Here is a 115,343-nt window from a genome sequence, read left to right as displayed (position 1 = left end):
GTTTGGAGACGCGGTACTTGGACGATCTGCTCAAAGACTTTCTTGCCGAAAGTACGGAGAACCTCGCTCAGCTCGATCAGGACGTGGTCGAGCTCGAGCGCGATCCGTCCAATGCGTCGCTCCTGAACTCGATCTTCCGCGCCATCCACACGATCAAGGGAACCTGTGGGTTTCTCGGGCTTCCGCGCCTCGAGACGGTGTCGCACACCGCCGAATCAGTGCTGGACAGGCTTCGCACCGGGGATCTGAAGCCTGAGCCGGACGTCATCTCCGACATTCTCAGAGCGGTCGACGTAATCAAGACGATTCTGGCCGAGCTCGCGGCGAATAAGACCGAGCCCGCCGGAGACGACTCCCTGCTGATCGCGTTGCTGGAGCAATGGCTTGGCTCCGACGCTCCCCGTCACGCAATCGCGATAGGTCCCGAGGCAATCGCGAGCGCCACGCTCGAATTGGCAATGTCGCCCGATGCATTCTCGGCGATGCGGAGCACTTCGGCCGACCAGGCCACCGCCGCACCGTCGTCGATCCGGGTGAGTGTCAAGCTGCTGGACGCGCTGATGAATCTTGCGGGAGAGCTCGTGCTCAGCCGCAATCAGCTCCTCGAGATGTCGTCCAGGGACGAAGACTCACCCTTCGGAGCGCCGGTTCAGCAGCTGAGCAGAATCACCGCCGAACTGCAGGGCGCAGTGATGAAGACGCGCATGCAGCCGGTTGGTTCAGCGTGGAGCAAGCTGCCGCGCATCGTGCGCGACATCGCACGCGAAACGGGGAAGAGGATCGAGCTCGACATGAAGGGCGCCGCGACCGAGCTGGATCGCCAGCTGGTGCAGGCTCTGCAGGATCCGCTCACGCACATGGTGCGCAACTCCGCGGATCACGGAATCGAATCGCCGGACGCCCGGCGCGCGTCAGGAAAGCCTGCTATTGGCAAGATCGTACTCAATGCGTATCACGAGGCCGGCCACGTTATCGTCGAGGTCACCGACGACGGAAAGGGGATCAACGCGGACAGGGTACGGCGTATTGCAATCGAACGCGGTCTGGTGTCGAAGGAAGAGGCACACGCGATGAGCGACTGCCAGGTATTGCGATTCATCTTCGAGCCCGGTTTCTCGACCGCCACTGAAGTGACGCACATCAGCGGACGCGGCGTCGGCATGGACGTAGTTCGCAGCAACATCGAGCGCGTCGGCGGCGCGGTGGATCTGCAATCCGTAGGCGGGCAGGGTTGCACCATTCGTGTTCGCCTCCCGCTTACGCTCGCGATAGTATCCTCGCTCATCGTGAGTGCGCGGGGCGAGACGTTCGCGTTTCCACAGGCCAGCGTCCTCGAGTTGATCCGGTTGTCCGAGGATCAGCTTGCGCGCTTCGACGTCCTGCACAACGTCCGGCTGTTTCGGCTGCGAGATGATCTCGTCCCGGTTGTTACGCTGGGTGACGCGCTGGGTCTTCCCGCCGACGAACGCGGCGGTGTCGCCACTCTTGTCATCTGTCAGGCTGGTACCGCGCGCTTCGGAATAATCGTCGATGACGTCGTGGACACGCAGGAAATTGTGGTGAAACCGGTCGGTCGCCTCATTCGCGCCGTCGGCTGCTACGCCGGCTGCACGATCCTTGGTGACGGCAGGGTAGTGATGATCGTTGATCCAGCCGCGCTTGCAGGGCGTGCCGGAGCACGTACGAACGCCGCGGCAGAAGTGGTGGAGACGGTACAGGAGCCTGCGAAGAACCCGGCCGACAGTCTGCTGGTCTTTGGCGTCGGCGACGACGCCGTTCAGGCAGTACCGTTGTCGAGCGTCTCGCGCCTGGAAGAGATCTCGTCGGACAGCATCGAGTACGCCGGCGGACGGGCGATGGTTCAGTATCGCGGATTCCTGCTGCCTCTCGTGCCCGCCAGTCCGGCGGTGACGTTCACGTCGGGACGCAGCAATTCAGTCATCGTATTCAACGAGGGCAGCGCCTCGTTCGGAATCGCCGTGAGCGAGATACGCGACATAGTCGATGAGATAGTGAACCTCGAGCTCGCCTCGACGCGTCCCGGGGTGCTCGGGACGGCAGTGATTGCCGGCGCCGCTACCGAAGTCCTCGACGTCTCATACTACATGGAGCGAGCGCGCCGGGGGTCTGTCTCTTGACCGCGACACTCGCCCCTGCCAGCGAAGTGGTGACCTTTCGTGTCGGCGACCAGTGGTTTGGCGTCGACGTCATGGACGTTCAGGAAGTGATCGGTCATCTGCGGATCGCACGCGTTCCGCTGGCCGGCCCCGGGATCGCCGGTTTTCTCAACCTTCGCGGCCAGATTGTGACCGCGATCGACGTCCACCAGCGGCTGGAGATTTCGCGCCATGCGTCCGACTCTTCAATGAATGTGGTGGTCCGCGACGGCGACGAGCTGTTCGCGCTGGTTGTCGACGAAGTCGGCGACGTCTTTGCTGTTTCGCCAGGGACGCTCGATCCAGCTCCGGCCAGTCTTGGCGGCGCCTGGGCCAGGGCGTGTACCGGCGTTGTACGGATGGACCAGGGGTTACTCGCGGTTGTCGATGTGACGCGCCTGCTGATTGAACCAAATACACGCCCATAAACCGAGATACGCTGTATGACGACCCGCATCAACCTCGACGACATCACCGATCCAGTTCAGGTCGCAGCGCCAACCAGGAACGGAAGCGGCGACAACCTGGCGAAGTCCGAGCGTCGCAAGACCGACCGGCGCGCTGGCGCACTGCGAGAGCGGCAGGTCGTGGACGAGCTGGAGACGCGAGTGCTCGAAGCGCAGACCCATGCGCGAGTCATCATGCACGTCGCTGGCGCCACCGCTCGAGCCGGAAGCGCGGCTGAAGCTGCACGCGGCGCGCTCGAAGCAATTCGCGCCGGCTTCGGCTGGCCATACGGATCGTACTGGAACGCCGACAATCAGAAGGAGCATCTTCGCTTCGCGCTGGAATCGGGCGCAGTGAACAACGAGTTTCACAGAGTCACGGTCAGTGCGGCGTATGCAGAAGCAGACGGTCTCGTCGGAAAGGCGTGGCGTTATCGCGACGTCTTCATCGTTGACGATCTGCAGTATCTGCAGGACCGCCGCGGCGAAGTCGCGCAGGCAGCGGGATGCACTGCTGCGATCGCGCTTCCATTATCGGTAGGTGGCGAGGTCGTTGGAGCGCTCGACTTCTTCGTCATGGAGCCGCTGGCACTTTCCGATGAGCGCATCGACGTGCTTCGTCGCGTCGCCGAGCTGGTGTCGTCGGCGCTCGAACGCATGCGCGAGCGCGCGACTCGCCTCGAAGCGGAAGAAGACATGGAAGTGCTCGTCACCGTTCTGCGTGCCAATGCGGGACGCAACTCGGTCGACGACATCGCAAAGGTTGCGCTCGAGCTCGTCCGAAGCTCGTTCAAGTGGGCCTACGGCACGTACTGGGTGATCGACAGTTCCGCAAACAGGCTGCGTTATTGTGTCGAATCCGGCTCGATCGACGAGGATTTCCGGCGTGCCACTCGTGATTGCACATTCGAGCAGGGCGAGGGGCTGGCCGGCCGCGCATGGGCAAGTCATGACCTCGTATTCGTTCCTGATCTGGCGGATCAGGGCGATTCAATTCGCTCGCCGATGGCGCGACGCGCTAACGTGCGCAGTGGGGTTGCGTTCCCTGTCATCGTCAAGGGCCGCGTGATCGGCATCATGGAATTCATCTCGTCAGACGAATTGCGTCCGTCCGAGCGTCGCCTCACGATGTTGCGCGATGTGTCGCGCATGGTGAGCGGTGCCGCCGAGCAGGTAGCACTTGCGAATGAATTCGAGCGCGACGTCAAGAGCGTGGTTCAGATGGTCACGGTCTCGGCCGCGGACGTGGAAGCCAGTGCCCAGGGAATGGCTGCTTCGGCGGAAGAGACTGCGTGTCAGGCACAGGCCGTCGCGGCGTCGTCCGAACAGGCAACGCGGAACGTGCAGACGGTTGCAAGCTCGGCAGAGCAACTCTCCGCGAGCGTTCGCGAGATCGCTGGACTGGTACAGGAAGCGTCCACCGTCGCACAGCATGCCGTACGTCAGGCGTCCAGCGCGAGCAGCACGATGGTGCAGTTGGGCCAGAGCAGCAAGGAGATCGGTCAGGTCATCAAGGTGATCACGTCCATCGCGCAGCAGACCAATCTGCTTGCGTTGAACGCCACGATCGAGGCTGCCCGCGCTGGCGAGGCAGGCAAGGGATTCGCCGTCGTTGCCAACGAGGTGAAGGAGCTTGCGCGCCAGACCGCGCGCGCGACCGAGGAGATAGAGCGCAAGATCGCTAGCGTTCAGGATGACGCTACTCGCGCCGTTCGCGACATCGGTGACATCTCCGGCGTCATCGGCACAATCAACCAGATCTCGGGAACGATCGCGGCTGCAGTGGAAGAGCAGAACGCGGCCACCGGCGAGATTTCCCGGAACGTAACGGAAGCTGCGCGCGGAACTGCCGACGTGACGCTCAACATCGCCGGTGTCACCGTCGCTGCCGGTGAATCCGGACACACCGCCGAGGGCCTCAACGGTTCTGCCGCGGCGCTGAACGCCGAGGCGGTTCGCCTCTGCGGCGCCGTGGACAGCTTCCTCGGCAAGCTGCGCGCTGGCATCTAGACGAGAAACAACATCCCAAATTCCGGTGTCGCCGTGACAAGTTCCGGCATCCAGCCAATTCGCGTACTGATCGTGGATGACTCAGCCGTCGTGCGCGGTGTGCTTGGCCGGATGGTGGATGAGCAGGACGACATGCGAGTGGCGACTACCGCGATGAACGGGAGGGACGCGCTCGACGCCTTGCGACTGCAGGAGATAGACGTCGTCCTGCTGGACATCGAGATGCCGGTGATGGACGGCCTAACCGCGCTTCCGCTGATCGTGCAGCGACATCCACGCGTTCGTGTACTCGTAACCAGCTCGCTGACACAGGAGAGCGCAAAGGTCACCATGCGCGCGCTTGCCCTTGGCGCGGTGGACTATGTGTACAAACCCTCGACGCGCGGCGGCGGCACTTTTGGCGTCGAGGCAGCGGCGACGCAGGTGATTGCGAAGATTCGCGCAGTTGCAGGATCTGGAACGGCTGCTGCCGCGACATCGATAAACGGAACGCGCCACGTTCAGCTTCCCGGCGGTGACTTCGAGCCGCAGGTACTCGCGCTCGCGGCAAGCACGGGCGGCCCCAACGCGCTCGCGATAGTGGTGTCCGGTCTTCCACGTGACTTCCCGTTGCCCGTGCTCGTCACGCAACACATGCCCCCGATCTTCACCACCATGTTCGCCCAACGTCTCGCCCGAGAGAGCAGTCTCCCGTGCGATGAGGCGCACGACGGTGAAGCGCTCCAGCCGGGACGCATATACGTCGCCCCCGGGGACCATCACCTGACGGTGATTGGTGGAGGGCTCGTGCGCAGTCCGGCGCTGCACATCACCAGCGACCCGCCGGAACACCATTGCCGCCCCGCGGCCGATCCGATGTTCCGAACAGCCGCTCAGGCGTTCCCGAACGGCGTGCTCGCGGTGGTACTCACCGGCATGGGCGATGATGGTCGTCGGGGTTGTCAGGCGGTCGCCGCGTCCGGTGGTCGGGTAATCGTTCAGGACGAGACGACGAGTGTGGTCTGGGGGATGCCCGGGAGTGTTGTCGCGTCCGGAATTCCCTGTTCGATTCTCCCGCTGAGGTCCATCTCAACGCACGTTGCTTCTCTCTGTCCCGTCCGGTCGTGATCAATCCCGAAGATTATTCGTACATCAGCACCCTGTTGCGCACCAAGAGCGGGTTGGCTCTTGGGCCCGGCAAGGAATATCTGCTGGAGAGCCGGCTCCCTGCCGTAGCGAAAGCGTACGGCTTCGGGTCGGTAAACGAGCTGATCGTGATCCTGCGCGCGGGTCCGCATCAGGAGCTGATCAAGGCCGTCTGCGACGCGATGGCGACTGGCGAAACGTTCTTTTTCAGAGACACCGTGCCGTTCGAGATAATGCGTACGACCATTCTGCCGGAAGTGGCCGAGCGTTGCCGGCGAGGCGGCCGCGCATTGCGCATCTGGAGCTCGGCTGCGTCGACCGGCCAGGAAGCTTATTCGATAGCGATGCTGATCGCGGAAATGGGCGTGCAGCTGGCTGGGGTGCGGATAGATCTGATCGCGACCGATTTCTCCTCGCAGGCCCTGAACCGAGCGCGCCGCGGTCTGTTCACACAGATCGAAGTGCAGCGCGGCCTTCCCGACCGCTATCTCCGGCAGTTCTTCACGAGCACTGCGGATGGTTTCCGTCTCTCCGACGACATTCGCAAGCGGGTCTCGTTCAAGGAGTTGAATCTGCTGGAATCGTTCAGATCACTCGGGCAATTCGACATCGTGCTGTGCAGGAACGTGCTGATTTACTTCGACACGATGACGAAGAAAGATGTGCTGGATCGCCTTTCATCGGCGCTGACCCCGGGCGGCTATCTGTTTCTCGGTGCCACGGAAACGGCATTCGGGCTTACCGAGAGGCTAGTGCGTATTCCCGACATCCCGACGTCGCTGCACGTACGGCGCGACGACGCTGAAATCGCGGAACAACGGCTGCGCGCGAATGCGCAGGCCGTATTCGTGGCCTGAGAGCGCGTAGCAGATCCGTCTCTTGCGGCGAGGCATGCGCCGTGCGTTGATTTCTGCAATGATGCCTGAGCCCATGCATGCGTTCGCCGAGAGCACTTCCTGACCGTTACTGATCTCGTTCGCACATACGGCGAAGCTGCCGTTGTGGGCTTCATCACGCTCGAAGGGATGGGATTGCCACTCCCTGGTGAGATCGTGCTCCTCACGGCGGCGGCACTCGCTGCTGAAGGCGATCTGAGCATCGTGACAGTGGTGCTGGCAGCATGGATCGGGACCATTGCTGGCGGGACCGGCGGCTACTGGATCGGTCGTTTTGGTGGCATGGCATTGCTCCACCGGCATGGTCACTGGGTCGGGATGACCACCGAGCGCCTGGCGACGGCGCACGGATTCTTCGAGCGAAATGGTGTCAGGACGGTCATCATCGCACGGTTCGTGGCGATCCTCCGGATGATCGTAGGCATCGTTGCCGGAGCGGCCGGAATGTCGTTCGGCGTGTTCGAGATCTGCAACGCTGTCGGAGGGTTGCTGTGGGCTACGACCTTCGCGGCGCTTGGCTATTCGTTCGGGCACGAGTTGCCGCGGCTCGAACGCTACCTCCGCGGCGGTGCTTTCGCGTTGCTGTGCGTACTCGTGCTTGTGGCAGTGTCCTTGTGGCTGTACCGACGCAGGCAGGGGAGGATCGCCAGGCCTTGACGCTGTACGCGCATCCCGTCATTCCCGCTTGTGCCGGAGCGACGGACCCGCTCTAGTCCGCGGCGAGTATGTCGAGCACCTTGAGCGGCGCGTCGATCCTCGGGTCGGCTCGCCCGAACTCCGCGGCGTGTGGCAGAAGGCTGGCGTCTGGATTTCCGACAACTTCCTGCGCTTCCGCCGCCAGGTCCTGATCGTGAACGAGCCGCGAGATGAAGTGCAATGCTTCGCCGAATCGATCTGGTTCCATCGAATCCATCGACCGGATCTCGAAGTAGCCGCGCGGACGTATCTCGGGGAATAGTGTGGTGAGATGCGCGGCGTCGTCGTCGAGGATTCGGCCTGCATGTTCCGCGAAGCGAGTGTAGGCCGCTATCGGATCTTCCGCGTCGAATGGCAGGCCCGTGCGCGTGTTGTCGAGCGTCTGCCACAATCGCGCGCGGTAGCTCGCGTAGCCGGTAGGACTTCCTTCGTAGTCTGGCGAGTTGGCGTACGCGGCAATCAGGTAGGGAGCGAGCGAGTTGAGGAGTTTCCATCTCTCGAGCGGATGCGCACCGAGCTCGACGCTGACCTGAAGCGACGCTGTCTGTCGCATCATGCGTGCGCCGGACGCGCCGATCGAGTCGAAGTAGCGCGTCATCGCTTCGTAACGTGGTGCATGCAGTTGGAGCGGGATGGTTCCGAGCGAATTGTATGGATCGACGCCGCCGCTGAGGAATAACACGTCCGCGGCGCGCGCCGAGTCGCGGATCGCGTGTACCGTTTCAGTCAGAAACCTGCCCAGCGCCGCGGCTGATGGAAATACGGGCGAGCTGATCTCGATCTGGCCACCAGGCTCGTAAAAAACGTGGCCGCCATCCGGCGTCGCCCAACTCGGAGCACCGTAACTGTCGGTTTCCTCTCGCCAACCGCGTGTGCTTCCAGCGTCGCGAATGATGTCCGCGCTGCCGGGACCCGTGTCGCTTGCGTCTATCAATACTCTCTGGTGCGAGCGGTCGCGAAACGGTATCAGCTCCAGCTCGGCGCCCATGGAGCCGTCCGGATTATGCGGATGCGACGGCTGGAAGAGAGACTCGACCAGCGCGCGCATCTGTGGCGAGTTGCGTGGCATCGGTCAGCGGCTTGCGAGTGCGAGCGCGAATGATTCTGCGTCATCGGTGAACCATTCTCTCAACTGTAATCCACTCGCGAAGAGGAGATCAGTGACGATGCCACGATCGTACTTGTAGCTCAGCTCGGTGAGAATCGCATCGCCGGCCGCGAAGACGATATCGCCAACTTCCGGGATCGATACGGTCTGTTGAATGCGGGATCTGAGGCGCATCTCGATGCGGTGCTTATCCGTGTCATACACGGCGTTGTGGTCGAACATGGACGTGTCGAAGTTGGCGCCGAGCGTGTTGTTGATGACGTTCAGGATATTCCTGTTGAACTCGGCCGTGACACCGCGGCTGTCATTGTACGCGCGCTCGACCTGAATCGGGTCCTTGCGCAGGTCGATTCCGAGGAGAAAAAAGTCGCCGATTGCCATTCGTTTGCGTACGCTCGTCACCAGCTCTACAGCTGCCGCCGGAGTGAAGTTGCCAATGGTGCTCCCAAGGAATGCGTGCAGAGCCGGCAACGGATGCGTGGAAAGGGCGAATTGCGCGGAGAAGTCAGCCACCACGGGACTTGTCGTCAGCGACGGATATTCGTCGCGAAGCTGCGCGACGGATGCCGTGAGGAAGTCCGCGCTCACGTCCACCGGGATATAGGTAACGTCAGACGGCCTGGATTTCAGTATCTGATCCAGCAGCAGTCGCGTCTTTTCCGAGCTGCCGGCACCGAGCTCGATGAGTGTCGCCGGGTGTGTGATCGATACTATCGTTGCAGCACGATCCTGCAGGAGGGCACGCTCGGCCCTGGTCGGATAGTACTCCGGCAGCCGCGTTATCTCGTCGAACAGCTGCGATCCGCGCTCGTCGTAGAAGTACTTGGACGGAAGATGGCGCGGCTGTGCGGTGAGGCCCTCGCGCACATCGCTCAACATCAAAGCGCGATCAAATGTCACGCGCGCAACGAAAGCCACTGAAAATCTGGCGGCGAATGGGATAATCCCAGTTGCGAAATGTGTTGCGTATGGCACCCGGGCGCGTTGCCCACGAGCCTCCACGCAGCACCTTGTATTCCGCACCGAAGAAGGTCTCGGAGTATTCCGGATATGGATACGCGACGAAACCGGGGTAGCCGGAAAAATCGCTCGACGTCCACTCCCACACGTCTCCGATCATTCCGTAGCATCCGAGCGGAGATACGTTCCGCTCGAACGCGCCGACCGGTGTGGTTCCAAAGAAGAGCTGATCGACGTTCGCGTGCAGCGCTGTCGGATCTGCGCCGCCCCAGGGGAATCGCTGACTGCTCGCGGTCGTTGGATCCCACGATGCGGCGATCTCCCATTCCTGTTCGGTGGGAAGCCGCTTGCCTGCCCAGCGTGCGTACGCATCCGCTTCGTGGTAGCACACGTGGCAAACGGAATGATCCGGCCCGATCGGCGCGACCACGTCCATCGTTCGTGTCAGCCAGCCATCGGGCGACGCGGTCCAGTATTTCGGTGCGAGCGCACCGGAATCGGCCAACCATGCGCGACCGTCGTCAGACCAGAGCTCCGGTTGCTGATATCCACCGTCCGCAATGAACTGCTCGTACGCGGCGTTGGTTACCGGGGCAGCATCGATGTCGAAGGCGTTGACGGTGACCGGGTGTCGCGGCCGCTCGTTGTCGTACGCGGCAGTGCGATCGTCGGTGCCGATCGGATACGTGCCGGCGTTGACGCGCACCATCCTGCCGAAGGCATCGCTCCCGGCCGGCGGTGCGGCGATCGCGCGCGGTGCGCGATAGGGTTCGCCGGTCTTGAGCTGCAGCGTCTGCAGAATCGTTTCGTTGTGCTGGTACTCGTGCTGCAGCACCATGTTGTACACGAAACCGCCGGCCAACAGCGGATAGTCCGAGTGCAGGTCGGCAGATTCGAGTGCCGCCAGCGTGTCTGCGCGAATCTCCGCCGCTGTTTGTATCAATGCCTGCAGCGACGGCAGCGGAAGTGCGGCGCGGGTCGCGCGCGGATGCTCGAATGGATTGTACATCCCCGGCATCTCGGAAAACTCTATCTTCCCGGACAGATTGCGCGTCAGCCACAGCTCCTCGAAATGAGCAATGTGGCCGAGGTCCCATAAGATGGGACTCATCAATGGGTCGTGCTGGACGCGGAGATCCTCATCCGTGAGAGATGCGACCAGAAGCAGCGTACGCTCGCGCGCTTCCGTCAACTTTGCGCAGATCGAGTTCCGCAGGCCCGACTGTGTAGAATCCGCCATTTTCAGCATGATTCCGCCTGGAACGAGGGCCGGCACTGCACTTTGCCGGGAGCTTGAGGGCGGCCCCGGTGAGTGTGGTGGAGCATCTACATATGATAACCGCGGCGTAAAGGGCGCTGCCCGCAGTTGCACACCGGGAACATAGAGGGCAGCTTTCCATCCTCCGTGTATCCGCACCCCGAATGAGTCAATCGAGCGGCCAGGCCCGCGTAATTCGGTTCTTCGAGCAAGTTCCTCTCGCGGCGGCCGTTCTCGTCACACTTGTGGCGCTCGGCACCCTGATCGAGTGGTACTTGGGGATGGATCCGGCGACCGGGCTCTATCCCGGCGGAATCGTGATGCTGCCATTGAGCTGTGTCGCCTTTGCCTGCGCCGCCGTCGCGCTGGCGTTCGCCGCAACAAAGGAACGACCGTTCGCGCTGCGCGTGGCGTCCATCGTTCTGGCGTGCATAGTGATACTGATCGCGGCCATCCAGTTCGCTTCATGGCTCGCTGGCCGCGATCTGGGCCTGGATCTGCTGATGGCCCGCGACCAGCTGATCCGCGAGCCGTGGAGTCCGCCCGGTCGGATGGCACTTAATACGCTGGTCGGAATATTTCTCATCGCTGCCGGCATCATATCGCTCCACATCGATGACCGCACCGGGCGCGCCTCCTCGCACTGGGTAGGCCTGATCGGTGGTACGGTCGGTTTCCTCGGACTCGTCGGTTACGCGTTCGGCGTGAGTGGCCTGTATTCCGTGGGGCCGTATTCCGGGATGGCAGTATCCAGCGCTGCGTCTCTGTTCGTGCTTGGAATCGGGATCGTATTCGCTCGGCGCTCCAGCGGTATTCCTAAGCTGCTGGTCGACCCGGGCGCAGCTGGAACGGTCGCCCGCCGTCTCGTTCCGGCGGCCGTGTCCGTCCCATTTCTGCTCGGCTGGCTGCGCCTCGTAGGTGAGAAGAGCGGCTGGTACGATACACCGTTCGGCGTTTCGATATATGTAGTCGCGACGGTGGCGATCTTCCTGTGGCTCGTCAACTGGTCGGCGCACATGGCGTACGAAAGTGACCGTGTGCGCGAGGAGCTGCTGGCAGGCGAGCAGCGCGCGCGAGAGGCCGCCGAGGGTGCCAACACGGCGAAAAGCAACTTTCTCGCAGTGATGTCGCACGAGCTCCGCACACCGCTTTCGGCGATCATAGGATACGAGGAGCTCCTCGCTGACGGTATCACCGGGCCCGTCAACGACGCCCAGAAGCATCAGCTCGGCAGGATGAAGGCGAGCGCTCAGCATCTGCTGCACCTCATCGACCAGATCCTCTCGTATTCGCGTGTGGACGCGGGAAGGGAAATCGTCCAGGCGGAGGATATCGACGCCAACGAAGTCGCACACGATGCGGCGACACTGGTCGAGCCGCTGGCGAGAGAGAAGGGACTGCCTCTGGAAGTCGTTCCGATCGGATATCCGCTCGCGATGTGCACCGACAGCGGGAAGGTCCGGCAGATTCTCGTGAACCTGCTCTCCAACGCAGTGAAGTTTACGCCGGCCGGCCGCGTAACACTGGTGGTTCAGCACGACGGGCCGATCGTTCGCTACGTCGTCCGCGATACCGGAATTGGAATCGCGGAGGAGCACCGCGATCAGATATTCGATGCGTTCTGGCAGGTGGAGCAGCCGAGCACTCGTCGCGTGGGCGGCACCGGCCTGGGCCTGAGCGTGACCCGCCGGCTCGCCCGGCTCCTTGGCGGGGACGTGATAGTCACGAGCGCGGTGGGCCAGGGCAGTGCGTTCATCGTTTCGCTGCCGCTGGAGCTCCCTGCCCGGGCCAGGAACGGTGAGCCTCCTGGCGTCATCGCCTGACGCGGCTCATGGCTGGGGGAGCTTCCCGGAGACAATCCTCCAGTTTCGCTCGACGCCGGCGATAACCATCGATCTGCGGACGGCGGTCGACCGCCGTGTACGCGCGGCTCTTCGTGAAATTGGTTTCGAACAGTCGTTCGGAATCATTACAGCCCAGGATCCGATGGGTGTGCGGCAACTGTCCGCCGTGAACGATGCGCGCGCGGCTAGCTTACTGAAGGAGGCCGCGGCGCTGAGCGTGACGCAGGTTTGCGTAGATGCGTGCAGTCCCGACGAGTCGCACTGTGAGCGGAGTATCGCGATCGCACTTGACCAGCGATCGGCCATCGACATCGCGCGCAGGTATGAGCAGCTGGCAATGTTCTGGTTTGACGGCGATGCATTCTGGATAGTTCCGGTGTGCTCTCGCAATGAGAGGCTGCGGCTTCCCGTAATCATATAATCGGCATCGACGCGTTGCGTGAATGCTCGATCCGCTCAACGACCAGTCGAATCCCATCGTATTGAACTCAATGACTGCACCAACGATTGCGGCGCGCGGGCCGGTAATTCCGCATGAACGCGCCGAGCTGCTAGAGGTCGCCGCGCGTCTGCGCGCTGAAGTTGCCGGACGAATCGTCGGTCAGGAAAAAGTGCTGGACGAGATTCTCATGGCGTTGCTCGCTGGCGGCCACGCTCTGCTGGTGGGCGTGCCTGGCCTCGCGAAGACGCTGATGATCAGGTCGGTATCCGAGGCGATGCGGCTGGGATTTCGCCGGATTCAGTTCACACCTGATCTCGTGCCGTCGGACATCACCGGGACCGAGGTGATGGAGGAGGATGCAACATCGCATTCGCGCCTCTTCCGTTTCGTGCAGGGACCGATCTTCGCGAACATCGTGCTCGCGGACGAGATCAATCGCGCGCCACCGCGCACGCAGGCTGCGCTACTGGAGGCAATGCAGGAGCACAGCGTCACGGTCGCGGGTGAGACGATGCCGCTGCCGGCTCCCTTCTTCGTGCTTGCCACACAGAATCCGATCGAGCAGGAAGGGACGTACCCGCTTCCCGAAGCGCAGCTGGATCGTTTTCTGTTCGACATCCGCGTATCGTATCCTGACGAGGACGCCGAGGTCGCGATTCTGCGCAATACAACGGGCCGCGAATACGCGCCACTCGATGCGGTGATCGACGCAACGCAGACGATTGCGCTGCAGCGCATGGTGCGCGACGTGCCCGTTGCAGACGTCGTTCTGCAATACGCTGCGCGGCTCGTCCGTGCGACCCGCCCGGATGAGAGCAACGCAATGCCCACAGTCAAGCAGTTCGTGCGCTGGGGCGCCGGTCCGCGCGCGGGGCAGGCACTTGTCCTCGGTGCGAAGGCGCATGCACTGCTCGCGGGCCGTAATGCCGTCATGCCGTCGGACATAAAGCGTGTGGCTCATCCCGTGCTTCGTCATCGCGTTCTGCTCAACTTCGCCGCCGAGGCAGAAGGGCTCTCGGCAGAACGGATAGTGGATGAGCTGCTCGCGCATGTGCCGATGCCGAAGAGCGATATCAGAGTGTGATGATGCGGCGCGCGCCGCACGATGAGGGCCGGGACAGGTTGATGTACGGTGCGCTTCTCGACGCGGTACGCGGATTGAGATGGCGTGCGCGCCGCGTGTCGCGCATAGCGGTTCCTGGTATTCATCCTTCGCGCGTGCGCGGAACGTCTGCCGAATTCACGGAATACCGCGCATACCGGCAGGGCGACGATCTCCGACGCATCGACTGGAAGTTATTCGCGCGGAGCGATCGTGCGCACGTACGGATCTCGGAGGAACGGGCGGTGACGCCGACCTGTCTCGTGTTGGATGCGAGCGCGTCCATGGCGTTTCCGGAGGGCCCTGGCTCCAAGTGGTCTCTCGCGCAGCAGCTGGCTGTCGCGCTCGCATCTGTCGCGCACTCGGGTGGCGATCCGGTCGGACTCATGATTGCGGGCAATCCGCGCGCGACGATTCCACCGCGAACGCGGCGCGGCATCGTTGCTGAAGTGATTCAGAAGGTGGCAGACACGCCGGCCACTGGAAGCAGTCCGCTGGCTGGTGCGCTCACAGCAGCCACGCGATCTGCGTCGAGAATAGCGATCGTGAGTGATTTCCTGGGTGATCTCGATGACGTGTCGAGAGTTGCGCGCGAGCTGATCGCTGCCGGGCGCGACGTGCATGCGCTGCATATCATCGCCGCTGAAGAGCTCGATCCTCCTCGGGCCGTATCGTTGGTTACCGATCCCGAGAGCAGCGACCTGCGTCGCTACATGGCGGACTCGGTGCGTGACGAATACCTGCGCTCGTACGCGGAGTGGAGAGAGGCGACGGCGACGCGCTGGCTCGCGAGTGGCGCGGCCTATCGCACGATCGTCGTCGGGAAGGAGCCTGTGAGCCATTCCGTGCGGCGCGTGGTGCGCGACGAGCCGGCAGCATCGCGGGCTGGATAACGGATTGGCGACAGCACAGTGAGCTTTCTGGCTCCGGGCTTTCTGATCGCAGCCGCAGGCGCTGCGCTGGGTGTAGTCGCGCTGCATTTCATCGTCACGCGGCGGCCGCGCGCGGTTTCATTTCCGACCGCGCGTTTCGTCCCGGACGTTCCGGTCACAGCGCGTGCGAGATCGGTGCACTTCTCGGACCTGCTGCTGCTTGCGGTACGTGTTCTCATCATACTTCTCGCCGGAGCCGCACTGGCTCGACCGATCTTCCCGCCCGAGCGCGAGCAGGTAGTACGCGTCATCGCTGCGGATGTATCGGGCTCGGTGGAGAATGTGGCCGAGACTCGCGACAGCGTACGCGCGCTATTCAGGCCGGGCGACGCGGTTGTGTTGTTCGATACGGCAACGTGGCCAGTTGAAACACCGGACTCGGTCCGCGCACGTGCAGGCGTCGCGAGCAATGGATCGCTGTCTGCCGGACTCATCGGGGCGTTACGTGCCGGCTCTCGTGTACGTGAAGGCGCGGACTCGGTGGAGCTGCTAGTGGTGTCGCCTGCGACACTGGCCGAGCGCGATCGTGCGACCGCGGCAATCCGCGCGCAGTGGCCGGGCCGCGGGCGGCTGGTCAGAGTGTCGGCGGCACCAGCGACTGGCAGTCGTGTTACAGCGACAACGCAGGTAAGCTTTCTGTCGGCATCGCGGCCGCGGCTCGCGGTACGGCGGAATCGCATCGACACTGTCGGTGCGGTCGTCGCGGACGGGCACGTCGTCATCGCGCCATTCGAGCGGCGCTGGCGATTTGTCTCCGACTCTCTGGCGCACTCGCGTGTCATTGCCAGATGGGTCGACGGCGATCCAGCTGCGATCGAGTGGGATAGCGCATCCACGTGTATGCGCTCCATTGCGGTGCCGGTCGATAGCACCGGGGACATGCTCTTGCGCCCCAGCTTCGCCGGCTTTCGCGCGGCGCTGGCGCGGCCATGTCTTCAAGTGGCATCTGCACCGGATCCGGAAGCGGCCACGATGCTGGCGGCAACCGGAAATCTCGCGTCCGCCGCGCAGTTCCCTCCCTCCATGGATGTGGATTCACCGCTCGCTCGCTGGCTTGCTGCGCTTGCAATCGCGTTGGCCATTGTCGACATGATCCTGCGTCGCTCCCGAATTGAGGAGAGCGGCAAGTGACAGCGGCTCGACGCGTCGCACGCGTGCAGTCGCAACTGCGCGTCGTCGCGGTCATATCTGCATTTCTGTGGGGAGCAGCGACCCTGTGCGCCATGCTCGCCGTGGAGCTCGTCATCGGCAACTGGACACCCGGGCGCATTTCACGTGGCTGGGACTGGAACGTCGCTCTCGGAATCGCGGTGATAGCCGCGCTCATTGTGTTGTGGCGCGCTCGCTTCGTCCTCTCCGCGCGGCGGGTCGCTCTCTGGATGGAGGAGCGTGCTCCGTCGTTGCAGTACGCATTGATCACTGCGAGCGATCCGCAGGTGACGGTCGACAAGAGTCTGCTCGAGGCACAGATCGAGCGATCCAACATCGACACGTTCGTTCGTCCGGCGGTGCTCACGCCGGTGATCTATTCGGGCGTCGCATTATCGGTGATGGCCGGTGCGTTCGCGGCGGCGCTGACGCTGGCATCCAGTCGCGCGAACACTGTCGCTCCCGACGGCGTCGCGCATGCCGGTGTGAATACCCCGACAGCGAACCGGCTTCTCGATCTCTCCGTTCGGGTAACGGCGCCGGCTTATGCAGGCGCAACGGTGCAGACGATCAAGGATCCGTCCGGTGTGACCGCGCTGGTCGGAAGCAGCGTAACGGTGCGAGGCACCGGAAAGCCGGATGGAATCGATGCTAAGCTGGCCGATCGCGACATTCACATTTCCGGCCGACAAAACTGGCAGGTCAGTTTCACCGTGCCAGCGTCAGCGACCACGATTTCGCTCACCGATCGGAGCTACGATCGCGTAATTGCGATCATACCCATCGCCGACCAGGCGCCCGTTGTAACAATGACTCAGCCCAGTCGCGATACGGTGTGGAGGCATGTGCCGACCGGCGCGATTGCCTTTGTCGCACATGCTACGGACGACATCGGGCTGTCAGATGGCCACCTTGAATACACGGTGACAACCGGCTCGGGTGAGGTGTTCAAGTCGCGGACGGGCGCATTTGGAGCGTCGCGGCTCGGAGGCGCAAGGGCGGGCGACCTGCGCGGAACTCTGGCGTTGCCGCAGCTTGGACTTACCGAAGGCGCGATTCTCTCGGTCAGAGCTGTCGTATCCGACAACAACACGCTCACTGGACCGGGCAATGCCACATCCGACACGCGTACGTTCCGGGTTGCACGGGCCGACGAATACGACTCTCTCGCAGTGGATGCAGCGCCGCCCCCGCCGGTCGAGCGGTCGCTGCTCACCGAGCGGATGCTCATCGTGTCGGCGGAGTCCTTGCTCAAGAAGCGCGCGTCACTCGACAGCAAGGGGTTCGTCACGTCGTCCGGCCGGATCGGTCTCGATCAGGCCGACTTGCGCAAGAAGGTTTACAACATTCTGTACGAGCAGGACGAAGCGGGCGGCGATCTGGGAGTCGAAGGCGACGATGAAGAGCTCGACCCGCAGCTCGTGCTGAATCGCGATCTCAAGCAGGCATACGACGCAATGTGGGATGCCGAACGGTCTCTCAACGTGGGGGAGATCGACGCGGCGCTTCCGTTCATGACGCGCGCGCTACACGCACTCGATCGCGCGCGCCTGGCGAATCGTCTGTATCTCCGCGGCCGCACTCCGCGCATAGTCGTCAACGTCGAGAAGGTCCGGCTCACCGGAAAGGACAAGGGCGCAGCCAATGCCGTCGCGGGTCAACGTGGGCGTGCGGATACGGCGTTGGTACGGCTGGATCGCACGCTCGACGCGGCGCTGGGAATCGCGACCACCGATCCGAATCACTTTGTCGATGCGCTCGTCCGCCTTCGTGCAGGCGCCGCATCGGTCAATTCCGTCTTTGCTGCAGCGCTCGGCGATGCCGTCGATGCGTTCCGTGCCGGCAAGGACATGACGCCGGCACTCGTGCGCGCGCGACGTGCACTGCTCGGTGCGCCGCGCGCTGGGAATGCGGCCGTACCGTGGAGCGGCTCGTGGAGCGGGAAGCCATGACCAGATTCGTCTTCTGCACTGGTCAGTACGACTCCGGCGATTGGGACTCGGCGCCACTCGTTCCGGCCAATCTCATCGACTCGGTCGCGCAGTACACGAGCATTGCGGTTGCACCGAGCGGCGTGAATGTCGCGCTCGCATCGGATGCGATCCTGGATTATCCGCTCGTTTACATCACCGGTCATCTACCGGTGCGATTCTCGGCAGCCGAGCGCCGCAATATCAGAAAGTTGACAGATCGCGGCGGTATGATCTTCGTGGATGACCATAACCACGATATCGACGGAGTGTTTCACAAAACCGCGATGGAAGAGATAACGATTGCGCTTTCAAAGCCGGTCGACATTCCCAACGATCACGAGCTGTACCACTCCTTCTTCAAGTTCGCCGACGGGCCGCCCACTACGAGCCAGGAGCTGAATGGCTGGGGCGACAACCTCGTGCACAAGAATCTCCAGGGTGTGATGCGCGACGGTCAGATCGCGCTTCTTTACAGCAGCAAGGATTATAGCTCCGAATGGAACTACCATCCTGAGAGCAAGCGTTTCAACGCTGTCGACAATACCAGGTTCGGCGTCAACATCATCGTGTATGCCCTCACCCGTTAGCGCGCGCCGCGTAGGGGAGTGGGCGCTTCGCGTGATCAGTCTTGCATTGCTGGTCGTGATTCTCATGCGCGCTTGGGGACCATCATCACGCTCTCGACACATCGAGAATGCGGGGCAGGGAAATATTGCAGCATCGTTGCCGAGATGGAGCCTTGCCGCCCCCGCACAGCTGCATCTGGCGCTCGATTCAGTACTTCCACGTGACCAGCGCGACTGGCTCGCGGCCATCGAGCGTGCTGGCACCAAGGTCACATGGAATTCGGCACGCATAACTCCGCTCGCGCTCACACTCTCCCAGATGGCCGACCCATCGGGTGTGTACGAGTTATCCGCGTCGGCACCGCGGGACAGCATGGTGGTGGTGAGAGATGCGGTGGGCGTGCTGGATAGTGCGAAGGCAGGCGGCGACGGCATCAGGGTGGAGATACCCGGCACCACCAATCGTGCGGGAGTCTCGGTCAGCGGCGCGCATGCATGGGCCAGCGCTCCCGACACGGCTGTTCTCAAGCGGTTGCTCGTCGAAGGTGCAGCCAGCTGGGAGACCAAATTCACCATCGCCGCGCTGGCTGAGCGTGGATGGAAGATCGATGCCGTGACTCACGTCGCACCTGGTGTGGATGTGCGTGAGGGCGGGCCGGTGGCTCCCGATACGTCGCGCTATGCAGCGATCATTGCCGTGGACAGCACTGCCGCGCTCGTATCGCGAGGTGCGAGCGCGTTCGTGCGAAGTGGTGGAGGACTCATCACATTGCATGATGCGAGTACGGTTGGCCCAACTGGTGCGACGTCCGTTGTACTGGAGCACAGACCAGACGGTGACGTCCGCGCCTCTCGCGTTGGTGCGGGACGAGTGATCCGCGTAGGATACAAGGACCTGTGGCGCCAACGTATGTCCGGCGATGATTCCGTATCGGATCCGGTTGCAGCGCACCGTGCGTGGCTCGCGCGGGCTGTCGCGACGGTTGCATATGCACCACGCGTCGCCGTTGCCGCGGACTCGGCCAGTGATCCGGCACCGCTCGCAGACATGGTGGACCGGCTGGGCGCGCGCTCAGGGTCGCCGGATGCAGCGTCGCCGATGCAGAGCGAGGTGCCATCGAGCGTGTTGTTCGGAATCCTGCTCATCTCGCTGTTGCTGGAGTTGGCCTCACGCAGGCTGCGCGGAGCGAAGTAACGACAGTCTCAACGGCTCACGGTATGACTGTGCCGAGGCGCGGTTGGGCAGCGTATCTCGCACTCGGCATCGGCGTCGTCTGCATCGCGTGGTCTGCTCTGTTCGTCAGGTGGGCAGGGGTGTCTGGCCCCGCATCCGCATTCTACCGCGCACTTGTCGCTACCATCGTGCTCGTGCCGGCCTGGTTGTGGCGTGGACGGCGCAGGTCACTGGCAGCTCGTCCTGCGGTGCTGGGTGTACTTGCGGGCGTGTTCTTCGCCATAGATCTCGCGCTATTCAATTCGGCTGTGATGAATACATCGGCCGCGAACGCCACGCTGCTTGGCAACAACGCGCCGATCCTGGTTGGACTCGGAAGCTGGGTGGTCTTCCGCAAGCGGCCAGCGGCTATTTTCTGGATCGGATTGGCGCTCGCACTGGTTGGAAGCGCGTGCATAATCGGGAGTGATGCGTTGACGCCGGCAGCGTTCGGCTCGGGTGATGTCATGGCCATCACGGCCTCGGTATTCTTCGCTGCGTACCTGCTCACGATCGGCAGAGTTCGATCCGAGATCGATACATTGACGCTCACCACGCTTGCCGTTGCGGCAAGTAGCGCCGTGTTACTCATTCTCTGTCTGTTGTTACGCGTGCCGTTGTCGGGATATTCGACCCATGCGTGGTTGTCGCTGATCGGCCTCGGGGTCGTGTCGCAGGTTGGTGGATATCTCGCCATCACTTATGCCCTGGGTCATCTGCCTGCTACTGTTACATCTGTCGGGTTGCTTGGCCAGGCTCCGTTGACAGCGCTGCTCGCAATCCCATTGCTTGGCGAGCCACTGAGCGCGAGTCAGATAATTGGCGGAGTGCTGGTGCTTGCGGGCATCTACGTCGTCAACAGGCGTCGCGTAGTCGCGGTGTGAGCGGGATCAGTCGTGGCGCGATGGAATCTGCGCGTCTAACTTATTGGATCGTCACTTTCCCTCAGCACGAGGCTACCATGGCATCATCGTCCAGCACCAGTATCGTGATTACTCCGGAACAACTCCTGGAAGACTGGCAGGGGCATCGCAGACTTACACGCCGCATGATCGAGGCGTTTCCTGATGAGTCGCTGTTTACGTACTCCATTGGCGGGATGCGACCGTTCTCGTCGCTCGCAATGGAGGTGATCAAGATGGCTGTGCCCATTCTCCGCGGGGAGATCACGGGCGAATGGACATCGTACGATCCGCCGAATCCTACTACAAAGGCGGAGCTGTTGAGTCTCTGGGATAGCGCGACGGCGGACATCGATCGCCTGTGGCCCGATATTCCGCCACATCGTTTTCAGGAGGTCGATACAGCCTTCGGTCAATGGAAGATGGCAGGCTACGCGATGTTTCTGTACGCTATCGACAATGAGATTCATCATCGTGGTCAGGGCTACGTCTATCTTCGCTCACTCGGGATAGAGCCACCGCCGTTCTACGAGCGCTAACGGGCGATCGCGGCGAGGGACAGTCGTTGTGAGGACTGCCGTGAGTCACTGCACGGCGTGGAATGTACAAATGCAAAACGGGCGCGCCTTTCGGCGCGCCCGTTTTCACATCAGGATCGGCCAACTTGGGCCGGGTGTGGAGCTACTTGGCTTCCAGTTGCTTGACCACTGCCGCGAGTGCATGAACGCGAGTTGCATCGCTCGCGCCAGATGCGTCGTGATCGAGCTCTCCAGCGAGCGTCATCAGTGCAGCAGCGCGCTTCGCACCGCTCATCCGCTCAGCGCTCTTGAGCGCCGTCATGATTGCCGTCGTGCGCGCTGCGGGTAGTCCGTTGTCACGCACGAGCTGATCGACGTATGCGCGGGCGACCGGGAATGCAGCAGGCCACACCAGCCTGGGCTGACTCTGTGGGTTCAGGCGGTCGAACCGCACGAGATTCGCGGCATCGATCTCGTTCTGCGTGAGGTCGGCGGTCGGCGTCAACTTGAACACGTCGAGTCCGCGTGCGATCTCCGAGCCGTAGATGTATCCGTTGTAGTAGTAACCAGCCCAGTATCCGCCGATCACCAGCTTGGATGCGTCGATCGGGCCGCGATCGAAGTACGCAATCTCCTTGGGGTGCGCAGGATTGGTGAAGTCGAACACCGACACACCACCCTGATACCATCCCTGCACCATGATGTCGCGGCCCGGTACGGGGATCAGTCCGCCGTTGTGTGCAACACAGTTCTCGGTAGAGGTCTGTGCGGCTGGCATCTTGAAGTAGCCGACGTGATTGAGCTTCCGGTTGCGAAGTGTGAAGATCGCGTCCGCACCCCAGTCGATCGGATCGGTTGCGCGGCACTTGGGCTGCGTGCCACCGCCCCACTCGTCGGTGTAAAGCAGGCTCGTGGCGTCGTTGTTGAAGGTCGCCGAGTGCCAGAACGAGAAGTTGGAATCTGCCACTGCCTGTATGCGGACAGGGTGGGTCGGATCCTTGATGTCGAGCAGGAGTCCGTATCCCGAGCACGCGCCAGCAGCGAGCCCTGCACTCGGATACACCGTGATGTCATGGCACTGTGACGGACCACCGCGTGCCTGACCACCTCCCATCATTCCACGGACGTGTACACCCAGCTTCTCGAGCGAGTCGATTGCGCCGCGAGTGCGCGCAGTGTCGTCGCGATGCTCCTGTATCTCCACCAGCAGTTGCGCGGCGTGATCCGAATCGGCAGCGGTCGCCGTCGCCGGAAGCCCGAGCCGTCCGAGGAAGCCACGTGCCGCCTTCACCGCGGCGCCGTTGGCTGTGTCGGCGATTGCAACACCGTGCGTCGGAGGAGCCGTGAGGTCGTTGAAGATGCGGGCAGTGCTGACGATCTTGGACTGCTCCGGATGCGCGAGCGGAACTCGAATCACTTCGAGTCGGAACTGAGCGCTGTTCGGATCGTCGATGCCGCCATTCTCGCAGCTTGCCATCTCACTTTTGGATCGCACGCGCGCGAGTCCGGACACGTACACGTAGACGACCGACTTGTCGATCGGATCCGGTACGAGCGTGTGCGTATGCGAGCCGCGGCATGTCTGAACGTCGGCAACCTGCTTGGGATGCATCGGGTCGGCGATGTCGAAGATGCGAATGCCGAGCATCCGCTCCTTGCTCACGCTGTCCTTGATTCCCTGACTGCCGCAGTCGAGCCGATTCCCCGTATTCTCTGCAGAGACGAAGAGAAGGTGGCCGTAGATGGAAACGTCACCCTGCTCGGTGAAGCACGCGTACGCCTCGGTGATCTTGGGCTGGAGGGGGTTGGCGATGTCCCAGATCTGGAAGCCGCTGAAATTTCCCTGGTACAGATAGTGGCCGCCGAACGCCATGTCGGAGTTCGCGTAGGTCAGGCCGCCCGGCGCGTTGGGCTTGAATACTTCCGGTTTGTTGCGGTGCGCCACGAGAGTCAGACCCTTCGAGGCTACACCTGCGTCGTACAGCCCTGGCTTGAGGCCGACGCGTGGGTCGTTGGTGTTGGATTGGGCGTGCGCCGGCATGGCCAGCGCGAGCGACGCGGCGGCGCAGAACAGCGTCCGCAGCGTGGCGCGGGTACGAAACGATTCCTGCTTCTGTGTCATCTGGTTTGACTCGGGGTGAGCGTGTTCAACATGGCCTGCATTCGCGCCATCTCGGCGCGCTGGCCCGCATCGACATCGGTTGCGAAGCTGAAGAGCTCCGGCTGTTGCCCCGCGCCTGGAGTGGCGAAGAGTTTGGCGACCATGTCGAGAGCGCCTTGGTGATGCTTGATCATTCCGGTGAGATACAGATGATCGAATGTCGGACCGCGAGCGGAATCGAGCTGCCGCATCTCCGCGGGTGTGAGCATTCCGGCCATCATCATCATGTGGTCACCCATGTCCATGCCCGGCATGTTCATTCCGCTCCGATCGTGGATCGGGCCGTGCGTTGGATGCAGCATGTCGAGCGGGTCCGGCGTCGCGAGATGGCGCTGCTCCAGCCAGCTCTGCATCATCGTGATCTCGTCGCGCTGCGAGAGAGCGATGCGCTTGCAGAGGATCTGCAGATTGGGCCGTGCGCCGTGCGTGGCCGCCCAGTCGGACATCACGACGGCCTGTGCATGATGGATGATCATGCCCTGCACGAAGTCGACGTCGGCCTGGACGTAATCGTGGGGTGCTGCTGCGTTGTGCGAGGAAGCGTTCTGCGCGCCTTGCGCAGGCAATTGCACGGAAGCGCCAATGGAAACTGCCACCAGAGCCATGGCAGTAACTGACGCTGCAGCGTGCTTACATCGTGGTATGAACATCACGGAATCTGGAACCTGAGCGTGTGACGAAGAGGGGTGGCCCGTTCAGAAGTATGGCCATCCATACAAATGTACGCCAGCCACTTGGAAGGCGTTGCGACTCCGGCACGCTCCCTCTACGAGCTCTCGTGCGTTCGCGTACCGACACGCTTTTCTTTGACATCGTGGCGAACAGAAGGCAGACTCCTCCAACTCATGCTTGCACAGATCATCGCCACCGCGGGCCGCAAGGCATTCATTATCGGGTCGGTTGCGATAGTGGCGACCGTTGGCAGCGCGCTCCTCAGGCTCGCCGGCATCAATCAGATAGCCATTTTCATCATGACGGCCATCGCGCTCGCAAGCCTGGCGTCGGTGGTGAGCGTGGCGACGGAGCAGCTTGGAACGCGGCTCGGACCGGGAGCGACCGGAGTGGTCCAGTCAGCGCTCGGGAATCTGCCGGAGCTGTTCATCAGCATTTTCGCGCTCAGGGCAGGACTCGTGGTGGTGGTGCAGACGGCCCTGATCGGCTCCATTCTCGCCAACAGCTTGCTCGTTCTTGGGTTGGCGTTCGTGGTTGGCGGCGTCCGTCACGGACCACAGCATTTCAGCGCCGGCACGACTCGCCTGACTGCGATGCTACTGGTGCTTTCGGTCGCTTCGCTGGCCATACCGACGTTGGCGACCGAGCCAGGCGCTCCCGATTTTGGCCACGCTGACAACCTCAGCACTGTCGTGGCGGTTGTGCTGCTTATCGTCTTTATCTGCAGTATCCCGATGGCAATTCGAGGCAGTATCGGGCCATCACGCAAGCATCATAGCGCCAACGAGCATGGTTGGCCACTGAGTGCTTCTATCGTACTACTTGGAGTAGCGGGTGTCGGCGCCGCTCTCGTTTCCGACTGGTTCGTCGCTGCCCTGAGACCTGCCATGGCGAGCCTCGGCCTTTCGCAGGAGTTCGTTGGTTTGGTTATCGTCGCGATAGCAGGCAATGCGGTGGAGAACGTCGTTGGCATAACGGCGGCGGCGCGCAATGAGGCCGACCTCGCGGTGAGCCTGATCCTGAACAGCAGCCTTCAGGTTGCGCTGCTTCTCATCCCCGTGTTGGTGCTCATCAGCATGGTATTTGGCGGGCCCGTTCTCACGCTCGTCGCCCCGACGCTCCTCATCGCCGCGCTCGGTCTGGCCGCGATTCTGGGTGCGATGATCATCTTCGACGGCGAGTCGAACTACGTCGAAGGCGCAGCGTTGATCGGGTTGTATCTCATAATTGCCGCGAGCGTGTGGTTCGGGCCGCCGATCGCGGGTTAGATCGTTCGCTGGAGAAACGTTGGCGGTGCCGAGCCGCCGATCACGGCAGCCCGATGCCGTCGGCGCTCACCCAGTCGAAACTGCGTTCTTCGTTCCCCAGTCTCCACTGTTCGGGATAGACGGTACGCTGCCAATCGAGCGGCTCGCCTCGCGGCTGGCGTGTTGCGGCGAGTGCGAGTGCATTGCGGAGATCCGCGCGCTGCTGGGCACCGAGTGCGTCCGGCGCGAGCGACACGAAGAGCGTCGTGCCGCTCCGGGCAAGCAGGTCGAGCCACTGCCGATTGAACGTCCACGGAATGTCGTTAGTCACGCCCACGCAATCCGCGTCGGCAGCGTAGAACGCGTCATGTTGAGCACCGCGGAAGGCGAGCGAGTTCACGCCCATCTTCCGCGTGCGTGCCCAGTCGGTGCCACTGGTATCGTCGCCGATCCTGCACAGCTCGAAGTGTCCGGCCGACAGGTGGCTCACCGTGTTGCATCCGATGACGAGGCTCTCGCCGGCAGCTGCACGGATGGTTCCGTAGAGATCATTTATCACTTCCGCCGTCGTCCTGCCTGTGCCGGACGCGAATTTCCATTCGCCGCGCGTGAGATCGGTGTCCATCTGGAAGCCCCAGCGACCGAAGATGTCGAAGGTCGTGTAGTCGTGCTTGATCAGCTCGAAGCCCCATCCGCGTAACCGTGCGATGTCGTCGGTGATCTTCTGGCGGACTTCTGGCACAGTTGGATCGAGCACGGTGCGTGTACGCGCCAGGCGCCAGCTGTCCGGAGTGTCCGCCGTCGGCTGCAGCGGACGAATCCACACGCCGGCACGTGCGCCGATGTTTCGGATGTCGGCGGTGAGGCCTGGCATGTGCGGGAATTTTTCGTTGCCACGATCCCATGTCCCGGCGCCGGTCTCATCCTTTCCGCGTCCTGGCTGCCATCCGTCGTCGATCACGACGAATGGCCGGTTCTTCCCTGCGGGTGAAAGCTCTACGATGTGCCTAGCATCGACGCGCACCGAATCGGCGCTGTTCTTTCCGTACGCCCAGTACCAGTCGTTGCTTCCATAAACCGGTTGCGACGGGAGCCGCGGGTCGGGACACATCTGGCGACAGAACGAATGCACGGCCGCGAACGCGGACTCGCCCTCGCGACCAGCGCGACAGACGATGTCACAGACATCGAGAGTGCGCTCACCGAGCTGCACGCCCAGAGCGCCGCTCCTCACGTCCGCGCAAAGGCTGATGCCATGTCTGTCGATCTGCCAGAAGCAGAATGCATTGGCGCCAGTACGAACTCCATATGTATTCGTGTGTGTGCCATCGTGCGTAGCGAAATACCATGGCATGACGCGATCGGGGATCCACGTACGCCACTCGAGATCGCCGTACGCGCGCTCCCAAGCGTCACCCATGATGAGACGCGTGCCGGCCATGTCGCCGCGCCAGCGGAGATACAATCGTCTTATCGCGATCGACGGCGCAGAAAGCGCTACGTGAAGCGCCCCGGTCCGTATCGATGTCGTGACGACCACGCCGGCGTCGCCCGTCCAGCTCTCGCCTGAGTGGTGATCAAGCGATTGATTGCCTGTGGTCGTCTGGACAATCACGCGATCCGGCATGCGAAGCAGGTCAAGGAAGCCATTGCGCGATTGCGGCACGGATAACTTCCGCGTCGTGCTCGACACATCAGGGATCGGCATCATCAGGCCGAGCGCAGACAGGGTCGCCTGCTCCACAAATTCACGCCGTGAGGTCATGCGTCGAATATGCGTCCGACTGATGCGCGTGGGGAAGGCCGCGCGGTAATGCGTTGCGCGGAGAGACTCAACGAGTCGCGACATCGGGGCGTATTCTTCTGCGCACCAGGATGGCCCCCGAGATGATCTCCTCGCGATCATCTTTTTCCTCGAAACCGTTTCTCATGCGAAAATCCTCCCTCTTTGTTTCTGCCGCTGCTCTCATGTTAATTCCGGCAGCGAGCCAGGCGCAAACCGGCGCTCCCTGCACGCACGCGACTACGGCTTGCGAGCAATGGATAGTCTTTGGCAGTGGACCCGCGCGGTCGATGGTGTATTCGACATACTCCCTGGACAAGCCGAACGCGGCTATGACACGCGCGCTCATCATGGTCCACGGTGCGAATCGCAATGCGGATCACTACTTCGAGACAGCAACGTCAGCGGGATTTCTCGCTAACGCGCTCAACAACACGGTCATCATCGCGCCACACTTCACCGCTGGCACCGACAAGCCGGCGGCGAACGAGGTGATCTGGCCCGAGCGACGTGACAGCTGGCGATCGGGCGGCATGTCGCCGACCAATCCGGACCTTTCCGCATTCGACTTCGTCGACGAGATCGTACGCAAGCTCGCAAACAAAAAGAATTTCCCGAACCTCAAGCACATCGTCGTCACAGGACATTCAGCGGGCGGACAGTTCGCGACGCGCTACGAGATGGCGAACAAGGTCGACGGAACGCTCAAGGGTGTGACGATGAGTTACGCCGTAGCCAATCCGTCGAGCTACGCATGGCCGGCTGCCGTGCGGCCGCTGCCCACGGGCAACGCAGATCCAGTCGATGCATACAAGGAAGCGCTGGGTCCGAATGGAGAGAAGGTGAACGCGGATTTCACCTACGGTCCGTTCGACTCGACCAAGGTTGCAACGTACAATCAGTGGCCGTCCGGTCTCGAGAATCGCAACTCCTACACTGCAAAGATGTCGGACGAGCAATTGAAGAAGCAGCTGGTCGAGCGTCCGACGACATACCTGCTGGGCCAGGTGGACGTACTGCCGCTCGGCGGATTCGATTCATCTCCGTCCGCGATGGCGCAGGGCCCGACGCGACGCGCACGCGGCGAAGCGTTCTTCAAGTATGTCAACGAGACACTCGGCGCCAAGCACCACGCGATCATCGTTCCGGAGTGCGGTCACAACGATCGCTGCATCTTCACGACGGACGAAGTGTTCCCGGTGATCTTTCCGAAGTAACGCCCCCTTCGTGCCGCTGGCTTCATTCCATCAGATGAAGCCAGCGGCTCGCGGCCATCCACGTGCGTGCGGTACGGGTCTGCTCGTCAGGTGTGTTTCAGCAGGTCAGCGATCCAGCACCGGAAGATAGACGCGCCATGGTCCGACAGCGTCGCGGTATTGTTTCGCCATCACACGAGCGATCTGAGCAATGTGTCCGAGGTCGTGTACGACCCATGCCGACAATAACTGCCGGAGCGTGACCGTCCCGAGTTCCGGATGCTCACCCTTCAACGCGAGTTGTTCGTCGGAAAGCTTCCATCCTGCAAGTGTAGCCAGGTTGGCCGATCGCAAGTTTGAGAATTCGTCCAACAGATCGGCGAGCGACTTGCCCTTGCTCTCACGGAACTGAGCGAAACGGTCGAATGGTGTGAAGCGACGATTCTCACCTTGGGCGAGAATGATCTGCGCACGGGGAATCCAGTCCGTGCGCTCGCCATGGATCAGGTGACCGACATTGTCATAGGGACTCCAGGTCTCCGCGCCTTCATTTGCGTCGATCCATGCCGATCCCAGTCCCGTGAGCATTGCGCGCAGGGCGTGGGGAGTTCGTTCGAGGACCGCGACTCCGGTCGTTACATCAAAATCCATGGGAATCCTCAGGTTGGCGCGTTGGCGAGAAGGTTGGCGTGTGGCCCTTTTCTGTCAGCGCTGGGCACCGAGTAGTAAAGACCCACCATTCCGCTCGGGTACACGTGGGAACCGGTGAGCGTAAGCACGGTCCGTACGCCGCGCGGCAGTAGTCGAACACCTTCGCCGAGCAGCACCGGCGCGACGGTGACTTCGACTGCGTCAACCTGTCCGGCGGCGAGCAGGTCGGCGAACAGCACACCGCCGCCGAACAACCAGATGTCACCATCTCCCGATTCTGCCCTGAGCGACGCCACCACGCCCGCCGCGTCGTCGCGCACGATGGTTACTCCCGGGTGATCTTCCGGCCGGAGGGTGTGCGAGAAGACATAGACGCGTGTTCCAGCTGACCACGGCACCTCGGGCACTGCGCGCGCCACCTCGTAGCTGCGGCGTCCCAGGAGCACCGTGTCGACACGCGCGAAGATCGATGCAAAATCGACTGTTGAGTCCTCCGGAATCCAGTCGTACTCGCCATTGGGGCCGGCGATGTAGCCGTCCAGGGTTGCTGCTACGTTGTAACGTACTCTGCGCATTGTTTCAATCCTGCTCAGGCAGTTGGCGGTAGTCACACGGAAACCCGGGCGGCCTTCGCGCCGCGTCGTCGGTATGCGTGCACGAAAGTGGGAATATCGGATTCCCAGTCGTTTATGATAATGGAGATAATCAGGCCTTCAATATCCGCTACGATGCCAAGATAGATCGCCGCCGATACCGCGATACCGGATGACCCCAGCGCGAGCAGCGAGAAGATGCCAAGGAACAGCGCAATTCCCCATATCTTGGAAGACCACATGTGATAACTCGCTTCGCGCCCGAATTTGCGAAGATCGAAGATGTACCGTGCGACTTCCAAGCCTGCGAGAGCCACCAGCGCTGCCATGTGCTGCGAGACTACAGATGGATAGAGATGCCACACCGCGAACGCAGTGCATAGATAGAAGATTGTGTCGGTGATGCTGTCCAGGCGGCGTAGAATCGGTGTCGCAACGTTCATGCGCCGCGCAAGAATGCCGTCGAAAACGTCGGAGACAAACGCGGCGATGAGGCATGCACCGAACGCTGATCGGCTCGGGTGAAAGATTGCCAGAAGTACGACGACAGGAGCAAGCAGCGCGCGAAGCGCCGTGAGGGCGAGGGGAGTGCCTGAATAGCGGGGCATATGAGAAAGGAAGTTGTAATCGTCTGACACAGTGTTGGTCCATGTCTGATGCCGCCGTCCATCCAGACGAATAGTCAGCCGTATCGCACGCCTACGAAGTGACAAGCGTTGCCAACTGAGTCGAGCATTCAGCGACGCCCCCAGTCAGATTGAGCGCCGAGTAAAGTACCAACGCCTCTTGCAAGAGCGGACGAGCCGCATCGACGTCGCCAATTTCGATCATGAGGAGCGCAAACGGCCTGATCGCATTGGCGAGATCAAGGACTTTCGTATCCATGTCCTGACGGTAGATGTTGATCGCCTCGGCAAGCAGCTCAATGCCGCCTTCCATCATCCGGATGACACGCTTCATCAACGACTACCGCACTCGCCAATATCAGCACCTGATCTTCCTCTGGTGCGATCTCGATTCCGTAAGTATCAGCCCAGCTGAACCACTTCTTCGAGACGGTTGCAACGGGTAGCGTGCCTCGCCGGAAGACATACTCGTGGTCGGTAAAGTTTCCTTCCGCTTCCAGATCGTCCGGCCCGGGGACGTCCACGGTAAACCGGTGATGGACCAGCGAGAAGAGATGCTTCTGCACAACCGCCGCTATCTGACCGTCTCGGATGATCTCGTAGGTCTTTCCCCAGGCGAACACGCGTTGTTTGATGAATGCAAGCTCGTTGCGCTCGAGATCCTGGAACGAGAGCTGACTGCCGAAGCTGAACATCTTGCCGTCGACGAAATAGAGGTCGCGGCCGGACTCGTCCTTGATGAAGAAATCGTCGCCGAGCGAAAACAGCTTCTGCTTCAGGATATAGCGCATGGTCCGTGGGTAAAAGATGTGTGCATTAAAGGATGCGCTCGCTCACGTCTCAACTTCCTGCGCGAGTTGATCGGCAGCTGCTCGCGCATGGCGGCGCTTTCGGAAGATCAGCACCGTCACCGCGGGAACCACGTCGAGTACCGTCGACCACACGCGCGCGATGACGACGACTATCAGTACGTCCGCAGCGTTCATGCCGGCGTTGTGCAGAATCGCCTCCATCACTCCTTCTCTCGCACCCAGTCCGGCTGGGGACACGACTGCGATCAAGCCGGCGAGAAACGATCCGCTCCACGCAGCGATGTACGAGCTGATCGAAGCTACGGGTGACGGCAGCAGCGCGCCGCCGAGTGCGTAGAATGCCGCGCCCCACATGACCCAGTTGCCGACCGAGGTCCAGATCAACATCCACATCGTGCCAACGGTCACTGAAGTGACATCGGGCCAGTGCCGAGTGATCAACTGTCGCAGGCGATCGGACGATTTGATGATCACCGGACACAGGAGCAGGATCGTCACCCCGATCAACGGCAGCGCCAGCCACGGAGTGGGCAGACCAACGAGGGCGCCGCCGGCCGCGAACAACACGATCGCGCCGACGCCGACGCCTATGACTCCCTGGAAGAGAGAGCTTGCAGTGATGGCGGCGGCTGGGAGGTCGTGCTCTGCTGCCATCACGCCGATGATGCCCATCTGCCACGCCTTTCCGCCCGGCAGATAGCGCCCGAGGTTGCTTACGAGAAAGAAGCGAATCAGTTGCCACAACGGAACGCGAATACCTGCATCGTTCAGGAGGCGTCGCCATCCGATCACATAGAATGCATGGCCCATCGCTCCCAATACGACCGACAGTGCAACCCACGTCCAGCGTACATGAGCGCTGCGCCAGGCGTCGACAGCGGCCGGTCCATCCCGCCGGATCGACTGGACGAGCACAACCAGAATCAGGACTGTGAGAATCGCTGCGACGATTCGAAGGATGCCACGGATTTGAGCTCTAGCCATCATCATGGTTGAATTTCGTACACGTACGGATCTCCGCGAAAGTCCCGCATGTCCCGATCGAGCTTGCTGGTAAGGCTTGTCGGGCTCGGAACCATCGCAGAAGTCGGTCCAGACGCTTCACGTCAATATCGCCTATTTGTGCGGAGTTGACGGCGGGGCGAGGAGGTGTGGATGCCTGGTGACCTCGCCGGCTGACTGTCCGCCTTTATTCATCGAGCCGCGTGTTCTTTCGCGTAACGGTCACGTGCTGCTTGCGGAATGCAGTAGTATATCCCTGGTCGCCTGGCGCGGGGAAATTCGCGCGGGAATTAGGCATGTGTGTTCTCTGGTTCAGTAACGAGGCCGATCCAACATGGGACTCAAACGTTTGGCGAATTTCAACGACCCTGCGTCGCTCGCCAGTCGCATGCGCCGTAAAAGGTTCGCGTTGTTCCGCGGGTTGATAGAGAAACTCCCACGAGGGTCGTCGGTGCTTGACGTCGGCGGAACTCCACAATTCTGGGAAGGCGAGACGCTTGTGACGACTGGTGCGATTAGCGTCACGATTGTCAACCTGGAGTCCTACGTTTCTGCAAACCAGGCAATCAAGCAACTGGCCTGCGACGCCCGAGACATGCACATGTTTGCCGACAATGCATTCGACGCGGTTTTTTCGAACTCCGTCATCGAGCACGTCGGATCACTCGGCGATCAGGAGAGGATGGCTGAAGAGGTCCAGCGGGTGGCTCCGCGATATTTCGTTCAGACGCCCAACCGCTACTTCCCCCTGGAGCCGCACTTCCTCCTACCTCTGTTTCAGTTCTACCCGCGGCGCCTGCAGGTGGAACTGTTGCGCCGACACGATCTGGGATGGATGCATCGGCAACCGGACTACCGGGATGCGCTCCGCGAGGTGTCGCAGATTCGACTTCTCAATAGCAGTGAGATGAAATCACTATTTCCCGGTGCATTGTTGTATCGCGAGCGACTTGGTGGACTCACAAAGTCATTGGTGGTATACCGGGGCTGGTAGTGACAGTTCAGGAGACACGAGCGCGAACTATCAGAAACTCGGGTTGCTCGAGCAGCCGGCGGTACGCGTCCGGATCGATGAGTCGAAAGGCCTCTGTCGGTGTCGGCTCGACAAGCCGCTCGATCACGAACCCAACGTCGGTGAGCGCCGACGCTATCTCGGTAAGCGGTCGCCGATAGAACTTTACCTTGCCGACCCACTTCCAGTCGTCTTCCACCAGTTGCGTTTCGTAGTATGGACTGCTCGGAAAGCGCGCCGCGTCTGCGCCCGGATGATGCGTGGACAGAAGTAACCAGCCGCCAGGCTTGAGGACCCGCCGGATCTCTCGCAACGTCGGCCGCCAGTCCTCGAGGTAATGAAGGACGAGTGGTGATACTACGCCGTCCACGCTCGCGTCCGTCAGAAACGCCAGCGGTTCAGCGAGATTCGCTACGCGTACACGCAGCGGTGCCGACTCACCGGTAAGAAAGGACGAGAGACGACGACGGGCGTGCTCGACGAGCGTGGCGCTGGCATCGATCGCCGTAACATTCGCGCCACGTTCCAACAATTGCGCCGCGTACCATCCGCCACCGCAGCCAGCGTCGAGAATGTGACAGTCCGCGACCGGCGGCAGCAGAGCGAGCATTGCAGGCCGTTCGTACAACGCATTGTACGGAGCTTCGTCTACCGCCGCCGCATATCGCGCCGCAAAATCGGGATCGACGTACGAGTCAGTGATCGTGAGCAGTGCTTGGCCGTTCGTTGAAGTGTGTGGAATGCGAGATTCAGACAGATCTCTCGCGAGTACGGTATGGCCGGCGCGTATTACGCCTTGGCATCCGTCGCTCGCGCTATGCGTGCCGTTACCGATAGCTGACCGACATGCCGCATCGAGTGTTCCGCACCATGCACAAGGCACCCGATCACCGTCGAAGGGAGCTTTGCACGTCCGACCGCGCGAAAGTCGCCCAGCGTGGCGACATCTATCGTGCGAAGCTCGGCGACCGCCGAGTCGACGCGTGCTGACAGCGCGTCGAGCACCGCCGCGACGTCGGAGGCAGGTAGATGATCGCCTTCGGACCGAATCGCCGAGAACTGTTCCGGTGACAGGCCGTCACCTCGTGCGTAGGTGAAGAGGCGATCGATGACACCGGTGATGTGGCGCACGTGAAACGCAGACGACGCAACGTTGGCCGGACGCGCGTTCCACTCGGCTTCAGTCAGATTCGCGGTCAGCTCGCCGACACTTTCCCGGACCTGGAGAAGGATGTGCGCCACCGGCTGCAGGAGAGAAGGAACACCCTCGACCGGACCGCGCTGCCACCACTCTGTATTCGCCATTATCTGCTCGTATTTGATGTTTGCGTCGCCAGGACATGCTATCGACGCGTCAGTCGACTGCCTATGAAAGCTCGAACATCTCCGTTCCCTGACTGACGTCGGGGGGAGGTCATTGTATCTACAATGTACCTTCGCTGAAAACGGCAGTGCAAGAACGTGACGCATGTCACACCTTTACTGCTGCACGCTGACGCGATGGCGCCGACAGGTCCCAGGGGAAACAAAACCGCGGATCGCAGTGCTGACGTCAGCATGGCGATCCGCGGTGTTATCAAGTGCTACCCGACGTTGCGATAGTCGGTCACACGTGCATCATCTTCACATTGCGTGCTACTCGGTCGCCTTGGCGAGAGCCGTGATTGCTGCCGCCATCGACTTGACTCGCGCCTGATCGTGCGCGCCATTCACGTCCTTGTTCACCTGTGCGGCCAGCGTCTGAAGTGAGGCGCGCCGCTGCGAGCCGTTCTGCTTCTCCGCGGCGTCGAGCGCTTTCGCGATTGCTGTCGTACGCTCCGTGGCAAGGCCGTTGCCGCGAACGAGCTGGTCCAGATACGAGCGGACAACGGGGAACGCCGCGGGCCACACGATGTGCGGCTGGCTCTGCGGATTGTACTGCTCCAGGTGCACGAGCTTCGCCGCTGCGATCTCATTTGCGGAGAGCTGATCGCTTGGCGTGAGCTCGTAGATATCGAATCCGCGATCGAGCTCCGACGAATAGATCAATCCGTTCCACCAGTAAGCGCCCCACGATCCACCAATCGTACCGCGCGTGCCACGATCACCCTCGGGCGCCGTGGGTGCGGCGTCGATCGGTCCGCGGTCGAAGTATGCCAGCTCCTTCGGATGGTCGGGGTCTGTGAAGTCGATGACGTTCACTCCGCCCTGATACCACCCCTGCGCCATGATGTCGCGGCCGGGCACCGGGATGAGTCCACCGTTGTGCGAAACGCAGTTTTCCTGCGCCGACTGCGCCGTCGGGATCTTGAAGTACGCGTGTTGAGTGAGCTTCCGCTTCGAGTCGATCGTCAGGGTGGTGTTTCCGCCCATCTCCATCATCGACGTTGCCTGGCACATCGGACCCGTGCCACCGCCCCACTCATCGGTGAACACGACTTGCTTGCCGTCGTTGCTGAACACGGCTGTGTGCCAGAGCGAGAAGTTCGTATCGGAGACTGCGTCGAGACGTATCGGCTTCAGTGGATTCGAGATATCGACCAGCAGGCCGTAGCTCGCGCACGCTCCGGCGAGGAGATTCATTTCGGGATACGCAGTTACGTCATGGCAGTTGCGCGGGCCGGTCGGTAGCGCCGGCTCTGCGCCGGGACGGGCGCGGACGGGACGTCCAGCTGCCCGAGGTGCAACGCCGAGGCCTGTGAAGATGCGGGCTCCAGTCACCACTTCGGACTGTTCGGGGTGCGCGAGCGGAACTCGAATCACATCGAGCCGGAAGAGGGAGTTGTTCACGTCTGCCGGATCGGTTCCGTTGTTGCAGCCCGCAAGCTCGGTGGCTGGGCGCGCCTCCTGATTGCCGGAGACGTAGATGTATATGACGCCCTTGTCCCTGGGATCGGGAACGATCGTGTGAGTGTGCGATCCCTTGCACGTCTGCACGTTCTTGATGAGTCGCGGCGCCGCTGGATTGGATACGTCGTAGATGCGGACGCCAGCCATGTGGTCCTTTGGATCCTGCACGCCGCCCTTTGCGCAGTCGTTGCGATTTCCGCGACCTTCTGCAGAGATGAAGAGCAGGTTCCCGTACACTGACGGGTCAGCCTGCGCGGTGATGCACGACACCACAGCGACGGTCTTCGGCGCGACAGGGTCGCTCACGTCCCATACCGTGAACCCGGCAAAGTTACCCTGGTAGACGTACTTGTTACTGAAGGCGAGATCCGAGTTGATGAACGTCAGACCACGTGCCGTGTCGAACGCGGCCGGCTTGGGCGAGAATGAAACGAGGCGCATGTTCTCGGCGGCCGTCCCTGCGTCGAAGCGGCCCGGCTTGAGGCCGGAGCGTGGATCATTGGTGCTGGGATACGTCTGCGCGGCCAGGATCGCAGGCACGAGAACAAGGGGCGCGATCAACGCGAACATCCGGCGGGCGAGGTGCATCAGGAAGGACTCCGGGTGGTGTGTTAAAGTGGTCAGTTCTCGGGCAACTTCGAAAGCATCTGCCGCATCGCGTTGATCTCGGCGGTCTGAACCGCGACAACATCGTTCGCGAACACGTTCACGTCCACGTCCTGACCGGCTCCAGGGGTGGCAAAGAGATCATCCACCATCTTCAGCGCTCCCTCGTGGTGCTGGGTCATGTACGTGAGGTATGCACGGTCGAAAGCGGTACCGGTGGCGGCGTCGAGTTCCTTGAGCTGGGCCGCCGTCAGCATGCCCGGCATGGTCACCGTGCGCCATGCCCCCGAATCGGGTGCAAACTGTTTGTTTCGAATCAGCCAGTCCTGCATGATCCGGATCTCGGCGACCTGGGATTGATCGATCTTGTCTGCGAGCTTGAGCACGCGGGGATCGGCCTTGTGCGCTGCGGCCAGGCGCGACATGTAGATGGCCTGCCCGTGATGGGCGATCATCCCTTGCATGAACTCGACGTCAGGCACCGTGTAGAGCACGCCCTTGGGGATCGTGATGTGACCATGGTCGCCCATGTTCATTCCCGCCATCGAGCCTTGCGCATGTGCGGTGGCCGGCTGGTGGACAAGTATCAGCCCAAGTGCAACGAGGGCGGTAGCGGAGAGGCGAGAGAGATTCACAGGTCTGCTGCTGCCGCCGTGGCGGGGAAGGGTGAAAGAAGACGTAAAGATAGCCCCATGCCTTGGCGACCGCGACCGACCGTCCCGATCACCGACAGATCCAATAGGCATACGCACTTCGCCGACGGTGCGTTCGCCGATCGCTACCTTCGTGACGTTGCAGGAATGCGCCGGGACCCCGGAAAGCTATTCCGTCGTCTTGCCGTCGAATTTTTCCTTGTCGGCCTCTGCGTCTGCGCGCGTATGGTGGATAACACCGTCCCGGTGATTGGGGGGCGCGTAGATCGTGTACAGCTTGAGCGGGGAACTGCCGGTGTTGATGATATTGTGATTCGTGCCGGCCGGAACGATTACCGCAAAACCGGCCTGGATCGCCGTCCGCGCGCCGTCGAGAATCGCCGCACCGGTCCCTTCTTCCACGCGAAAGAACTGATCCAGCTTGTGCACTTCTGCCCCGATCTCTTCGCCGGGTTTCAACGCCATGACGACGAGCTGGCAATTCTTCGCCGTGTACAGCACCTGGCGGAAGTCCTGGTTCTTCACCGCAATGCTCTCGATGTCCTCTATGAAGCCTTTCACGATGTTTCTCCTCGACGTTGAACGACAGTCTTCGACCTACACTTCCCGTGCATCATTGACGCCGAACGTCCGAGTCAAGCCGTGGGGGCTGGGAACTATCCGGTCCGGGTGACGGGCAGGAACTCTCAAGGCAATAAATACTTAGGTATTGACAGAAGTATTCAACGGGTGTAGATCTCTCGTTCAGATCGGATAACTCGAGCATCTGGATGGTGTCGCAAATGGTTCAATCCGCAGTCGCTGACGAAGTTTTTCATGCCCTGGCAAACCCGACTCGGCGGAGAGTCCTGGAGCGACTGTCTGTCGGTCCGGCCACCGTGAGTGAACTCGCGGCACCGTTCGACATGCAACTCCCGTCGTTCGTGCAGCACCTATCGGTGCTGGAACGGAGCCGACTGGTAAAGTCGAAAAAGCGAGGGCGCGTGCGGACTTACGAGATCGCACCCGAACGGTTCAAAGTCGCTGAGCACTGGCTGACCGAGCGGCGTCAGATGTGGGAAGCCCGATTGGATCGGTTCGACAACTACGTCAAACAACTCAAGCAGAAGGAGTCAGACTCATGAGCAAGCAAGTCACGATCGATCCGAAACTCGATTTCGCTATCGAACGCTTCATCGACGCGCCGACGCGGCTCGTCTGGGAAGCGTTGACGAAACCGGAGCATCTGAAGGAGTGGTACATGCCGAAGGTCTGGGGCCGTGTGTCGCGCGCCCAATTGGACCTGCGGCCGGGCGGCATCATCAGCATCGACATCGCGGTGACGGACGGCCCGGAGGTTCCCAACGTCGGGTGTGTCCTGGAAGTCGTTCCGATGGAACGCCTTGTCTGGACCTCAATGTTGTTCCCTGACTATCGTCCGGCTGTATTTGACGACATTCCGATCACCGCCATCATGACGATGGAACCCGTGGGCACCGGCACGCGCTACGTGTTCACTGCGCTGCACCGGGATGAAGCAGACCTCGAGAAGAACAAGACGTCAGGCTTTTACGAGGGCACCGAGATCGCGCTCGATCAGTTCGTCGAGCACGTGATGGGGATGAAGTAGTTCCGGGCGACTCCCGGCTCTCACACTCGCTAATTCAGGTCCCGTGAAAACATCAACTTGAGCGTGACCTTGTCCGAGGCGGGGGTGAGGCCAAAGCCGATGCCGCCTTCGATGTTCATCGTGGAGTAGTGATCGAACGCCGCCCAGATCTGCTGGACTTGCTGCCCATGGGGAAGCAGCTCGTGGAGCGTGCCGAACCCGGAGTAGTGCTCTGCAGCCACGGCCCACTGCGAGTTGACGTGGTACGCAACGCGCGCCGCGGGGTTGAATTCGAGCGCTGGGACTCCGCCAGCCCAGGAATTGTCGAGAATCGGGTTGAAAATGAAGTCCCACGGACGGACATGCCAGCCGATAATGGGACGGATCTCGGAGCTGTAGCGGTGCGAATCCCATCTGGCGGAGTTGTAGCTGAACTCGAAGTTGGCGCCGTAGAAGAAGGGGCGATCGTCGGCGTTGGGTGAAACAAAGAGCACACGCAGTTTGCCGCCGTTCACAGTGGGACCGTACTTGTCAGTGACGCTGTAGAGCGGCATGTAGACGCCGAGCTCGAGCCAGGGCCTGGCACCGTAAGCCCACTCGAAGCCGCCGTCGAACGAATGGTTGGAGACGATGGCGCCGGGAAAGGCCGGAGCTTTGGCGCCATCGGGGGTGAAGTTGGTGTGCAGCGTGAGACTGAACTTGCCAGGCGCGGCGATGCCGGCGTCGTAGACCTGGATCTCGTCAACTGGTCCCTGCGCGGCGGCGGGGCGGCCCATCAAGGCGAGGGCGGCAGCCGCCGCCACGAGCGGAAATACGGGACGCGACGTCCACGAGAAACACGTTTTTGAGTTCGGCATGGTGCTTGGCTAGCTGGTTGAGGGCGCTGCGCGTTTGCGGATCATACAGCCTACACGGTCCATTGTGAACCGCAACCGTCCGTCACCGGCTGGCGCCGGACGGTTGCGCGCGTCGCCGCTCGAGGTATCTGCGTGCACCGTTGTCCGTCGTGAGCGAGAGCGCACGCTCGAACGCCACCGCCGCCGCTTCCGCACGTCCCGCCTCGGCGAGCAGGTGCGCGCGCGTCGCCCACGCGGGCTGTAAGCGTTGCACGGCGTCATCGGTGATCGTGTCGAGCGCCTCGAGCCCTGCCTGCGAGCCCTCGACCCGCCCGACCGCCGCCGCGTGGGCGACGCGCGCGCCGAGCGTCGGCGCGATCACCACGAGCGCGGTGTGGAGTGTCAGCAGCGCATGCCAGTCGGTCACGCCGGAGGTCGCGCGCGCACAGTGGACGGACTGGATTGCCGCCTCGATCTGAAAGCGACCCATGCCACCGAGAGAGCGGGCGCGATGCAGCAGACGCTCGCCGAGCGCGATGAGCTCCGCGTCCCACAGCGACGAATCCTGCTCGTCGAGCGGAATGAACTCGCCAACCGTTCCGCGCGCGGGTTCCCGCGCGAGAGAAAGCGAGATGAGCGCGGCAAGGCCCAGCGCCTCGGGCTCCTCCGGAAGCAACTCGGCCAGAGTGGTGGCGAGATAGTGCGACTCGGCGGCGAGGGAATCGCGCAGCTCGGTACCGGCGACGAGAGGGAAGTCGATGGCGTAGGTGCCGTACACCGCCTCGAGTACCGGCGCGAGGCGCTCCGGCATGTGGCCGCGCTCGGGTACGACGAACGGGATGCGCGCGTCGCGGATGCGGCGCTTGGCACGCACGAGTCGTTGCGCCATCGCCGCCGCCGGTATCGCGAACGCGCGCGCGATCTGATCGGCGTCGAAGCCGAGCACCGCCTGGAGCATGAGCGGCGTGCGCACAGCCGGATCGATCGCCGGGTGTGCACAGACGAAGAGCAGTGCGAGTCGCCGGTCGGGGATCGCGTCAGGGTCGAGCTCCTCCACGACCGGCAGCGCACCGCCGCGCGCGACGTCGTCCAGCGAATCGGACAGCCGGTGTGCCGCCGAGCGGCGAAGGTCGTGCCGACGATTGCGCGCCACGGTGAGGAGCCAGGCTTCGGGGTTGCGCGGGACGCCCGTCTCAGGCCACGAGGACAGCGCCTGCGCGAAGGCCTCGGCGAGGCAGTCCTCGGCCGACTCGATGTCGCCGTCCTTCGCAGCGAGGACGGCGAGCAGGCGACCGTACGCGGCGCGGGCCAGTTCCTCGGCGCGCGCCGCGGCATCATGGGTCATGCGGGAAGCGATCCCGGCCGGGTGAGAGCAGTCACGATGACAGAAGGGACGGCTTCATCGCGCGCTCGTCCACGCGCCGTCGACGAAGCGGACTCCCGATGGGCGGATCTCGACCGTGCCCCACTGCGCCGCCGGGCACTTTTCGGCCCACGCAAGCGCGGCGTCGAGGTCGGGGACGTCGAGCATGAAGATGCCGGCAAACGCTTCCTTCGTATCAGCGAATGGACCGTCCTGCACCTGGAGCTTGCCCTGTTTCATCGACACGCTGGTGGCGGTGGCGATGGTCTGGAGCACCTCGGCGGAGAGCAGCACGCCGGCGTCGTCGAGCGCCTTGGCGTAGGCCTGGAAGGCGGCCATGCCTTCCTTGATTTGGTCCGCGGTAAGGGTGGAGACGGCGGGCTGCGGGTAGTGGATGAGAAGAGCGTAACGCATGGTCGGATTTCCTGAGTCGGGTGGATTGTGATGCTGCACATCCGAATGACGGAACTGCGGACGCGCAATCGACATCGTCACCGCTTTACATACTCCCCTCTCCGAAATCTCAGCGCCGACCAGTCCTCGTCTATCGCAACCATCCGGACACTCTCGAATCCTGCGTCACTGAGCACCGTCCACCCGGAATCCCGATTGAACTCGCACTTGTACCGCTTCGACGTTCCCTTGGGATACGCAATCCACAGGATTGCATCGCCTTCCGCCTTCGCACTCAACGCCTTGGATGCGCGATCCAGTTCCGTCTGCGTAATCGCAAACGCAATGGCAAATCCAATCTTCTTCACCTTGCCCGGATCGCGCACAACGCCCACGGAGCCAAGCGTCGCCAGCTCGGGCTCGAACGACGCCGGTGCATTCACGACGACGATTTCACTCTGATCCTTCAAGTTCATCTTCTTGAACAATGCCGACGTCATCATGACCCCACTGAGTGTGAAACGCGGGATTTGCAAAAGGGGCTCACGAACGTTCCGTGAGCCCCTTTTATAATACTGCGGTACGTCGATCGCGAGACTACACGATCGGCTTGTACCGGTATCCCGCAACACCAGCTGCCTGCGCCGTCGCCTTGAACGGTGCCGAAGCCTTCGGTGCAACCGGACCAACCGTCACCGACTGCGTCCCTACAACGGTACCGCTCCTGTCCAGGAACTCTACCGTCATCGTGTACGACTTGGCAGCCGCGCCACGATTCTCGATCGTTCCGCTGAGCGTCGCCGACTTGGCGGCGCTGTCCACGGCGAACTGCTGGATCTCGACGTTCGGCGTCATCTTCTCGGACTTGGTGTTGTACTTCACCAGCGAATCCGTGTACGCCTTTGTCAGCTTGGGATCCTTCGTCTCCTTGAGCATTCCCGAATATCCGTACGCGTAAAGCAACCAGTTCGACGCGCTGTTTGGATCCAGCGCAACCAGCTTGTCGACGACAGGCGCGACTTTCTCCGGCTGCTTGGCGCCGACATAACTCGCCGCGAGATTCTTGAGCGCATCACGCTGATATGGATTGCGCTCGACCACGGTTGCGAACAGCTTGATCGCGTCGTCGGGCTTTTCGGCCTGCGTTGCGATTACACCAGCGTTGAGCAGCGCCTGATCGCCGAACCTGGCCGGATTCGCTGCAACCGGCGCGTAGATCTTCGCATACTCGGTGGTGTCCTTTATCGCGAGCGCGATCTGGGACGCAAGTGCCTGCGCATGTCCCACGCGTGCGTCCATCGTGCCGACGGGGATGTATGCTTCCCACGCTTCGATAGCCTGCTTGCCGATCGTCGCCTTGTCGGCGCCCGTGGCTCCGTCGTATTGCGTGGACAGTGTATTCGCGAGATCATACATCGCGTTCTGTTTCGCGTCGTTGTAGATCGTATCCGCGCTCGCGGCCTCGATCGCCTTGCGCATCATTGCGGTTGCGGTCGCGTAATCCTTCTTGCTGGACGCGACTGATGCGAGCACGGTGTACGCGTACGGCGCCTTTCGGTCGATCGTCAGTGCACGCTTGGCGTAAACTTCAGCCGAGTCGTAGTGCTCCGCGTTGACGGCCGCAATTGCGGCGTTGACAGACTCGAGCCACGGCTTCTGTTCGCGCCACTGCTCGATCTCCGATTTGCAGCCGGGCTGTGCCTTCTCTACAGTGGTGAAAGCGGAATCGGCGGCTGAGAGCAGGTCGATGTTCGCAGTCGGCTGCGTCGCTATTCCGTAAGTCGAGCGCGGTCCGGACGCCGGCACCCCCGCCTGCTGCAACATGAGGATGTATGCCTGACCCAGATAGTACGCCCGTCCGACAGAGTCGGCGGCGTCCTTTGCGTCCTTGGTCGGTGTCGTCAGCGCCGTGATCGCGAGCTTGAGAGGCTTGGTGGCGTCCTGCTTCGCATTGACGCTCGCGGCAGCCTGTTGAAGAAACAAGGTCGCCTTGGCGACTGCCTGACTCGCGCCCGGGTCACATGCCGGCGCGGCTGGCGCTGGCGTTCCCTGGGCGCCGGCCAGGCCGGCATAGGCGGCCGCGCACAGGAGCGCCGGAATGGCGCTGCGCAACGAGATCGTCATTTACTGCTACTCCTGGTTTCGGATGAATCTTGAAAGTTAGCGGGCCAATACCGTAAAAGTCACCTGATTCGCCCCGCGAGAATCACAATTTTGATGCGAAATCCGGCTCATTCGGAGCCGGCCCCCCATCGGCAAGCACGATCTGCGCCGCACTCACCCTCGGCATACGGGCGGCTCCTCGCAAATGATGGATCGAATAACTTCGTCACATGTCCCACAAACGCGCCATCACCCATCTCCGAAAGGCTGATCCCAAGCTCGCCGCTGTCATCGATGCCATCGGTCCCTGCACCTTTGCGCCCGCCGAACACATGGCGCACTTCACGGCCATCACGCGCTCGATCGTTTTCCAGCAACTCTCGGGCAAGGCCGCATCCACCATCTACAACCGTTTCGCGGCATTGTTCGACGACGAGACCCCCGTCCCACACAAGTTGATCGACCTGTCCGACGAGCAAATGCGCGCTGTCGGGCTCTCGCGTCAGAAGATCGGCTACCTGCGCGATCTCGCAACCCGCGTACACACCGGTGACGTGCCGATCGACAAGCTGGATGAATTGTCCGATGACGACATCATCACGGCTCTCACATCGATCAAAGGCATAGGGCGCTGGACGGCGCAGATGTTCCTCATGTTCCGTCTCGGACGCCCGGATGTGCTCCCGGATCTCGATCTCGGAATCCAGAAGGGAATTCAGCGCGCCTACCAAATGCGCAAGCTTCCAACTCCAAAGCGCGTGCTCGAGGTCGGTGCGAAATGGGCACCGCATCGCACGATTGCGTCGTGGTATCTATGGCGCAGTCTGGACGCGACCGCGGAGAACCGCCAGGGGACGTAGGGCGCGGATATATCCGCGCCCGGGGAGCATCCGCGCCCTACTCGGCAGCCGACGGTCGCAATATCGAGCTCACTTCATGCTTCGCCGAGAGCGCGAGCTCCAGTCCATGCTTGAGCTCACGCGCCGCTTCGATCGACGTAGCGATCTGGCGCGACGCATCGCCGCCAGCGTGCATCTTGAGAAGATCGAGTCGTATCGATTCCAGTGCGGCCACCGTGTGCGCCAGATCAGCTCGTGCAATTCCGCGCGCAGCGTCGAGCTCATCCACGGTCTGCTTGCGCTGCGCTGATATACTCGTGTCCTCGCTCAATGGATCGGCACCGCGAAGCCGCGAGATTGCGGTGTCGTTGATCGCCTCGTTGTACAACCGATCCAGTTCCTGAATCCTGACTCTGCACTTGGCAGCGTGAGCTTCGAGCCCGCTCACGACGCTGGGCAATTCCGGAAACTGATCGCGAACGGTCTGCGGCAATGCAGTAAAGAGATTGCCCGCCGCGCTGCCGAGCGCGACTTCGGTGGGCTGCGACACGAACGCGGCTGCCGGCCTGGTGTTTTTCGGGCGAAGCCACTTTGCGATCGCAATGCCGACGCGACTGTTCCACAACCGCTCGCGCAACGTCCCGGAATTGAAGTTCTTGAATCGGCGGCCGAGCAATGGTACGCCGAGCGCCATGCTCATCGGAATCAGAATGAGCGGCAGTAGAACGGCTGCCGCGAAACCCGCACGCATCGCGATGGTATGGTTCTGATAGAATGCCTTGAGGAACGCGTTCGAGACACTCTGCGCGCCGATGACGAGTCCGACGTCGGCCACCACGACCGCAGTCGTGATCGCCCGCAGAAACTTGAGCGCCGGCGTCTGCCCCTCGTGCAGCTCGATGCTCATCTCCTCCCGTCGGCGATCGTTGACCTCGGCCAGCGCGAACTGCATGTCTTCCACACCATGTCCCGCACTCAACACGCGTCGTGTTTGACGCGCGCGGAAGATCAGGTGCGGAATGAGTGGCAATGCAGCCATCCCGATCAGCGGAAGCCAACCGGAATGACCGCGAACAATCGTCACCACCGCCCCGAAACCAAATGCGAAGGACCACGCGCTGTACGGCACACGCATCGGATCGCGATTGTCCACCCAGAGTCGCAGCGCGGGCGGCAGCCGGCGTGTCGGGATCGTGCTCTCGCTCAACGCCTCGGCCATCGCTTCACCGTTGGCAAATCGCTCGGCGGGATCCTTGCGCAGAACTCTGTCGATCACTGCGGCAAGCTGCGCCGGAACCCCGGTCTCTCGCGCCATCGATGGTGCGGGTTCCGATACCTGCTTGGCGATGACAACTGCGGCAGTCCTGCCATCGAATGGAAGCCGACCTGTAGTGGCAAGAAATCCTATGATGCCCAGTGAATACAGATCCGCGCGTCCGTCAATTGCGCCCGACGACGCCTGCTCCGGCGACATGTACTGCGCGGTCCCGACGACCTCGTGTGCCCCCGTAATGGCCGTCGCTGCATCTTCAACAGCGGCGATCCCGAAGTCCGTGACGAACACTCGCTCGCTGTCACGCTCTATAAGGATGTTGTCGGGCTTGACGTCACGATGCACGACGCCCTGGGCATGCGCATACGCGAGCGCCCACGCGGCATCACGGAGAATGCGAGTCACTTCGCGAGGGGGCAGAACGCCGCGCGAACGAAGTCGCTCGCCGAGTGATTCGCCGTCGACATATGCCATCGAGAAGAACGCGACGCCGTTCTGCTCGCCAACGCGGAAGATTGGCACGATGTTGGGATGCGAAAGCCGCGCGGATGCGCGTGCCTCACGCATGAACCGCTCGCGCATGTCGGCGCGAAGCGCGAGCGCTGCCGGAAGCACCTTTATCGCGACGAATCGATCCAGCTCGACCTCGCGCGCGAGATACACCACGCCCATTCCACCGCGGCCCAGTTCGCGATGAAGCGAGTACTGTCCCGCTAGCGCTCGCTGGACATCCTCGAATTCCTGCTCGCGAGTGTACGTTGGATCGGGCATCGGGTTTCGCTCCTCATACGAAATATGCACCGCCGAATGTTCCCGGCCAGTGCATATCAGACACCTGTTGTGCGCGTATGGTGCACTCGGCGCTAACTCGATCGCTTCACGATCTCCGCATCGCCCGAGACTGCTTCAGCCGGATCGGCGTCGCCCGGCAGAACCGTGAACGGAAGCAGGATCGATATTCGTCGGTTTGCCGGATCCATTGGATTGCTCGGCACCCGCAGATCCCTGTCAGCCATGCCACGCACTTCCACGATTCGGGACGGATCGACCCCCGCCGCCTGTACCAGCCGTCGCGCGGCGTTTGCCCGGTCCGAAGACAGCTCCCAGTTGGTGTATGACGCGGAGCTGCCGAACTGTTGGGAGTCGGTATGACCTTCGATGATGATCGGCGTTTGCAATCGACTCAGCTCGGCGCCGATAAGGCGCAGTGCCGCGACGGTGATCGGCAACGGCTCCGCCGATCCGTTGCGAAAGAACGTCTGGCCGCTGCCGCTTTCGATCAGCTCGATGCGAAGACCGCTCTTTGTCTGCACGGCCTCGATGTGTGCGCCGAGCGCGCGAAGATCCGGCGAGCCGTTGAGTCTCGTGCGAAGATCCTTGGCCAGATCGCCGAACTTCTTCTCTTCCGCTGTCCGAATCAGGATTCTGAGTGGCGGCTTGACCTCGCCAGCAGGCGAGTTTCCACTGGAGATGATGTTCGTTCCAGCGGAGAAGCCCTTCTTGAAACCGACTGGATTTGAAAAGTAACCTTCGATTGCGTCCTTCATCTTCTGGTCCATGCTTAACAGCCACATGACCATGAAGAACGCCATCATGGCAGTTACGAAGTCCGCATACGCGACCTTCCAGCTTCCGCCATGATGAGCCGCATGTGTTTTCTTCCTCTTGACGATGCGGATGATCTGTTTTTCCTTGCCCGGCATTGCCACGATCTACTCAGGCAGCGCGGCGGCGAGTCAAGTTCTCCAGCTCGGAGAAACTTGGACGATCGCCTGGCTCTATGTTGCGGCGCGCGAATTCGACAGCTGTCATCGGCGAATCGCCACGCGCAAACGCGAGCAGGGCAGTGCGGATCGACATCATGTATGCCTCCTCCGCGCGTATCCTCGTCTCGACTGCAGACGCGATCGGACCGACCACTCCGTACGACAGCAGAATTCCAAGGAACGTTCCGACCAGTGCGGCGGCCACCTTCTCGCCGATCTCCGACGCAGCGCCGCCAATCGATCCCATCGTGATCACGACGCCAAGCACGGCGGCCACGATTCCGAAACCAGGCATCGCGTCACCGACTCTGTTCAACGCGCCGGGCACGAGCATCGCTTCCTCGTGCTGGCGCTCGAGATCGAGATCCAGAATCTCCGCGAGATGATGGTCTTCCACTGCGCCCGTCAGAAGCACCTTCAGCGTGTCCGTGAGGAACGCGACCGCATGATGATTCTTCGCGACCGATGGATACTTGTTGAAGATGTCGGACTTCTCCGGATCTTCGATATGAGCTTCAAGGCCGATAAGGCCTTCCTTGCGCGCCTTCTGGAATACGTCGTACAACAGCTGCAGCAGCTCACCATACGCCTTTTCCGTGTACGGGCTCGTCTTGAGAAGCCCGAACACCGACCCGAATACGCGCTTGATGAGCGCCGGCGGGTTGCCGACGACCATTGATCCGAATGCGGCGCCGCCAATGACGACGAATTCAGATATCTGGATCAGGGCAGCTACCTTGCCGTGCTCCATTATGAATCCGCCGAGGATGCTGCCGAATACGACCACCAAACCAATGATTACGAACACGCGTATCTTTCCTGACTTCCGTCAGCCAGCGTGTAACTGGCCCAAGTTCTTCGCATAGGTGTCAGTATCGGCGAACAGATGGCAAAACTGGACATGGATACCCGCGCCGGGCGCCCCGAAGGTTGGGCCGTGGTGCTGGACAAACTGCTACTCGGCGTCACCCACAACATCAGCAATCGCGTAGCTACGCTTGCCGGAGTTTCAGACATTCTGTCTGGGGATCCGACAATTCCGCCGATATTGCGGGCCCTGGCCGACGAAGTCCCGAGGCTGGAGGAGGGAATTCGGCTATTGCGACTGCTTGCCGTGCCGGACGATGAGGGTGAGGAGGCGCTCGAAGCCACGCGGGCAACGGACGACGCGATTTCGCTGGCCAGCCTTCATCCGGCCTGCCGGAACGTTCGTTTCGAGGTCGAGGGGAGACGGGAGGTGCCACCGGTCATAGCGCGACCGACGGCTCTCACCCATGAAATAGTGGCCGCACTAGTGGCGGCGGCGTCCAGGTTGGCCGGCCCGGACGGCAGTGCGGGAGGGACGGGCGCACCAGCTCGAATTCAGATCGTGTTTTCGTGCGATGTGGATGATCTGCTGATTCACGCCGGATCATCGGTGGTGCGAGCGCGCTTGCTCAGCGCGGGGCGGAACTGAACCGGAATTAACGCGGCGATTCTTTCTTTTTGAGCGGAATGGTCGTGGCCCACTCCTTCGCTTCAGAAACGACGTTGGCGCGCTTGTTCTCATCCGCGATCTGATTGACTATCTCACCGCGCAGAATCGTTACGTCGCTGGGCGCTTCGATGCCCAGACGCACGCCGCTCCGGTCGCACTGGAGCACGACGATCTTGATGCCGCCGTCGATGATTAGCGTGTCTCCGGGCCGCCGCCCCAGAATCAGCATGGGATACGCGGAAGATAACCCGGTTGCCGAACTAAGCTAGCGAACGAGCTAGCGAATCATGTCGAGCAGAGTCTGCGACATGCTGGCCGCGGTCGTGATGACCTTGGCTGCCGCGGCGTACGCCTGCTGACTTTTCGTGAGCGAGATGAGCTCTTCGTCGGTGGATACTCCGCTCACGCTCTGACGCTGCGTTTCAGCCTGCTGCGTGAGTGTCTGATATACCGTTGCCGACGATGTGGCATCGCTGGTCGCGACGCCGACGCGCGTGACGAGATCGCGATAGAACTCACTGATCGATGTGGTCTCGGTCGTCGATCCGTACTTCGTCATCGTCGTCATGTTGCTTCCGAGCGCGGCCAGGGCGTTCGCGACGTTGTTGTTGCCGGTGGCGCCCTGTGTATCGCCGGCCGCAATGTACGACGCATTCGAAGCAACCTGCGATGACAGGCTGATGCTTGCAGCGGTCGTCTTGGTGGGATCGAAGAAGTTGATGTTCGATCCGGTCGGCGGAGCGGAGGCGTTCCAGTTGGAACCACCCGCGGCATCGCCGGCGGCGGTCCATCCGGTAGTGTGGACCGTGTTGACACTCGTGACGATGCCGGCAGCGAGAGTGTCGAGCTGACTCTTCGCGTTCGGAATGTCGGTGTTCAGCCCGTCGAGATCGGCACCCAGCGCACCGCCAGGCGACTGAGTGGAGAACGCACGTCCGTTGAGCTGAAGGCTGACCTTGCCGCTGGACTGCTGCAGGCCGAACGTCGAAGACGATGAGCCATCGACAACTGTTGCTCCCGCAACGTAGATCGTGTCAGAGCCGTTCGGTTGATCGATCACGCGCACCGGCACGATCTTGCTGAGCGCGTCGATTGCGTTGTCGCGCATGTCACGCAGATCGTTCGCCGTTGTCTTGCCGTCTGCTTCGGCTGCGACGATCTGCTTGTTGATGTTCGCGATCTGCGCCGTGTACTGGTTGATGTCGCTTACTTTCTGCGTGGCGTCCGCCAACGTGTTGGATGACAGCTGATCCAGGTTGGTCGAGAACTGATTGAGCATCGACGCGACCTGCGATCCACGCTCCTGAACGACGCTCTTGGCCGCCGAGCTGGTCGGGTTGTTGGCCAGATCGCCCCATGAGGCGTAGAACTGATCCAGCGTGCTGGACAGTCCGGTGGTGGACGGCTCGCCGAAGACCTGTCCGATCGAGGTGAGGATGTCGCCGCGCGTGGAGTAACCCGCCGCCTGCGATGACTGCGCGCGGTAATTGGTGTCCAGCATCGTATCGCGGACGCGCGAGATATCCTGGACGACCACGCCGGTGCCGATCGCGCCGGTCGGTGTGTAGAGCGGGGTGTTGGGCTGAAGATTTACCACCTGGCGGCTGTAGCCAGCGACACCGGCGTTCGCGATGTTGTGCGCCGCGGTATCGATGGCCGTCTGCTGTGCCTGGATGGCAAGCGTTGCCGTATTGAAGATGGAATTGATTGACATGATCGGCCCTTATGCGGTGCGCGAGAAGGCGATGGCGTCGCTGCGCGTGTAAGCGGACGGCGTTGCTGAGCCGTAGCCCTGTTGGGTTGCGTCTGTAGGTGCGCCGACGACCGCTCTGACGAACGAATCGCTATTCGATATCGCTTCGCGCAGGATGCGTCGGTTGATGCCTATCTCGCGCGAGAGGCGCCCTGCGGCGATCTGCAGCTCCTCGCGGGCCTGACGAAGACGCGGCGTCATCCACTTGCCCAGCGCATCTTCAAGGTGTTTTACCCCAGTCTCTTCCTTGCAGCCGACCATCGCGTTGATCGAGCGGCGCCGCTTGCGTGCCTCGCCAAGCGTGAGAAGGAGACGGTGTGTCGCGAATACGGAATCGTCGACCGCCTGCAGGTCGTCCGTGGCAACAGCGGAGCGCTGGCGCAGAACGACGTCCGTGAGATCGTCGATGAGCTTGCGCTCGGATAGCAGCGCATCGCACAGCGCCTCCAGCGCGGCGGGTGACACCGGCGCGGTGCTCGTCCGAAAGTTGCCTTCCTGGACCGGGTGTTCCTGATACGTCTGCATCATTACGATAGTCTCTCGATCGACTGCGTGATCAACACGATGTGCGCTGCGCTGTACTCTGCGATGTGCTTCACTTGTCCACGCTGGTCGCCGTCACGAGGCTGCTGTCGGGTGGAAGCGATGGATTCTGTGCGTGTATCTTCTCCCGGAGTTGCCGGTAGATCGACTCGCTCAGGCCATGTTTCCAGTGTTGTGGAGTATCGGCAGCAATGTGTTCGTCCAGCATTCCTGTAAACATTTCTTCACCAGTTCCACCGTCGAACAGCCCACCGCTTGGTACGGTGGAGCGCATTGACTTGTACATCTCCTGGACGAAGACGCCCTCCAGCTGGCTCGATACCTTATGAAGCTTGGCATCCTGAGCAGCTGCGATGGGATCGACGGATCCACTGTTACGAACCGGCGCCGGCCCGCCGATTGGCGTCATCTGATGGTGACCTCGGCCGCGAGCGCGCCGACTTCGCGCAGCGATTCGAAGATCGCCGCGATTTCGGATGGCGATGTCTGGACCGCCTGCAATGCCGACGCTACCGCCTGAACCGACGCTCCCGTCGCGACTCGTACAGCCTGGTTTCCATTACCGCCCGCCCCGTCCGGCCCCGGTGGTCCGGCCGCTGGCGCCGATGGACCAGGCGTTGCTGCCGCGGGCCCGCCAATCGTCAGCGTGACTCCGCCATGACTCACCACAGCCTCACCTACAGTTATGTCGCCACCCGCTACCACGGTACCGTCGCGTCCATCGATGACGAGTCTGTTGGATCGGTCCGGAGTGACCTTGAGATCCTGAATCTTGACGATGGTGGTCGCGCGGTCGCCCGTTGCTGGAAGCGTGAGCGCTACGGAGCCAGGGTCTTCCACCTTTGCAGTGTTCGCGCCGATCGCCTGATTGATTGCGGCAGCGATCTTGGTTGCAGTTCCAATGTCAGGATCCTTCAATAGAAGTCGCGACGAGTTGGCGAAGCTCGCGGTCGTCACCGATCCTTCGAGTAGTCCGCCGCTCGGGATGCGGCCCGACGTTTCTACCGTATTGAAGTCGCGCGAGTTGATGTTGCCGTCGCTTATGACTATGGAGCCCTGCGCAGTTCCAACTGCCTGAGCGCCCGCATCGGTGACGAGTGGTGTCATCCACAGCGTACCTCCGCGTAGCGAGCGAGCATCGCCCAACGACGAAATGGTGATGTCGAACTTTCCGCCGGGCCGGAGGTACGGTGATACTTCGGCCGTGACCAGCACCGCTGCCGCGTTGCGTGTCCGCAGCGCCTGGGCGGGAATCTCGATATCGAAGCGACGCAGCAGGTTCGCGACTGACTGCACAGTCTGGCCGCCCTGTTGTCCGCCGATGCCGCGATCGCCGGTTCCATCCAAGCCAACGACGATGCCGTAGCCGAGCAGGCGAACGGGCATCGATCCATCGGCCATCGTTATGTCGCGAATGCGTGCTGATTGTGCGCCTGCCTGAAACGCGAGTACGGCGAAGCAGCCGAGCGCAACGGTGATCGTTTCGATTATACGCTTCATGGCCAGAACGCTCCCAGCAACCTGCCGATTATTCCGCTCTTCGCCTTGCCAAGCGGGCCTTCGGCCTGGTAATCGAGATCGGCGTCAGCCATGCGGAATGATTGTACGCTGTTGTCGGGAGCCACGTCCTGCACGCGCACCCAGCCGGTGAGAGTCAGGTTGACCTTGCTCTCCTCGACCTTGATGATCTTGTTCCCCTTGAGCTGCATCACTCCGTTGGGCGCGATCGCTACCACGCGTGCGCTCATCTCCGTTGTGAGCCGATTCGTTCTTGCATCCAATCCGCTGTTCTGGGATTGATTGTTGTTGTTCGAGTTGATACCGTAGGTCTTGTTGCTGGACGGCGTGTTGATGCCGAGTCCGAGGCCACGTTGACGGTTCTCCGTCGCATTCACTTCCTTGTCCAGCGAAGTGAGCGTGTACTCGTCCACCAGCACGGTCACGATGTCGCCCAGATGGAAATCCCTGCGATCCGAGAGCCACGACTGTCTGCCTGCTACGGCTGTCGACGTGAGCGGAGGCGTACTCTGCGCTGATTGCCCTGCCGCCTGGCCACCGGCAGGAGCCTGCGTTCCGGCTCGCGCAGCTGTGCTCGGTGCCTGCGCGCCCGCGACGGACGCGCCTGCGATTGCCGCAGATGCGATCGCTGCACATGCGATCGCTGCACATGCGATCGCGCGGGTGATTCTGTTCCTCGTTGCATCACCCATTACATCACCCTCACGGTGTTCGGTCCCGCGATTATGCCGCGCAGGCGCCGTCTGTTGTCGAGTCGTACATACACTTCGTCGCCCTTGCTGCCGCGGCCGACCGCTGTTCCATGCATTCTTATTGCAACACCAGGTACGGAGTAGATCACCTCGACCGCGTCGCCGGCATTGACGAGATCGGGCTTGGCGACGCCAGGTTCCTGAAGAATCTCACCAGCGCGAATCACTCGGCGCGCGACCCATCCGGGCGCGACGTCCGTTGCCGCTGTCGGCGTGCTTCCATCGGTCAACGTAGTGTCGGTCCACTTGATGTCCGTGGATGACAGAATCGTTCCGCGCATGAGATCGCGCGCGGCTACGGGGATCCTGTTCGTGCCGCGACTGACCGATTGCGCGCGTGCGCTGTGCACGACGCACATGAGTCCGGCCAGAAATGCGGCATTGTGTCTCTTCATCTTTATCGCATCAACGAGTTGGCGGTCTGTGCCATGTCTTCGCTGTTCTTGATCGCCTTGGAGTTGATCTCGTAGGCACGCTGAGCAGTGATCATGTCGACCATTTCGGTGACGATCTCGACGTTGCTGGACTCGAGGTAACCCTGCGCGATGCTGCCGTTACCATTCTCGGTCGGCATACCTCTGATCGGCTCGCCGGACGACGTGGTCTCCGTGAAGAGATTCTGTCCCATCGATTCCAGGCCGGATGAGTTGGGGAAGCGCGCCAGCTCTATGCGGCCGAGCTCCTGTGTACCGCCAGCGGCTGCCGTCAATCCGTTTGCGGTCACGACGCCAGTCTCGGATACGGTGATCGATGTCGCTTCCTTCGGAACTCTGATGGGCGGCTGGATCGCGTAGCCCTGGCCAGTCACCAGCACGCCCTGATCCGAAACCTGAAGACTTCCGTCACGGGTGTACGCTGTATTGCCGTTCGGCATCTGCACCTCGAAGTAGCCCTCGCCCTGAATCGCGAGATCCAGCGGGCGAGACGTCTGCTCGAGCGAGCCCTGCGAATCGATTCGCTGCACCGCGGTGAGGCGCGTACCCAATCCAACCTGGATGGCGGGAAGCTGCTCGGTGTCGCGCGAGCCGAGTGTTGCCGGTCCCTGGAGCGTCTGGTACAGCAGGTCTTCGAAGTGTGCGCGGCTCCGCTTGAAGCCGGTTGTGTTGACGTTGGCAAGATTGTTGGCGATGACGTCGGTGCGCGTCTGCTGCGCCTGCATGCCTGTCGCTGCTGTTCGAAGTGCGGGATCCACGTGTCAGTCTCCTTAGTTTGCGGGGCGGGCCAGCTCGGTTGTCGCGATCTGACGCGCCGTGTCGAGCGCGGTCACTGCCTGCTGCACTGCTGTGAACGAGCGCTGAATCGAGATCATGTCCACCATCTCGCTGATCGGCGTCACGTTGCTCTGCTCGAGAGCGCCCTGTCGGACGATTCGGGCGTCGGGATCTATTTTCGTGCGTGAAGCAGGTGGGATGAAGAGCCCACTGCCTTCCGTTAGAAGTGTTGTTTTTGCCGGGATCGTCTCGATGCGCAGGCGCCCTACCTCGGCGTTACCCACGGACACCGTCCCGTCCTTCGCGATCTGGAGGTTTCCGATCTGGTCGTCGCCGCGGGCCGCGACGCGAATGGGACCGTTTTCGCCGAGCAGCTGGTGACCAGCCGAATCGGTGAGGTCTCCGGATTCGTTGACCTGCACGGACCCGCCGCGGCTGTATCGCTCGCCGTTCGCAGTCTTGACTACGAAAAAGCCGGGACCGTCCAGCGCTATGTCGCGAGGATTGCCGGTGTTCTGGAGAGTCCCTTGCGAGAAATCCGTCACCGCGTCAGCGGCGGGAAGTGCACCTTCGACCATGCGCGCGAAGACCTTCTGGCCCTTGAAGCCGTCGGTCGAAACGTTCGCCAGGTTGTTCGCCGCAACCTCCTGCCTGCGCTCCCAGTAGCGGAGCGCGGCGGCTGCGCTGGACATTCCATTCGGTCGGACACTTGTACCCATTGTTCGGATCTCCGGTTTGACATAGTCCGTATTGGCAACACGGATACCACCTTCAACCGCATGTTGACAGAGCGTATAACTGCTTGCTAGATAACGACTTACGCTAGCGCTACGCGATACTGAAACCATACTCTTGGTCGGTAATTTCTGCCTGTCGGCAATAATTGCCGCTACAAATCAGGCGACGAAGCTACGCATCGGGCCCAGCTCGGTGCGCAATTTTCCTAGCGCCTTGGAGCGGATCTGGCTTACGCGGCTCTCGGTGAGGTTCAGCACCGACGCGATTTCGTGGAGCTTGAGCTCCTCGAAGTAGTACAGCGACAGTACCACGCGCTCCTGTTCCTTGAGCTCCATGATGGCGTCCCGGAGAAGCGAGACTTCCTGCTCATGGTTGAGCGTTTCCTCGATATCGCCGTGCGTCTCGTCGGCGAGCATCTCGGCCGGCGCGGCCATTCCGGAATCGGGCTCGCCCGGCTGACGGTCGATCGAGAGATGCACCGCGTTCTCGACGTCCGCTTCCCAACGCCAGAGCGTGGCGACGTCGACGCCCAGGTGCTCGGCCATCTCCTGCGGCTCGGGCGGTCGGCCGAAGATGCGCTGGAGTGTTTCACGAGCGCCGGAGAGCTCGCGCGCCTTGCGGCGAACGGAGCGCGGGACGTGATCCTGTCGCCGCAGCTCGTCCAGAATCGCTCCGCGAATCCGCGGAGCCGCGAACGTGCTGAACGCGAGTCCACGCGACGGGTCGAAACCCGACAATGCGCTCATCAATCCCATTGTGCCGGCGCTCACCATCTCATCGACGTCGGCTTTCGCCGCGAGTGTGCGCGACAACTGCCGCGCGACATGGTGGACCAGACCGAGATGCTCGGCGAGGAGACTATCGCGGGCTTCCTGGCTGCCCTGCGCAAATTCCTTCCAAAGCTGCATATCCATTTTTGTCATAGGACTCCTCTTCGCTCACCGTGACGCCACGAGCCTCGTAGCACTGTCGCTTCAAGTTCTTCATCCAATCGCGTCGCGAGATTATGGATCGCCATGGTAGCGGTAGTGCCGAGTGCGGCACGGGCCCGTTTCATCGCGTCGTTCTCGCCAGGTTCTTGCTCACCAGAGTCAGTCGGTACGGAACCCGCGTAGCCGACTGTTTCGCCGAGGAAGTGACTGCACGCCACCTGTATCCTCTCGTACGTCTTGAGCGCATCGCGCTCTTCACTCGCGTTGACGAGCAACTCGAGCGGTGCATCCGTGAAATGATCCCGCACCATCTTGATCAACGCGTAGGACGACGTGATCGCGATGATGTCGTGCGTCGTTACGACGATCATGCGCGTGAACCCCGGTGCGCATGCTTCGGCAATGTCCGCCCATCGAGATCCAGCGTCGATGACGTTCAAGGCCGGTGCAGCATCCTGCAGACAGGCGCTGACCGACGAGACGCCGGTCCCCGACATGCCCGACGCCACGATGATTCGCGGCGCGCCCGGATCATGCGGCATTCGCCATCTCCCACATGCCTACGCTGTGCAGATTCACCGCTGTGGGAAGCTCCGCAAGCGAGATGACCGGCAGCGCTGGAAGCACCGGCTCGATGAGGCGCCGCACGCCAACACGCAGACTTGGCGGCGTGACGAGCGGTATGGGACGTCCTTCCGTCGAATACGCCTGCGACATCTCGTTGAGATCCCGGAGCATTCTCGCGAGTGCGTCCGGATTGAGCATCGATACTCCAGGCTGCGCTGTGCGCGGTGAGAAGAGGCCTGTAAGCGCCTGCTCCAACCGTGGCCCCATCGTGATTCCGCGCACCGACGAATCCGGTTCGGCGTACAACCGCGCGATGACGTTCGACAGCGATCGGCGTACGTGCTCGGTGAGCGCTTCCGGGTCCTTGGTGGTGTCGGCGGAATCGCCGAGCGCTTCGAGGATCGTGACGAGATCCCGGATAGGAATGCGCTCGCGGAGAAGACGCTGTAGCACGCGGTGCAGCGTGCCGAGCGAGATCTTGGTTGGAACGATGTCGTCGACCAGTGCCGGATGCGTCTTCTTGAGTGTCTCGACCATCTCCTGAACGTCCTGGCGTCCGAGCAACTCGGCCGCATTCGCTTTCAGGACTTCCATGAGATGCGTGGCCACGACGGTTGATGGCTCGACGACCACGTAGCCGTAGGCTTCCGCATCCGCGCGACGATTGGTTGCGATCCATCGTGCAGGCATGCCGAAGCTCGGATCGACCGCGTCGATTCCTTCGATCGGTGAGATCACTGCGCCGGTGTTGAGCGCCATGAGGAAGCGTGGCATGACCTCACCACGAGCCATCTCGCTTCCGCGGAGCTTGATCACGTATTCGTTCGACGGCAGTCTGATGTCGTCGCGGATGCGAACTGGCGGAATGAGAATCCCGAGCTCGACTGCCGCCTGTTTGCGCAACATGGAGATGCGGTCGAGCAGATCGCCGCCCTGACGCTCGTCGACGAGTGGAATTAGTGCGTAGCCAACCTCGAGCTCGATCGGATCGATCTGGAGCAGATCCTTCATCGGATCGGTTGACGTTGGCGATTCGGACTTCGGTGCGGACAGCGCGGAGACGGCGGTTGCCGCGCGCTTCTTTTCCGCCGCTGATGCCGCGCGTGCAAGCATCCCGAGGATGCAGGCGAGCGACAGGAACGGCAGCATGGGAAGGCCTGGAACAACGGAGAACAGCGCCAGCACGCCGGCCGCGATCCACATGGCGCGCGGGTGTCTCGTCATCTGCGACGCTACGACGGTTCCCATCTGCGTGGAGCCGGCAGAGTGGGTAACCATGATACCGGCAGCCGTCGATACGACCAGCGACGGAATCTGCGATACCAGTCCTTCACCAACGGTGAGGATTGTATAGGTGCTCACTGCCTGCGAGAAGGGAAGGCCCTTCTGCACGACACCGATGAATATTCCGCCGATGATGTTGATGAACGTGATGATCAGCGCAGCGATCGCGTCTCCCTTCACGAACTTGGACGAGCCGTCCATCGCGCCGTAGAAATCGGCCTGGCTCGAGATCTCGGCGCGCCGGCGGCGTGCTTCGTTCTCGTCGATGAGCCCGGCATTCAGATCGGCGTCGATCGCCATCTGCTTGCCCGGCATTGCGTCGAGTGTGAATCGCGCAGCGACCTCTGCGACGCGTCCGGCACCCTTTGTAATGACGATGAAATTGATGCCGATGAGAATCAGGAACAACACGAGTCCGACGGCGTAGTTGCCGCCGATCACGAACTCACCGAATGCCTGAATGACGTGTCCGGCCTGGCCGTGCGTCAGGATCAGTCGCGTACTCGCGACGTTGAGCGCGAGCCGGAAGAGCGTGAGCAGCAGCAGCAGGCCAGGGAACGAGCTGAACTCGAGAGGGTTGGTCGTGTACAGCGCCGAGAGCAGGACTACGAGTGAGAGCGAGATGCTCGTCACGAGCAGCATGTCCAGCATGACGCCAGGCAGCGGAATGATCAGCAGGCCGATGACGAGGACGACTGCTACGGCGAGTCCGACTTCCGCGCCTCCCTTGCTGGGCGCTGCCGTTGTGGTCACCGGTTTTGCTGCTATTGCCGCCATCAGACCGTGTCTCCAACGAGATGCGATATCGGGCGATATGCCCAGCGTGCGCCGCGTTCATGCCGCTGGCGAATCACGAATGCAAGAACTTCAGCGACCGCGAGATACAGCTCGACAGGAATCACCATTCCCACACGAGCATGCTTGATGAGCGCGATTGCGAGTGGACGGTTTTCGACGATCGGAACGCCGTTCTCGAGCGCGATCTTCTTGATGCGCTCCGCAACCTTGCGTTGACCCATGGCAAGGACGATCGGCGCTGGCGCCTTGGAGGCATCATACTTGAGCGCAATTGCGCGGTGAGTCGGGTTGACGATGACGACATCGGCACTCGGCACATCCCGGAGCATCTGCTTGCGTGCCATCGCGCGGCCGATCGAGCGCATGCGCTGCTTGAGCAGAGGATCACCTTCGGAGTTCTTGAACTCCTGCTTGATCTCCGCCTTGCTCATGCGCATTTCCTTTGAGAACTGCCAGTACTGCCAGAGATAATCCGCCAACGCGAGCGCCAGGTACGCCAGTCCAGCGGTCATGATGAGCTTGACCGAGTAGTGCGTGACGACCTGCAGCAGGGCAATCGGCGACTGCTGAGTGGTGACGACGATCGCGTTGATGGCTTCGCGTCCAAGGGCGGCGTGTATCGCGAAGCCGACGATGATGAGCTTGAAGAGTGATTTCGCGAGCTCGACGAGCGCCTGCATGCCGACCAGACGCTTGACATTGGACGCGGGACTGATGCGCTTGAACTGTGGTGTGATGGGCTTGAGCGAGAATACACCTCGAGCCTGCACGGCATTGATGACGAGCGAGATGCCGGCCATCGCCGACGCCACGAGCATGATTGCGGATAGCGTGCGCCACCCGAGGGCCTGCAGAGTCTTGATCGCGCTCTCCGCTGAGAACGACGTGTCACCAGCAGAAGCGAGGCCCTCGCCCATGATGGCGAACAGGCGGCTTGCAACGTGCGGCACGATCGCGGTCAGCACGAGCGCGATTCCAAGTAACAGGACAGCGACCGAGAGTTCAGGACTCTTCGGGATGCGTCCTTCGTCCTGAGCTTCCTGACGTTTCTTGGGGGTCGCTTCTTCTGTTTTGTCGCCGTAGTCATCAGCCATGCTCAGTGAATCCCTCCCGGCGCAATCGCCGTGAAGAACGATGAGAGCTGCTGATCGTAGGCGGTCGGCCAGTTGCCGAGCGCGCTGGCGATGAATGGGAGCGCGATGCCGAGCGCGAACAGACCGAGGCCGATCTGAAGCGGGAAGGCTACGGAAAGAATGTTCAGCTGCGGTGTTGCGCGGCTGAGTACCGCGAGCGCCGCGTTACCAACCATTACGGTTGCGATGACCGGAGCGGCGAACCGGAGTCCGGCCAGGAACAGCGTACTTGCGAGCGCGAGAAGATTCGCAAGTCCCGCGTGCAGATCCAGCGCGCTGCCGACCGGCACGGCGCGGAGGCTCGAAGCGAGTGCCTCGATCATGCCGAGGTGTACGTTGAGCGCGAGAAGAATCGTTATTGCAAACAGTGAGAGGAAATTGGCGAGCACCGGCGAGGTCTGCTTGGTGAGCGGGTCGAGCAACGACGCACCCGACAGTCCGATCTGAATCGCCAACAGGTCGCCCGCACTCTCGGCGGCGCCAACCAGCAGCGCAGCGCCGAGTCCGATCCCGAAGCCCACGAGCAGCTCGCCCATCGCAGAGGCCGGCGTGATCTGCGGGATCACGCGCATGTTGGCATACGCGATCGGCTGGATCACGATCGTCAGCACGATCAGGAGCGATGTGCGCCACTTGACCGGCACCGTCGCAGCGGAGAAGACCGGCGCGATGAGCATGAGTCCTGTGAGACGCAATGCAACGAGCACGGCTACGTTTCCGGAGCCGGGCGCGAACAGGTCGAATGGGCGAATGTCCGTCACGAAATCATGGACGGCAGTGAGCGAAACAGCTCGCTCGTGTACTTGACCATGATCTGGATGATCCACGGCAGCGCGATGATGAACGTGACCGCGACAGCTACGAGCTTGGGCACGAACGAGAGCGTCTGCTCCTGGATCTGTGTCACCGCCTGGATGATCGAAACCACGAGACCGACAGCGAGCGCGACCACCAGCATCGGCGACGCGATCAGAAGTGCTGTCATGATCATGTTGCGCGCGAGATCGACGACGAGGACGTGTGACATGCTCTAGACCCGGAAGCTGGTCACGAGCGACTGGACGACGAGCGTCCAGCCGTCCACGAGGACGAAGAGCAGCAACTTGAACGGCAGCGATATCATCGCCGGTGGAAGCATGAACATGCCCATGCTCATCAGCACGCTCGACACGACGATGTCGATGATGATGAAGGGCAGGAACAATGCAAAGCCGATCTGGAATGCCGTGCGCAGCTCGCTGGTCGCGAATGCAGACACCAGCGTCACGAGCGGAATCTCGTCCTCGTTGCGCGGCGCAACGCCGCTGCTCATGTCGATGAACACCTGCAGGTCGTGATCGCGCGTATGTGCGAGCATGAATTCGCGGAATGGTACGACCGCGATCTTCATCATCTCACCCTGCTCGATCTTGCCGTTCATCCACGGCTGCAGCGCTGTCTCGTTCACCTTGTTGAGCGTCGGTGCCATCACGAAGCCTGTCAGGATGAGCGAAAGCGCGGCGACCATCTGTGCCGGCGGAGCGTTCTGCGTGCCGAGCGCCTGGCGGAGGAAGTTGAGGACGATGAGGATGCGCGTGAAGCCCGTCATGAGGAGCACGAGCGTCGGGAGCAGCGTCAGCAGCCCCATCATCACGACGATGCCTACCGTTCCACTCAGGCGAAGACCGCCGTCATCCTTGCCGCCACCGACGCGCAGGTCCATCTGCGGCGCCAACTTGGAGACCATGTTGTCCACGCTGGGCGACGGCGTCAACGGTGCATTCGCTGCTGCCGTGTTGGCGGCCTTTGGCGCTGCGGGCTGCGCGCCGGCGCGTGCGGAGGGAGGAGTGACCGCACCTCGCGCAGCTGCGTTGGTCGCTGGCGCCGTGATCTTCGGCGGTGCTGGAATCGCGTTTGGCTGCGCGGTCGACTGCTGTGCGGTCGACTGCTGCGTGGCCGGCTGCGGCGCAGGTTGCGCAGTTCCCTGCGCGAGCAACGACGCGCTCGCTGGCGAGAATGCCAGCAGAGTCGCGAGTCCGATGACAGCGCCGCGAATCGTCACTACTTGGTACCGCCTGCCATCGCCATGCTCAGCACAGCCTGGAAGTCTTCCATTGGTGCGACGTAGGAGATGCGCTTGCCGTCCTTCTTGCCGCTACGACCTGCTGCAGATCCATCCAGCACGGCGCCCCCGGACGTGTACTTCGCGGTGGCCTCTCCGTTACCGCGGATCAGAACCAGCTTGCGGATCCCGTCTGCGATCGCGTGAATTGGCGCACTTGCAGCTCCCCTGGCTGCGTCAGCCGTCGATGCCAGGTCGGCCTCGCCGAGTTCCGCGACCTGATGCACTCCACCCTCGCCCATCGACACGGCGAGCACGCGCGTACCGATGCGCACGACGGCGAGTCCCTGGCGCTGCCCGAGCGACAGCCGCTGGATGATTTCCATCTTGACGCTGCCTTTCTTCGATGCGTTGGTCACCGCATAGCGTCGCAGCAAACGCATTGCAACACCCATCGCGCCGAGCACGATGGCGAGCATTGCCATGACCATCAGGAAGGAAGGAGCACTCACGCTGCGATTTCCTCGACTGCATTGGCGCGTGGGAGGATTCGCGTGATGCGCACGCCGAACGTCTCACCCAACAGAACAACCTCGCCCTCTGCAAATCGACGATCTCCAACGAATACGTCGATTGGCTCGCCCGCGAGGCGATCCAGCTGAATTACGGATCCGCGTCCGAGACGCAGGATGTCCTGCACGGTCATCGACGTCCTGCCGAGCTCGATCGAGATCGGCAGCGTGAGATCGAGCAGCATCGAGATGGGCACTTCGTTGTTGACGCCCGCAAATCCGGCGTCCACTGCGTTGACAGACTCGGCGCCAGCGGCGACGTTCACATTCTGATCCATGTTACTCGGCGGAGATCGGTTGGGTATGAAGCGCTTCGGCGATCACCGAAGCATCGAATTGTGGAACAACTGGTGCTGCACCTCGTACTTCACCCGACTGTGTGAGGGCGCCCTCGAGGCGAATGGCGAGCTTGTGGCCCACGCGGCCGGCGGTGCCGGCGAAACGCTCCTGGTCGCCGACCATGACGCGGATGGGACTGTCGCTCGGTAACGCAGTCGTGATGACACCGCCCTGAGACAGCGAGGCAAGGTCGCGCATCGACATGCGAAATTCAGGAAGCCGCGCGGATACGTTGACGCGCGTTGCACGCAACGAATGTTCAGCAAGCGCACGACTGACTGCGCGCTCGTGCTCGGAACCGGTTGCATTCGCGAAGCTGCGTGTCGCCGTGTTGGTGAAGAACTTGTCAAGCACCGCGAACGGAAGACACACGAGCATCAGCGAACTGACGTCACCTGCTGTCACCTCGATGTTGGCGACCAGAACCGGATCGTCGCGATTCGCGCTCTGAAGCAGAATATCGGGGAACGACTCGAACGAGCTGATCTCGAGCGACATCGTTATGTAGTCGGACCAGACTTCAGCCAGCAGCGAGTTTACCTTTTCGACCAGGCCGCGCAGCGCCATGCGCTCCACACGCGTGAGCGGCCGCGATGTCGACATCTGCTGGCCACTGCCGCCGAACAGCCTGTCCACCATATAGAAGGCGAACTCCTCACCGATATCGACGACGCCCAGCTGTCCGCCGGAGTCGTTGATCTCGCAGATGAACGACGCGCATGGCGTCGGGAGCGAAAGCGTGAACTCGCCGAACGAGAACTGCTCGACACCCTGCAGCCGCATCTCGATCTGTCCGCGTACACGACCAATCACCCAGCTCTCGAGCGACTTCACCAGTCTCTCGTAGATCGCCTCCAGCGTCCGAAGGCGCTCCTTGGAAACGCGGTGCGGGCGGCGGAAGTCGTACATCTGAACCGGCGATTCTTCCGACGCGCCGGCGAACGGAACATTGCTCGCACCACCCAGCAGGCGGTCGATCTCGCTCTGCGAGAGCGTGCCCGATGCCATCGGGCGTGCATCGGCGCTCACTGAATTACGAATTGAGGGAAGTAGATCTTCGCCACGGTGCCGGCGCCGAACATCCTGTCGAGCACAGCCATCAATTCAGCGGCGAACTGATCGCGCGCCGAGATATCGGAGATCTGATCGCTGGTCTTTCGCGAGAAGAGCCGGAGGATCGCGTCGCGCAGCTCGGCGTCACGTCCCTTGATGACCTCGAGCGAGCTGGCATCCTTCAGCTGCAACGCAACCGACATCAACAGGAAGTGCGAGCCGCCCGATCCAGCGGGATTCATTACGAGGTTGTCCACCTGATAGATCGGTGGCGGCGCGTCGCCCTTTTTGGCCTCTGGCCCGGCGTCCTTCTTGGCGGTTGCCGCACTGTCCGCGGCAGCCGGTGCAGCCGTGGCCTTGTGCGAGAGTTTGGGGCCGAGCAGTGTGAACCCGAGGATCCCGCCAAGCGCGAGACCTCCAACAATGCCGCCTATCAGCGGCAGCAGCTTCGCCATCCCGCCCTTGGCGGCCGGCGCAGCGGCTTGTTCACTCTCTGATGGTTTCTCTTCTGCCATGCGTGTCGCCTTTCGGAAGTAGTTCTATCGCGGACTTCGCAGCAGCGGTAAAAGCAGGCGACATACCACACGAAAACGAGAATCTGGCACGATTTATCGGAGGATCTAAGTCATTGTCCCATAAGCAGTTGCGTGAGAGTGGCCGGTTCCAGCATCGGAGGTCTGTGATGGACAAAAAAGGGCAGCCCGGCAATTTCTTCCGGGCTGCCCTCGGCTAATATTGCCGCAGCAGTGAATCTTTGAGCGACTGTCCTACATCACTACTGACGCATGTTTATGAGAGTCTGAAGCATCTGGTCGCTGGTCGTGATCATCTTGCCGTTGGCTTCGAAGCCGCGCTGCGTGATGATCATGTCGGTGAATTCCTGCGCCAGATCGACGTTCGACATTTCGAGCGCGCCGCTCGCAATCGTCGAAGTGGTGTCCTTTCCCGAGTAGCCGATAAGGGGCGTTCCCGAGTTCGCGGAGACCGTGTACATGCTGTCGGCGGCCTGATCCAGACCCTCGGGGTTGTTGAAGTCCGCGAGGGCGATCTGTGCGAGCGTCTGATTGGTGCCGTTCGAGAAGGATCCAGTAACGACTCCATCCTGGCCGATCGATACATTCTGCAGAACACCTGACGCGTAACCGTTCTGGTCGCGCAGCACCGCGGAATTCCCGACCGCGAGTGATGTGACGCCAGTCGACCCGGTGCCAGGATCGAGCTTGAGTGAAACTGCGGCGCCGCCACCGGCCGGTGTAAACGTCACACTTGGCAGATTGGAATTTGCGCTATCGATCGTGCCGTCGCTCTTGAAGGTGAACTGCCACGGAGTCGCGGCGGCTGCCGGCGACGACTGGGCGCCCGGTCCGAAAGTATACGGTTGTGTCGCGTCGTAGTTCAGGCTGCTGGGGTCGATCTTGCACTCCCACGTGTTCGGGCCGGTCTTCCAGGCAACGAGCGTGAGGTTGTGCTTCGAGCCGAGCGAATCGAAGACACCGAGTGTGGTCTCGACCTTCGAGCCCGCGTTCACCGGGTCAGCAAGCTCGGCGGCAGTCGGATTATTTGGATCGACTGCGACGAAGTTCGGGGCTTCGGAGTTGAAGTTGCCCGCGACCGTCGCCTTGGTGGTTGCGGCAGCGGGAGTGGTCTGGCCGATCGGCACCGAGATGCCGGTGAGACCTCCGCCCAGGACGCCGTTCTTCGCCATCAGGCCCTGGACGATTCCGCCATTGCCTGCGACGAGCGTACCGTTGGAATCCCACTTGAAGTTACCGTCACGCGTGAACGAGTTCTGCGCGCCATTCGAGACGACGAAGAACGAATTGCCCTGTATCGCGAGGTTGGTCGCGACGTTGGTCGTCTCGCGGTTTCCCTGCGTGAAGACGGTGTCGATGCTGCTTAGCTGAGAGCCAAGTCCGACGGCCATCGAGTTGATGCCGCCTGTCGTGGTGCCGGGACGCGTCGCGCCGGAGAGAACCTGCGAGAAGCTCTCCGTGAAGTTTGCACGACTTGCCTTGAATGCCGTCGTGTTGACGTTCGCGATGTTGTTACCGATGACGTCCATTCGGGTCTGATTGTTCCGCAGGCCTGATACGGCGGAGAATAGCGAGCGATCCATGTCGTTAAAGTCCTATGAGTGTGTGTATGGTCATTCAGGCGCTTACGCGCCCGTGGTCGATGAGCTCGAGCCCGTTGAGCCCGAAGTCGGGGTCGTCGGCGCGAACAGCGCAGCGAAGTTGTCGAGTTTGGTGTTGATGTTCATCAACTGCTCGACACTCGAGAACTGCGCCAGCTGCGCAGCGAGATCCTTTCCGTCCATCGGATTCATAGGATCCTGGTTCTGCATTTCCGTCACGAGCAACTTGACGAACTGGTCCTTTCCCATAGCACCGCCTGCTGCGTTGGTGATCGCGTTGCTTGCCGAACCCGACGAGGAGTTCGGTGCGTTCGTGTCACGCATCGGAGCGATGCCGCCAGTGGGCGCGGTAATCATTTCTGTCTTCCTCCCTGCTGCTCTCTACGAGAGCGCTGTCGGGTCGCATCCGCGTCCTGTCGGTTGTCCCGGTAATTGAGCGAAGGGCGCCCGTTCTGGGCGCTCTGATCGCTGCCTTGGCGCGGGTTCCATCCCGGCCCTGAGCCAGCCGACGTGGATGCCACGTTGATAGCCGTTGCATCCAGTCCGTGCTGCTCCAATGCGTGCTGCAATTCTCCGACGCGCAATGACATCTTGTCCGCGCGATTCGGATCTGCAACCGATATTGCCGTGTCCACGACGCCCGCACGCAGCTGAACCGTGATCTTGTCGGAGCCTCCGGCTGCGTTGTCGACGTTGAGGGTCACCTGCGAGAGCGGTTGCGCTGGTGCCGCGTCGCGCGCATCCAGCAGCTTGCCGACCTTGTCGGCGGCATCTGTACCGCTGGCTACCTGTACGGTCTGAGGCATCTGCGCTCCGACGACCATCGGTTGCGCCGGCGCAGCAACGTGTGCCACCTGCGCTACCTGGGCAACTGATGCAACGCTTGCGACGCTCGCGACATCGGCTACCTTCGCGGTGTCACCCGTTATCGCGCTATCCTTCAGAATATCTCCGCGATCGCGCTGAGACATGTTGCCAGACATTCCGCCACCGTTGCCGGCCATTCCGTTACCCGCCATTCCGTTGCCGGCCATCATCGGCATCTGGATCTGCGGCATCCCGGTGGACGCACTGCGGCCAACCCTGCTCAGCAAACCATTGAAGTTGTTGAGACTGTCGCTGTCGTCGCGCGCATTGTCAGTCACATTGCTCTGATCCATCGCAATACCGATTGCGCGAGATACATTGTCATCGATGTTCAGGGTGTCGATGGGACTGCTGTCGCCCCACGCAGCGGCCCCTCCGCGCGTCGGCATCTCGATGTGACCCGGATCCTTGGGACCGAGCGTGCGAAGTCCTTCCTGCGCGGCGATCTGCGCCAGCTGCTGGAAGCCCGCGGTGTCGGTGTATCCCCCATCGATGGTGACGTCCGCCGCAAGTCCAAGCGTGTGCTTGCTCGACTTGGTCCAGGTCACCACTTCACCTGGATTCACGCGCCCCTGATCATATAGATGATCCTGCCGCGACTGAGTCCTGAATCCTTCCACGAGATTGACATCCTTGCCGAACTCGTCATGCATCCGACTCACCACGCGGGCAAGCCGCGTGCGGAAATCCGGATTGAGCGCGTCGGCGTCAGCGTTGGGGGTGTCGACGGAAACAGTGGCCGCGGCTGCGCGCGCTTCCGCGGCTGCAGCGAAGGCCGGCTTTCCGGCGTGAACCCCACTGCCGACGCCAGACGCGCCGGTCTTGGATGCTGCGGTAGATGCAGCGGTAGATGCAGCGGTAGATGCAGCACTGGATGCAGTACTTGATGCGGCACCGGCCTCAGCACTTGATGCAGCGCTGGACGTGGCTGTGGATGCCCGTGCGTCGAGCTCGGAGTTGGCGCCGTCCTTCTTCAGCTTCGCAGCGTGAGGTGCGGGTGCGTGCATCGCTGTCGCAAGCGTTGCAGCGAATGCATTCGTACCAGACGTGCTGGGACCATCCGCGTCGCGCCTGGAGCGCGACGACGACGTCGGCTCCGCCGATGCAGGTTCTGCAGGAGCAAAGTTGACTGGCAGCATACTCATTCCGTGCCTCCGCTGGATGCGGTGCGAAGCGTTGCCTGCAGGATCAGCGCGGCGCGCTGCGTCGGGAAGGACCCGAGAATGGCGGCCTGTTGCTTGCTCGATAGCGAGCCCAGTATCGCGCGAACGTCGTTGTCATCCATCTGCTCGAGCACACGCGCGGCATCCTTGGGCTGCATCGCACCAAATACCTGCGCCAGGCGTCGGCCGATGAGCGAATCTGTCGCGGGTCTGATTGGCCGAATCACCGGTTTGGGTGCAGCGCCACCGGATTGGGCAGTCGATGCAAGCTTCGCATTTGGCGTTTGCGTCGCAGAAGCTGGCCGGCCGGACCCGGTTGCCTTGTCCTGCGCGGAAGCGACGTCATGACTTGCCGTCGGTGCCGCCGGTGCCGCCGGTGCCGCCGTAGCGCCGGATCCGGCTGGTGCTCCCGCCGGCGCGCTGGCACCAGAAGGACCCGCGGCATTCGGATTGGCTGTCTGCGCATTCGCCACGGCATTGACGGAGTTGGTCGAGTCGGCCGCTGGTGCTGCAATGCTGTCCTTCGCCGCTCCCGTCGAATCCGGCTTCCGATTCGCCGCCGCAACCTTGTCGGTTTTCGCCAAAACCACCGGCTTCGGCGCGCGAACCATCACCACTCCGGTTGCGATGCCGAGGCTGAGTCCGAATGACGCGATAAATGGAATTAGAAGTTTCTTCATTGCCCGTTGTCGTTGTGCACGAAGCGGGAGAGCGCGATGTCGTCCATCGCTCTCCGGTCTGTCTGCTCCGCAGTTGCGCGATATGTCTCTTCGTGACGCTCACGAAGACGATCCAGAACGCGGCGATCCTTGAACGCTGCGGTAAGTGCTTCCTGCACCTGCGAGACGCTGTTGTTCGCTGCGCCGACGGTATCGTTCGCGCCCGCGATCCTGTCGTCGAGTTGCTGCATCATGAATGCGAGATTCGCGAGCTCACCAACCGAGTGGCTCTCACCCTCCTTCACGGCTTCCGAGCCAGCTGCTCGTTCCGCGCGCAGCCCGTTGAGCGCGTCTTTCGCCTCGCGCTCAGCTCCGAGAGCGGCAGCCAGTTGAGTTGCGAGATGACGCTCCTGCTTCTCTCTGAGATCCAGAACCTGCTGAAGACGAAAACGAAACATCGTTACGCCGCCTGCCGATTGGAGGCCGTGATGCGTGCCGCGAGATCGCGCATCGTCGCATGTGTCTCGCCGATAGTCGTGGTCTCGTCTGCACGCTGCCGTAGCAGGGACAGTACCGCTTCGCGATGCTCCACGGCGGAGTCCACCATCGCACTCGTTCCTTTCTGGTACGCGCCCACGAGTATGAGATCTTCCTTCTCGCGATATGTAGCCTCGGTGCGCAGAATCGTCTCCGCCGCCGTGCGATGGCTCGGTGACACCACCTGATCCCGAACTCGGCTCTTGCTGTCGAGTATGTCGATGGAAGGAAAGTGTCCCGCCGATGCCAGCTTGCGTGTGAGCACTATGTGACCGTCGAGTATGGAGCGCGTTGCGTCGGCAACCGGTTCGTTGAAATCGTCGCCATCCACCAGCACCGTGTAAATGCCGGTGATGCCGCCGACACGCGCATTGCCTGCACGCTCGAGAAGACGCGGGAGTGACGCGAACACCGAAGGCGGGTAGCCCTTTGTGGTCGGCGGTTCGCCGGTTGCCAGCCCGATCTCGCGCCACGCCATTGCTACACGCGTCACTGAATCGAGCATCAGCATCACTTGCTTGCCCTGGTCGCGAAAATATTCGGCGATTGCAGTCGCCACGAGCGCGCCACGAGCGCGAACCAGCGCAGCCTGATCGCCGGTGGCGACAATGATTACGGAGCGCGCGAGTCCTTCCTCGCCAAGCGAATGCTCGATGAAGTCGCGTACCTCGCGGCCACGCTCGCCGAGTAGTGCGATCACGTTGACGTCCGCCTTGGCGTGCCGCGCGATCATCCCCAGAAGCGTGCTCTTTCCGACGCCCGATCCGGCGAATATTCCGACGCGCTGGCCGCGACCGATCGTGAGCATCCCGTCGATTGCACGAACGCCCGTCTCCAGTGGCTCGTCGATCATGCGCCGCTCGAGTGGATTCGGAGGCTCGGCTGCAAGCGGAACGCGGTCTGTGAATTCGATCGGACCCTTGTCGTCGATTGGATGCCCGAGTCCATTCAGAACGCGACCAAGTAGCGACGGTCCGACGTCGACACCGAAGGAGCGGCCGAGTGGCTGAACGAAGCTTCCAGCGTGTAGCCCGTCGAGCTCGCCGAGCGGCATCAGGATGACGTTGTCTTCGTGGAACCCCACGACTTCCGCCAGCACCGATCTGTCGTCCGTCAAGCTCGTGACACGACAGAGCTCGCCAACGCCCACGTCGATTCCCGTTGCCTCGATGACGAGACCAACGACTCGTGTGACACGACCATAGCGATCGAATCGCGGCGTATCCGCAACGACATCCGCGAAAGTATCAGGCAACATTGTCCGTCAACTTTCTATAGAGTCGTTCAAGTGCCGTATCGACGCGGCCGTCCACGATCCTCTCGCGTCCCTCGACGACACAGCCGCCCGGCTGAATACGGGAGTCTGCCAGCCACCGAACGTCACGATTCGGCGCGATCGGAACAGGCTCGCCGCCGGTCGGCGTGGGATGCGACAGAAGCGATAGGTCGTGTGGATTCACACGAACGCGCATCGGCTGATCGATCGGAAATTCCGCCAGCGCGCGCTTGACCAGATCTGCGACAGACGCCGCGTCGGTGCGCAGTTCACGTCCAACTATGTGGCGCGCCACAGTAACGGCGAGAGCCGCAATGTTTTCGGTAACACATTCCTGCCACTTGGATTCGCTGGTGCGAATCGTGTCGAGCGCCTGCTCGGCTGCCGCGACCGCATTGCGCAGGCGTGTCGCCTCCGCCAGCTCGCCGTCCAGCCTGCCGGCGTCGTAGCCAGCGGCCTGCGCCTCCGCCAGGCGCTGCTCCAACTCGATACGAGCATGCGCTTCCTGCTCCATCTGTGACGCGGGCTGCGTATTGACAGCTGTCGTCCAGTTGAGCGTCGCCATGTCATCCGGCGCCCATCGCGTCGGATTTGCGGGCAGCGCACCGGCCGCAAGCACTCCGGGCCTATTCGATGAACGCATCTTCCGAGGCTCCGGCACCGATGGTGATTTCTCCGGCCGCTTCGAGCGCCCGAACCTGTGCGACGATCTGTGCCTGGGCCGCTTCCACGTCGCGGACACGAACGGCGCCGAGCATCGATATCTCTTCCTTGAGCGCCGTGACCGCGCGTGCCGACATGCCGGCCATGATGCGCTCGCGCATCTCTTCCTTTGCGGTCTTGAGCGCCAGCGATAGAGTACGGGCGTCGATTTCGCGCAGCAGTCGCTGCAACGAGCGGTCGTCCAGCTTGCCCACGTCGTCGAAGACGAACATGAGGTTCTTGATCTGCTCGCAAAGCTGCGTGTCCCGCTCGCCGATGTGATCGAGCAGGTCTTTCTCGAGCGAGCCCGAGACATGGTTGAGCACGCTCGCAACTGCATCCGGTCCACCAGCCGCGCGCAAGCCGCGAGTAAAGCTGAGGTCGGTCTCGTTACTGAGAGCCTTCTCCACCAGCAGCATCATGTCAGGAGCCACCTTTTCCATGCAGCCGATGCGGTACATCACCTCGCCGCCGAGCGATGGATCCAGGTCGCGCAGAATCGTCGCGGTCTGTTGCGGCTCGAGATGAGCGAGAACAAGTGCGATAGTCTGAGGATGCTCGCCGCGCAGCGTCGTCGCGAGCTGCTGCGGGTCAGCGCTCCGTAGCCGGTGCAATCCAGCTGAGTCTGCCAGCTGCGACTGAATTCGCGTCAGCGTCGCGCTGGCTCTGTGACTGCCGAACGCCTTTTCCAGAACCTCACCGGCGTAGCTGATACCGCCCTGGGCGATCGAGTCAACGGCAAGTGCCATCTGCATCCACTCGGTCAGGACTGCTTCGACCGTGCCGGCGCTCACCTGTTCCATCTGCGCGATATGGAAGCTGATCTCCTCGGCCTCTTCAGGCGTGAGCGACTGCGTCAGTTTCACCGCCTCATCAGCGCCGAGCGACATGCACAACACCGCGACCTTCTGCGGTCCGGTCAGGTCGGCAGCGGTGAGTTTCGCAACACTCTTCTTTTCTTCCACCGGCACTACCGCGGTTCCCATTTATACAGCTTCCTTCAGCCACGCGCGTACAACGCGGGTCGAGACTTCAGGCTTGGCCGCGATGGTTGCCGCTACACGACCGCGAGTCTGATTCTGTTCCGGAAACGCGAGCGGTTGAGGCGGAGGCTGAACTGCGTAGCTCTGGTGCTGCTGATGCGCGTTCGCGGAGATCGCGTTAGCCATATCGTGCGCCGCGGTGGCGAACTGGTTGGAGTGTTGACCGCCGGGTGCAGGAAGCGCGAGCGGAGCGTACGCCGAGCGTGAGTTCGACGCCGGTAGAGACTTGATCGCCTTGATGAGCATCATCGCGACGATGAAGAGCACCAGAATGGCAAACACGGAGATCGCCGGCTTCTCGAATTGCTGAACGGTATTGATGATCGTCTGTGGCGCGGTCTTCTCCACGTCCGCGACAGGCGCCGCGTCAAAGTGGGTCGCGACTACCGTGACGACGTCACCGCGCGTGCTGTCAGCTCCCACGGCACCGCGGATAAGCGATTCTATGCGCGCGATCTCTTCCGGAGTGCGCGCAACATATGTCGGCTTCGCGTTGGGGCCTGCATTGGCCGGCGGCTGAATCATGCGGTCATTCAGCAGAACGGCAACCGACAGTCTCTTGATGTTGCCGATCGCTCCGGAGAAGTTCTCGGTGACCTTGGAATTGTCATAGCTCATCGCGACGTTCGACGACGCAGCGCCGCCCTGCGCTCCAGGCGTGATCTCGTAACGCTGCTCCGTGCTGGTGGCCTGCTTGTCGGGATCCACGAGCTGCGATGACCGCTCGATCTTGTCGAAGTTGAGCGCGGCGGATACGCGAACGCGCGCATTGCCGCTGCCTACGATGTCATCGACCAGGCTTTCCGCCTTGGTCTGTAGATATCCCTCGACCTCGCGCTGGGTCGAAAGCTGCGCGTTCGTAAGGGAAGCCATCGAGCCATCGTCCGGAGTGGACAACATTCTTCCGGCATCGTCGAGTATCGTCACGTGGTCCGCCGTGATCCCGTCCACGCTGCCCGCCACGAGATGCGCGATACCCTGCACGACATCCTGCGATGGTGCGGCGCCACCGGTCTTCAATACCACGGATGCGTTCGCCGGCTTGTCCTGAGAACGGAACGTCGCCTGCTCGTGCAGCGCGAGGTGAACCTGCGCCGACTGCACCCCCGTCATCTTGCCGATCGTGCGCTCGAGCTCTCCTTCTAGTGCGCGCCTGTAATTGATTCGCTGCGTGAAGTCAGTCATTCCCCACGATGGCTGATCGAACAGCTCCATGCCGGGACGTCCAGCCGACGGAAGCCCCGCCTGCGCCAGAGTCACCCGCGCACGCGCAACGTCGTTGGCGCTCACCAGAATGTCGCTGCCGCCGCGATCCAGCTTGAACCCGATTCCGGCAGCCGTGAGCTTGTCCGTCATCTGCCCGACCGTCTCGATCGGCTGATTGGTGAAGGCCGGTACCCAGTCCGGCGCCGTAGCCCACTTCGATACACCGAAAATCACCGCGGCCACGCCAACGCCCACCATCAACAACATGGCACGTTGGCGACCGCCGATGCGGTCGAGCATGTCCTGAATTGCGTCAGCCACGGTTTATAATCCCCGGTTCTCGATCACGATTGCATGCTGATCAACGTTCGATACGCATCCTGGAACTTGTTGCGCACCTGTACCAACATCTCCAGCGAAATCGACGCTTCCTCGGAAGCCGCCATCACCTGATGCAGCTCGACCGGCTCGCCCCGCGCAAAACGCTGCGCGTAGTCAGCGGCCACGTCCTGCTGGTCCGAAACGTTGTTGACGAGTCCCTTGAGCGTATCGCCGAAGCTCGTCCCGCTCGCGCTACCACCACGGTCCTGCAACACCGGTATCTGTTTGGCACCGGTGTCCAGTCCAGTACTCGCGATAGCGTTGCTTATCCCACCAATTGGATTCGACATTGGATTCTCAGGCCTTGATGTCCAGACGTCCGCCACGCAGAATCGGCGCTGGTGCCGGACCCTGCGACGAGCTCGTGCGGCCGTACGTCAACGGCCCCATCGTTCCCGCCTTCATGAAGAACGAGCGCTCTTCCTTGCTCAACACGCTCCACAGATCCTGATCCACGCCACTCGGCGCCGTTCCGGAGTTCAGTTGTGCCGTGCGGGCCGCTGCGTCGCTCTTGATCGCGTTGGCGAGCGACTTTGGATCCATTGCTGCGACGTCGCTCGACGTCGGCGGCGCCTGACGCGGCACGCCCGCACTCGGACGCGTTACGCCCGTTGCGTATGGATTGAACCCGCCGCCGCCAATTCCGTTGATCGCCATTCTGTTCGCTTGTGGCTTAAATGTTCAGAGCTTGCTTCAGCATTCCCTTCGCCGTCTGAAACACGCTGGCGTTCGCCTCGTACACCCGGCGCGCATCCATCATGTCCACCATCTCATCCGTCACACGCACGTTCGGGTAATGCACATATCCGTTCTTGTCTGCGTCCGGATGTCCAGGATCGTAGACCAGCTGTCCGTCGGTATTGTCTTCCTTGATGCCCGCGACATGCACACCAGTGCCGCCGCCGCTGGGCCCGTTCGTTTCGAGCACCGGCACTTCGAACCGACGCGGTCCGTCGGTCGGGAAATCGCCGCTCGGTACCTGAAACGCGTTGATGCCGTTGAATACGCCCGAAGTTCCCGACGGCTGTCCCGGCGCAACCGGATCGCCCGTCGCAGTTCCACCGTCGCCTGCTGCCAGAACGGCAACGCGCCGTTTGTATGGTTGCCCGTTTACGTCGTGCGTCGTTTCCGCATTGGCGATGTTCGATGCAATTGTCTCCATGCGAACCCGCTGCGCCGACAGTCCGCTCGCTGAGATCGCGAGAGACCGGAACATCGGCTGCGGCTGGTTTACCGCTGGTGACGGAAGTAATCCGACTGGACGAGGCATCGGTTATCAGGGCTTGAGGGCGGTCCGAACCTGATCGTAGGCCTTCGACAGCAGCTTCGATGTTGCCTCGTAGCGCAGCTGCTCATCGGCCAGACTGATCATCTCACTCTCGATGTCCACACCGGACGAGTTCGCAACGGCCCCGCTGGCTCCAGGCGTGCCCGGAAGAGCGAAGCCGTCCTGATTCTGGAGCGATGCCTTGGACACACGATCGGCGATCGCCCGAACCCTCTGGGTCCCGATGTCGAGAGCGTCCTTCAGCTCGGCTGCCGGAACTACTCGGCTAATGAATCCTGTGATCATCTCGGGATCGTGCTAAAGCAACCGCAGGACCAAACCGATTACGGGCTGCTTGGGCGGATACGCAAAAACGCTAAGTGATTATATAACAATCACTTAGCGTCTTGGAACTGGTTCGAAATGGCTTATTACGGCACTATTTGCCTAGCGGCAAAAAGAGGAAGAAAGTGCCGGATCGGCACATCTTGCCGGACTTTACAGGGTCAAGCTTGCCTCGCCGTTCGCCGGACCGTTCAGTTTGTTCCTGAGCGTCCGGACACTCAGCCCCAGCAATTCGGCCGCTTTCGTGCGATTGTTGCCCGACATCTCGAGTGCTTTCTGAATCATCGCACGCTCGGCATCCTCGACATTCAGCGAGGTCAACCGCACCAGTACTCCGTCATCCCGGTCGTCGTCCGGAATCGGTACCAGTCCCGCAGCGATCAGCGCCCGTTGCGTCGCCGATACCGGGCCGGCGAGCACGTTGGCCAACCCGAATCTGAGCCCCTCGAACGCATGGGCCGGCACGATTGGGTCAGACGAAAGGATCACCGCCCGCTCCACAACGTGCTGAAGCTCCCGGACATTTCCTGGCCAGTCGTATCTTTGCAGGACCTCGAGCCCTTCCTGCGATATCGCCCGCACTTCCTTGCCCATCTCCGCGCCAATTCGGATCGCGAACCTGTAGGCAAGGGCTGGAATGTCGTCCTTTCGGTCCCGCAGCGGCGGGATCGCGATCGGGATCGTGCTCAACCTATAGTATAGATCCTGCCGGAACGCTCCACGCGCGGCTTCGGCCGCCAGGTCCCGGTTCGTCGTCGCGATGATCCGAACGTCCACCCGTATGGTGGACGTGCCACCAACCCGCTCAAACTCCTGCTCCTGTAGCACGCGCAGCAGCTTCGCCTGAAGGTCCAGCCGCATCTCGGATATTTCGTCCAGCAGGAGCGTACCACGGTTGGCGCGCTCGAATGCTCCCTCGACGCGCTTGATCGCCCCCGTGAACGCGCCCTTCTCATGGCCGAACAGCGCGCTCTCCACCAGACCCTCGGGCAGCGCGGCGCAGTTGAGCTGTATGAAAGGCCTGTCACGGCGGTCGCTCTGGTCGTGGACCGAACGGGCGAACAATTCCTTTCCCGTACCGGACTCACCCTGCAGCAGCACCGTCGCCCGCGTAGGAGCCGCCGTCGCGACCGTCTGCATTATCCGGCGAATGGCAACGCTGTCGCCCACGATCTGGCGCTCGTTCCGGAACTCCATCACCTCACGCCTGAGCGCGTCGTTCTCCTTCTTGAGGCGAACCAGCTTCAGTGCCTGATCGACGGCGAGCTCAAGCTGCTGCGGGCGAACTGGCTTGGTGATGTAATCCACCGCCCCGGCCTTGATCGACGACACCGCGTGCTCGATGCTGGCATAACCGGTCAACATTATGAGAGGCACCTCGTACCCCTCGCGCCTGATGAGCGACAGAAACTCCAGGCCCGTCAATCCTGGCATGCGGTAGTCCGAGATTATCAGATCCACGTTGCCACGCGCCAACGCCTGGAGAGCCTCCGGAACATTCCGGGCGCCGACAGCGTCATGCCCGGCGCGCCGTAGCGTATCCTCCAGTATCAACCCGACCGATGGCTCGTCATCTACATATAGAATGGTTGCCATTATTTGGTAGAGTACGAGTCCGGATATGGTTGGCGTAGGGGCGGGTCCCCGTGCCCGCCCCAAAATTGTCAGGCTACGCGTCCGCCCTTTCTTCGAGCCTAAAGAGCGGGCGGCATGCGCTCGATACTCCACAGCATACGCTTTTGCGAGGAGCAAAGCAATACGATGCGCATCACGAACAGCATGATCCAGACTAACGCGACTCTGTCGCTACAGTCGAATTTGCAAGCAATGAGCACCGCTCAGAATCAGGTGAGCACCGGTCTCAAGTACAGCTCATTCGCCGACGACCCGCAGGCGCAGTCGTCGGTCATGCAGACCTCCACCGCCCTCAATGCGCTCAATCAGTATCAGCGCAATGTCAACGATGCCACAGCCCGCGCAAACATGGAAGACACGGTGCTGCAACAGCTCACCGACACCGTGACACGCGCGACGGCAATCGCAACGCAACAGGGCACTGCAACAGCGAGCGCGTCCGACCGCCTCGCCGCGAAACAGGAAGTCGACAACCTTCTCAGTTCCGCCGTGGCCGCTGGCAACACTCAGTACCAGGGCACGTATCTCTTCGGTGGTGACAACACCACGACCGCGCCCGTCACGACCACAGCACCATTCTATACCGGAACCGCGCCATCCGGAACGCACACGACAGAGATCGGTGCGGGCCAGTTGTTCAAGTCCAACCACAATGCGAAGGAGCTGCTGCTCGACACCGGCACGCTTCAGTCGCTCAAGGATCTTTCGACCGCGCTGGGCAACAACGACCAGGCCGGCATTGGTGCGGCCCTCACGAGCCTCAATAATTCCCAACAGGGAATCCAGTCGCTCGTCGGCGATCTCGGCGCGCGCGAGAACCAGCTTCAGGTCACCAGCTCCAACATCACCGCGCTTCAGCAGAACCTCACCACGTTCAAGTCAAATCTCTCGAACGTGGACCAGGAACAGGCGATAACCGATCTGGTGACCCGCCAGACGGCGTACCAATCCGCGATGCTCGCAACGTCGCGCGTGCTGGGCATGACCCTGACAGACTATCTGAAATGACATCCGCCGCCCTGGCTTACTCGATGCCCAGCACCGTCACCATCTCCTCCGACATACTAGGCACGATCGCCGTCGAGCCCGGTTCCTTGCTCACCTTTCCGCAGGGATTGCTCGGCTTTCCCGAGTGTCGGTCCTTCGTCCTTCTTCCGTCCGAACGGTCGCACGTGTACTGGCTCCAGTCAGCCGACTACTCGTCGCTCGCCTTTCTCCTCGTCGATCCGTTCATGTTCTTCGAAGGCTACACGCTCGACCTGGATGCGACGGAAACCCACGCTGCCTCGCCCGATGAGGTAAGCGTCCTCGCAATCGTAACGCTGCCCGGCGCACCTGGCGAGCTGCCCACGGCCAATCTTCAGGGGCCCGTGGTGATCAACACCCGCCTCAGCGAAGGCAGCCAGGTGGTGCTCGCCGAGAGCAGCTACGGCATCCGCGAGTCATTCGAGCTGTAGGACACGGATGTATCTGCTGCTTCCCATTGCGTGGGGAATCGGCCAAACCGAAAGGCGTGGATTTATCCACGCCTTTCGTGTTAAAGCTTTCCTCGGCACTGCCGATAAATAGTCCATACGGCCAGACCGGCCGGACCGGGTGGAGCAAGGAAGCTCTGCCACAAACCGCTAAAGGAGCCACACCGTAATGTTTATTCAGAACAACATCAACTCGATGAACGCGTTGAACAACCTGAACACGAACGAGACCCAGCTGACCAGCTCGATCCAGAAGCTGTCATCTGGCTTCCGTCTCAATCGTGCAGGCGACGACGCGGCAGGCCTCAGCATCGCGAACTCGCTTCGCAACAACGGTGTCGGCTTGCAGCAGGCCCAGCAGAATGCATCGCAGGCAGGCTCGCTGCTCCAGATCGCGGATGGCGCGACTCAGACGATCTCGTCCATACTCGATCGCATGAAGCAGCTCGCCACCGAGTCTGCATCAGCTAACGTCACGGATCCCGATCGTCAGAAGATCAACGCCGAGTTCACGCAGCTGTATCAGGAAATCAACCGTACCGTCGGCAGCACCGTGTACCAGGGCTCTCAGCTGTTGAACGGCAGCTTCGGCGTGAGCGATAGCGGTACGGGTACCGCCAACGCGGTCGTGGGTATTTCAGGCATCACGGTTTCCGGCGCAACCTCCGGCGCGACGTACACGATCGCGAAGGTCGATGCGACGCATATCACCCTCAGCGACGGAACGCTCACCCAGGAGTTGACCAGCGCCGCGTCTGGATCGCAGACCTTCAACTTCGACAAGCTTGGCGTAGCCTTCACGTTCAACGGCGACCCGACTGTCGGCCTTGATGGCAAGACGATTCTGCCGACGGGCACCAGCGCAGCCTTCCGCGTCGGCAGCGGCGCAACCAGTGATTCGGATAACCTCGTGAGCGTGAGCCTCGGCGATCTTCGCGCTAGCTCAGCCGCCGGCCTCAACCTCGCCAGCGTCTCGGTCGATACGATGGCGAATGCCACGGCAGCCCTCGCTTCGATCACGACCGCTGTCTCCAAGGTCAACACCGTCATCGGTTCGCTCGGTGCGGCTGAGAACCGCCTCAACTACGCGACCACGAACGTTGCTTCTCTGTACCAGAACGTGTCGGCCGCGGAGTCGGTCATCCGCGACACCAACATGGCGCAGGAATACACGAACTACAGCAAGCTCTCGATCCTCCAGCAGGCCGGTACGGCCATGCTCGCGCAGGCGAACTCGAGCCAGCAGAGCGTGCTGAAGCTCTTCCAGTAAATGAACTAACCGGGTGAGGGCAGCGGAGAGGAATCTCCTGTCTCCCCAAGCTCGGCTACGAGACCGTAGGGGCCCGAATGGGCTCCTGCGGGCTCGTCGCATACGGAGGAAAACACGATGAGCACCCCTGTAGGGTCATTCCCAGGTCTCGGCAGCACCTTCGACTACAGCTCGCTGGTCGATAGCCTCATTCAGATCCAGTCGCAGCCAGGCGTCGCGATGCAGACACGCATCACGACCGCACAGGCTCAACAGAGCGCGTACCAGACCTACAGCGGACTGCTCTCGAACCTCGAGGCTACCACCAGCCTCATGCGCGATGGAACGGCGTTTCAGGGCGTCAACGCCACCGTTTCCAACGCGACTGCTGCAAACGGCCAGACGATCCTCTCCGCCTCGGCGCTGAGCGGCGCATCACCAGGATCCTACGCAGTCCAGGTGCTCCAGACCGCACAGGCCGAAAAACTCTCCGGCAACACCTTCGCGAGCAGCACCACGGCCCTCGGTCTTTCGGGCGACTTCGTCATCAATGGCAAGACCGTGACGATAGCCGCTACCGATACACTGGCCTCGGTTCGCGACAGGATCAACGCAGTCAACTCCGGCGCGACGGCCAGTGGTGTCAGCGCGGCGATCGTTACCGATTCGTCAAACGCGCAACGGCTCGTCCTCACGAGTGTGCAGACTGGTTCCAAGGGAATCAACCTCGTGGATGGCTCGCAGGGCATCGCCCAGTCGTTGGGCTGGATCGACTCGACCACTGCGATCAAGCACGTTACCAGCGCGGGAGCGCAGAGCGATAACTTCGCCTCTGCCACGACGAGCATCGGATCTCAGCTCGGACTCACCGTTGCGCCAGGCGCGCAGACGGTCACGATAGCAGGTCAGGCTGTCTCGGTCGATCTCAGCACCGACTCGCTCACTTCGCTCGCGGCGAAATTCTCGGCGGTACCGGGGATCCAGGCGACAGTCCAGAGCACGACCGCCAACGGCACCACGCAGTATTACCTCGACGTCCGAAACACGACGAGCTTTGTCGATGGCGGAAACACATTGCAACAGCTCGGCATTCTCACCGCCGGCCGGTCGGCCGTAGCGCAGCAGCTGCAGAGTAGCGCGATGACGGACGGCAACGGCAGCACGCCGGCAACGGCGTCCACGCTTCTTACCAATCTGTGGAATGGCGGCTCCGCATCGGGCACCCAGGTCGGCGACACGCTGACGATATCGGGAACCCGCGGTGATGGCTCGGCTGTGAACGTCTCGTTCACCGTCGCTGCAGGCAGCACGGTGCAGGATCTGCTCAACACGCTCAACGACGCAACTACCGGCTTCGGCGCAGGCGCGCGGCCGGCGACGGCATCCGTCGACGCGAGCGGTCATATCGTCGTCAGCGACGGGACTGCCGGTCAGAGCGGTCTATCGCTCCAGATGGTGGCGAACAATCAAGGCGGCGGTCGGCTCGATTTCGGCGCCTTCGCGACTACATCCACGGGTCGCGCGCGTGAGCTCGTGACCGGGACAGATGCAAAATTCTCGGTCGACGGCGTCGCATTCACGCGCTCGAGCAATACGGTTTCGGACGTAATAGCAAACACGACGCTCACGCTCACCGCTGCGGATCCGAATACGATAGCGAACGTGAACGTATCGCTCAGCAGCAGCGCGGCGACGTCGGCCGTTCAGAACTACGTCAACGCATACAACGCAGTCGTCGATTTCATCAAGACGCAACAGACGCCTGGAACCGATCCCACCAGCAACCCGACTCTGTACAACGACCCGCTGCTGCGCACCGCGCGGAGCGCACTCTCCACGTCGATGCTCACGCCAGTCACCGGTGCGGCATCGGACATGGCGACGCCGGACACTGTCGGCATATCGCTCACGAAGGACGGTCATCTCTCGTTCGATTCCACGAAATTCCAGACCGCGTTCACGAGCAGGTATTCCGACGTGACCAAGCTGTTCGAGGAATCCGGGGTCTCTACCAATCCGTCGCTTGTGTACACAGCCTCGACGACCGCAACTCAGCCCGGTAGCTACGCTGTCAACATCACGCAGGCCGCTGCTCAGGCGCAGATGCTCGGCGCCGGCTTCAGCGGCGTCTACAACCAGCCTGGCGCGCCGGATACGATGACCGTGACTGACCTCGCATCGAACTCCACCGCGCAGATTCAGCTGAGTGGAGGAATGACCACCGATCAGATCGTGGCTGCCCTGAACGCATCGTTCGGCACGCCGGAGAATCGTGCGCTGTTGGGGTCGGTGACACTGAACGACGCAACCGGAACGGCAGCCGCGACGTCCGCGACACTGCTGACCGATCTTCATCTGTCAAACGGCTCGTCCGCCGGAGTGGTTGCCGGTGATACGAGCGGTTACAGCGGCACGCGTTCCGATGGCTCTGCCTACAGTGGCACATTCACCACGACTTCCACATCGACAGTTGCAGACTTCGTTACGCAGCTGCAGTCATCGGTTGGCACCGGTGCAACGGTATCGTTCGTCAATGGGCAGATCTCAGTGAAGGCGGCCACCAGCGGGACGTCGCAGCTCGCGATGTCGCTTACAGCGAACAACGAAGGTGGCGGCCAGCTCAACCTGGGGACGATGAACGTGACTGCAACCGGTCACGGTGTCCTGTCGATGACTGCCACCGCTGTAGGCGGGCAGGTTCAGATTCAGCACAATGCGTACGGTGCGTCGGCCGGATTCTCGATCGCTTACTCCGGCACGGGGACTCCGGCGACACAGCTGGGGATCGCGGCGGGAAGTGCGTACGGCGCGGATGTGCAGGGCACGATTGGCGGCTACACCGCTACCGGGTCGGGACGCCAGCTCGTCGGAGCGTCCGGAACACCCGTCGATGGCCTGAGCATGGCCTATCTCGGTACGACACCTGGTGCGATCGGCAATCTCACGCTGACGCAGGGATTCGGCTCCGTGATCGACCGGCTTCTCACCAGCTGGACGCAGACCGGCGGAACGATCGATGCACAGAACCAGCAGCTCAACGACACGATAAGCATGCAGCAGTCGCGTCTCACTGATTTCAACGCGAGAATCGCGCTGCAGCGTGCCGCGCTGCTCAAGGAATACTCGACGATGGACAGCACAGTACAGCAGATCATGGCCCAGGGGAATTCCTTCCTGGCAGCGTTCACGAACCCGTCCAACACCAGCACGAATAAAACCACCTCGAACGGGCTCGGCCAGTGACGCGGGCACTCATCGCTGACGTACCGGTCGCTGCATACGCCAAGGCGGTGCATGCGCTCGATGAATTCGACGCGCTCGTATCGAAGTATGAGATGTTGCTCGACACGCAGCAGGCGCTTGTGCGCACGGCGAACTTCGCCGGACTCTTCGAGATGGCATCACGCGGAGACAGGCTTGCACGCGACGCGGCACTGTGTGGCAAGCGCTTCACGCCGCTCGTGAGCGCGATTGCGTCGGGACAGTTTGCTGGCCCCCGTGCGAATGACATCCAGCGGCGAAGCTTCGCCTCCCGCTCGCAGGCCGAAACGCTGGATGGCTCCGCGTCGCGTCTCGCTGGCGTGTGCAGCGTGCAGCGCGACATCATGGGGCGTGAACTCCGCGGCGGGGCATCGGCGAGCCCAGGGGCTGGTCTCCCGCCCGCATATCGTACCGGATCACAGCGCTTCATCGACCGTCGCGGCTGAACGCGGCCTTCAGCGTCGCCAGGAGGACCGGTGACGTTCAAGTTTTGCACCCGCTCACCCGACACTGGCCAGCATGGGATATAGCGCTTATACCTCCAAGTACCTTGAGAATGATGTCGTGAGCCGGTCGAAGGAATGGCTGGTTCCCCTGCTGTACGAGCACCTGCTGGCGCAGCTCCGCCGCGCTCAGGTCCAGATCCAGCAACGCGATTTCGAGGGCAAGGCAGCGAGCCTCGAGAAGGCTTCAGCGATAGTCATCGAGTTGATGGGATCTCTCGATCGTGAGAAGGGTGGGGAACTCGCCCAGCGGCTCGCAGCGCTGTATGCGTACTTCGGTACGGAGATCCTGGCCATTGGCCGGACCCTGGATACCGGACGACTCACCAAGATCATGGAGATGGCTTCCAGCCTGCATGAATCCTGGGTGATTGCCGCACGGACTCAATGGCCGGCAGGAAGCACGGCTCAGCCCGGCGATTCGCTGTACGATCCCAGAGGGCGGTAACGTGCCAACGGCGGGATCGCTCCTCGAGGAAAACCTAGACCGCGTGATCGATTCCGTCGTTCGGAACGTCAACGCGGGACGAGGGGCGGTGCCGAACCCTGATTCCATGCATGCGATGGATGCGACCGACCGCGCGTCACTCGACGAGGTGGAGGCGCGAGAGACAATGGCCGACCTGTGCGGCCACGTCGCGCATGCGCTGAGAGCGCTCGATACTCAACCACGTGCCACAGCCACGTATAGGGCACCCGAAGCACCAGCAGCCGCCCCTACGCTCAATCTGGTCCGCTAGGCACAGGTACGACCGGGCGGCGGTAAAGTAACGGCCCCCGTAACCCGATATTCGAAGGGAAGGAGAAACTACACATGCACGTAAACAAAATCGCAGCCGACACACTTCGCACCGACGCGCTACAGCGCGTCCAGGGTGCAGCTGCGCCAGAAGTTCCCATCGATCCCATCTCGCCGACACGCGGCGCGGATGCGGTTCAGATATCGGATGCGGGGCTCGCTCTTGCAAGTGATGGCGCGAGCGCGCCGGTCTCATCGTCCCTCGATCCGGCACGCGCCGATCAGATCCGCTCGAACGTTCTCTCGGGCGCCTACAATTCGCTTGAAATGGCCGATCAGGTTGCGCGCGCTGTAATTCGCAGCGGCGACCTGTAACAGCACTTTCTCAGTATTTCTGGAGCCAAGCACATGCGCTTCCTTGTTGTTGACGACTCTGCCACCATGCGCCGCATAGTGGTGAACTCCCTGCAACGCGTCGGCTTCAGCGACGTGGTGGAGGCGAGTGACGGAGCAGAGGCATTGGAGAAGATCGCCACCGTCGATTTCGTCATTACTGACTGGAACATGCCGAAGGTCAGTGGCGCGGAGCTCACGAGAGCGATTCGCTCTTGCGACGAGACAAAGTCGATGCCGCTCATCATGGTCACCGCACGCAGTGTTCGTGATGATATTCTCACCGCCATGGAAGCGGGAGTCGACAGCTACGTCGTCAAGCCATTCACCCCCCAGGTTCTGCGCGAGAAGATCGACGCGGTACTGGCTACCAGAGCAGCATAGATTCCAATGTCCAACTCACGCATCGCCGAAGTCCTTTACGATTCCGAGACGATGCTCCGCCTGGTCGACAGCGAGCTCGAAGAGCTGCGTGACGACGGGCGGGATACCGGCCTTCGCGGAAACAACGTCGGCGTGCTGCTCGCCATGATGCAACGCGCCACGGGCGAGATTGCACAGGTCCTGTGCACACTCCACACGAGTCGCGAAGCCCTCCAGGGTGTGACCCTTCAGGAGATTCACGACAGCACGGCCAAGCTTGGCGAGGTGTGTTCCGCCACTGAGCTCGCCGCCACACGCATGATGGACGGCCTGGAACGCGCACATGCATACGTCGACCGCCTGGATGAGATCGATGCCTCCGGATCCTTCGACGACTCGATCGTCGAAGCAGCGGCCGTACGGGCCAAGATGCGCGATGAGCTCTTCGCCGTCATGGGCTCGCTGCAGTTTCAGGACATCACATCGCAACAGCTGGGGCATGTCGCGCAGATGCTCCGCGACATAGAGCGTCGGCTGCACGCAACGTCGTCGCTGTTGTCCGGTGGTCGTGCGGAAGCGGCTGTCATCACCAACGAACAGCTGCCAACGTTCAGCGAGTCCGCCTCCACGAGAAACTCGTTCGAGCGTCAGGCCACGGCCGACGCGCTGTTCTGGTGCGATCACTCCGGCAAGACCACGCAGTAGCCCACGCAGAGCCAGCTACAAAGTGCATGCGTCAGTTCTGATTCTTGGGCTCGGCATCTCGATCGAGGCGGTTCTCGTCGTCATGCTCGCTCGACACGTACGACGCCTCAAGCTTGCTGGTGCTGCCGCAGCAGCAACGACTCGCGTGGACGAGGGCCACGCACAGAGCATCCGTGGTGCACTCACGGAGCGCGAGACGCTCATGCGCGAGATGCAGCAGATCCTCTCGGGGCTGGATCAGAAGGTGCGTGAGCGCACGCTCGAACTGGCAGAGGCGATGGAGAAGGCCGAGCAGGGGAACCAGGCCAAGAGCGAATTTCTTGCGCGCATGTCGCACGAGATCCGTACTCCCATGAACGGCATTCTCGGCATGACGGGACTGCTCCTCGACACGGGACTCAATCAGGAACAGCGCGAGTACGTCGACACGGTTCGATCATCGGGACAGGCGCTCCTCACGATCATCAATGAGATTCTCGATTTCTCCAAGATCGAAGCGGGGCGACTCGAGATCGAGATCATCGATTGCAATGTTCGCACGACGGTAGAGGAAGTCGTCGAGCTGCTTGCCGATCAGGCGATGCAGAAGAAACTGGAGCTCGGCTTCTATGTCGACGAGCGCGTGCCTGCGGTGGTTCGCACGGATCAGGGCCGGCTGCGTCAGATTCTCCTGAACCTGGTAGGCAACGCCATCAAGTTCACACACGTCGGTCGTATCTACATCCACGTGACCGTCGAGTCGGAAACCGACGCAGGCGTGCAGTTGCGATTCGACGTCAATGACACCGGCATCGGTCTCACCGCTGAAGCGCGAACGCGATTGTTCCAGCCGTTTCAGCAAGCAGACAGTTCCACTACGCGCAAGTACGGCGGCACCGGTCTGGGACTCGCGATCTCGAAGCATCTCGTCGGCCTGCTCGGCGGCGCCATGGACGTCGCGAGCGTTCCGGGTGAGGGAAGTGTATTTCACTTCACGATCGCAGCGCAGCGGGGACCACGAGTGATGTCGACGCCGAGCGCGAACGTGATGAAGGATTCACGCGTCCTGGTACTCGTTCGTGGCAAGCTCACACGTGTAGTGCTCCGACGTTACGCCGCAGATTGGGGTGCATTCGTGGATGGTGCACGCACGGTTGCCGATGCACGCGCTTTGCTTCGCGCCAGCATCGCCGCCGGTCAGCGGTACGACCTGGTGATCGCCGATCTATCCACGCTGGGCTCCGATCCTCTTCGGTCGATTCGGGATCTGCGCCGCGAATTTTCCGAGGGCATCGGCGGCGTTGTCGCGCTGGCACCAAACCGGCAAAAGCCCAGCGCCGACACGGCGTCCAGAGCGGGCATCGACGTCACCTTCGCCCTGCCAGTCCGTCCCACGCGACTGCTTGGCGTTCTCGGATCGGTGCTCCATCCGGATCTCGCGCCCAAGGTACGACGGGTCGCGGAAACGGGAGTTGCCGGTGCACAGAGCAAGGCTCGCGCGCGCGTACTGGTGGCAGAGGACAATCCGGTAAACCAGCGTGTAGCGTCGCACATGCTGAACAAGCTCGGGTATCGCTGCGACATTGCATCCAACGGTCTGGAAGCTGTCGCGATGCTCGCCCAGCTCCCGTATGATCTTGTGCTGATGGATTGTCAGATGCCGGAGATGGACGGGTACACCGCTACTCGTGCGATCCGGCAACGCGAGGATGCTCAGGATCGGCATACGCCGATCATCGCAATGACTGCGAACGCAATGCGCGAGGATCGTGCGCGCTGCCTGGACGCAGGCATGGACGGCTTCATTCCAAAGCCGATCGCGCTGGAAGAGCTCGAAACTGCCATGGAATGCTGGATCCCGAGCGATTCGAAACCGGGTGCCGAGAGTTCAACACCGAATGCCAGTGACTATCTGTTCACTGGGACGGCCAGACAGCGCGAACCCGCCGAATCCGGTCCGGCGACGTCCTTCGCGGCCGATCCAGCTCTGGTCGCGGCCCTTGCGGCCCAGTTCGACAATTCAGGGGGGTCCATGGATCAATCATCAGTTGACCTGTCCGTGTTGGATAATCTCGCAGCCATGGCGGAAGGCGGGGATGACTTCGTGTTACGCCTCATAGGAACATTCATATCGGACACTTCGTCCCGAATTGTCACCCTTCGCGCTGCGTTGGATACCGGGGACCTGCCTCTGATCGAGCGCACGGGTCACGCGCTCAAGGGCAGCAGCGGTAACATGGGTGCGACGACCATGGCCGCGCTGGGCGCGGCGCTGCAAGGGGCCGGGCAGAAGCACGATGCGGCTGGCGCGCGGACGCTGATCGACGAGATGGAAGCTGAGTTCATGCGTGTCAGAGGGGTTCTGGACAGTGCTTTTCCGAGTCACGCGGTAGCAGCCTGAGGCTTGGCAGCACGGGCCTTACGGTGGACGTTCTCCTCTACAGTCCGGCCCCGAGACGCCGATAATTGGAGTATGATCCAGATCATCGAAGACGACCTCGTCACGTGCCACATCATCTCCGCGTTGCTCAAGCGTATGCGTTACGCGCACTGCGAAGCGCACACTGGCGCCGAGGCTCTGCAGCAGCTCCGAACGCAGCCGATCGACATGGTGATTGCCGACATGATGCTGCCTGACATGAATGGCCTGGATCTGCTGAAGCAGAAGCACAGCATGCCTCATCTGCGTGACATTCCAGTGCTCTGCTGCACCGCTCAGGCGGATATCGAAACGGTGGAAGCAGCGCTCGGTTTTGGCGCAATCGATTTCGTGAAGAAACCGATCGCAATCCAGTCGTTCGCGGGGCGCATCAATCGCGCCATGGAACGCTCGCCGGTGCGCTGGGAGTCGTGGCGCGAGATGAGCAAGCGTCTGCGCTTCTACAGCCGGACGATCCAGCCGATGCTGGCCATCGCGAATCAGGTTCTGCACGAGCTGGACGACGCTCTGGCACAGGCGCAGGTCGGACCCGCCGATGTTCCGTTGCTCAACTCGGTGGTTACCCGCGCTCGCGGTGCCGCGCTCAACGTCGGCGCGATTCGTACCGTGCAGCAGATCGACAAGTTGTGGAAGGGCGACGGCGCGGCGGACGAAGTCGAGCATCTGCGGGCCGCGATGGTGATCGAGCTCGCGGCATTCGACGACGCCATCAAGAACCGCGCGTCGCAGGGTGAAGTTCCGTCGCCGATTGGCGGCACCGGGCACGCTCCGACACCAATGGCCGCAAGCGGAATGTAGCTTCGCCAGACGGTTGGTTGACGCGTTTTTTTTGAGATGGAGAGAGGCATACCGCGGTTATATTGCGATATGCCTCTTGTTGCGTTCACCTCTCTGCCCGACGATGCGCGAGTCTGGGTGTTTGGAAGTGCGGACGAGCTGTCCAAGGAGCGGGAGTCCGTTCTCCTTTCCGCAATCGACGACTATCTGAGCGACTGGCGCGCGCACGGATCTCCCTTGACCGTTGCGCGAGAATGGCGTGACGGGCGATTTCTCGCAATAGCCGTGGATCAGCGTGACGAGAATGCGTCGGGCTGTTCCCTGGACGCGTTGTTTCGCGTGCTTCGCGATCTCGAGATGCGCCTTGGCACTTCGCTGTTGGGAAACTCCCGAGTTTACTTCCGGACGCGGAATGGCTCCATAGACGCCACTGATCGCGCCGGTTTTGCGGAGCGCGCACAGGCCGGCATGATTGGAAGCGATAGCCGCGTGTTTGACCTGAGCGTGCAGACCGTTGGCGAGTGGCGCGGTCGCTTCGAGGTCGATGCTGCTAAATCCTGGCACCGAGCCCTCTTGCCGGTAGCGGTCTAGCCTGGCGCAGGTCGGCGCCAATCGGGCGCCGCGGTGGTTCCAATCCTTGGTATGGAGCCGTACATTTGCGATTCACCTTGGATCGAGGAGACCGCCATGTACCCATCAGCGCGACGCTACTCAAGGTCGTTGTCGTTTGCGGGGGTTGTCTTGCTGGCCAGCTGTGCATCCGGTAATGCACCGCTCAGCGCCGGAGTGTCCAGCGGGCCTTCCATACAGGAAAGCAACACGCAGACCGGAGATCGCATGGCGACCGTCCCCCAATTCAAGGTAGCCCAGAGGGCGACCGTGCAAGTTCCGATCGCGGATGCATGGACCCGCCTGGCGAAGGCTTACTCCGACCTCGGCATACCACTGACGACGGTTCAGCCCGATGCGCACGTGCTTGGCAACGAAGGGATGAAGCGGAGTCATACGCTGGCGAATCAGCGTCTGTCACAATTTCTGGACTGCGGATCCGGCGGCAGCGGCAGTTCCAACGCAGACGTGTACTCGATCAACATGAGTGTGGTGTCGCGTCTGAGTCCGACGTCCGAGAACGCCACCGAGGTCGCAACTCTGATCCAGGCGACTGCAACACCCATGGCCTTTGGGACGGCTCCCGTGGTCTGCTCCACTACAGGTTTGCTCGAAGCGCGCATCGCGTCGATGGTAGGCGGGACCACACCCGCGAAGTGACGCCCGCAGAGTGTAGCGACGGAGGGCGGCGGAGCAACGGATGCCGCCCTCCGTTCCTCGCGCCGCGTATATTCAGGTAGGACGACATGGATTCCTATACCTTCGCGCTCGCGCTTGGCGGTGCCGGCCTGGTCGCGATGGCCGCGACGGGCCTTGCGCATTCCGGATCGCACGAAGGTGCGGGTGGCCATGATTCCGGCGGCCAGGGGCATCTGCCGCACGGCGACAGCGTGATGCATACCGGCCATGCCGCCGGCGCGCACCTCCCGGCCCACGCGGCGGCGCATCATGCGGGCGGATTAAAGTCCACGCTACTGTCGCTGGCATCTCCCCGGGTTCTGTTCAGCCTGCTGGTGGGCTTTGGTCTCACGGGAGTCGTCGCACGGCCGCTGTTGAGCGGCGTCGTGCTGCTCTTCGTCGCGTTGCTTGGCGCCGTCGTGTTCGAGCGTGCGCTGGTCGCGCCGCTGTGGCGCTTTCTCTTTCGATTTGCATCCAATCCCGCAACGACGCTCGAAGGCAGCCTGCTGAGCGAGGCTCGTGCAGCGAGCGGTTTCGACGACAATGGACAGGGACTGGTGGCCGTCGAAGTCGATGGCCAGATCGTTCAATGTCTCGGCACGCTGCGCGACGATGATCGCGCGCTCGGCGTGCGGGTTCGCGCTGGTGACGTGTTGCGTGTGGAACAAGTGGATGCCGCACGCAGTCGTTGCACGGTTTCGTATGTCGGACATGGCGTCAGATAGACAGACAACGCGCGACTGGCACATGCGGCAACTCAAACAACTTACAGGGACCATCTGACCATGGAATCACTGCTTCTGATCGTCGGCGTCGTATTCATCGTTCTGATCCTGATTCCGACGATCGTCGCTTCATTTCTACGCAACGTCGAAGCCGGCACCATACGGTTGGTAAGCTGGACCGGCGGCGGTACGGTGATCTACCGCGGTCCGGGGAAGTCCAAGGAAATTCCGCTGCTGACTACGGGCACCACGTTGTCGAGCAAGGTGATCAACGTCGATCTCGACATCACGGACCAGACCGCGGACGTGGATGAGAACGGCCATCCGCAGCCTATCAAGGTTCGCGTGCTGGCGAGTGCCATCGTATCGGTTGGGGAGACGGATGCAATGATCAAGACCGCTGCGAATCGCTTTTTCGCGAAGCCGGAGGCGGATCAGATGAGCACGATCACCGATCTGCTGTCGAGCTCGGGGCGTCGCGCGATCAATCTGCTCACGCACGATCAACTCTTCTCCGCGAAGACCGCTCCGCGCGCGATTGCATCGCAGTCGGGGGCCGAGGTGGCGAGCACTGCGATGATGGTTCCATCATCTGCAAACCAGATGTCGGTATCCGCGGCTCAGGTAGCGGACGATGATGACGATCCACTGGCCGTCATCATTCGCAAGGCTTGTTCGCGAGAGCTGACGGATCTCGGACTCGGGTTCAATTCGCTCAACATCAAGGTCGTGCAATCCGAGGTCGCCGATGCACGTCGCAGACAGTCGGCCGCGGAAGCGCAGGCGAACGCCGATATCGTTTCCGCGCAGCAGGCGCGTCGCGCCAAGGAGGCCCAGCTCGAAGCGGAGCGCGTGATCTCCGACAAACAGCGCGAGCTGGAGCAGACCAAGGCGTCCAACGCCGCACTCATCGCGCAGGCCGAAGCACTCAAGCAGGATGCGCTTGCCGTGCAGCGTACATCTGAGCTGGAGGCGACGCAGATCGCGCAGGCGCGAGCAGACGCCGAGCGTGTGAAGATCGAGGCAGAGGCAGCGGCCGACGCTGAAGCAATTCGGATAACTCGCGTCGCCACGGCGAATGCCGAGAGCATTGCCAAGGTCAACGCTGCGATTCAGGCAGGGGGCGAGAGCTACTTCCGTTATCGTCAGATCGAGTTGTTGCCGCAGATCGCGCCGGTGATCGCGAGTGCGCTGGCCGAGGCGCGGTTGATCAATATTTCGAGTGACGGCACGAGTGCGGCGGACGGGGCTACGAACAATATCACGAGCGTGATCCAGACAGTGCTTGCGGCGCAGCTCGTCTCAAAGAGCGGGATTGGTGAGGGGAAATAACCTTGGGTGAGGCTGACAGGCAGACGGGTGAACATCTTCCGGACGCGATCGGGCGGGTGCTGCGACGGTTCCGTGCGATGGACCGTGCAGACAAGATGCAGGCGCTGGTGCAGTATTCGCGCAAGCTGGAGCCTGTTCCGGCGCGGTACGCCGATGTAGATCGTGCAGCGTTCATCGTACCGGAATGTCAGACGCGGGTCGACATATTTCCTGAAGTGCACGATGGGAAGATGCACTTCTACGCAGACGTCAACGTGCGTCAGTCACCGACGGTGGCGGCTGTCCTGGCCATCGTATTCGCAGCGGTGAACGATCAACCTCCGTCAGTCACGCTCGCAATCCCGCATGACTTCGTGCCGATCCTCATGGAAGGGATGGGTCTCAATGCGCGCGAGGTCGGCCTGAACGCAATGGTGACGCGTCTCAAGCGCGCCGCGGCTGCTGCTTCAGCGTCTGCTTCAGCATCGGAGCAGCAGTCACCAGCGGTTTGAATTATGTCGATGCTCCTGCGACTTTGAGGCCGGCGGTCTTCTCCTTGACTGCGGCCTCGAGCTGGACGCTGAGCAGGATGCCTTCAGTCGATAGACGGCGCATCAGCTCCAACATTACCGCTTGCTGCGAGTCCACGTAGACCTGGTACGCCGGGTCCGTGAGATAGTAGACGGACGTGAAGTCGATGGTGGTGTCGCTCAGCGTGGTCATTGCAGCGCGAACGAAGCGTGTATTGGGAATGCTCTCGATTACTTCCCGCATGATTTTCGGGACGAGCGCGAGCTTGTCAGCGGGTGTGCTACCCGCGACACGGGTCACCACGACTGCCTGCCGTTCCTCCATGCGCCCGAAATTGCGAATGCGTCCCTTGAGCAGGTCACTGTTGCCGAAGACAATCTGTTCGCCGGTATCGGAGCGCACGCGCGTCGATTTGAGTCCGATATGTTCGACCTTTCCCGAAAACGTATCGACCTGAATCGAATCCCCGATCACGAACGGCTTGTCGGTGACTATCGACATTGCGGCAAAGATATCGCTGAGGACGTTCTGCAGTGCAAACGCGATCGCGATACCACCGACGCCCAGTCCGGCTACCAGCGCAGTGACGTTCTGCCGGAATCCCTCTTCGAGGGTTATGACCGCAAGTATGATCCACAGCGTGACCTTGATCAGAACCGAGATCGCCTGAATCGTCGTTGCGTCCGCGCGATTGCCCTCGTGGCGCTGGACGTACGACCGGGACCAGTAGTTGACCAGAACGTTGATCCATATCCCGACCTGCAGGAACAACGCGATGATTGCAACTGCTTCCAGGGCGCGGTCGATTCGCGTTTCGTATTTGTGCGGGAAGTCGACGAACTGCGGGACGAGCCACGCCGTGAGGAAGATTATGAAGAGCAGGCGGGTGCGCCGCACCAGTTGCATTACGACGGGCGAGATCTGCATGGCGATAAAATTACAGCACTTTGGCTCGAAGATGCGTCGCTACGCCGTTCGACGGCGTTCCCACTCCGCGAGCTGGTCGCAGGCATCACAATTGCCGCAGGTCCAGTCCGGCTCCACGGCTTCCCCGAAGTGCTCGAGGATGAACCGGGTCCGGCAGCCGGTGGTCTGGCAGAACTGGATGATGGTATTGAGCTGTTCCTGATCTCTGGCGCGGCGTTCCTCATAATCAGTCAGATCCGCGCTGAGATCGATCGACGTGAGGTTGTCGCGAAGCCGTTGCCAGTGGTTGCCTCGATGCTCGCGCGCCAGCCCGTGTTTCTTGAGCAGCGCGAGAACGATCTTCACCTTGCGTGTGGCGACTTCGGTCACGTCTACGAGGTCGTCGAGCGATACCGACGCGTCGGCAGGATATTTCTCGAGTGCAATCGCCACGCGCGCTGCTTCGGATACCTCAGGATACTTGCCACCGAGGAAGTACGACTGGATGCGTCTGTCCTCGACGCGATACAGAAGCGTGCATGTCGCCGGCTGTCCATCGCGGCCAGCTCGTCCGGCTTCCTGGTAGTACGATTCGATGGAGCCGGGAAAGTGGTAGTGAATCACGAAACGCAGATCCTGCTTGTCGACGCCGAGCCCGAATGCGTTTGTCGCCACTATCGCTTTGAGTTGACCGCTCATGAAGCGGTCCTGGGTGTCACGGCGCTCTGCCGCGGCCATCTTGCCGTGATACAGTCCAATCTGCAACTGATCCGCAAACTTTTCGGACAGCTGTTTGTGCAGACGGGCTGCCTCCTTGACGGTTGCGGCGTAAATCACGCCGGATCCGGGCGTGTCGTTCAGGAGGTTCTCGACTATGCGATCCTTGAGATTGTCGTTGACGGCGCGCACCACCTGAAAGCGAAGGTTGGGCCGCGCGAAACCGGTGACGGTCAGATATGGATCGCGCATCCCGAGCTGGCGAATGATGTCGTCGCGGACGATCTGCGTCGCTGTCGCCGTAAGTGCCAGGATTGGTGGCCGGCCGACACGTTGCGCTATCGAGCCAAGCGTCAGGTAATCCGGACGGAAGTCGTGGCCCCACTGCGACACGCAGTGCGCTTCGTCGACGACGAAGAGGGATATCTCGCGCTGAAGCAGCTGCTCGAAGAAATCACGATCCTTGAAACGCTCCGGCGTGACGTAAAGGATCTCGCCCTCGCCGTCCGCGATCTGGCGGCGCGCCTCTCTGTTCTCTGCGGACGAAAGATGCGAGTGCAGCGACACCGAATCGACGCCTATTGCGTCCATCTTGTCGTGCTGATCTTTCATCAGCGCAATGAGCGGGCTTACGACAAGGGTGAGGCCCGGCGTCAACAGGGCGGGGAGTTGATAGATCACGGACTTGCCGCTGCCCGTGGGCATTACGACGAGTGTGTCGCGCCCGGAGAGGAGCGCGTCGATCGGTTCCCACTGGCCGGGTCGGAAATTTGGATGACCGAATCTCTCGGACAGCAGGGATCTGGCTCGGGGCCGTTTGCCGGCCGCAGCGGTCTTGTCTGTCATGCAATCCGCATGCAAGGCAGGATCCATTCCGCGAGAGTGGCGATGCCGGGATCATTCAGTCAATCCCGGACCTCCCGGCGTGAATTCGCGGTCATTTCAGTTGGGCCGGCGCTCCGGCGAGGCGTATGAAAACCAGGATCCCCCTGCGTGCTCGATCCGCAATACGCGATCGCCAAGACCCGTGGCCAGCTTGCAGCCGTCCGGCGCGTAGACATAGCCGACGTCGGTGCTGTCCGGCTCGGTCGATCTGACGAAGGTGCACTCATGATAACGTGCGTCTCTGTACACTGCCCGGAACTCGCCGCGCTGCAACAGGCCGTGAAGCGCGTCGATCCGCGCCGAGATCGCAACGCGCCGGTCCTTGCTCGTTATGGGTGTCGCCGCCGTCGCGGTAACTACGTCCGGGACAGGGGCCAGTCGGTAAACGGCAACTATGGAGTCCAGGATCGTCTTGTGGGCAGCGAAGGTCGCCGTGGCTGTTGCCAGTGCAGCACTGCCAGCGGGACTGAGCGCAACTTCGGTCGGTTGCACGTTGGGCAGTCCGCGAACGAGCCAGATTGCTCGCCGTCCAACCGGGGTTCCGCGCCAGCTCATTATCGCATTACCTACCAGTGCTGCACTGTCGGCGCCGATTTTTCGCACTATGCGTTCGCCAGCCGGTCCCTCATCCACGGCTATGATCGCGCAATCCGTGTGGTGCGCGACTGAATAAATGCTGGGCCACAGATTGTATTGATTGGCTCTGCCGCCGAGGTTGAGCGAGAAGACGCGCGGATTGTCCGGCAGGTTGAACGCGAGCTCGGACGCATCCTGATATCGGTCAGCCGCGATCCACGTTGCCGTGCAGTTCCTGTTCGCAACCTCTGCCTTCTGCACCGCGCGTGCGAGATCGGGCCAACCATACGCTTTCGATATGGGATCCCTGCGTGGCGGGACATCGATCACGCGTGCGGCGGCCTGCGCGATCACCACCAGTGTACATGCAGCACCGAGCACGGAACCAGCGATCAGCCATGCGCGGGCGGCGCGGCGCAGCCGCATCGTTGCGAGCAAGGGGAGCGCCGCGACGAGGGCTGGAACGGGCCAGTTCGGCTCGACTGGACGTCGGATGGCACTGACCACAAAAAATGCAGCGACAGTGGTTGCGATGACCGCAAACATGAAACGCCGCTCGTCAGCCATGCGACGCAGACTGCGCGCAACGGCAAACGCTGCCATCACAGCTATGATTGGTGAAACGATTCCGAGCTGCCCGGCAATCAGTCCGGCCTCCCGGCTGAGGGTCGAGCCGCGTGCCTGCGTGAATCCGTGATGCAGCTGGAATACGAAGGAGATCCAGCCGTTGTGAGAATTCCAGACCAGCGTAGGTGCCAGCACGGTCAGCGCGAGCAATGTTGCGAGGTATGGACCTGGTCCGGCCAGTCGCGTGCGCAGGTCGCGTCGCGATAGCAGTGCGACGAGCACGCCAGCAGGAATCAATACCGATGTGAATTTCGAGCAGAAGGCAACGCCGAGCATCACGCCGGCTGCGCACCACCAACCGAGTGACGTAACGGATTTTGGCGGCGATGCAATGGCTCTTTCGAGCGACGCGAGCGTAAGTGCGATTGCAGCAAGTAGAGGAGCGTCCGGCGTCGCAAGTACGAATCCGACAAGAGCACCAGGTATCACCAGCATCAGCAATGCCGCGCGGACACCGGGGTCATCGAGTGCACGCGTGGCTCCTCGAGCGTCGTCGACGACGTCGCGACTTGATTCGGCGCCCAGCCGCCATGCCATCACGACGACCCCAATCGAGGCGATTGCGCCGGCGAGAATGGCGCCGAACCGGACACCAAGCGCGGTCTGTCCGAAGATCGCGGTGCCGGAGCGGATAAGAAGCGCGACGGCTGGTGGATGATCGAAATACCCGGCCGCGATGCGCCGGCTCCAGTCCCAGTAGTACGTCTCATCGGGAAGCAGCGGGATGAATGCGGCGAGCGCGAGACGTACTATCGACGCGACGACGATCAGAGCGATTGCGAGCTTTGCGTTGCGCATCGTTACTTCTGAATGACTCCCTGCAGGTCGCCCGAGACGAGCGCTGCGATGTTGGCGAGAATGACCGGTCGCGCGGCACCACCGGCACTTACGAGGAAGATCGGATCCCACTCGGGGTGGAACCACTGCTTGAATTCCCTGATTCCCTGAAAGTTGTAGAATCGCTCCCCGTACCCGCGTATGGCAACGGCGAGCTGGTTCCAGATCGGTGCACCGCGGTGAACGCTGAGTCCGCTGAGCGATGCCATGCCGAGGTTGAACCAGCGGAAACCCTCGCCGCGCGCCCAGAGCATCATCTCGATCAGAACGAAGCGCATGATGCCAGGCGGTGCATCCGTGGTGTAGCGCATGAGATCAGCTTCGATCTCTTCTTTTCTTCCCGAAAGCCAGGCGTTGGAGAAAGCAACGATCCGTCCGTCCTTCCGTGCGACCGCAAGCGGGTAGCGCGCTACGTAATCGTCGCTGAAGGAACCCAGCGAAAACGATTTCTCCCGTGTCTGCTTCTGTCTGAGCCATTCGTCGGAGACGGCGCGCAGCTCGGGAAGAAGGGGTGGTATGTCGGCTGGCTGAACGATCTCGAACTTGTATCCGTCGTCCGTGATCTTGCGCCATACGCGTCGCAGATTCTTTCTGCTGGATCCTTCCAGAGAAAAGTCCGCGAGCGAGACGCGCGCCTCCTCGCCCAGCTTGACGACGTTGAGCCCATGATCGAGGTACAGATACAGGAGTGTCGGAGCAACCTTGTAGAATACCGGCCAGCCGCCGTTCTGATCTGCAAGCCGTATGAACGAGCGAATCAGTTCCGTCGCGTCGGAAGCCACGCAGATCGGATCGCCGAGCGAGACCCAGCTACGCCCGTGCACACCGAACATGATGAACCCGGTGCGCTGCTCATTGAACAGGAACGACTTGTCACCCAGAAATGCGAGCTGCGCTGCCGCTTGCGGATAGTTCGCAACGATCGCGCGCGCGTCGCGCAGATCTGCCTGGGTCGGGCGCGGAGCTGGCTTGCGTGCAGTGCGCATCAGACGCAGGGCCGCGAATACCATCAGCGTGGCGAGAACACCAGCGCTCGCGCGTAGAAAGCGAGCAGCCTGCGCATGTCTCGCGAAATGGAAGAAGGTAGCGATCGAGATGTCGACGTTGGCATACGACAGCAGACCCAGCGCAATCGAGCCGAGCGTTACCAGCAGGATCGCCGCGATCCATGATGCAGAGAAACGCTCTTCGATCAGCGAGCTGCGGCGATAGAAATACTTTCGGCTTGGCAGAAACGCGGCCAGCATCAACGAGAGAACGAGTGCCTGTTCTATGTCCAGTGCGCGGAGCAGCGACAGTACGATGCCCGCGACGAGCATCCCGATGGTGAGGTGGTACGCGACGTCCAGCCGCCGCTCGACACCGCGTGCCAGGATGAGCAGCGTCACGCCCGCGAGGTTGTCCATGAAGTGGGACAGCTCGACGACCGGGAGCGGAATCCACATGCTCAACCATCGCAATCGCCCAGCGATCGCAGGCGTGGCGCCCGAGAACAGCAGGAGCGCTCCAGCGACGAAGGTGAATATCGCGAGCATGCGCGGAACGATTGCCGCCGTGCGATCGCCGCCCAGGCGTCGCAACCGCTGAATCGGAGCCGAGTGCCGGAAGAGCGCGATGCCGAGGTAGCCTGCAGCAAGAGCGACCGTAATGCCAAGTACGTAATGATGGCGGGTGGAAGTTACGGGTGGCACTGTTACTCGCGGGCGGGGATGCGTAATGTCACGAAGCGAAAATATATGGCTGATTCATCTTCCGATCTCTATTTGGTCACCGCGCCGGGACTGGAGCACATCACGGCTTCGGAGCTTGCTGCCCTTGGCATGACTTCCGGCAGTGAAATGCACGGTGGTGTTGCATGGCGCGGCACGATACTGGATCTGTACCGTGCCAATCTGTGGCTGCGCACAGCCACCCGGGTGCTGATACGCGTTTCCAGATTTCATGCCGGGTCCTTCGCGGAGCTGGAGCGGCGGGCAAAGGCAGTGCCGTGGGGACGCTTCGTTCGTGCGCGAGACCGTGCCCGATTCAGGGTGACCTGTCACAAGTCGGCTCTGTATCACAGCGATGCGGTGGCGCAAAGACTGGGCGAAAGCGTCGCTGCGGAAACAGGATGTACGTTCGCCGGAAATGCGGAAGCCGATGAACAGGATCCGATCTCCCACGAAGCGAATCCCGGGGAGCAGCTATTCATCGTGCGGATCGACCATGACACTGTCACGGTGAGCGCCGACAGCACGGGGACACTGCTGCACAAGCGCGGCTATCGCCAGGCGACCGCCAAGGCGCCCATGCGGGAGACCCTGGCCGCGGCGATGCTGCTGTCGAGCAGATGGAGTCGCGGGGAGCCGTTGGTCGATCCGCTGTGCGGGTCGGGGACCATCCCGATCGAGGCCGCCCTGATTGCCCGAAACATGGCGCCCGGCATGAATCGGGAATTCCGATTCGAGCGATGGCCCGGCTTCGATCGTGCGGGCTGGGCGGCCCTCCGCGACGAGGCGCAGGCCGGCGTGGCAGATGCGGCCCCGGCAAGCATAGTCGCTTCAGATCGCGACGCTGGGGCCATAGAGGCCGCCATGTCGAACGCAGTGCGTGCCGAAGTGGGTGGCGACGTCCAGATCGTGCAACAGCCACTGTCCGCAACGAGCCCGAGTGACGAGCGAACAGGGTGGCTCATCACCAATCCGCCTTATGGAGTACGTGTTGGAACGGATGTTCGAAACCTTTACGCGCGACTTGGATCGATGATGCAGACGTCGTTCGCAGGCTGGAAGCTGGGGATTCTATCGGCTTCTACCGAACTCGATCGGCAGCTTGGGATACCTCTCGAACAAGTGTTCGAGGCAAAGAACGGTGGGATCGGGATAAGATTTCTGCGAGGCAGGGCGCCAAATGAGTGAGGGAACCGTGGTATCGCTGAATATCTCGCGAGGCGGCGTGCCCAAGTTGCCCGTGCGGAGTGCTGAGCTCGGCGCCTACGGCTTTGTCGGGGACGGTCACGACGATGTTGAATCTCACGGTGGGCCGGAGCGCGCGGTGTGCATCTATGCGACGGAGCTCATCGAGGCGCTTCGCCGGGAGGGACACCCGATCTTCCCGGGCTCCGCAGGAGAGAATCTCACAATCACCGGCCTGGACTGGGCAGAGATGATACCCGGAGCGCGGGTCAGGGTTGGTAGCGCGGTGGTCCAGTTGACCGATTATACGTCACCGTGCAAGACCATCCGGGACTCGTTCGTAAACGGACGTTTCACGCGAATCTCCCAGAAGGCGAACCCTGGTTGGAGCCGAGTGTATGGTAAGGTCGTGATGGGGGGAGTGGTTAGTTTAGGGGACCTGGTTGTGGTTGTTCCATGTTGAATGGCACAGTCCCTGCCCCTTTTGGGCCGCGTACGGCAATCATGCCGCCGCAAATTGATGCAGGAGTCAGAATTTTATGAAGTCCTTCTCTCGTTTGGCAATCTTGCCGCTGGTCGTCCTCGCCTTCGGGTGCAAGGGCAACGACTCCAAAAAAGTTGACGACGCTCTGAACAGCGACCTGTCGCTTGCCTCGCAGGCACACCCAATGACTCCGGCCGACAGCGTTTCGGCACTCGAGCGTTCCCGCACCAATTCTCTGGCTACTCAGCAGACCGCGACGGCGCCCGTGACGCATAGGACCGTGGTTCATCATGTTTACGAGGGCAGCAGCGGCAGTTCGGCCGCTCGGTCGTCTGGCACGCACATCGAGAAGAACACCAACCGCGACGCCGCGATCGGCGCTGGGGCCGGCGCGATCATCGGTGCGGTGACGAGCAAGAACAAGGTGAAGGGTGGAGTAATAGGGGCCGCAGCCGGCGGAATACTGGGTGCGGTGATCGGGAACAACGTGGACAAGAAGAAGGTACCAAACCGGCCGTAAACTGGGGTCGCCTTTCCGGCTCGACCGGTTGGAGGGCGGCTTTCAGCCGCCCTCTTCTTTTTGCAGCCTATTCTCGACACTGCCGTTACGCGCCCCCACTTTCGGAGCGGGCGCTCGCGCGGCATCATTCTGTAGAGTGCCTACAGAGGCCGAAATCTTGAGTCCATTGTACGTCGTCTGCGTAGCGCGTCACGAATATCTCGCAGGCCACATTGCTCGATTCTTCGAGAGCGATGAAGTCTGCACAGTCGGTGTCGTGGGAGTGCAGGGCGTGGTGGAATCCACGCGTTCATGCGCACCTGACGTCGTGGTATGCGAGTACGAGTTGTTGACGACGCAGCCGCTGGACGAGTGGGAGTGCGACGAGGTGCTGCGCAAGACGCCCATCGTTGCCGTGAGTCTCACGCGCAGATCCAACGAGCTGGTGCCGCTGGACTGCAACGGAATCGCGGGATTCCTTTATCTTCCCACGCTGGATTCGGCGAACGCGCTCAAGCTGGTACGAGCGGCAGCTGCGCGTCCACGCTACACGCCGGGTGCGCCGACCTTCACTGGCACCCGTTCCGAATCCCTTTCGGCGGACGCTCCGCGCTGATTCGGAGTGCGCGAAAAGCGCCGCAAGAAAGGGTTAAATTGAGAGCCATGAGTAGCGAAGCCATAACGAGCGTCTTCAACGACGGCTACATAGCCGAAGTTTACGACGCATACAAGCGCGATCCTGCGTCGGTAGATGAGTCCTGGCGCCAATTCTTCCGTTTCGCCGAAGGGATTGGCGGAATGGGTTCCCTCGGTCAGACGGCGATCGGCTCGGACGCACTTCGTGCGGCAGCCGGTGCTGCGGCGCTGCTCGACGCGATTCGTGCATACGGGCATCTCGCGGTCGCGGTAGATCCACTGGGGAGCGCACCCCCGGGATCACCGGAGCTGAGCCCCGAGAGTCACGGTGTGACGGAGGCGCTGCTCACATCGATTCCAGGTAGCGTGGTGGGAATGCCGGACGCTACGGCTGCCGCCGCCACGGCGCGTCTGCGCTCGCTGTATTCATCGACGACTGGCTTCGAGTTCGAGCATCTCGGCTCCTTCAAGGAGCGTCAGTGGCTGCGTAATGCCGTCGAGGGCGGTACTTATCACCAGGATCTCACGGTCGATGAGAAAAAGGCAGTCCTCGGGCGGCTTACGGAAGTCGATGCGCTCGAGCGTTTTCTGGGCCGCGCATACCAGGGCTACAAGCGTTTCTCGATAGAGGGCAGCGACGCGCTGGTGGTGATGCTGGATGAGATCATCGCGCTTTCCGCACTGAGCGGCGCACGCGAAGTCGCAATGTCGATGGCACATCGCGGTCGCATCAACGTACTGACGCACGTGCTCGGCAAGTCATATGCGACCATCTTCGACGAGTTCGAGGACAAGCATCCCAGCGGCGCGGTCGATACGAGCGGTGACGTGAAGTATCATCAAGGAGCGGATGGCACGCGTGCGATCGCCGGGCGCCACATCGCGCTCACGCTGGTCCCGAATCCAAGTCATCTCGAGTTCGTGAACGCGGTGCTCGAGGGTGTAGCGCGCGCCAAGCAGAGCGCGGCCGATGGAACGCACGACGAATCTGCGGTGATTCCCGTATGCGTACACGGGGATGCCGCATTTACAGGCGAAGGAATCGTCGCCGAGACGATGAACCTGTCGATGCTGGACGGATTCCGTACTGGTGGTACGGTCCACATCATCGTCAACAACCAGATCGGATTCACGGTAGATCCACGAGATGGACGCTCCACGCGGTACGCGAGCGATCCGGCCAAGGGTTACGACATACCGATCATGCACGTGAACGGCGACGATGCACTCGCGTGCGTACAGGCTGTGCGTCTGGCGATGGCGTATCGCGCGACGTTCAACAAGGACGTGTTGATCGATCTTGTGAGCTACCGGCGGCACGGCCACAACGAGACCGACGAGCCCGCGTTCACGCAGCCCCTTCTGTATGCAAAGATTCGGGCGCACAAGACTCCGCGCGAGGTATGGGGCGAGCGACTCGTAGCCGAAGGGGTGATAACGGCCGAGGAGATGCAATCTGTCGAGCGCGGCATCATGTCGAAGCTGGAAGAGATTCAGCGTAGCGCGCGTCCGTTGCCGGAACACGAGGACACACGTGAATCGCCACCGGCTCCGCACACGATCGACACGGCGGTGAACGCAGCTGTGCTGCAATCGCTGAACGAGGCGTTGCTTCGCTGGCCGGAGGATTTCAAGCCGAACAGCCGTGTGGCGCGTACGCTCGCGCGGCGTCGTGATGCGATGGGCGATGCTGGCGGAATCGATTGGGGGCATGCGGAATCGCTCGCGCTCGGCTCGTTGCTGATCGACGGAACATCGGTGCGGATGAGTGGCCAGGATGTGGAGCGCGGTACGTTCTCGCATCGGCAGGACGTGTTGCACGATGCATCGTCGGGCGTGACGTACGCGCCGTTGAAGCACATCGATTCCGCCAAGGGCACGATCGACGTCTACAATTCTCCGTTGTCCGAGACCGCGGTTCTCGGCTTCGAGTACGGTTTCAGCGTGACCGCCAGCGAAACGCTGGTAATCTGGGAAGCGCAATACGGCGACTTCGCCAACGTTGCGCAGATCATGTTCGACCAGTTCATCGCATCGGGGCGCGCGAAGTGGGGGCAGGATTCATCCATCACGGTTCTGCTGCCGCACGGCTATGAAGGTCAGGGCCCGGAGCATTCGAGCGCGAGACTCGAGCGCTATCTGCAGTTGTGCGCCGAAGGCAACATGCGTGTGGCGTATCCATCGACGCCGGCGCAGTACTTTCACATCCTGCGACGCCAGGCGCGTGATACCGAGCGACGGCCGCTCATTCTGATGCAGCCGAAGAGCCTGCTTCGTTCGCCCGAAGCGGCGTCGAAGTTGACCGATCTCGCGTCCGGCACGTTCCAGACGGTAATCGACGATGCGTCGATGTCGAACGAGCGCGAGAGCGTGAAACGCATCGTATTCTGCACAGGCAAGATCTATTACGATCTGGTCGAGAAGCGGAAGCGCGATGGCGGAGATGGTGTTGCGCTCGTGCGCGTGGAAGAGTTGTATCCCTGGCCGCACGAGGACGTTGCACGAATCGTGGATTCGTATCCGGCGATCGAGGATGTTGTCTGGGCGCAGGAAGAGCCGAAGAACATGGGAGCGTGGACCTTTGTCTGGCCGCGCCTCAGAGTCTCGACGGGGAATGCAATAACGGTCCGTTACATCGGGCGGGCAGAGCGCGCCAGTCCGGCCGAGGGCTATGCCGGGCCACACAAAATTGAACAGGAGCGGATAGTGTCGGAAGTATTCACGCTTCCCCGGCCTGCGCAGAGTGGGCGCGCGCGGGCATCAGCCCGTTGAGCGGGGTGACCACCGCCGAAAGGCATTGGACGGGGTTTTCCGTACGAGCCGTTGCCACGCTGGCAACAGCGCTCGGTGTAATGTTGATGCCGCGTTTCCTGGATGCTCAGGGGCGCGGCATCGTCGCGTTGGCGGAAGCGAAGGCCGCGGCCGGAGTGCATACGCGCGTGCTGGTGATCGGCGCGCATCCGGATGACGAGGACACGCAGCTGATCGCATGGCTTGCGCGCGGTCATCGCGCCGAGACTGCGTATCTGTCGCTCACACGGGGTGATGGGGGACAGAACCTGATCGGCAACGAGCTGGGTGAAGCGCTCGGTGTGATTCGCACGGAGGAGTTGCTCGCTGCGAGACGCATCGACGGTGCGCACCAGTACTTCACGCGCGCGTACGATTTCGGCTTCTCCAAGACTGCGGCCGAGAGCTTCTCGCACTGGCCGCGCGACTCGGTACTCGGCGACATGATCAAGGTGGTGCGGAGTTTCCGGCCGCAGATCATCGTGTCGGTATTCTCCGGAACTCCGCGTGACGGACACGGGCAGCATCAGGTGGCGGGAATTCTGTCACGCGAGGTGTACGACGCGGCGGCCGATACGGTGCGCTTTCCCGTCAGCAAGTTCGGGAAGCCGTGGACGGTATCCAAGTTCTACCGGGGCGCGCGGTTCTCTCGCGAGGACGGCACGATCTCGATGAACGTGGGCGAGTACGATCCAATACTTGGGCTTACGTACGCCGAGATTGCGGCTGAGAGCCGCAGTCAGCACAAGTCACAGGGCTTTGGCAGCAGTGCCCGTAAAGGCGTAGTCATCGATTACCTGCGACGCGAAGCGACGCGCGTGAATGCGGCGACGCCTGCGCAATCCGAGCGGTCGATCTTCGAGGGACTCGACACCACGCATGACGTGACGCAGGCGGATCGCGATCGGGTCGCGCTTGCCGATGCAGGCATCGACGTCGAGGCAGTTGCCGAGCGGCCGCGCGTCGCACTGGGCGACAGCGTCGCGGTGCACATTGCAGTGTACCGGAGCGGTACCGTGGACAGCAGCGCGCTGCGAACGGTGTACATCCACGGTGAGCAGCTGACGCAGCCATACTGGCTCGTTCGCCCGCGTGTCGGAGATCTGTTTGCCTCTGCATCCGATTCCATTTCGGATGATGCGCGTGAGAGAGACGGTTGGGTACCCGTGACAGTGAATCTGCCCGGTCAGGCTCCAGTCGTCGTGCGCACGCCGGCGATTTATCGCTACGCCGATCCCGTGCGCGGAGAAATCGAGGAGCCGCTCGCTACCGCGCCGGGAGTATCTGTCACGTTCGATCGAGATGTGGAGCTTGCACGTGCCGGCGCGCCGCTCGACCGTACGTTTCAGCTGACTCTCCGGTCGTCGTGGCCGACCGCGCACAGGTTGCAGGTGCGACTCGAAGTGCCGAACGGGATGCAGGCCGATTCCAGCCAGCGTACCGTGACGCTGGGCGCGGGCGAAACGAGAATCGTGACATTCCGGGCGACGGGCCGCCTTGCCGCAGGGACTCACGCGGTGCGGGCTGTAGTTGTGGATGGCATGCAGCGCGACAGCATTGGATTCATTCCAATCGATTACAGCCACATCACGCCCCAGCGGATGTACCGCAAGGCCGAGGTGCCGATTCAGGCCGTGAACGTGATCGTACCTGCTCACGCGCTGATCGGATATGTTCAGGGCGTCGGGGACAATGTGGCAGACGCGCTGCGTGATCTCGGACTGACTGTTCAGCAGCTGAATCCGACTGCTCTGCCGACAGCGGATCTGTCGCGTTTCAGCACGATAGTGGTGGGTCCACGAGCGTATCAGGCCAACCAGCTGTTGATCGACAACAACTCGTATCTGATGAACTACGTACGCCGCGGCGGCAATCTCGTCGTGCAGTATGGTCAGAACGAGATGCAGCAGGCGGGTGTGATGCCGTACCCGATCAAGCTTGCCCGGCCCGCCGCGCGTGTGACGGATGAGAATGCACCGGTGACGATAATCGAGCCGCGAAGCGCGCTGCTCGATACTCCGAACAGGATCACGAGTGCGGATTTCACAGGCTGGGTGCAGGAACGCGCGACGTACATGCCGAGCACTTTCGATTCGCGCTATTCGACTGCACTGCGCATGAACGATCCCGATGAAGAACCCAACAGCGCAGGACTTCTAACGGCGCAGGTTGGCAAGGGACGCTATACGTACGTGACGCTCGCTCTGTTTCGCCAACTTCCGGCCGCTGTACCGGGCGGCGCGCGCATATTCGCAAACCTGCTGCGGTGACGCTCCGTCGCCTGGCGGGAGGCATCGTCTGCGCAGTAGCCGCGGCGATGCTTGGGTCCTGCGTGCACGACAATCGAACCGTGCTTACGGTGTATTCGCCGCACGGGATCGATCTGCTCAAATACTACGAGACGGAATTCGAGAAGGCGCATCCCACCATCGACGTACAGTGGGTGGACATGGGGTCGCAGGAAGTTCTCGACCGCATTCGTGGCGAGTCTGTAAACCCGCAGGCAGACGTCTGGTTCGGCGCACCATCGGAGTCGTTCGAGCGTGCCGCGAAGGAAAATCTGCTGCAGCCCTATCGACCAACGTGGGCGGGTGATGTTCCGGCGGAGGCGCACGACGCGCACGATCTCTGGTACGGCACATACCTCACACCGGAAGTGATCGCCTACAACGGCGACGCGATCCCGCGCGACAGTGCACCGCAGGACTGGGACAACGTGCTCGATCCCAAGTGGCGCGGCAAGGTGATCATACGCGATCCGATCGCATCGGGTACGATGCGCGCGATATTCGGGGCGATCATAGCCAAGAGCGTTACAGAGACCGGATCACCGCAGCGCGGCTACGACTGGCTGCGACGGCTCGACGCAAATACCAAGGAGTACGTGCTCAACCCCACGATTCTGTACCAGAAGCTGAAGAGTCGTGAAGGTTTGATAACGCTCTGGGACATGCCCGATGTGGCGACGATGCGGGATCGCGTGGGGATCCCGATCGACTACGTGATACCGCGTAGCGGGACACCGCTGCTGGTGGATGCGATCGCAATCGTGCGCGGCACCAAGCATCCGCGCGAGGCGAAGCTGTACTATGAATTCGTAACGAGCCAACACGCACAGCTCGAGGCTGCTCGGCAATTCCTGCGCATCCCCGCACGCACGGACATTCCGACTGACTCGCTGCCTGCATGGATTCAGACAGCGATGAAACAGATCAAGCCGATGCCGGTCGACGGCGCCTTGCTGGCGCAGCACCTGAACGAGTGGATGAGATATTGGGACGCACACATCAGGAAGCGCGGATGAGCGGAAGCGGTGCCGGGCTCGTAGTCGACAGCATAGTGCGCGTCTTCAGCGGTCAGACGGCGGTGGATCACGTTTCGTTCGAGGTGAAGCCGGGAGAGCTCGTAGCGCTGGTAGGCGCGTCAGGCTCGGGCAAGACGACGACCCTCCGAATCGTCGCCGGTTACGAGCAGGCTGATACCGGGCGAGTCCTGTACGATGGTCAGGACATAACGCGGCTCGGTCCGTCGAAGCGTGACTTCGGCATGGTGTTCCAGCATTACGCGCTGTTTCCGCACATGTCAGTCGCTGAAAACGTCGCATTCGGCCTCGAGGCGCGCGGTGTGAGCCGTTCGGAGCGCATGCAGCGCGCCAGTGCGGCGCTCGATCGCGTGGGACTCGGTGGAAAGGGCACACGTATGGTGCAGCAGCTTTCCGGCGGCGAGCAGCAACGCGTTGCGCTCGCTCGCGCAGCCGTGATCGAGCCCCGCCTGCTGCTGCTGGACGAGCCACTGTCCAACCTGGATCCAACGCTGCGACAGAGCACGCGCGACGAGCTGCGTACGACGCTCAAGGAGTCAAAGGCGCCGGCGCTGTTCGTCACGCACGATCAGGACGACGCATTTGCCATCGCTGACAGAATAGTGCTGCTATCGCGCGGGCGCGTACTGCAGGACGGGTCACCGGAAGATCTCTACGACAGGCCGGCGACTCGCGACGTCGCGATGTTCATCGGGCATGCGACACTTATACCGGCGCGTCGCACCGGTGATTTTGCGAGCGTGTCTATTGCCGGTGCGATGCACCGCGTGGAATTGAGCTCGTTCACCGGTATTGCCGACGGTGGAACCGGTGCTGTGGTACTCCGTCCGGAAGCCGTCGAGATCGCCCGCGACGACGGTGGCGATCAATGGAACGCGGCGGTGATCGCTCGACGATTCGCTGGCGCGCAGTTCGTTTACCGGCTGCGACTGGACGGGGACATCGTGTTCGACGTGGCGTCGCGCGAGCGTATCGAAACCGGTGCCGCGGTTACGGTGCGTGTGACGCGCCCGGTTCCGATGGTGCCGTGACCGTGCCAGTGTGGTTCGGCGGACGCAGCCGCGCCGAGCGAATGGCGACGCTGGCGGCACTGCCGCTGCTGCTCATACTGGTTTGGACGGTTATCTATCCGAACGTTGCAGTGATCATGGGCAGCATGGGCCACTGGCGCGAGTTTGCGGAATCGCCGTCCGATGTCGAGGCACTCAAGAACAGCATAATCATCGCCGTTGCCTCGGTTGCTGCGTCGCTTGCGATCGGCGTGCCGCTGGCATTTCTTCTCACGCGATTCGACTTTCCGGGACGAACGGTACTGCGCGCAGCGGCCCTGCTTCCGGCTGCGCTGCCGCCACTGGTGGGTGTCATCTCGTTTCTCTTTCTGTACGGCGATACGGGAGTGATTACGAGAGGGGTACAGATCGCACTTCGTCTGAAGGATGTTCCGTGGCACCTGAATGGAATCGGCGCGATCATCTTCATACACGCGTACACCATGTACGTATATGTGTATCTGTTCGTATCCGCGGGTCTCGAGCGCTATGAAGCGTCGCTTGACGAGGCAGCGATCGGTCTTGGCGCGGGAACGCTTCGCCGCCTGACTCGCGTGACGCTTCCGCTGCTCACCCCTGCCATCGCGGGTTCGGCGTTGCTCGTTTTCATGAGCGCGCTCGGCTCGTTCTCCGCTCCATACGTGTTCGGCGGCGGCGTGCGAGTGCTGTCGACGCAAATCCTCAACTCGAAGCTGAACGACGCAATCGGTCTGGCGTACGTCGAGACGACGGTGCTTGCGATAAGTGCAGTTGCCGGATTGTTGCTGTTCCGGTGGCTCGAGGGGAAGCGAGCCTACGTTGCTGCGGGAAAGGGCGGCGCCAGTCGCCAGCCCGTTCGGTCGCGATGGGCACGTATCGGGCTCGCGACCTCGGCCGCCCTCATAGTACTCGTGCTGGTGTTGCCGCATCTCATGATCGTGCTCGTGTCCTTCGCCAAGGACGGAGCGTGGACGACGCAGGTATTGCCGCCGGAATACACCACCCACAACTATGCGGGATTGTTCACCGAGAACCAGCTCTGGACACCGATCCGGAACAGCATCGTCATGTCGCTGCTGGCGACTGCAGGCAACGTGGTGTTCTGCGTTGCGGGGGCGTACCTGATCGTGACGCGCAAGTTCAGCGGACGCCGATTGCTGGAAGCGCTCGTCGCGCTGCCATGGGCAATCCCGGGAACGGCGATCGCGCTCGGCCTCCTTGCCACGTTCAACAAGAACGACCTTTCGATGGGCAAGGTACTGCTGGTTGGCACGTTCTGGATCCTGCCGCTGGCGTATTTCGTGCGTGACATCCCACTCGTATCGCAGGCGGTAGAGGGATCGCTCAAGCAGATGGATCCTTCGCTGGAGCCAGCTGCGCGGGGGCTCGGTGCTTCGTGGTGGATGGCAGTGCGGCGCGTGGTGCTGCCGGCGGCGCGACCAGGTATCGTCGCAGGCGCCTTACTCGCATGTGTTACCGCAGTCGGGGAGTTTGTCGCGAGCATCGTGTTGTACACGCATGGAAACCGACCCATATCGATCGAGATACTCGCTCAACTTCGCTCATACGCTTTTGGCACCGCGTCGGCGTACAGCGCGTTGTTGATCGGTCTGGTGCTCATAATGGCGCTCGCCGCACGCTTTGCAGAATCACGGATGCAATAAGGATGTGATTTCGTGGATCAGGAAGAGACAGAAAAGCTACCGCGCATCGTCATCATAGGCGGAGGCTTTGGCGGATTGCTCGCGGCAAAAAAACTGGGCCGAGTCAAGGCCCGAGTGACGGTGCTCGACAAGACGAACCATCATCTCTTTCAGCCATTGTTGTATCAGGTGGCGACCGCATCGCTCGCGCCGAGCGACATCGCCGCCGCAATCAGGCACGTACTGCGAAATCAGGCAAATACCAGCGTGGAGCTCGCCGAGGTGCGCGAGGTCGACGTGAATGCGCGGATCGTGAAGTGTGCCGACCCATCGAGACTCAAGCAGGATTTCGAAGTCCCGTATGACTATCTCATTGTGGCGTGCGGCACTCGGCACTCGTATTTCGCCCATCCGGAATGGGAGAAGCTCGCGCCGGGATTGAAAGCCGTTGAAGATGCGCTGGAGATCCGGCGACGCTTTCTACTCGCGTTCGAGGAAGCGGACCGCGCAGCGACTCCGGAAGAACGTGATGCGTGGCTGACCTTCGTGATCGTCGGTGCCGGCCCAACCGGTTGCGAGCTTGCAGGCGTGATGCAGGAGATCGCGCACGGAATGCGCAGGGACTTCCGGCACGTCGATACCCGTGACACATCGGTCATTCTGCTCGAAGCGGGAAGTCGCATCCTACCGGCGTTCCCCGAGCGGCTCGCTGCGCGCGCTGCGCGTGACCTCGGCGAGCTGCGCGTCGATGTGCGAACGTCGTCGGCGGTGACGCGTATCGAGCCTGATACAGTTTACGTTGGCGACCACAAGATCAGGACACGTTCCGTATTCTGGGCTGCCGGAAACGTTGCATCACCGGTGGCGAAGTCACTTGGTGTGCCGCTTACAAAAACCGGGCAGGTGATAGTGGAACGCGATCTCTCGATCCCGGGCCATCCCAACGTGTTTGTCATCGGTGATCTTGCGCACGCACTACAGAAGAACGGTCAGCCTGCGCCAGGCGTCGCGCAGGTCGCAATGCAGGAAGGTCGCGTCGCGGCGAGGAACATAATAGCAACCATTGAAAGACGGCCGCGCTCCGACTTCAACTATTTCAACAAGGGCGACCTCGCGACGATCGGCCGCGGAAAGGCGATCGCGAACCTGTTCGGCGGGAAGATCCAGGTCGGTGGACGGCTCGCGTGGTTCCTGTGGCTCGGAATCCACATCACGTATCTCATCGGCTTCCGCAACAGACTGAGTGTGCTGCTGCAGTGGGCCTACGCGTACTTCACGTATCAGCGTGGCGCGCGTTTGATCACCGAGACCGCGCGCTCGGCGGTGCAACGCTAACTACAGCGAATGAACGGCGCTCGCGGTAGCTATTTGTCTGTGCAGGCGTAACAGTGACCGTCATCCGGAGCGATTCAGTGCTTGGTGATCGATTACGCCGGCTATACGAGAAGCATTGACGATGCGGCTGCGCGGCAGTCCCTACGTCGCTGCTCTCCCGCACGTCACACAGAATTTCCACGAAGTATCCATCTCCGACCCGCACGCCGGACAGCGGCGCGTGCGAAGATTCTCGCCGCAGTGAGGGCAGTAGTTGGTCTCGCGTCCCTCCGGTAGCGTGCCACCGCAGAAACGACATCCGGTTGGAACGTCGATCGCCGACAGAGATTCAAGCAAACTGGGGACCGGCGCCGTGGGAACTTCGGGCGCGACGGCGGCGGGCGACATCGCGTCGAAGGCCGCGACAGCGCTCTGACCCGGTGTCATCTCACGATGCGATTCCTCACGCTCCGATACCGAAGCCGGAGTATTCATTCCGGAACCCGCTGTCGGTGGCACGGGTGTCAGCGCCGATTCCGCGGCAGCCGTCAGTGTCAGCGTCGCATTCGCGTAATCCTTGAACACACCAGGATCGCCGGTGGGTGACGCGAGCTCGCGCTGCAGCGACTCCTGCATCGCGGGATCAGCGGTCACATAATTGCGCTCGCCCGAAAGAAGCCGCGCGACCGCTGTTTCGTAATCGTCGTTGGTCTCGATCGCCAGCTCGCGGCGATTGTGGCGATATGGAACGATCTGCTCGTACAGCTCACGCACGCTGAACGGAATCTTGAGGTATTCCGGACGCGTCGCGCGGATGTTGTGTACCAGTCTGCGATAGAGGCGATCTAGATCGTCCATTCTCGGTGCTTCCCCTTGAACGTTTCGTGGTTCGGAAATGGTGCAATCGTTTGCGTCGTCACGCCAGTCCCTCCGTGCTCGATGAGCCAGGCGTCGAAGCCCGACTCGACCAGTCCGCCGGAAGAGTTCTGCGCTGCGGCGGCTCTTGTGGCGAGATGATTGGCGTATTCGTTCTGCGGCTGTCCATTGTGCCCGCGCACCCAGCGCCATTCACAGTGATGCGGGCCGAGCGCGCGGAGCGCTTCCTTCCAGAGCTCCAGGTTCTCGATCGGACCGCTCTTGCGCTTCCATCCCTGCTTCGCCCAGCCATGCACCCAACTCGTCATCCCGTCGACGATGTATCTGGAATCCGTGGTGAATACTACAGCGAATCGCTTCCGCTTCGCCGAGATGCCGCGAAAAGCTTCGATTACCGATCGGAGGGCCATGCGGTTATTGGTCGTCGCCGGCTCGCTGATCCAGTAATCCCATCGCACGATCTGGCCCGTTGCCGGACTCTTCCACTCGATCAACCCGCCAGCACCGCCGGCGTTGTCGCCTTCGCGGCCGTTTCCGAGACAGGATTCGTCCGCAAAGACCGCGATTATCTCGTCGGGCGTTTCAGGCATCGACAATCTCGAAGCCTTCCAGATCGTCGAGATAGATCGTCATGTGGTCTCCCGTTGCTGGCTGAATCGTCTCGATGGCCTCACGTCCCGCGCGAAGGCCGAGCGACTCCGGCCGGACGACGAATTCCGATCCACGCCGGTAGACGACGATCCGAAGGCCATCGGCGATGGCGCGCTCCAGCAAGTTGTACTGTCTGGTCGAGAGTTGCATCTAACGATACTAATCGGACGCTGTCGTTCCGTGTCGCACGATGCGCGACGAATCCGCTCAGCGGCTGCTGTTACACCACGAATCGACGAAACGAGTCAGGACGCGACTCGCCGCGTCCAACTCGGCGAGTGGCAGATATTCGGTCGCCGAATGGGCGAGCGCGATGTCACCTGGCCCGAAGCAGATCGCCGGAATTCCCGCTTCGTTGAGCAGTGCCGCGTCGGTCCACGCGCTCAAGCCCTCGACGCGCAGCGGCAGCCGCTCATGCCTCAGCGCGTCGAGCATCTCGGTCATGACCGGAGCATCACGTGATACGTCGCTCGCGAGCTGCGAGGTGGTAATGGTGATGTCCACGTCCAGGTCCGGATGCGTATTCCGCACCATCGCCGTCACCGATGCCAGCTCGTCCAGAAATGTGCGCTCTGTCTCGCCCGGCAGTGTGCGTCGCTCGATCTCGACGGTACACAGCTCCGGATAGGTGGAGATGCCGCTTCCACCTGATATGAGCGACGCGTGCAGCGAGCCGCGGCCAAGCAGCGGATGGGTGTGCCGCGACATGCTCCGGCTCTGCATCCGGTCCAGCTCGGCGATGATCAGCGCGGCATGCGTGATCGCATCGACACCGAGGTCGTAGCGGCTACCGTGAGCCGCGCGGCCGCGCACATCGAGTCGTGCCCACACGAAGCCACGATGTGCGGGACAGAGCGAGAGTCGCGTCGGCTCCGCAATCACCGCAGCATCAGCCCGCACGCCGGATGCAATGAGCGCACGTGTGCCGAGGCTTTCGTACTCCTCGTCGATGACGGCTGCGATCACGACTTCGCCGTCGATCCCCCGCTGGTCTGCGTCACGGGCCGCGATGCACATCGCAGCGATGCCGCCCTTCATGTCTGCTGAACCGCGGCCGTACATGTTCCCCTCGAGGATGTCCGGCCTGAATGGGGGGTGGCTCATCCGCTCGACTCCGACCACGTCGAGGTGGCCGTTCAGCATCAGGGAACGGGCATTCGGGAGCGATCTGCCGGCCCGCGCGACGAGATTGGATCGGCCGGGCACGACTTCGTGCAGCTCGACCTTGAAACCCCATCCTTCGAGAATTCCGGCCAGAAACAAAGCGACCTGATGCTCACCAGGAGCATCAGGCGCCAACGACGGATTACGGGAATCGAACTCGATCAGCGCGGCGGCCAACTCGGCCGGCTTCATTTACGCTTTGGAGTCGCCTTTTTGTGTGCGGGCTTCGCAGCTTTCTTCGCGACCACGTTATCGGACTTGTGAGCAGTGCGGGCCGCTGACTTCTTGGCTGCCGGCTTGGCAGCGGTCTTCGCGGCCGGCTTGGGAGCGGGCGCTTTTGCCTTGGCCGGGGCCGGGGCCGGAGCAGCGGGCTTCGCAGCCGGTTTCGGCTCTGGCTTGTGGGCGGGAGCTGGCGGAGCTGCAGGCGGCGCTGCCGCCTGTGCCGGTGGCGTGGGCACTGGGGCTGCTGGAGCGGCCACCGGGGCCGCAACCACCTTGGGGGCCGGCTCCGGCTCTGGCGCGCGCGGTGG

At 61.8% G+C, this 115,343-nt stretch carries 118 protein-coding genes (1 of these 118 only partly in view); 50 read left to right on the top strand and 68 right to left on the bottom strand.

Going from position 1 to position 115,343, the window contains the following annotated elements:
- The first annotated feature begins 17 nt into the window (after positions 1–17).
- From V4529_07750 to V4529_07725, 6 genes are all read left to right on the top strand, one after another.
- Entirely contained in the window at positions 18–2,138 is a 2,121-nt protein-coding gene (locus tag V4529_07750; GenBank protein ID MES2358226.1) for a chemotaxis protein CheA, read from the top strand.
- A gap of 29 nt (positions 2,139–2,167) precedes the next feature.
- Positions 2,168–2,584: a chemotaxis protein CheW gene (locus V4529_07745; GenBank protein MES2358225.1), complete on the top strand. Its 417-nt coding sequence runs from the start codon at positions 2,168–2,170 to the stop codon at positions 2,582–2,584.
- Positions 2,585–2,599: 15 nt separating this feature from the next.
- Positions 2,600–4,612, top strand: coding sequence for a GAF domain-containing protein (locus V4529_07740; protein ID MES2358224.1), 2,013 nt, complete (start codon positions 2,600–2,602; stop codon positions 4,610–4,612).
- Between the two features lie 33 nt (positions 4,613–4,645).
- On the top strand, positions 4,646–5,719 hold the full coding sequence (gene cheB, locus V4529_07735; GenBank protein ID MES2358223.1) for a chemotaxis-specific protein-glutamate methyltransferase CheB: 1,074 nt from the start codon (positions 4,646–4,648) through the stop codon (positions 5,717–5,719).
- Positions 5,716–6,594: a protein-glutamate O-methyltransferase CheR gene (locus V4529_07730; GenBank protein MES2358222.1), complete on the top strand. Its 879-nt coding sequence runs from the start codon at positions 5,716–5,718 to the stop codon at positions 6,592–6,594. Before cheB ends, V4529_07730 begins: the two co-directional genes overlap by 4 nt.
- Before the next feature lie 144 nt (positions 6,595–6,738).
- On the top strand, positions 6,739–7,290 hold the full coding sequence (locus V4529_07725) for a DedA family protein (GenBank protein ID MES2358221.1): 552 nt from the start codon (positions 6,739–6,741) through the stop codon (positions 7,288–7,290).
- A gap of 52 nt (positions 7,291–7,342) precedes the next feature.
- On the opposite strand, the gene V4529_07720 is transcribed toward V4529_07725, so the two are convergent.
- The 3 genes from V4529_07720 to egtB are packed head-to-tail and all read right to left on the bottom strand — an operon-like array spanning position 7,343 to position 10,637.
- Positions 7,343–8,398, bottom strand: a complete 1,056-nt coding sequence (locus tag V4529_07720) for a glutamate-cysteine ligase family protein (GenBank protein ID MES2358220.1) — start codon at positions 8,396–8,398, stop codon at positions 7,343–7,345.
- A 3-nt stretch (positions 8,399–8,401) separates the two neighbouring features.
- The gene (gene egtD, locus V4529_07715; protein MES2358219.1) at positions 8,402–9,316 is read right to left on the bottom strand and encodes an L-histidine N(alpha)-methyltransferase; all 915 of its coding nucleotides are present in this window, start codon (positions 9,314–9,316) and stop codon (positions 8,402–8,404) included.
- A 10-nt stretch (positions 9,317–9,326) separates the two neighbouring features.
- Complete coding sequence (egtB, locus tag V4529_07710) at positions 9,327–10,637, bottom strand: ergothioneine biosynthesis protein EgtB (GenBank protein ID MES2358218.1); 1,311 nt, start codon at positions 10,635–10,637, stop codon at positions 9,327–9,329.
- 182 nt (positions 10,638–10,819) lie between these two features.
- On the opposite strand from egtB, the gene V4529_07705 reads away from it, so the two are divergent.
- The 10 genes from V4529_07705 to V4529_07660 all read left to right on the top strand — a co-directional run bounded on the left by V4529_07705 (position 10,820) and on the right by V4529_07660 (position 21,317).
- On the top strand, positions 10,820–12,478 hold the full coding sequence (locus V4529_07705; GenBank protein ID MES2358217.1) for a HAMP domain-containing sensor histidine kinase: 1,659 nt from the start codon (positions 10,820–10,822) through the stop codon (positions 12,476–12,478).
- Positions 12,453–12,920, top strand: a complete 468-nt coding sequence (locus V4529_07700) for a DUF3293 domain-containing protein (protein ID MES2358216.1) — start codon at positions 12,453–12,455, stop codon at positions 12,918–12,920. Before V4529_07705 ends, V4529_07700 begins: the two co-directional genes overlap by 26 nt.
- Before the next feature lie 70 nt (positions 12,921–12,990).
- Positions 12,991–14,025 (top strand): MoxR family ATPase, encoded by a 1,035-nt coding sequence (locus tag V4529_07695; protein ID MES2358215.1) that lies wholly within the window; start codon positions 12,991–12,993, stop codon positions 14,023–14,025.
- Positions 14,025–14,936, top strand: coding sequence for a DUF58 domain-containing protein (locus V4529_07690; GenBank protein MES2358214.1), 912 nt, complete (start codon positions 14,025–14,027; stop codon positions 14,934–14,936). The genes V4529_07695 and V4529_07690 overlap by 1 nt, the downstream gene beginning before the upstream one ends.
- Positions 14,937–14,954: 18 nt before the next feature.
- The gene (locus tag V4529_07685) at positions 14,955–16,106 is read left to right on the top strand and encodes a BatA domain-containing protein (protein ID MES2358213.1); all 1,152 of its coding nucleotides are present in this window, start codon (positions 14,955–14,957) and stop codon (positions 16,104–16,106) included.
- On the top strand, positions 16,103–18,076 hold the full coding sequence (locus tag V4529_07680) for a hypothetical protein (protein ID MES2358212.1): 1,974 nt from the start codon (positions 16,103–16,105) through the stop codon (positions 18,074–18,076). Before V4529_07685 ends, V4529_07680 begins: the two co-directional genes overlap by 4 nt.
- On the top strand, positions 18,073–18,684 hold the full coding sequence (locus V4529_07675; GenBank protein ID MES2358211.1) for a DUF4159 domain-containing protein: 612 nt from the start codon (positions 18,073–18,075) through the stop codon (positions 18,682–18,684). Before V4529_07680 ends, V4529_07675 begins: the two co-directional genes overlap by 4 nt.
- Positions 18,668–19,858 (top strand): hypothetical protein, encoded by a 1,191-nt coding sequence (locus tag V4529_07670; protein MES2358210.1) that lies wholly within the window; start codon positions 18,668–18,670, stop codon positions 19,856–19,858. The genes V4529_07675 and V4529_07670 overlap by 17 nt, the downstream gene beginning before the upstream one ends.
- 23 nt (positions 19,859–19,881) lie before the next feature.
- Positions 19,882–20,760, top strand: coding sequence for a DMT family transporter (locus tag V4529_07665; GenBank protein MES2358209.1), 879 nt, complete (start codon positions 19,882–19,884; stop codon positions 20,758–20,760).
- Positions 20,761–20,837: 77 nt separating this feature from the next.
- Positions 20,838–21,317, top strand: a complete 480-nt coding sequence (locus V4529_07660) for a DinB family protein (protein MES2358208.1) — start codon at positions 20,838–20,840, stop codon at positions 21,315–21,317.
- 142 nt (positions 21,318–21,459) lie between these two features.
- Here V4529_07660 and V4529_07655 read toward each other — a convergent pair whose 3' ends face one another.
- Positions 21,460–23,418, bottom strand: a complete 1,959-nt coding sequence (locus V4529_07655; GenBank protein ID MES2358207.1) for a hypothetical protein — start codon at positions 23,416–23,418, stop codon at positions 21,460–21,462.
- Positions 23,415–24,053 carry a DUF305 domain-containing protein gene (locus V4529_07650; GenBank protein MES2358206.1) on the bottom strand — a complete coding sequence of 213 codons (639 nt, stop codon included), beginning with the start codon at positions 24,051–24,053 and terminating at the stop codon, positions 23,415–23,417. Before V4529_07650 ends, V4529_07655 begins: the two co-directional genes overlap by 4 nt.
- A 249-nt stretch (positions 24,054–24,302) precedes the next feature.
- Between V4529_07650 and V4529_07645 the strand changes: the two genes are divergently transcribed.
- Positions 24,303–25,397, top strand: coding sequence for a sodium:proton exchanger (locus V4529_07645; protein MES2358205.1), 1,095 nt, complete (start codon positions 24,303–24,305; stop codon positions 25,395–25,397).
- Between the two features lie 40 nt (positions 25,398–25,437).
- Here the strand turns inward: V4529_07645 and V4529_07640 are convergent, their stop codons facing one another.
- Positions 25,438–27,141: a hypothetical protein gene (locus V4529_07640; protein ID MES2358204.1), complete on the bottom strand. Its 1,704-nt coding sequence runs from the start codon at positions 27,139–27,141 to the stop codon at positions 25,438–25,440.
- Between the two features lie 203 nt (positions 27,142–27,344).
- On the opposite strand from V4529_07640, the gene V4529_07635 reads away from it, so the two are divergent.
- Positions 27,345–28,376 (top strand): alpha/beta hydrolase, encoded by a 1,032-nt coding sequence (locus tag V4529_07635; GenBank protein ID MES2358203.1) that lies wholly within the window; start codon positions 27,345–27,347, stop codon positions 28,374–28,376.
- 105 nt (positions 28,377–28,481) lie between these two features.
- Here the strand turns inward: V4529_07635 and V4529_07630 are convergent, their stop codons facing one another.
- The 6 genes from V4529_07630 to V4529_07605 form a co-directional block, all read right to left on the bottom strand.
- Entirely contained in the window at positions 28,482–29,006 is a 525-nt protein-coding gene (locus V4529_07630) for a DinB family protein (protein MES2358202.1), read from the bottom strand.
- 8 nt (positions 29,007–29,014) lie between these two features.
- Entirely contained in the window at positions 29,015–29,581 is a 567-nt protein-coding gene (locus V4529_07625; GenBank protein ID MES2358201.1) for a dihydrofolate reductase family protein, read from the bottom strand.
- A 32-nt stretch (positions 29,582–29,613) separates the two neighbouring features.
- The gene (locus V4529_07620; GenBank protein MES2358200.1) at positions 29,614–30,207 is read right to left on the bottom strand and encodes a CDP-alcohol phosphatidyltransferase family protein; all 594 of its coding nucleotides are present in this window, start codon (positions 30,205–30,207) and stop codon (positions 29,614–29,616) included.
- Positions 30,208–30,298: 91 nt separating this feature from the next.
- Positions 30,299–30,559 carry a hypothetical protein gene (locus V4529_07615; GenBank protein MES2358199.1) on the bottom strand — a complete coding sequence of 87 codons (261 nt, stop codon included), beginning with the start codon at positions 30,557–30,559 and terminating at the stop codon, positions 30,299–30,301.
- Complete coding sequence (locus V4529_07610; GenBank protein ID MES2358198.1) at positions 30,522–31,016, bottom strand: LURP-one-related family protein; 495 nt, start codon at positions 31,014–31,016, stop codon at positions 30,522–30,524. Before V4529_07610 ends, V4529_07615 begins: the two co-directional genes overlap by 38 nt.
- Positions 31,017–31,058: 42 nt before the next feature.
- Entirely contained in the window at positions 31,059–32,021 is a 963-nt protein-coding gene (locus tag V4529_07605; GenBank protein ID MES2358197.1) for a lysylphosphatidylglycerol synthase domain-containing protein, read from the bottom strand.
- A gap of 352 nt (positions 32,022–32,373) precedes the next feature.
- Between V4529_07605 and V4529_07600 the strand changes: the two genes are divergently transcribed.
- A complete protein-coding gene (locus tag V4529_07600) occupies positions 32,374–33,033 on the top strand; it encodes a class I SAM-dependent methyltransferase (GenBank protein ID MES2358196.1) in 660 nt (219 codons plus the stop codon).
- A gap of 7 nt (positions 33,034–33,040) precedes the next feature.
- Here V4529_07600 and V4529_07595 read toward each other — a convergent pair whose 3' ends face one another.
- From V4529_07595 to V4529_07575, 5 genes are all read right to left on the bottom strand, one after another.
- The gene (locus tag V4529_07595; protein ID MES2358195.1) at positions 33,041–33,661 is read right to left on the bottom strand and encodes a class I SAM-dependent methyltransferase; all 621 of its coding nucleotides are present in this window, start codon (positions 33,659–33,661) and stop codon (positions 33,041–33,043) included.
- Between the two features lie 179 nt (positions 33,662–33,840).
- Positions 33,841–34,356 carry a DinB family protein gene (locus V4529_07590; protein ID MES2358194.1) on the bottom strand — a complete coding sequence of 172 codons (516 nt, stop codon included), beginning with the start codon at positions 34,354–34,356 and terminating at the stop codon, positions 33,841–33,843.
- 330 nt (positions 34,357–34,686) lie between these two features.
- Positions 34,687–36,468, bottom strand: a complete 1,782-nt coding sequence (locus V4529_07585; protein ID MES2358193.1) for a hypothetical protein — start codon at positions 36,466–36,468, stop codon at positions 34,687–34,689.
- Positions 36,469–36,500: 32 nt separating this feature from the next.
- Positions 36,501–37,031 (bottom strand): DUF305 domain-containing protein, encoded by a 531-nt coding sequence (locus tag V4529_07580; protein ID MES2358192.1) that lies wholly within the window; start codon positions 37,029–37,031, stop codon positions 36,501–36,503.
- A 276-nt stretch (positions 37,032–37,307) separates the two neighbouring features.
- Complete coding sequence (locus V4529_07575) at positions 37,308–37,700, bottom strand: cupin domain-containing protein (protein MES2358191.1); 393 nt, start codon at positions 37,698–37,700, stop codon at positions 37,308–37,310.
- A gap of 221 nt (positions 37,701–37,921) precedes the next feature.
- On the opposite strand from V4529_07575, the gene V4529_07570 reads away from it, so the two are divergent.
- Positions 37,922–38,263, top strand: a complete 342-nt coding sequence (locus V4529_07570) for a metalloregulator ArsR/SmtB family transcription factor (protein ID MES2358190.1) — start codon at positions 37,922–37,924, stop codon at positions 38,261–38,263.
- The gene (locus V4529_07565; protein MES2358189.1) at positions 38,260–38,748 is read left to right on the top strand and encodes an SRPBCC family protein; all 489 of its coding nucleotides are present in this window, start codon (positions 38,260–38,262) and stop codon (positions 38,746–38,748) included. The genes V4529_07570 and V4529_07565 overlap by 4 nt, the downstream gene beginning before the upstream one ends.
- A 29-nt stretch (positions 38,749–38,777) precedes the next feature.
- Here V4529_07565 and V4529_07560 read toward each other — a convergent pair whose 3' ends face one another.
- The 5 genes from V4529_07560 to V4529_07540 form a co-directional block, all read right to left on the bottom strand.
- Positions 38,778–39,584, bottom strand: a complete 807-nt coding sequence (locus tag V4529_07560; GenBank protein MES2358188.1) for a hypothetical protein — start codon at positions 39,582–39,584, stop codon at positions 38,778–38,780.
- An 82-nt stretch (positions 39,585–39,666) separates the two neighbouring features.
- Positions 39,667–40,908 carry a DUF6596 domain-containing protein gene (locus V4529_07555; protein MES2358187.1) on the bottom strand — a complete coding sequence of 414 codons (1,242 nt, stop codon included), beginning with the start codon at positions 40,906–40,908 and terminating at the stop codon, positions 39,667–39,669.
- 54 nt (positions 40,909–40,962) lie between these two features.
- Positions 40,963–41,340 (bottom strand): YciI family protein, encoded by a 378-nt coding sequence (locus V4529_07550; protein MES2358186.1) that lies wholly within the window; start codon positions 41,338–41,340, stop codon positions 40,963–40,965.
- Positions 41,341–41,417: 77 nt separating this feature from the next.
- Positions 41,418–41,819 carry a hypothetical protein gene (locus V4529_07545; GenBank protein MES2358185.1) on the bottom strand — a complete coding sequence of 134 codons (402 nt, stop codon included), beginning with the start codon at positions 41,817–41,819 and terminating at the stop codon, positions 41,418–41,420.
- A 97-nt stretch (positions 41,820–41,916) separates the two neighbouring features.
- Positions 41,917–43,443 (bottom strand): FxLYD domain-containing protein, encoded by a 1,527-nt coding sequence (locus V4529_07540; GenBank protein ID MES2358184.1) that lies wholly within the window; start codon positions 43,441–43,443, stop codon positions 41,917–41,919.
- A 209-nt stretch (positions 43,444–43,652) separates the two neighbouring features.
- Between V4529_07540 and V4529_07535 the strand changes: the two genes are divergently transcribed.
- Positions 43,653–44,282 (top strand): DNA-3-methyladenine glycosylase, encoded by a 630-nt coding sequence (locus V4529_07535; protein ID MES2358183.1) that lies wholly within the window; start codon positions 43,653–43,655, stop codon positions 44,280–44,282.
- A 37-nt stretch (positions 44,283–44,319) separates the two neighbouring features.
- Here the strand turns inward: V4529_07535 and V4529_07530 are convergent, their stop codons facing one another.
- The 3 genes from V4529_07530 to motA all read right to left on the bottom strand — a co-directional run bounded on the left by V4529_07530 (position 44,320) and on the right by motA (position 48,108).
- Entirely contained in the window at positions 44,320–46,305 is a 1,986-nt protein-coding gene (locus V4529_07530) for a serine/threonine-protein kinase (GenBank protein ID MES2358182.1), read from the bottom strand.
- Positions 46,306–46,397: 92 nt separating this feature from the next.
- Positions 46,398–47,237, bottom strand: a complete 840-nt coding sequence (locus tag V4529_07525; GenBank protein MES2358181.1) for a flagellar motor protein MotB — start codon at positions 47,235–47,237, stop codon at positions 46,398–46,400.
- 13 nt (positions 47,238–47,250) lie between these two features.
- Entirely contained in the window at positions 47,251–48,108 is an 858-nt protein-coding gene (gene motA, locus V4529_07520; GenBank protein MES2358180.1) for a flagellar motor stator protein MotA, read from the bottom strand.
- Between the two features lie 78 nt (positions 48,109–48,186).
- Here motA and V4529_07515 point away from each other — a divergent pair, with 78 nt between their 5' ends.
- Positions 48,187–48,756: a hypothetical protein gene (locus V4529_07515; protein ID MES2358179.1), complete on the top strand. Its 570-nt coding sequence runs from the start codon at positions 48,187–48,189 to the stop codon at positions 48,754–48,756.
- Between the two features lie 7 nt (positions 48,757–48,763).
- On the opposite strand, the gene V4529_07510 is transcribed toward V4529_07515, so the two are convergent.
- The 34 genes from V4529_07510 to V4529_07345 form a co-directional block, all read right to left on the bottom strand.
- Positions 48,764–49,006 carry a carbon storage regulator gene (locus V4529_07510; GenBank protein ID MES2358178.1) on the bottom strand — a complete coding sequence of 81 codons (243 nt, stop codon included), beginning with the start codon at positions 49,004–49,006 and terminating at the stop codon, positions 48,764–48,766.
- A gap of 48 nt (positions 49,007–49,054) precedes the next feature.
- Positions 49,055–50,491: a flagellar hook-associated protein FlgK gene (gene flgK / locus V4529_07505; protein ID MES2358177.1), complete on the bottom strand. Its 1,437-nt coding sequence runs from the start codon at positions 50,489–50,491 to the stop codon at positions 49,055–49,057.
- Between the two features lie 9 nt (positions 50,492–50,500).
- Positions 50,501–51,058: a flagellar export chaperone FlgN gene (gene flgN, locus V4529_07500; GenBank protein MES2358176.1), complete on the bottom strand. Its 558-nt coding sequence runs from the start codon at positions 51,056–51,058 to the stop codon at positions 50,501–50,503.
- A 67-nt stretch (positions 51,059–51,125) separates the two neighbouring features.
- Positions 51,126–51,482, bottom strand: a complete 357-nt coding sequence (locus tag V4529_07495; GenBank protein MES2358175.1) for a rod-binding protein — start codon at positions 51,480–51,482, stop codon at positions 51,126–51,128.
- The gene (locus V4529_07490; protein MES2358174.1) at positions 51,479–52,573 is read right to left on the bottom strand and encodes a flagellar basal body P-ring protein FlgI; all 1,095 of its coding nucleotides are present in this window, start codon (positions 52,571–52,573) and stop codon (positions 51,479–51,481) included. Before V4529_07490 ends, V4529_07495 begins: the two co-directional genes overlap by 4 nt.
- A complete protein-coding gene (locus tag V4529_07485) occupies positions 52,570–53,283 on the bottom strand; it encodes a flagellar basal body L-ring protein FlgH (protein ID MES2358173.1) in 714 nt (237 codons plus the stop codon). Before V4529_07485 ends, V4529_07490 begins: the two co-directional genes overlap by 4 nt.
- Positions 53,283–53,738 (bottom strand): flagellar basal body P-ring formation chaperone FlgA, encoded by a 456-nt coding sequence (flgA, locus tag V4529_07480; GenBank protein ID MES2358172.1) that lies wholly within the window; start codon positions 53,736–53,738, stop codon positions 53,283–53,285. Before flgA ends, V4529_07485 begins: the two co-directional genes overlap by 1 nt.
- Positions 53,739–53,740: 2 nt before the next feature.
- Positions 53,741–54,535: a flagellar basal-body rod protein FlgG gene (gene flgG / locus V4529_07475; GenBank protein MES2358171.1), complete on the bottom strand. Its 795-nt coding sequence runs from the start codon at positions 54,533–54,535 to the stop codon at positions 53,741–53,743.
- A gap of 12 nt (positions 54,536–54,547) precedes the next feature.
- Positions 54,548–55,273 carry a flagellar hook-basal body complex protein gene (locus V4529_07470; protein MES2358170.1) on the bottom strand — a complete coding sequence of 242 codons (726 nt, stop codon included), beginning with the start codon at positions 55,271–55,273 and terminating at the stop codon, positions 54,548–54,550.
- 177 nt (positions 55,274–55,450) lie between these two features.
- Positions 55,451–56,215, bottom strand: coding sequence for a FliA/WhiG family RNA polymerase sigma factor (locus V4529_07465; GenBank protein MES2358169.1), 765 nt, complete (start codon positions 56,213–56,215; stop codon positions 55,451–55,453).
- Complete coding sequence (locus V4529_07460) at positions 56,212–56,766, bottom strand: hypothetical protein (protein ID MES2358168.1); 555 nt, start codon at positions 56,764–56,766, stop codon at positions 56,212–56,214. Before V4529_07460 ends, V4529_07465 begins: the two co-directional genes overlap by 4 nt.
- Positions 56,756–58,852, bottom strand: a complete 2,097-nt coding sequence (gene flhA / locus V4529_07455; protein ID MES2358167.1) for a flagellar biosynthesis protein FlhA — start codon at positions 58,850–58,852, stop codon at positions 56,756–56,758. Before flhA ends, V4529_07460 begins: the two co-directional genes overlap by 11 nt.
- Positions 58,852–59,967: an EscU/YscU/HrcU family type III secretion system export apparatus switch protein gene (locus tag V4529_07450; GenBank protein ID MES2358166.1), complete on the bottom strand. Its 1,116-nt coding sequence runs from the start codon at positions 59,965–59,967 to the stop codon at positions 58,852–58,854. The genes flhA and V4529_07450 overlap by 1 nt, the downstream gene beginning before the upstream one ends.
- A gap of 2 nt (positions 59,968–59,969) precedes the next feature.
- The gene (locus tag V4529_07445; protein ID MES2358165.1) at positions 59,970–60,767 is read right to left on the bottom strand and encodes a flagellar biosynthetic protein FliR; all 798 of its coding nucleotides are present in this window, start codon (positions 60,765–60,767) and stop codon (positions 59,970–59,972) included.
- Complete coding sequence (gene fliQ, locus V4529_07440) at positions 60,764–61,033, bottom strand: flagellar biosynthesis protein FliQ (protein MES2358164.1); 270 nt, start codon at positions 61,031–61,033, stop codon at positions 60,764–60,766. The genes V4529_07445 and fliQ overlap by 4 nt, the downstream gene beginning before the upstream one ends.
- Before the next feature lie 3 nt (positions 61,034–61,036).
- Positions 61,037–62,047, bottom strand: a complete 1,011-nt coding sequence (fliP, locus tag V4529_07435; GenBank protein ID MES2358163.1) for a flagellar type III secretion system pore protein FliP — start codon at positions 62,045–62,047, stop codon at positions 61,037–61,039.
- Entirely contained in the window at positions 62,047–62,559 is a 513-nt protein-coding gene (locus tag V4529_07430; protein ID MES2358162.1) for a flagellar biosynthetic protein FliO, read from the bottom strand. Before V4529_07430 ends, fliP begins: the two co-directional genes overlap by 1 nt.
- Positions 62,556–62,897: a flagellar motor switch protein FliN gene (fliN, locus tag V4529_07425; GenBank protein MES2358161.1), complete on the bottom strand. Its 342-nt coding sequence runs from the start codon at positions 62,895–62,897 to the stop codon at positions 62,556–62,558. Before fliN ends, V4529_07430 begins: the two co-directional genes overlap by 4 nt.
- 1 nt (position 62,898) lies before the next feature.
- Positions 62,899–63,987, bottom strand: a complete 1,089-nt coding sequence (locus tag V4529_07420; GenBank protein ID MES2358160.1) for a FliM/FliN family flagellar motor switch protein — start codon at positions 63,985–63,987, stop codon at positions 62,899–62,901.
- Positions 63,984–64,526: a flagellar basal body-associated FliL family protein gene (locus V4529_07415; protein MES2358159.1), complete on the bottom strand. Its 543-nt coding sequence runs from the start codon at positions 64,524–64,526 to the stop codon at positions 63,984–63,986. Before V4529_07415 ends, V4529_07420 begins: the two co-directional genes overlap by 4 nt.
- A 260-nt stretch (positions 64,527–64,786) precedes the next feature.
- Positions 64,787–66,127: a flagellar hook protein FlgE gene (locus tag V4529_07410; GenBank protein MES2358158.1), complete on the bottom strand. Its 1,341-nt coding sequence runs from the start codon at positions 66,125–66,127 to the stop codon at positions 64,787–64,789.
- Between the two features lie 42 nt (positions 66,128–66,169).
- Entirely contained in the window at positions 66,170–66,502 is a 333-nt protein-coding gene (locus V4529_07405) for a flagellar hook capping FlgD N-terminal domain-containing protein (GenBank protein MES2358157.1), read from the bottom strand.
- Positions 66,499–68,157 carry a M15 family metallopeptidase gene (locus V4529_07400; GenBank protein MES2358156.1) on the bottom strand — a complete coding sequence of 553 codons (1,659 nt, stop codon included), beginning with the start codon at positions 68,155–68,157 and terminating at the stop codon, positions 66,499–66,501. The genes V4529_07405 and V4529_07400 overlap by 4 nt, the downstream gene beginning before the upstream one ends.
- The gene (locus tag V4529_07395) at positions 68,154–68,855 is read right to left on the bottom strand and encodes a hypothetical protein (protein ID MES2358155.1); all 702 of its coding nucleotides are present in this window, start codon (positions 68,853–68,855) and stop codon (positions 68,154–68,156) included. The genes V4529_07400 and V4529_07395 overlap by 4 nt, the downstream gene beginning before the upstream one ends.
- Positions 68,852–69,292 (bottom strand): flagellar export protein FliJ, encoded by a 441-nt coding sequence (gene fliJ / locus V4529_07390; protein ID MES2358154.1) that lies wholly within the window; start codon positions 69,290–69,292, stop codon positions 68,852–68,854. The genes V4529_07395 and fliJ overlap by 4 nt, the downstream gene beginning before the upstream one ends.
- Before the next feature lie 2 nt (positions 69,293–69,294).
- Positions 69,295–70,629: a FliI/YscN family ATPase gene (locus V4529_07385; protein MES2358153.1), complete on the bottom strand. Its 1,335-nt coding sequence runs from the start codon at positions 70,627–70,629 to the stop codon at positions 69,295–69,297.
- Complete coding sequence (locus V4529_07380) at positions 70,619–71,290, bottom strand: FliH/SctL family protein (protein MES2358152.1); 672 nt, start codon at positions 71,288–71,290, stop codon at positions 70,619–70,621. Before V4529_07380 ends, V4529_07385 begins: the two co-directional genes overlap by 11 nt.
- Positions 71,274–72,335, bottom strand: a complete 1,062-nt coding sequence (gene fliG / locus V4529_07375; GenBank protein MES2358151.1) for a flagellar motor switch protein FliG — start codon at positions 72,333–72,335, stop codon at positions 71,274–71,276. Before fliG ends, V4529_07380 begins: the two co-directional genes overlap by 17 nt.
- On the bottom strand, positions 72,336–73,919 hold the full coding sequence (gene fliF, locus V4529_07370) for a flagellar basal-body MS-ring/collar protein FliF (protein ID MES2358150.1): 1,584 nt from the start codon (positions 73,917–73,919) through the stop codon (positions 72,336–72,338). It abuts the gene before it with no gap.
- Positions 73,920–73,942: 23 nt separating this feature from the next.
- A complete protein-coding gene (gene fliE, locus V4529_07365) occupies positions 73,943–74,269 on the bottom strand; it encodes a flagellar hook-basal body complex protein FliE (GenBank protein ID MES2358149.1) in 327 nt (108 codons plus the stop codon).
- A 7-nt stretch (positions 74,270–74,276) separates the two neighbouring features.
- Positions 74,277–74,636 carry a hypothetical protein gene (locus V4529_07360; GenBank protein ID MES2358148.1) on the bottom strand — a complete coding sequence of 120 codons (360 nt, stop codon included), beginning with the start codon at positions 74,634–74,636 and terminating at the stop codon, positions 74,277–74,279.
- Positions 74,637–74,652: 16 nt separating this feature from the next.
- On the bottom strand, positions 74,653–75,249 hold the full coding sequence (gene flgC / locus V4529_07355; GenBank protein MES2358147.1) for a flagellar basal body rod protein FlgC: 597 nt from the start codon (positions 75,247–75,249) through the stop codon (positions 74,653–74,655).
- Between the two features lie 6 nt (positions 75,250–75,255).
- Positions 75,256–75,552, bottom strand: a complete 297-nt coding sequence (locus V4529_07350) for a flagellar basal body rod C-terminal domain-containing protein (protein ID MES2358146.1) — start codon at positions 75,550–75,552, stop codon at positions 75,256–75,258.
- Positions 75,553–75,744: 192 nt separating this feature from the next.
- Positions 75,745–77,187, bottom strand: coding sequence for a sigma-54 dependent transcriptional regulator (locus V4529_07345; GenBank protein MES2358145.1), 1,443 nt, complete (start codon positions 77,185–77,187; stop codon positions 75,745–75,747).
- A 165-nt stretch (positions 77,188–77,352) separates the two neighbouring features.
- Between V4529_07345 and V4529_07340 the strand changes: the two genes are divergently transcribed.
- The 17 genes from V4529_07340 to V4529_07260 all read left to right on the top strand — a co-directional run bounded on the left by V4529_07340 (position 77,353) and on the right by V4529_07260 (position 92,945).
- Complete coding sequence (locus V4529_07340) at positions 77,353–78,234, top strand: flagellin (GenBank protein MES2358144.1); 882 nt, start codon at positions 77,353–77,355, stop codon at positions 78,232–78,234.
- The gene (fliW, locus tag V4529_07335; GenBank protein MES2358143.1) at positions 78,231–78,683 is read left to right on the top strand and encodes a flagellar assembly protein FliW; all 453 of its coding nucleotides are present in this window, start codon (positions 78,231–78,233) and stop codon (positions 78,681–78,683) included. The genes V4529_07340 and fliW overlap by 4 nt, the downstream gene beginning before the upstream one ends.
- A gap of 187 nt (positions 78,684–78,870) precedes the next feature.
- Entirely contained in the window at positions 78,871–79,971 is a 1,101-nt protein-coding gene (locus V4529_07330) for a flagellin (protein ID MES2358142.1), read from the top strand.
- A gap of 117 nt (positions 79,972–80,088) precedes the next feature.
- Positions 80,089–83,193: a flagellar filament capping protein FliD gene (gene fliD, locus V4529_07325; GenBank protein MES2358141.1), complete on the top strand. Its 3,105-nt coding sequence runs from the start codon at positions 80,089–80,091 to the stop codon at positions 83,191–83,193.
- Complete coding sequence (locus V4529_07320) at positions 83,190–83,657, top strand: hypothetical protein (protein MES2358140.1); 468 nt, start codon at positions 83,190–83,192, stop codon at positions 83,655–83,657. The genes fliD and V4529_07320 overlap by 4 nt, the downstream gene beginning before the upstream one ends.
- Before the next feature lie 73 nt (positions 83,658–83,730).
- The gene (gene fliS / locus V4529_07315; GenBank protein ID MES2358139.1) at positions 83,731–84,162 is read left to right on the top strand and encodes a flagellar export chaperone FliS; all 432 of its coding nucleotides are present in this window, start codon (positions 83,731–83,733) and stop codon (positions 84,160–84,162) included.
- 1 nt (position 84,163) lies between these two features.
- The gene (locus tag V4529_07310; GenBank protein ID MES2358138.1) at positions 84,164–84,454 is read left to right on the top strand and encodes a hypothetical protein; all 291 of its coding nucleotides are present in this window, start codon (positions 84,164–84,166) and stop codon (positions 84,452–84,454) included.
- A 74-nt stretch (positions 84,455–84,528) separates the two neighbouring features.
- On the top strand, positions 84,529–84,828 hold the full coding sequence (locus V4529_07305; protein MES2358137.1) for a hypothetical protein: 300 nt from the start codon (positions 84,529–84,531) through the stop codon (positions 84,826–84,828).
- A 33-nt stretch (positions 84,829–84,861) separates the two neighbouring features.
- A complete protein-coding gene (locus V4529_07300; protein ID MES2358136.1) occupies positions 84,862–85,230 on the top strand; it encodes a response regulator in 369 nt (122 codons plus the stop codon).
- A gap of 6 nt (positions 85,231–85,236) precedes the next feature.
- Positions 85,237–85,914, top strand: a complete 678-nt coding sequence (locus V4529_07295; protein ID MES2358135.1) for a hypothetical protein — start codon at positions 85,237–85,239, stop codon at positions 85,912–85,914.
- A 22-nt stretch (positions 85,915–85,936) separates the two neighbouring features.
- Complete coding sequence (locus tag V4529_07290) at positions 85,937–88,294, top strand: response regulator (GenBank protein MES2358134.1); 2,358 nt, start codon at positions 85,937–85,939, stop codon at positions 88,292–88,294.
- Between the two features lie 72 nt (positions 88,295–88,366).
- Positions 88,367–89,131, top strand: coding sequence for a response regulator (locus V4529_07285; protein ID MES2358133.1), 765 nt, complete (start codon positions 88,367–88,369; stop codon positions 89,129–89,131).
- Between the two features lie 69 nt (positions 89,132–89,200).
- On the top strand, positions 89,201–89,701 hold the full coding sequence (locus V4529_07280) for a hypothetical protein (GenBank protein ID MES2358132.1): 501 nt from the start codon (positions 89,201–89,203) through the stop codon (positions 89,699–89,701).
- A 246-nt stretch (positions 89,702–89,947) separates the two neighbouring features.
- Complete coding sequence (locus V4529_07275; protein MES2358131.1) at positions 89,948–90,379, top strand: hypothetical protein; 432 nt, start codon at positions 89,948–89,950, stop codon at positions 90,377–90,379.
- Between the two features lie 86 nt (positions 90,380–90,465).
- The gene (locus V4529_07270) at positions 90,466–91,122 is read left to right on the top strand and encodes a hypothetical protein (protein MES2358130.1); all 657 of its coding nucleotides are present in this window, start codon (positions 90,466–90,468) and stop codon (positions 91,120–91,122) included.
- Positions 91,123–91,182: 60 nt separating this feature from the next.
- Positions 91,183–92,454: a hypothetical protein gene (locus tag V4529_07265; protein ID MES2358129.1), complete on the top strand. Its 1,272-nt coding sequence runs from the start codon at positions 91,183–91,185 to the stop codon at positions 92,452–92,454.
- A 2-nt stretch (positions 92,455–92,456) separates the two neighbouring features.
- On the top strand, positions 92,457–92,945 hold the full coding sequence (locus V4529_07260; GenBank protein MES2358128.1) for a SufE family protein: 489 nt from the start codon (positions 92,457–92,459) through the stop codon (positions 92,943–92,945).
- 1 nt (position 92,946) lies between these two features.
- Here V4529_07260 and V4529_07255 read toward each other — a convergent pair whose 3' ends face one another.
- From V4529_07255 to mprF, 4 genes are all read right to left on the bottom strand, one after another.
- On the bottom strand, positions 92,947–93,891 hold the full coding sequence (locus V4529_07255) for a mechanosensitive ion channel family protein (protein ID MES2358127.1): 945 nt from the start codon (positions 93,889–93,891) through the stop codon (positions 92,947–92,949).
- A 39-nt stretch (positions 93,892–93,930) separates the two neighbouring features.
- Positions 93,931–95,433: an ATP-dependent DNA helicase RecQ gene (locus V4529_07250; GenBank protein MES2358126.1), complete on the bottom strand. Its 1,503-nt coding sequence runs from the start codon at positions 95,431–95,433 to the stop codon at positions 93,931–93,933.
- Positions 95,434–95,529: 96 nt separating this feature from the next.
- Positions 95,530–97,473: a glycosyltransferase family 39 protein gene (locus V4529_07245; protein MES2358125.1), complete on the bottom strand. Its 1,944-nt coding sequence runs from the start codon at positions 97,471–97,473 to the stop codon at positions 95,530–95,532.
- A 2-nt stretch (positions 97,474–97,475) separates the two neighbouring features.
- The gene (mprF, locus tag V4529_07240; protein MES2358124.1) at positions 97,476–99,203 is read right to left on the bottom strand and encodes a bifunctional lysylphosphatidylglycerol flippase/synthetase MprF; all 1,728 of its coding nucleotides are present in this window, start codon (positions 99,201–99,203) and stop codon (positions 97,476–97,478) included.
- Between the two features lie 45 nt (positions 99,204–99,248).
- Between mprF and V4529_07235 the strand changes: the two genes are divergently transcribed.
- The 10 genes from V4529_07235 to V4529_07190 all read left to right on the top strand — a co-directional run bounded on the left by V4529_07235 (position 99,249) and on the right by V4529_07190 (position 112,143).
- The gene (locus tag V4529_07235; protein MES2358123.1) at positions 99,249–100,409 is read left to right on the top strand and encodes a class I SAM-dependent RNA methyltransferase; all 1,161 of its coding nucleotides are present in this window, start codon (positions 99,249–99,251) and stop codon (positions 100,407–100,409) included.
- Complete coding sequence (locus V4529_07230) at positions 100,402–100,869, top strand: MOSC domain-containing protein (GenBank protein ID MES2358122.1); 468 nt, start codon at positions 100,402–100,404, stop codon at positions 100,867–100,869. The genes V4529_07235 and V4529_07230 overlap by 8 nt, the downstream gene beginning before the upstream one ends.
- A 94-nt stretch (positions 100,870–100,963) precedes the next feature.
- Entirely contained in the window at positions 100,964–101,410 is a 447-nt protein-coding gene (locus V4529_07225) for a YMGG-like glycine zipper-containing protein (GenBank protein MES2358121.1), read from the top strand.
- A gap of 136 nt (positions 101,411–101,546) precedes the next feature.
- Positions 101,547–102,005 (top strand): hypothetical protein, encoded by a 459-nt coding sequence (locus tag V4529_07220; protein ID MES2358120.1) that lies wholly within the window; start codon positions 101,547–101,549, stop codon positions 102,003–102,005.
- 47 nt (positions 102,006–102,052) lie between these two features.
- On the top strand, positions 102,053–104,797 hold the full coding sequence (locus V4529_07215) for a 2-oxoglutarate dehydrogenase E1 component (protein MES2358119.1): 2,745 nt from the start codon (positions 102,053–102,055) through the stop codon (positions 104,795–104,797).
- An 86-nt stretch (positions 104,798–104,883) separates the two neighbouring features.
- Positions 104,884–107,085: a PIG-L family deacetylase gene (locus tag V4529_07210; protein ID MES2358118.1), complete on the top strand. Its 2,202-nt coding sequence runs from the start codon at positions 104,884–104,886 to the stop codon at positions 107,083–107,085.
- Entirely contained in the window at positions 107,082–108,119 is a 1,038-nt protein-coding gene (locus V4529_07205; GenBank protein MES2358117.1) for an extracellular solute-binding protein, read from the top strand. The genes V4529_07210 and V4529_07205 overlap by 4 nt, the downstream gene beginning before the upstream one ends.
- Positions 108,116–109,168, top strand: coding sequence for an ABC transporter ATP-binding protein (locus V4529_07200; protein ID MES2358116.1), 1,053 nt, complete (start codon positions 108,116–108,118; stop codon positions 109,166–109,168). Before V4529_07205 ends, V4529_07200 begins: the two co-directional genes overlap by 4 nt.
- Positions 109,165–110,829, top strand: a complete 1,665-nt coding sequence (locus tag V4529_07195; GenBank protein ID MES2358115.1) for an iron ABC transporter permease — start codon at positions 109,165–109,167, stop codon at positions 110,827–110,829. Before V4529_07200 ends, V4529_07195 begins: the two co-directional genes overlap by 4 nt.
- 12 nt (positions 110,830–110,841) lie before the next feature.
- Entirely contained in the window at positions 110,842–112,143 is a 1,302-nt protein-coding gene (locus tag V4529_07190; protein MES2358114.1) for an NAD(P)/FAD-dependent oxidoreductase, read from the top strand.
- A gap of 141 nt (positions 112,144–112,284) precedes the next feature.
- Here the strand turns inward: V4529_07190 and V4529_07185 are convergent, their stop codons facing one another.
- The 5 genes in view from V4529_07185 to V4529_07165 are tightly spaced (at most 57 nt apart) and all read right to left on the bottom strand, a layout consistent with a single transcriptional unit that may run on beyond the window.
- Positions 112,285–112,980, bottom strand: a complete 696-nt coding sequence (locus V4529_07185; protein MES2358113.1) for a zinc ribbon domain-containing protein — start codon at positions 112,978–112,980, stop codon at positions 112,285–112,287.
- Positions 112,968–113,588: a ribonuclease H gene (locus V4529_07180; protein MES2358112.1), complete on the bottom strand. Its 621-nt coding sequence runs from the start codon at positions 113,586–113,588 to the stop codon at positions 112,968–112,970. Before V4529_07180 ends, V4529_07185 begins: the two co-directional genes overlap by 13 nt.
- Positions 113,581–113,799, bottom strand: coding sequence for a hypothetical protein (locus tag V4529_07175; protein ID MES2358111.1), 219 nt, complete (start codon positions 113,797–113,799; stop codon positions 113,581–113,583). The genes V4529_07180 and V4529_07175 overlap by 8 nt, the downstream gene beginning before the upstream one ends.
- 57 nt (positions 113,800–113,856) lie before the next feature.
- Positions 113,857–115,005 carry an ArgE/DapE family deacylase gene (locus V4529_07170; GenBank protein ID MES2358110.1) on the bottom strand — a complete coding sequence of 383 codons (1,149 nt, stop codon included), beginning with the start codon at positions 115,003–115,005 and terminating at the stop codon, positions 113,857–113,859.
- Positions 115,002–115,343 carry the 3' end of a hypothetical protein gene (locus V4529_07165; protein MES2358109.1) on the bottom strand. The gene runs 351 nt beyond the window's last position, so 342 of the gene's 693 nt are visible here — the last part of the coding sequence; its start codon lies off the right edge, out of view; its stop codon occupies positions 115,002–115,004. Before V4529_07165 ends, V4529_07170 begins: the two co-directional genes overlap by 4 nt.

The organism is Gemmatimonadota bacterium, assembly GCA_040388625.1.
In the GTDB taxonomy this organism is placed as follows: Bacteria; Gemmatimonadota; Gemmatimonadetes; order Gemmatimonadales; family Gemmatimonadaceae; genus Fen-1247.
The sequence above is the reverse complement of the archived record's forward strand: the minus strand, read 5'-3'. Positions and strand labels throughout refer to the sequence as shown.

Bases quoted from the DNA above. Each gene is read 5' to 3' on its own strand.
- V4529_07740 (MES2358224.1), top strand. From the start codon at position 2,600: ATGACGACCCGCATCAACCTCGACGACATCACCGATCCAGTTCAGGTC.
- V4529_07720 (MES2358220.1), bottom strand. From the start codon at position 8,398: ATGCCACGCAACTCGCCACAGATGCGCGCGCTGGTCGAGTCTCTCTTC.
- egtD (MES2358219.1), bottom strand. From the start codon at position 9,316: ATGTTGAGCGATGTGCGCGAGGGCCTCACCGCACAGCCGCGCCATCTT.
- egtB (MES2358218.1), bottom strand. From the start codon at position 10,637: ATGGCGGATTCTACACAGTCGGGCCTGCGGAACTCGATCTGCGCAAAG.
- V4529_07705 (MES2358217.1), top strand. From the start codon at position 10,820: ATGAGTCAATCGAGCGGCCAGGCCCGCGTAATTCGGTTCTTCGAGCAA.
- V4529_07695 (MES2358215.1), top strand. From the start codon at position 12,991: ATGACTGCACCAACGATTGCGGCGCGCGGGCCGGTAATTCCGCATGAA.
- V4529_07690 (MES2358214.1), top strand. From the start codon at position 14,025: ATGATGCGGCGCGCGCCGCACGATGAGGGCCGGGACAGGTTGATGTAC.
- V4529_07675 (MES2358211.1), top strand. From the start codon at position 18,073: ATGACCAGATTCGTCTTCTGCACTGGTCAGTACGACTCCGGCGATTGG.
- V4529_07670 (MES2358210.1), top strand. From the start codon at position 18,668: ATGCCCTCACCCGTTAGCGCGCGCCGCGTAGGGGAGTGGGCGCTTCGC.
- V4529_07665 (MES2358209.1), top strand. From the start codon at position 19,882: ATGACTGTGCCGAGGCGCGGTTGGGCAGCGTATCTCGCACTCGGCATC.
- V4529_07660 (MES2358208.1), top strand. From the start codon at position 20,838: ATGGCATCATCGTCCAGCACCAGTATCGTGATTACTCCGGAACAACTC.
- V4529_07655 (MES2358207.1), bottom strand. From the start codon at position 23,418: ATGACACAGAAGCAGGAATCGTTTCGTACCCGCGCCACGCTGCGGACG.
- V4529_07645 (MES2358205.1), top strand. From the start codon at position 24,303: ATGCTTGCACAGATCATCGCCACCGCGGGCCGCAAGGCATTCATTATC.
- V4529_07640 (MES2358204.1), bottom strand. From the start codon at position 27,141: ATGACCTCACGGCGTGAATTTGTGGAGCAGGCGACCCTGTCTGCGCTC.
- V4529_07635 (MES2358203.1), top strand. From the start codon at position 27,345: ATGTTAATTCCGGCAGCGAGCCAGGCGCAAACCGGCGCTCCCTGCACG.
- V4529_07630 (MES2358202.1), bottom strand. From the start codon at position 29,006: ATGGATTTTGATGTAACGACCGGAGTCGCGGTCCTCGAACGAACTCCC.
- V4529_07625 (MES2358201.1), bottom strand. From the start codon at position 29,581: ATGCGCAGAGTACGTTACAACGTAGCAGCAACCCTGGACGGCTACATC.
- V4529_07620 (MES2358200.1), bottom strand. From the start codon at position 30,207: ATGCCCCGCTATTCAGGCACTCCCCTCGCCCTCACGGCGCTTCGCGCG.
- V4529_07615 (MES2358199.1), bottom strand. From the start codon at position 30,559: ATGAAGCGTGTCATCCGGATGATGGAAGGCGGCATTGAGCTGCTTGCC.
- V4529_07610 (MES2358198.1), bottom strand. From the start codon at position 31,016: ATGCGCTATATCCTGAAGCAGAAGCTGTTTTCGCTCGGCGACGATTTC.
- V4529_07605 (MES2358197.1), bottom strand. From the start codon at position 32,021: ATGGCTAGAGCTCAAATCCGTGGCATCCTTCGAATCGTCGCAGCGATT.
- V4529_07600 (MES2358196.1), top strand. From the start codon at position 32,374: ATGGGACTCAAACGTTTGGCGAATTTCAACGACCCTGCGTCGCTCGCC.
- V4529_07595 (MES2358195.1), bottom strand. From the start codon at position 33,661: ATGCTCGCTCTGCTGCCGCCGGTCGCGGACTGTCACATTCTCGACGCT.
- V4529_07590 (MES2358194.1), bottom strand. From the start codon at position 34,356: ATGGCGAATACAGAGTGGTGGCAGCGCGGTCCGGTCGAGGGTGTTCCT.
- V4529_07585 (MES2358193.1), bottom strand. From the start codon at position 36,468: ATGCACCTCGCCCGCCGGATGTTCGCGTTGATCGCGCCCCTTGTTCTC.
- V4529_07580 (MES2358192.1), bottom strand. From the start codon at position 37,031: ATGGCGGGAATGAACATGGGCGACCATGGTCACATCACGATCCCCAAG.
- V4529_07570 (MES2358190.1), top strand. From the start codon at position 37,922: ATGGTTCAATCCGCAGTCGCTGACGAAGTTTTTCATGCCCTGGCAAAC.
- V4529_07565 (MES2358189.1), top strand. From the start codon at position 38,260: ATGAGCAAGCAAGTCACGATCGATCCGAAACTCGATTTCGCTATCGAA.
- V4529_07560 (MES2358188.1), bottom strand. From the start codon at position 39,584: ATGCCGAACTCAAAAACGTGTTTCTCGTGGACGTCGCGTCCCGTATTT.
- V4529_07555 (MES2358187.1), bottom strand. From the start codon at position 40,908: ATGACCCATGATGCCGCGGCGCGCGCCGAGGAACTGGCCCGCGCCGCG.
- V4529_07550 (MES2358186.1), bottom strand. From the start codon at position 41,340: ATGCGTTACGCTCTTCTCATCCACTACCCGCAGCCCGCCGTCTCCACC.
- V4529_07545 (MES2358185.1), bottom strand. From the start codon at position 41,819: ATGACGTCGGCATTGTTCAAGAAGATGAACTTGAAGGATCAGAGTGAA.
- V4529_07540 (MES2358184.1), bottom strand. From the start codon at position 43,443: ATGACGATCTCGTTGCGCAGCGCCATTCCGGCGCTCCTGTGCGCGGCC.
- V4529_07535 (MES2358183.1), top strand. From the start codon at position 43,653: ATGTCCCACAAACGCGCCATCACCCATCTCCGAAAGGCTGATCCCAAG.
- V4529_07530 (MES2358182.1), bottom strand. From the start codon at position 46,305: ATGCCCGATCCAACGTACACTCGCGAGCAGGAATTCGAGGATGTCCAG.
- V4529_07525 (MES2358181.1), bottom strand. From the start codon at position 47,237: ATGCCGGGCAAGGAAAAACAGATCATCCGCATCGTCAAGAGGAAGAAA.
- V4529_07515 (MES2358179.1), top strand. From the start codon at position 48,187: ATGGCAAAACTGGACATGGATACCCGCGCCGGGCGCCCCGAAGGTTGG.
- V4529_07510 (MES2358178.1), bottom strand. From the start codon at position 49,006: ATGCTGATTCTGGGGCGGCGGCCCGGAGACACGCTAATCATCGACGGC.
- flgK (MES2358177.1), bottom strand. From the start codon at position 50,491: ATGTCAATCAATTCCATCTTCAATACGGCAACGCTTGCCATCCAGGCA.
- flgN (MES2358176.1), bottom strand. From the start codon at position 51,058: ATGATGCAGACGTATCAGGAACACCCGGTCCAGGAAGGCAACTTTCGG.
- V4529_07495 (MES2358175.1), bottom strand. From the start codon at position 51,482: ATGACGCCAATCGGCGGGCCGGCGCCGGTTCGTAACAGTGGATCCGTC.
- V4529_07490 (MES2358174.1), bottom strand. From the start codon at position 52,573: ATGAAGCGTATAATCGAAACGATCACCGTTGCGCTCGGCTGCTTCGCC.
- V4529_07485 (MES2358173.1), bottom strand. From the start codon at position 53,283: ATGGGTGATGCAACGAGGAACAGAATCACCCGCGCGATCGCATGTGCA.
- flgA (MES2358172.1), bottom strand. From the start codon at position 53,738: ATGAAGAGACACAATGCCGCATTTCTGGCCGGACTCATGTGCGTCGTG.
- V4529_07470 (MES2358170.1), bottom strand. From the start codon at position 55,273: ATGGGTACAAGTGTCCGACCGAATGGAATGTCCAGCGCAGCCGCCGCG.
- V4529_07465 (MES2358169.1), bottom strand. From the start codon at position 56,215: ATGACAAAAATGGATATGCAGCTTTGGAAGGAATTTGCGCAGGGCAGC.
- V4529_07460 (MES2358168.1), bottom strand. From the start codon at position 56,766: ATGCCGCATGATCCGGGCGCGCCGCGAATCATCGTGGCGTCGGGCATG.
- flhA (MES2358167.1), bottom strand. From the start codon at position 58,852: ATGGCGGCAATAGCAGCAAAACCGGTGACCACAACGGCAGCGCCCAGC.
- V4529_07450 (MES2358166.1), bottom strand. From the start codon at position 59,967: ATGGCTGATGACTACGGCGACAAAACAGAAGAAGCGACCCCCAAGAAA.
- fliQ (MES2358164.1), bottom strand. From the start codon at position 61,033: ATGTCACACGTCCTCGTCGTCGATCTCGCGCGCAACATGATCATGACA.
- fliN (MES2358161.1), bottom strand. From the start codon at position 62,897: ATGGATCAGAATGTGAACGTCGCCGCTGGCGCCGAGTCTGTCAACGCA.
- V4529_07415 (MES2358159.1), bottom strand. From the start codon at position 64,526: ATGGCAGAAGAGAAACCATCAGAGAGTGAACAAGCCGCTGCGCCGGCC.
- V4529_07410 (MES2358158.1), bottom strand. From the start codon at position 66,127: ATGGATCGCTCGCTATTCTCCGCCGTATCAGGCCTGCGGAACAATCAG.
- V4529_07405 (MES2358157.1), bottom strand. From the start codon at position 66,502: ATGATTACCGCGCCCACTGGCGGCATCGCTCCGATGCGTGACACGAAC.
- V4529_07400 (MES2358156.1), bottom strand. From the start codon at position 68,157: ATGAGTATGCTGCCAGTCAACTTTGCTCCTGCAGAACCTGCATCGGCG.
- V4529_07395 (MES2358155.1), bottom strand. From the start codon at position 68,855: ATGAAGAAACTTCTAATTCCATTTATCGCGTCATTCGGACTCAGCCTC.
- fliJ (MES2358154.1), bottom strand. From the start codon at position 69,292: ATGTTTCGTTTTCGTCTTCAGCAGGTTCTGGATCTCAGAGAGAAGCAG.
- V4529_07385 (MES2358153.1), bottom strand. From the start codon at position 70,629: ATGTTGCCTGATACTTTCGCGGATGTCGTTGCGGATACGCCGCGATTC.
- V4529_07380 (MES2358152.1), bottom strand. From the start codon at position 71,290: ATGCGTTCATCGAATAGGCCCGGAGTGCTTGCGGCCGGTGCGCTGCCC.
- fliG (MES2358151.1), bottom strand. From the start codon at position 72,335: ATGGGAACCGCGGTAGTGCCGGTGGAAGAAAAGAAGAGTGTTGCGAAA.
- fliE (MES2358149.1), bottom strand. From the start codon at position 74,269: ATGTCGAATCCAATTGGTGGGATAAGCAACGCTATCGCGAGTACTGGA.
- V4529_07360 (MES2358148.1), bottom strand. From the start codon at position 74,636: ATGGCGATCAACGGAATTGGCGGCGGCGGGTTCAATCCATACGCAACG.
- flgC (MES2358147.1), bottom strand. From the start codon at position 75,249: ATGCCTCGTCCAGTCGGATTACTTCCGTCACCAGCGGTAAACCAGCCG.
- V4529_07350 (MES2358146.1), bottom strand. From the start codon at position 75,552: ATGATCACAGGATTCATTAGCCGAGTAGTTCCGGCAGCCGAGCTGAAG.
- V4529_07345 (MES2358145.1), bottom strand. From the start codon at position 77,187: ATGGCAACCATTCTATATGTAGATGACGAGCCATCGGTCGGGTTGATA.
- V4529_07340 (MES2358144.1), top strand. From the start codon at position 77,353: ATGCGCATCACGAACAGCATGATCCAGACTAACGCGACTCTGTCGCTA.
- fliW (MES2358143.1), top strand. From the start codon at position 78,231: ATGACATCCGCCGCCCTGGCTTACTCGATGCCCAGCACCGTCACCATC.
- V4529_07330 (MES2358142.1), top strand. From the start codon at position 78,871: ATGTTTATTCAGAACAACATCAACTCGATGAACGCGTTGAACAACCTG.
- fliD (MES2358141.1), top strand. From the start codon at position 80,089: ATGAGCACCCCTGTAGGGTCATTCCCAGGTCTCGGCAGCACCTTCGAC.
- fliS (MES2358139.1), top strand. From the start codon at position 83,731: ATGGGATATAGCGCTTATACCTCCAAGTACCTTGAGAATGATGTCGTG.
- V4529_07305 (MES2358137.1), top strand. From the start codon at position 84,529: ATGCACGTAAACAAAATCGCAGCCGACACACTTCGCACCGACGCGCTA.
- V4529_07300 (MES2358136.1), top strand. From the start codon at position 84,862: ATGCGCTTCCTTGTTGTTGACGACTCTGCCACCATGCGCCGCATAGTG.
- V4529_07295 (MES2358135.1), top strand. From the start codon at position 85,237: ATGTCCAACTCACGCATCGCCGAAGTCCTTTACGATTCCGAGACGATG.
- V4529_07285 (MES2358133.1), top strand. From the start codon at position 88,367: ATGATCCAGATCATCGAAGACGACCTCGTCACGTGCCACATCATCTCC.
- V4529_07280 (MES2358132.1), top strand. From the start codon at position 89,201: ATGCCTCTTGTTGCGTTCACCTCTCTGCCCGACGATGCGCGAGTCTGG.
- V4529_07275 (MES2358131.1), top strand. From the start codon at position 89,948: ATGGCGACCGTCCCCCAATTCAAGGTAGCCCAGAGGGCGACCGTGCAA.
- V4529_07270 (MES2358130.1), top strand. From the start codon at position 90,466: ATGGATTCCTATACCTTCGCGCTCGCGCTTGGCGGTGCCGGCCTGGTC.
- V4529_07265 (MES2358129.1), top strand. From the start codon at position 91,183: ATGGAATCACTGCTTCTGATCGTCGGCGTCGTATTCATCGTTCTGATC.
- V4529_07255 (MES2358127.1), bottom strand. From the start codon at position 93,891: ATGCAGATCTCGCCCGTCGTAATGCAACTGGTGCGGCGCACCCGCCTG.
- V4529_07250 (MES2358126.1), bottom strand. From the start codon at position 95,433: ATGACAGACAAGACCGCTGCGGCCGGCAAACGGCCCCGAGCCAGATCC.
- V4529_07245 (MES2358125.1), bottom strand. From the start codon at position 97,473: ATGCGCAACGCAAAGCTCGCAATCGCTCTGATCGTCGTCGCGTCGATA.
- V4529_07235 (MES2358123.1), top strand. From the start codon at position 99,249: ATGGCTGATTCATCTTCCGATCTCTATTTGGTCACCGCGCCGGGACTG.
- V4529_07230 (MES2358122.1), top strand. From the start codon at position 100,402: ATGAGTGAGGGAACCGTGGTATCGCTGAATATCTCGCGAGGCGGCGTG.
- V4529_07215 (MES2358119.1), top strand. From the start codon at position 102,053: ATGAGTAGCGAAGCCATAACGAGCGTCTTCAACGACGGCTACATAGCC.
- V4529_07210 (MES2358118.1), top strand. From the start codon at position 104,884: ATGCCGCGTTTCCTGGATGCTCAGGGGCGCGGCATCGTCGCGTTGGCG.
- V4529_07200 (MES2358116.1), top strand. From the start codon at position 108,116: ATGAGCGGAAGCGGTGCCGGGCTCGTAGTCGACAGCATAGTGCGCGTC.
- V4529_07185 (MES2358113.1), bottom strand. From the start codon at position 112,980: ATGGACGATCTAGATCGCCTCTATCGCAGACTGGTACACAACATCCGC.
- V4529_07180 (MES2358112.1), bottom strand. From the start codon at position 113,588: ATGCCTGAAACGCCCGACGAGATAATCGCGGTCTTTGCGGACGAATCC.
- V4529_07175 (MES2358111.1), bottom strand. From the start codon at position 113,799: ATGCAACTCTCGACCAGACAGTACAACTTGCTGGAGCGCGCCATCGCC.
- V4529_07170 (MES2358110.1), bottom strand. From the start codon at position 115,005: ATGAAGCCGGCCGAGTTGGCCGCCGCGCTGATCGAGTTCGATTCCCGT.